The organism is Pseudothermotoga thermarum DSM 5069, assembly GCF_000217815.1.
GTDB classification, from domain to species: domain Bacteria; phylum Thermotogota; class Thermotogae; order Thermotogales; family DSM-5069; genus Pseudothermotoga; species Pseudothermotoga thermarum.
The window spans coordinates 1,557,130-1,672,472 of sequence record NC_015707.1 but is presented as its reverse complement, the minus strand read 5'-3'; the positions used below and the strand labels follow the sequence as shown (position 1 = coordinate 1,672,472).

Genomic DNA, 115,343 nt, shown 5'->3' with positions numbered 1-115,343 from the left:
TCACCTTGGTTGTGGATAGACCGTCGATAACTATCTCAAGAACTTTAAGACCTATTCCATAGGCAAAAAGGGGCGCGCTTTGCGCCCCTTTTATTCTTTGACATTCACTATTGAAGCACCTACAATTCCTTCTAAAAACCTTTTTTCAAACTCAGAGCGATTTAGATTTCTCACCTTAACCAAAACTTCGTACTCCTCGGGAGATATCTCGTACGTTGCCACAGAAATCAAATCCCCACCGCATTGGTACATCAAATAGAGTATTTTGGAAAGAATTCCAGGTACATTTTGCAACCTGAAAACGTATCTGATGCCACTTTGTCTTGCTCCAAGCATTGTTATGAAAACTTTGAAAATATCGGTTTCTGTTATTATACCGACAAGTTTGCCTTCTTTTAAAACAACTAGCGATCCTATTTTGTTGTCTGCCATCAACTTGGCAGCTTCTTCTATTGGCGTGTCTGGATGAACGTGAATTACCTCTCTTTTCATGATTTGTTTAACCTTTAACTTGCTGAGCAAGCTTGTCATTTCCCACATATCAAGCGTTGTTGCCTGCGAAGGGGAAGCTTTGAAAAGGTCTTTTTCAGTTATTATCCCAACAACCTCTCCATTTTCTTTAACGACGGGAAGTCTTCTCACGTTTTTTTGTCTCATCAAATCCATGGCATCGAAGAAAGAAGCTTCTGGCGATATTGTAACAACGTTCTTCGTCATCACGTCTTTTACAAACATCTGATCACCTCAAGGTTATTCTACAACAAAAGGGGACCTTTGTGGTCCCCTTTTAGATTTTAATCCTAGTAAGTAATTCTTATTGACTTCCGCCAGCACCCATCAGCAAACCAAGAAGACCAAGCACAACACCTGCTGCACCAGCTATTACACCTATTAAAGCCATGTTGTAGGTATCGTTGATCTTTTTGGAAAGATCAACTGTTGCTGCTTCAACATCGGTCTTCCATGGTTTTGCATCCACGGTTTTCTTAACTGCTGCGACTTCGGATTCAACATTTGAAACTCTTTGGTTTATGTTGACAATTTGTCCAGATATAGTTCCAACGTTTTCTTCAAGTCTTGTGATTTTCCTTGTCGCATCGGTTGCCGCTGCAACATCTCTTTTCAGCTTTTCAACATCTGTGGCCAAAGAGGCAACTTGTCCTTCCAAAACTGAAAGTCTTGCATCAAGCTGTTTTGTGGATGTATCAAGTGCTTTTCTCAAAGTGTCAACATCTGTTGCTAATTTTGCCTCAAGTGAAGCCACCCTTGTTTCGAGGTTTGAAACGCTTGTCCTCAAGACCGTAAGTGCTTGCAAATTGGCTTCAAGGGTTTCAACCCTCTTTGTCAAAGCCGATACGCTTGCTTTGACTTCATCGACGTTCTTGTTCACGTTGTTGATGGATGCTTGAAGTTGAGACAAAACTTGAGCCGAAACTTGTGCTTGCAAATCGGCTACGGATTTTTCAACCGCTGCAACTTTTGCGGAAAGCTGGTTGAAGTTTGTGGAAAGTTGATTGTAAAGAGTCATTACTTTATTTTCTGAAGCAGCTATCATTGTCGGAACATCTTTCTTCAACTGTCCAATTTCAACCACCGTGGTCTTCAAGTTGGCAATTTCTGCTAGAACGGTTTGAAGTACTTGATCTGTCGCAGCTATCTGTTCGCTTTGTCTTTGAGTTCTATTAATAGCGGTGCTAACAAGATCCTCCACCGTTGACAATCTTCTGAGTATCCCTTGAACGTCTCCAGCTGCTGCACTCTTTTCAATTTGAGTGGCTAAATAATCAAGAAGTTTTTTCAAAGCCACCGCAACCTGATACCTCGTCATGGGGTTGTTACCCTGAAAAGTGCCATCCGGCATACCTGAAATGATACCGAGTTTTGCAAGTTGTGTAACCGCTTCATATGCCCAGTGGTTAACAGGTACATCACTAAAAGCCTGTGCGTACAAAACAGCTGCAACAACAAGTAGAACTACTGCTAAAAAGACCTTCTTCACCTATACCACCTCCACAAAGTGTGATTTCTGTCGATATTCTACCACAGGATCCAATTCTTAGACAGTCCCAAACAGTTTCTTGTTTTTCCTAACTCTCAGAGTTGCAAACTTTTCCTAAAGTGGTATAATTTAGACTGAAATAGTCTAAATTTTGAGGTGATAAAAATGGAATTAGCCTTTGTGAACGTTGATTTCTTCACAGCATTAGCCCACGGTCTTTTGGCTTTTTTTAGCCCATGTGTTATACCTCTTGTTCCTTCTTTTGTTGCCCTTGTTTTATCTGAGAAAGGTACAAAGAGTTTTTTTAGAATTCTTGGTTTCTTTATGGGTCTGTCTGGAACATTTTCGGTTCTTGGGGCAATTGGTGGATCTTTTGGAATGCTTTTTGATAGAACAATCACTAGATACATAGCAGGTTCTTTGATACTTGCCATGGGAATAGTTTTTCTTTTGCAACTACAGCTTTTCAAGGTAAAAGTTTTCAATCTTTACAAATTCAAATCCGGTGGTTTTCTAAGTGGTTTAATCGTTGGAGTTGGAATCGGTCTAATTTGGATACCGTGTACAAGTCCCATTTTGGCTTCAATTTTGATCCTCGCTTCAACAAAAGGAACTGCTTTAAAAGGAGCGTGGCTTCTGTTTGTTTACTCGATGGGAATTTCTATCCCGTTTCTAACCGTTGGTGGATTGGTTTCAAGATGGTTTTCCAAAGTTACCTTCGGAAAACCACTATGGGAAAAGATCGTGAAAATCGCCGCTTTTTTGCTCCTGTCAACAGTTGGTCTTTTGATACTCTTTGGGATTTATCTTTAAAGGAGGTTAAAGTATGAAAAAAGTTTTTGGTGTGATTTTCGTTGTACTTTCAGTGATTACGTTTTCAAAAACCATATTGTTTGACGACGTCGATGTTGCAGCAAATCTTGCAAGAATTGAACAGAAAAAACTTGCCATAGTTTTTACGACAGCCACTTGTCCATACTGTGTTAAGCTGAAAAACGAAACTTTGAAGGATAAAACCGTTGAACAATTGATAAAGGCAAACTTTGTATTCGTCGAAGTCATGTACGATTCTTCGAGGAAAACAACTGTCTTTGGCAGACAAATGAGCTATTCAGAGCTATTTTCCTATTTTTCGGTAAGAGGAGTTCCAACCACTTGGTTTTTGGATCAAAATGCAAAACCAATTGTTTCTCTTCCTGGATATGCACCTGCAGCTACCTTCGCACAGGTTTTGAGATACGTCTACCAAGAAATCAAAGAGGATTTTCAAAGTTACTCGAGAAAGAAAGACGATTTCGTTGGAGAAGTAAAGTTAATCGAGGTTTCAGAAGAGGAAGCTCAATACGTTTTAAAGCACGACCCAAATGCTGTTTTTGTGGAATCGATGCCAAGTGAGGTTGATATTTTCAAAGTTCACGTGACAAAAGATGAAGTACTTGCGAAAAAGCTAAGCGAAACTGGTGTGTTCAGAGTATTGCTGGCAAAATAATTCACGCTTGTTTTTGCTTTTCTTTTTCAGCTTTCTTCATCAAAACAAGCGATAAAAATAGTATAACTACTGTCAAAATCGCTACAACAACCAAAACCGCTGTTTCTGAGAAGGCATTGATTGTTTCTTGCATGTCCCTTGTGTACAAATAATAAATCCAACCAACAGCTTCAACGGCAAGGATGAAAGATCCACAGATTGCACCAATCACCGCAACTATCGTAGAACTTTTTCTTATGGCAAGCAATCCCCCAATGACACCTATTACTGCGGAAAATCCAAGCAGTATGGCAAACCAATTCTCTTGGATAAACGAATTTAACTTCGATGTCAATTCAAAGTTTTTAAAGATCATATCCACCACAAAGTAAGTTACTGCTCCAAAAACAAAAAAGCCAACTAAAAACACGAATATTTTGTAAAGCAAATACAAAACAATGGCACCGATCAACCCTGCGATTATCAAAGCTATTAAGTAATTATTAGAAACCCAGTTTTTAATCTTATCAAATCTTTCGATGAGTATCGGCAATAAAACATATCCCCCAAGAATAAAGCCAAAAAAGCTAATAGCAACCCTTTCCACATATTTTGCTGCAAAAACCAAAAAGAAAGCTATTGGTACGAGTATGTACCAAAGATCCAAAACGTACAAAAGTTGATTTCCAAGATCTCCCATAAGCTTTTCCTCCTTGAGATATTATAATATTTGAATTAGGAGGTGTCAACTTAAGCCGGGAAAGATAAAATAAACGGGAACCAACTCTTCTCACCGAAAGGAGGTTCCCGTAAAGATGAAAGTTACAACAACAAATATCACCGAGTACCTATACCAAATTATACCAAACCTTTTTCAAAGACAAAGAGTTCCACATGAGGCGAAAGTATGAACTTGCATTAAGGAAGGCAGCAGCCATAATTGGAGTCAGTCATGAAGCCTTGAGGAAATGGTGGACGAGGATGAATGCTGAGAAGATAGAAGGCAATGCAGTAGTAGCTATAGACGAGATGAAGGTGAACATAAATGAGGTTAAGAGGAAGAAAGTGATCTATGCGTTGGTCAGTAAGACACGAGAGAAAGGCAAAGCAGAGACTTAGGGTGAATTTTGTGTCTGGACAAAATACCTCAGTTGAAACATCTGGTTCAGCTCATACATACATCCCTTTACCCTCATTATCCCGTTCCTCCATTTTGTCTCCCTCAGGTTCTTCCTGTGCAAATATACGCTTAACTCCAATAGCTCAACACTCCCAAAATATCCCCCACTTTTAATCCTTACTCGCTCTATCTTGCTGTTTATGCTCTCCACCGCATTCGTCGTGTATATGTATCCCCTCAATTCCTCAGGATATTTCGTATATGCCACGTATTTCTCTTTCTTACCCTCCAAATATCTCACAAAACTCGGATACTCCTCTTTGTACTTCTCAAGCAGCTTCCCCATCTTCCCTAATGCCTCTTCATAGCTGAGTTTCTTCAATTCGTCCAACCCTTCCTTGAACCCCTTCGCATCCTCTCGCTTCATTTGCCTATCCGCATTCCTCTTCAAATGCTTCACACAAAGCTGGTGATCCGCTAATGGATATACCATCCTTATTATCTCCCCTAAGCCACTTAAATCGTCGCTTACTACTACCATCACCCTCTTCAAGCCACGTCTCACCAAATCCTCAAATACCTTCCCCCATTCCACCCTGCTCTCCTTACCCAAATACGTGTACAAACCGTATATGTCCTTCTTCCCCTCCATGTCTATCCCCAATACTATGTAGCATACCCCATACCTTACTTTCCCTTCTTCCCTTATCTCACTGTGGTAACCATCTATTATTAGCGCAAATGCCTCACTCGGTAGCTCCCTCTCCTTGAACCATCTCAATTCTTCCTTCAACCCTTCCTTTATCCTCTCAAGCTCCTTCTCCGAGTATGGTAACCCTAACCTCTTCAAAACACTCATTATCTCAGACTCCGAAAACCCACTCGCTATCATCGATTCCAATAACTTAACATACGATTCGTCCAGCCTCTTGTACTTTTCCTTCAATAAATGTGGCCTAAAACCGCCTTTCCTCGTCCTCGGTACTTCAAGTTCCAAAATTCCATACGTGCTGTAAAGATCCCTTTCATACTTCCCGTTCCCTTTGTCCCCTTCCTCAGTCTCAAGATATATCTTTCTCTCTGAAAGCATTATCGTGTTCAAAAGCCTTTCAAACAAATCTGCAAGTGTTTCCCTTTGCTTTTGATCAGAATCATCCGCATATTCCTTAAGCAACATCTCTAAAGACCTTTTCTTGACTTGTTCAAAGTATTCCCTGTCTTCCAGAAATTTGTTCGACATGCCCGACACCTCCTTATTGTACAATAATCTTACCACCAGACACAAAATTATCCGAACTCCCGTATTATGAGAGTTATGAGTTTAGCGAAAGTGCGTAGAAGACTGTCTAAAAATTCGGGGAGCATTACATAATAATCACAAGTGGTCAACAACAAACAAGATACTACGGAAGTTATTATGACAATCCGACATACATAGTGATTTATAATGAACAAGGAGAGAGAGTAGCTGGAGCGTGGTTTGATGAAAATGAAAAAGAAAGAACAGAGACGTGTTTCGACATAATAGAGACTGGAGAAAGGGAGTTTATACTGGTAGGAACGGTAATGATAGTTGAATACAATAAGAAAGATTCCTACGACAGTTACGTGAGAGTGGGAAGTTTCATAACAAAAGTAAAAGTAAATAACTAAAAACCAGCGGGACTTTATGTCCCGCTTTTTTATACCATTTTCTTTAGGTTAGCCATTTCGATAGCGGTTAATCCAGCTTCCCAGCCCTTATTTCCCGCTTTCGTTCCCGCCCGTTCAATTGCTTGTTCTATCGTATCGGTTGTCAGAACTCCAAAGATTACTGGGGTTTCACTTTCAAGTGATACGGTTGCTATTCCTTTTGATACTTCATTTGCCACATAATCAAAATGTGGTGTTGCTCCTCGAATAACCGCACCTAAACAGATTATCGCATCGTATTTTTTCTTTTTTGCAAGAAGTTTCGCTGTTAAAGGTATCTCGAAACTACCTGGTACGTAATAAACTTCGATATCTTCTTCTTTAGTTCCGTGTCTTTTTAGACAATCTAAAGCACCTTCAAGTAGTCTTTCTGTGATAAAAGAGTTGAAACGCGAAACGATAATACCAAACTTCAGTCCTTCTCCGTTGAGTTTTCCTTCGTAGATTTTCATAAAGTTCTTTCCTCCTTTTAGAAAGTTGTCAAGTTATCATTTTAACCTAAATCTTCAAGTAAATGACCAAGTTTTGATTTTTTTTGTTTTTAGATAAAACTCGTTATGCCTATTTGGTGGCAGAGCGATAGGGACTCTTTCTACAATTTCTATTCCGTAGCCCGAAAGTCCGGCTATCTTTTTGGGATTGTTAGTCAAAAGTTTTATTTTGGAAATTCCCAAATCTTTCAATATCTGTGCTCCGATACCATAATCTCTTAAGTCTGGTGGAAATCCAAGTTTCACGTTGGCTTCAACTGTATCGTAGCCTTCCTCTTGTAATTTGTAAGCTTTAAGTTTGTTAACAAGGCCTATACCGCGTCCTTCTTGTCTCATATAGAGAAGAACTCCAGTACCATACTCGTCTATCATCTCCAAAGCTTTGTGAAGTTGTGGTCCACAATCACAACGTCTTGAACCAAAAACATCACCTGTTAAACATTCAGAATGGACTCTGACAAGCGGGATTTTGTCTGATTTTAAATTACCTTTTACTAAAGCTAAATGTGTATCTTTTGTTATGATATCTTCGTAAGCGATAATTTGGAACTCTCCGTAATCTGTTGGGAGATAAGCCTCTGCAACTTTTTTGATCAAACTTTCAGTTTTTCTTCTATATTCTATAATCTGAGCTACCGATGTGATTTTCAAATTGAATTTTTTGGCAATCTCCAAAAGTTGTGGTAACCTTGCCATAGTTCCATCTTCGTTCATTATTTCGCATATCACAGCCGATGGAAAGAGCCCTGCGATCTTAGCAAGGTCAACACCTGCTTCTGTGTGACCTGCTCTTCTAAGAACTCCACCCTCTTTTGCAATCAAAGGAAAAACGTGCCCAGGTCTTTTGAAATCTTTATGGGTACTTTTTGGATCGATTATAGCCTTTATCGTCTGTGCTCTTTCAAAAGCTGAAATGCCTGTCTTTGTTGATATATGATCGACCGAAACAGTAAAAGCAGTTTCGAAAGAATCTTCACTCTTTGGAACCATCAAATCTAATTTAAGTTTTTCGGCTGTGTCTTTAGTTATCGCAACGCAAACTAATCCTCTTCCGTATTTCGTCATAAAGTTTATGTGTTCGGGTGTGACTTTTTCTGAAGCGACAACAAAATCTCCTTCGTTTTCTCTGTCTTCATCGTCAACGATGATCACTATCTCACCGTTTTTGAACGCTTGAATGACATCTTCAAAATTTGAAAACATTTTAAAATTCCCCCTTCACAAAGCCGTTTTCAATTAAAAGTGTGTAAATATCTTTCTTTTCTTTCAAAAAGTTTTCAACGTACCTACCGATTATGTCTGTCTCCACATTCACAAAATCACCAACTCTTTTGTACTTAAGATTTGTCACCTCAAAAGTGTGAGGAATTATCGCAACAACGAAAGAAGAACTTTTCGTTTCCTGAATTGTTAGGCTTATTCCATCAACAGCTATTGAACCTTTGGGGACAATGTATCTCATACAAGCGTTTTCAACGGAAATTTCTACCAAGTACCCGAAAGATTTTTCAATATTTACAATTTTTCCGATACAGTCGATATGTCCCTGAACTATGTGACCATCAAACCTTCCGTCTGCTTTTAGACTTCGTTCTAAATTCACAAAATCTCCTATTTTCAAAAATTTAAAAGTTGTATTTTCAAAAGTTTTAGGCATTATATCAGCAATAAAAAAGTCTCTTCCTATCTCAGTTACGGTGAGACATACTCCATTTACCGCAATGCTTTGACCTATTCTTGTTTCTTCCAAAACTGTTGAGCATTTAATAACTATTTTCCAGTTTTCACCGCTTCTTGTTAAGCTTACTATCTTTCCAACTTCTTCTATTATTCCTGTAAACATTTCTATTCCTCCAATTTTTTAAGTTGTTTTGGATAGAGTTCAAGTAATAAATCTTCCCCTATTTTTTTCACTGACTCAAGACTAAATTTCTGTGACTTAGAAATATCTTCCAGCCCAAGTTCAGAAAAAACACTTTTTGAATCAGCACCAAAAATTTTTGGAGCGATAAACAGGTAAATTTTGTCAAAGAGCGATTCTTTAAGAAAAGAAGTGAGCAAAGTCGGTCCAGCTTCGACCATAACGCTCGTTATCTTTTTTTCACCTAAGATTTTGAGAGCAGATTCTAAATCGACTATTCCATTCTTTTCATTGGTAATGATTACTTCTACACCTTTTGAGCGAAGTTCTTCTAACTTTTCTTTGTCAGCTAAAGCCGTTGTTAAAATGATAACTTTACTTGGATCTTCTAAAACTTTTGCTGAAAGTGGAATTTTGAGTTTTGAGTCAAGGATAATTCTGAGAGGCTGTTTGTACACTTTCTTAAGTCGAACGTTCAATTGTGGGTCGTCTTTGAGAATAGTTCCAATACCAGTGAGAACGGCATCGTATTCCATTCTAAGTTTGTGGACGTATTCTCGAGATTTTTCTGAAGTTATCCACTTAGACTCACCATTTTTGAGTGCGATTTTTCCATCAAGCGTCTGTGCGATTTTAAGAGCAACGAACGGAATTTTTGTAGTTATGTATTTAAAAAACTTTTCGTTGAGTTTCTTTGCTTTTTCTTCCAAAACCCCACAGACCACTTCTATTCCTGCGTTTTTGAGTTTTTCGACACCCTTCCCGTTAACCAAAGGATTAGGATCTAAAGTTGCGATAACGACCTTTCTTATCCCAGAACGTATAATCGCATCGGCACAAGGTGGGGTTCTGCCATAGTGAGAGCAAGGTTCTAAAGTTACGTACATCTCGCAGTTTTGTGCTTGAAAGTTTAGTTTTGAAAGTGCGTTGATTTCTGCGTGAGGTTGTCCAGCTTTTTTGTGATACCCTGTTGCTAAGATTTTTCCGTCCTTTACTATCACAGCTCCAACCATCGGGTTTGGTGAAGTTGTGTATTTACCTTTCTTTGCAAGTTTCAAAGCTAAGGACATATACTTAAATTCGTTCATAGAAAAAGCCTTTGTAAAAAAATACCTACCTGAAAAAGTCTTCAGGGAGGTAGAAATTATCTACAATTTTCCGTCTTCTCCCATCCGGACTTTAACCGTCGGCTCTGGATTTTCACCAGATCAACCCTTCTTTCGAAGGGCTCGCGGGCTTAGGACAAGAACTTGTCCATCACCGCCGGTCGGGAATTCCACCCTGCCCTGAAGACGCTTAAAAAATATTCAATTTTTAGAATATTTCTAAAGAGAAATCCACATATTTTATTTCGCTCGTTAGCCTTCCGATTGAGATAACGTCTATATCATCCGAGAGATATTCTACCATATTTTCTTCATTTATTCCACCCGAAATTTCAATTATCACATCTCGTTCTTTTTTCAACTTTTTAGCAAGTTCTTTCGCTTTTTCTGGTGTAAAATTTGTCAAGCATTATAATATCTGCTCCTGCTCTTAAGGCTTCAAAAGATTCTTCTTCACTTTCGGCTTCGACTTCGATCTTTTTTGTGAACGGAATATTTTTTTTTCACTTCTTCAACGGCTTTAGAAATAGAACCGTAGATTTTCTTGTGGTTGTCTTTTATCATCACCGTTTCTGATAAGTTTAACCTGTGTGTATCTCCACCACCATGTATGATTGCGAGTTTTTGAAGTTCACCCGCTAATGGTAATGTTTTTCTTGTTGCAGCAATTTTCGTTTTGTAACTGTAATGCTCCCCGAATTTTTAGACAGTCTTCTACGCACTTTCGCTAAACTCATAGCTCTCATAATACTCCCTCGGACTCTTGTATCCCAAACTGCTGTGTGGATAACTCCCGTTGTAAAATCCTTCAAACTCCTCCGTCTTCTTCACCAATTCCATATAACTCATCTCCCCCTCTGCCCATACCACCTCCTCCTTGTACGTCCTAAAATACCGCTCCGTTAGTGCACTCCCCTTCAGATTGTTGTACCTCGTAAATACCTGCTTTATCCCTAAAACCCCGCACTCCTCCATGAATCCCCTGCTCGTAGGCTGACTACCATTGTCGCTTACCAACACCACCACTCCTCCCTTTACTCCTGCTTTGTAACCTTTGTTTACTGCCTTGTCCAATGCTTCCTTCCTCTCTCCTACCTCGTACCCCTACCACTGAACCTAATACTTCCCTCGTGTACCAGTCCACTACCGCTATGTAACTCACCCATCCCATATCCACCGTCAGTACCTTCGTCATGTCTATCCCTAATACTTCCCTCGGTTTGCTCGGCTTTATTAGTTCCGTCTCACCCCTCCTTGCTTTCCTTGGGAGTTCGAATAATTTTGTGTCTGGTGGTAAGATTATTGTACAATAAGGAGGTGTCGGGCATGTCGAACAAATTTCTGGAAGACAGGGAATACTTTGAACAAGTCAAGAAAAGGTCTTTAGAGATGTTGCTTAAGGAATATGCGGATGATTCTGATCAAAAGCAAAGGGAAACACTTGCAGATTTGTTTGAAAGGCTTTTGAACGCGATAATGCTTTCAGAGAGAAAGATATATCTTGAGACTGAGGAAGGGGACAAAGGGAACGGGAAGTATGAAAGGGATCTTTACAGCACGTATGGAATTTTGGAACTTGAAGTACCGAGGACGAGGAAAGGCGGTTTTAGGCCACATTTATTGAAGGAAAAGTACAAGAGGCTGGACGAATCGTATGTTAAGTTATTGGAATCGATGATAGCGAGTGGGTTTTCGGAGTCTGAGATAATGAGTGTTTTGAAGAGGTTAGGCTTACCATACTCGGAGAAGGAGCTTGAGAGGATAAAGGAAGGGTTGAAGGAAGAATTGAGATGGTTCAAGGAGAGGGAGCTACCGAGTGAGGCATTTGCGCTAATAATAGATGGTTACCACAGTGAGATAAGGGAAGAAGGGAAAGTAAGGTATGGGGTATGCTACATAGTATTGGGGATAGACATGGAGGGGAAGAAGGACATATACGGTTTGTACACGTATTTGGGTAAGGAGAGCAGGGTGGAATGGGGGAAGGTATTTGAGGATTTGGTGAGACGTGGCTTGAAGAGGGTGATGGTAGTAGTAAGCGACGATTTAAGTGGCTTAGGGGAGATAATAAGGATGGTATATCCATTAGCGGATCACCAGCTTTGTGTGAAGCATTTGAAGAGGAATGCGGATAGGCAAATGAAGCGAGAGGATGCGAAGGGGTTCAAGGAAGGGTTGGACGAATTGAAGAAACTCAGCTATGAAGAGGCATTAGGGAAGATGGGTAAGTTGCTTGAGAAGTACAAAGAGGAGTATCCGAGTTTTGTGAGATATTTGGAGGGTAAGAAAGAGAAATACGTGGCATATACGAAATATCCTGAGGAATTGAGGGGATACATATACACGACGAATGCGGTGGAGAGCATAAACAGCAAGATAGAGCGAGTAAGGATTAAAAGTGGGGGATATTTTGGGAGTGTTGAGCTATTGGAGTTAAGCGTATATTTGCACAGGAAGAACCTGAGGGAGACAAAATGGAGGAACGGGATAATGAGGGTAAAGGGATGTATGTATGAGCTGAACCAGATGTTTCAACTGAGGTATTTTGTCCAGACACAAAATTCACCCTAAGTCTCATCACCAAGCTCGCTTTGTCCTTCTCTCGCGTTTTGCTGACCAACGCATAGATCACTTTCTTCCTCTTAACCTCATTTATGTTCACCTTCATCTCGTCTATAGCTACTACTGCATTGCCTTCTATCTTCTCAGCAAATATCTCTTCTTTCATCCTTGTCCACCATTTCCTCAAGGCTTCATGACTGACTCCAATTATGGCTGCTGCCTTCCTTAATGCAAGTTCATACTTTCGCCTCATGTGGAACTCTTTGTCTTTGAAAAAGGTTTGGTATAATTTGGTATAGGTACTCGGTGATATTTGTTGTTGTAACTTTCATCTTTACGGGAACCTCCTTTCGGTGAGAAGAGTTGGTTCCCGTTTATTTTATCGTATTCCCCGGCTTAAGTTGACACCTCCATGTCAATGAGGAAGAGTAATTTGATGCAACGTATTAGATAAAAAATCAATGTCCGTATATATTCTCGAAAGAGGAGGGGGAATGAATGTACGAATGGGAGAATCCTCAATTTGTAAGTGCTGGTACAGAAAAACCACATGCAACTTTCATTCCTTATTTTGATTTCAAAAACTTTACTTGGAAGTATCCTAAGGATTTCTTAACTTTGAGCGGAAAATGGAAATTTTACTTTGCCGAAAATCCCTTCAAGTTACCTGACGGTTTCTACAACGAAAATTTCGACGATTCAACCTGGAATGACATAGAAGTTCCATCCAATTGGGAATTTCAAGGTTACGATAAACCAATTTACACCAATGTTGTTTACCCTTTCAAGGTAAATCCGCCGTATGCTCCAAAGGATTACAATCCGACTGGTATTTACAGGAAAGAATTTTTCATACCAGATGAATGGCTAAGTAAAGAGATCTTTCTTCATTTTGAAGGAGTCAGGTCCTTTTTGAAGCTTTGGATAAATGGAAAAGAGGTCGGTTTCAGTAAAGACAGTTGCACTCCTGCTGAATTTAGAATCACCAAGTTTGTAAAAGCAGGAAAGAACGTTATCACTGCGATGGTTTTGAAATGGTGTGATGCAAGTTATCTTGAAGACCAAGACATGTGGTGGTTTGCCGGAATATACAGAGATGTCTATCTTTACTCACTTCCAAAAGCTCACATCTGGGATATTTTCCTCAAGACCGATTTCGACGAAAACTACGAAAATGCGAAGCTTTTCGTCGATGTAGAGCTGAGAAATCTATCGACGACTTCTTACAGCGATAAGCTTGTTTTAACCTTGGTAGGTCCTAATGATCAACAAATCAATCTGTGCGTCGAAACAGTTCAACTTGAAGCCGGTTCAAGTAGAACCTTGAGTTTTACCTTCGACGTTGAAAAACCAGTCAAATGGTCTTGTGAAACTCCGAATCTTTATGTACTTTTAGCCAAATTCGGTGAAGATGAAAAAAAGGTCAACTTTGGTTTTAGAAAAATCGAAATAAAAGATGGAAAGCTTTGGATAAACGGAAAAACTTTCTACATCAAAGGTGTCAACAGACACGAATTTGATCCGGATAGAGGACATGCCGTCACAGTTGAAAGAATGATTCAGGATATAAAACTCATGAAGCAAGCCAACATCAACACAGTAAGAACTTCTCATTATCCAAACCAAACTCGCTGGTACGACTTGTGTGACTATTTTGGACTTTACGTTATAGATGAAGCAAACATCGAATCTCATGGTATTGGTTGGGCCCCTGAAGTTACACTGGCAAAGAAAGAAGAATGGAGACAAGCACATCTTGACAGGGTAAGAAGAATGGTGGAAAGGGACAAAAACCATCCTTCGGTTATCTTCTGGTCCCTTGGAAATGAAGCTGGAGATGGGGAAAATTTTGAGCAGGCGGCACTTTGGATAAAATCGTATGACAACACAAGACCAATTCACTATTGTTCGCATGGTACAGCCGGATTTGCGAACGGCTATCATTTAGATGTGGTTTCAACCATGTATCCTCCTATTGAAAAGATTATCAACTATTCCCTTTCAAACCCCAAGCGACCTCTCTTGATATGCGAATACGCACATGCTATGGGAAACAGCGTTGGCAATTTGAAAGATTATTGGGACGTCATAGAAACCCATCCAAACCTTTGTGGTGGTTGTATTTGGGACTGGGTTGATCAGGGAATAAGAAAGTACGATTCCAAGGGCAGATCTTTCTGGGCTTACGGCGGGGACTTTGGAGATGAACCAAACGATGGGAACTTTTGTTGCAATGGGATCGTTTTGCCTGATCGAACAGTCGAACCTGAATATTATGAGGTAAAGAAAGTTTATCAATACATAAAAATACGAAAGATCTGTAACAACATCTATGAAGTAGAAAACAACTATAGTTTCACCAACCTCGATCAATTTGAAGGAAAATGGACTCTTCGAGCTGATGGAGAAATTGTTGAGCAAGGAACTTTCACGCTAAATTTACCTGCGGGAGAAAAAGCCACTTTGAAACTTCCAATCAATAAAATGTTTGACGATCGAGAGTATTTCTTGGAAATAAGCTTTGTTTTGAAGAAAAATACATCTTGGGCTGAGAAAGATCACGTTGTTGCATGGGAACAATTCAAGATCAAATCAGGAAGCTTTTATTATGCCAAATCAACTGGATCTTTCAAAGTTTTGGAAGACGGCAATTCTTACACAGTCAATGGTGAAAACTTCCAAGTTGTTTTCTCGAAATTCACTGGAACCTTGCAACAGTTGAATTACTTTGGAAAGGATCTTCTCTTAAGCCCAGTTGTTCCTAACTTCTGGCGAGTACCCATTGACAACGATATTGGCAACAAAATGCCAGAAAGACTTGCAATTTGGAAAAAAGCCACTTACGAAAGAAAGCTTCATAGACTCATCACAAGGCAAGAGAAAGATCGTTTTACACTCTGCAGTGAATACCAACTTCCTGCTGGCTCATGGGATTATTTAACCTTTTCAATTTTTCCAAACGGCGAAATATTGATCGATCATATTATAATTCCTGGTGAAAATCTTCCAGAGCTTCCAAGATTTGGCCTTCAGTTTAAAGTTCTGAAAGATTTGAAAAACGTTGTTTGGTACGGTAGAGGTCCTCATGAAACTTACTGGGACAGAAAACACAGTGGATTATTTGCTCTTCACAGTGGTAAATCAAATTCTCTTGTTCACTATTATGTCAGGCCTCAAGAAACCGGAAACAGAAGTGATGTTAGATACTTCAAACTCTTTGATGAAAATCAACTTGGTTTCATGGTTTGTGGATTTCCAACGATTGATTTTTCCATATGGCCATTCTCCATGGAGGATTTGGAAAATGCGAAACACATCAACGAGCTTGAAGAAAGGGACTTTCTTACTGTCAACATAGACTACAAACAAACTGGAGTTGGAGGAGACGACAGTTGGGGAGCAAAACCCCACAAAGAGTACACACTTTTTGCAAAACCTTACAGTTATCGTTTTGTTATAAAACCTCTTTCAAAAGATGTGAATTTTAGGCATCTACCTGCTTTTGAAGAAGACTTTGATGTTGAATTAAAGCTTCCAAGAGTGTCCTACAGACAAAATGAAAATGTTCAAGTAATAATTCATGTGGAAAACAACTCCATAGTTTCTTTTGAGAAACCAATTTTGTTGTACCTTGATGATTCTTTAGTTGAAGCAAAACACGCTGTAGTTCCTCCATTCCAAAAGTCTGACTTTATCTTTTATTTCAAAATCGAAGGAAAAGGAACCCACATAGTTCGTACCAATTTGACTGAAGCAAGGTCAGTCTACATCGTTTGAACTTAAATTACTAGCATAATTTGGCCTTATTTTTGACCGCAAAGTTATCAACAAGATGAGGCTGAAAAAAATCAGCTTAAGGCCGTTGCATTCAAAATATTTGGCGAAAAACTAAGAAAAAACGAGCAATCATGAGAAAAAAGCCGTATTTAAAAGAATAAGGCAAATAATTTTGGTATTTTGTGTATAATCGTTATAATTCTTTCTTGACTAGAAAAAATTAATCCTTTATCATTCTTTAATAGGATTGACAATTTGCTGCCTTTTACCCGTGGGGGTGCTTAGATGAAAAAGCTGATTTTCGCCATCACATTGTTGCTTATAGTCTTTACTGTGATAATCAAAGGAGGACCACAGCCCATGTCGTCACAGATACCATCCCTTAAGGATGTTTTTTTGCAGGATTTCAAAATAGGAGTAGCTTTACCAGTTAGAGTTTTCAGCAATTCGATGGATGTGGAGTTAATTACGAAGCACTTTAACAGTATGACGGCTGAGAACGAGATGAAACCAGAGAGTATATTGAGAAGGGATGCGAGTGGGAAGATTTACTATGATTTTACGGTTGCAGACAGGTACATAGAGTTTGCGCAGAAACATGGGATGGTTGTTAGGGGTCATACACTTGTTTGGCACAGTCAGACGCCGGAGTGGTTTTTCAAGGATGAGAAGGGCAATTTATTGAGCAGGGAAGCGATGATAGAGAGGATGCGGGAGTACATACACACAGTTGTAGGCAGGTATAGAGGCAAGGTGTATGCGTGGGATGTGGTGAACGAGGCGGTGGATGAGAATCAGCCTGATGGTTTGAGGAGGAGTTTGTGGTATCAGGTTATAGGGCCGGATTACATAGAGCTTGCCTTCAAATTTGCTCACGAAGCAGATCCAGACGCCTTACTCTTCTACAACGATTACAACGAATTTTTCCCCAAAAAGCGAGACATCATCTTCAAATTGGTAAAAGAAATGAGAGAAAAGGGTGTACCGATTCATGGTATTGGCATGCAGCAACATTTAACTCTTGCAGATAACGTAGGTTGGATTGATATTGCTATTCAAAAATTCAAGACCATTTCAGGTATACAAATTCACATAACTGAGCTTGATGTTAGTGTTTACAAATCACGCAGTCCATCTATTATCTATCAAACGCCACCCTTGGAGGTGCTCAAGGAGCAAGCGGAATTTTACCGCAAGTTGTTCGAAATCTATAGGAAACACACTGACGTCATAACCAACGTTACCTTCTGGGGTTTGAAAGATGACTATTCGTGGCTAAGGTTTTTCTTTGGTCGTAGAAACGATTGGCCGCTTTTATTTGACGAAAATTATCAACCCAAACCAGCTTTTTGGAGTGTAATAGAATCAGTTTCCAAGTAAATAGGGAGGGGGGTTAGCAGATGCAAAGGGTATTAAAGCTTGTTACAGTACTGTTGATCATCTCCAACGTGGTTCTTGCTGCCGTTGTAGCAAATTACGATTTTGAGACAACTTATGGAGATTGGCGTGGGCGAGGTGCTGCAAGCATAGCCTTAAGTGATGCTGTCGCACATGGCGGATCGAAATCCTTGTACGTCTCCGGTAGAACGGCAGGTTGGCACGGGGCTTCACTTGATTTGACGGCAGTTTTAAAGCCAACTCGTCAGTACAAATTTGAGGGATGGGTTTATCAAAATTCTGGATCAGATCAAGTTATGATAATTACTATGCAAAGAACTTACTCTGGTGAATCTAGAGGATGGGACAGAATTGCGCAAGTTGTCGCGCCAAGCGGTAAGTGGACGAAAATCGAAGGAACTTACACGGTGAGAGCTTCAGCTGATGAGCTGTTGTTCTACTTTGAATCGGAAAATGCAACGCTTGATTTCTACATTGACGACGTTTTGATCGTTGATCTAACGGGTGCGATGATCTTTGACTTTGAAAAAGATCTTGGCAACTGGCAAAATCGTGGTGCTGCGAAAATTGAACTGAGCAGTGCAGTTGCCCACAGTGGATCGAAATCGCTCTATATTTCCGGTAGAACCAGCGGATGGCATGGTGCCCAACTTGTCTTGACTGATATTTTGAAACCCACTCGCCAATACAAATTCGAAGGATGGGTCTATCAGAACTCTGGCTCAGATCAACCAATAATTATAACCATGCAAAGAGTTTACGCTGGTGAATCCAGAGGTTGGGACAGAATTGCAACTGTCACAGCGCCAAGCGGAAAATGGGTGAAAATCGAGGGAGTCTACACCGTTAGAGCACCAGCGGAAGAACTTGTCTTTTACTTCGAATCCGACAATGCCACATTGGATTTCTATGTAGACGATGTGATGATAATCGATCTATCAGCTCCTGTTGGAGAGGCAGCTGCTCAATTTGAATTTGTAGCAAAATTTGAGGACAATCTCAACGGCTTTGCGCCCTTTGGAAGGGCAGAACTTTCCAGAACAGATGTGGTTGCAAGCGAAGGAAAATACTCGCTGAAAATTTCAGGCAGGGCTTTACTGTATGACGGTTGTATTGTCGATATGACGAAATTCGCAAAAGACTTGGTAGATTCCAACATGATGGTCATAGCTAACGTATACCACGACTGTGATGAACCAAAACCGTTCGCATTTTTACTTTACACCAAAACCAAAAAAGCTGAAAATTATTCGTACATAGGCTACAAAATCGCCATGCCAAAAACTTGGTCAACCGCTGTTGGATACTTCAATCTAAAAGCTGACGACTATGAAAAAGTAGCTATTCTAATAGTCTCACCAAATGCTGTGGACTATAACTTTTACATCGATAACTTCCAAGTCCTTGGTCGACAAAAAGCTGCTCAAGTCAAAATCCCACCTGATTTTGGACCTGTTGCTTTGAAAGAACTGTTTGCAGAACACTTCAAAATTGGTGTCGCTCTACCAGTTAGAGTTTTCAGCAATTCGATGGATGTGGAGTTAATTACGAAGCACTTTAACAGTATGACGGCTGAGAACGAGATGAAACCAGAGAGTATATTGAGAAGGGATGCGAGTGGGAAGATTTACTATGATTTTACGGTTGCAGACAGGTACATAGAGTTTGCGCAGAAACATGGGATGGTTGTTAGGGGTCATACACTTGTTTGGCACAGTCAGACGCCGGAGTGGTTTTTCAAGGATGAGAAGGGCAATTTATTGAGCAGGGAAGCGATGATAGAGAGGATGCGGGAGTACATACACACAGTTGTAGGCAGGTATAGAGGCAAGGTGTATGCGTGGGATGTGGTGAACGAGGCGGTGGATGAGAATCAGCCTGATGGTTTGAGGAGGAGTTTGTGGTATCAGGTTATAGGGCCGGATTACATAGAGCTTGCCTTCAAATTTGCTCACGAAGCAGATCCAGATGCCTTGCTCTTCTACAACGATTACAACGAATACCATCAAAAGAAAAGAGATGTCATTTACAACATGGTGAAGAACATGAAAGAAAAAGGAATACCCATTCATGGTATAGGTATGCAGCAGCACATCAACATCGGAACAAGCATTGAACAAATAGAGCAAGCGATTGCGTTATATGCCACTATACCTGGCATTGTGATTGAGATAACTGAACTTGACGTCAACATTTACAGAGACAATGCCACAAAGTATGAAATCCCACCAATCGATCTTTTGATCCAGCAAGCCAACTTTTATCGCAGGCTCTTTGAAGTATACAAAAAGTACAGTGATGTCATAAACAACGTTACTTTCTGGGGATTGAAAGACGATTACTCTTGGCTCAGAGGATATCCTGTTAGAAGAAACAACTGGCCATTGCTTTTTGACGAAAATTACAATGCAAAGCTTGCTTACTGGGCGCTTGTTAAACCAGAATTGATTCCCGCATCTTCAAAGGAAGGATCTATAGTCCCTGGTGAAGCGATAATAGCTGGAACAATGGATGATTCATTCTTGCAATCGCCTCCAATCAAAATAGTTGTCGATGGTAACGATAAATTGATTGCACGAGTAATATGGGGCGAAGATAAACTGTACATCTACGCCGATGTGTACGACGCAACTCGAAATCCCGACAAAGATGGTGTTGCAATCTTCGTTGACCCCAAAAACTTCAAAGCTCCTTTCCTCCACGATCAAGCAGCTTACGTGATCTTTTGGTACAACAGGGAAATTGAAAAAAGTGAAAACGTCGAAGTAGAAAGATTCCTTGGACCAGCTTACAGAAGATATTCTGTTGAAGCGGCCATCTCAATGCCTGGTGTGAAATTCTCCCGCGACCAATTGATAGGCTTTGACATAGCCGTCATCGACGATGGAAAATGGTACAGCTGGTCTGATACGACGAATCAGCAAAAGTTCTCCACACTCGCTTACGGTACGTTGAAACTGGAGGGTATCAAAACGGGTAAAGCCATGTACGGCACACCGGTGATAGATGGAGAAATAGACGATATCTGGAACAAAGCCGAGGAACTTGAAACAGACGTCGTCGTGATGGGTTCGTTGCAAAATGCCTCTGCAAAGTTTAGAGTATTGTGGGATGAAGAATATCTGTACGTACTTGCAATTGTAAAAGATCCTGTTTTGAACAAAGACAACTCCAACGCTTGGGAACAGGATTCCATTGAGATATTCATCAGTGAAACCAACCACAAGACACCACCGTACCGTGATGGTGATGGACAGTTCAGAGTGAACTTTACCAACCAGCAATCCTTCGGAACAGGAGCAAGTGCCGCAAGATTCAAAACGGCAACCAAGATAGTCGAAGGTGGCTACCTAGTTGAAGCTGCAGTAAAATGGAGCGTTATAAAACCACAAGCTGGCATGACCATAGGCTTTGACTTCCAGGTGAACGACGCAAATGCCCAAGGAAGAAGAGTTGGAATCTTGAAATGGTGTGATCCAACGGACAACACATGGCAGAACATGTCAAAGGTTGGCAATTTGATCCTAACAAAATAAGATTTGATCACAAATCCAAAAAGAGCGGGCGCAAAGCCCGCTCTTTTCTTCACAACAAGCTAAAATCATCCTTGCTGAAAAACTTTTTCGTATATCATTCCAACTAACTTTTGGTAAGCTGGATTAGATAAAATGTCAACATCCCTTGGTTTTGGAAGCTGAACGTGAAAAATTTGCACAATCTTTGCTGGTCTGTTTGAAAATAGAACCACTCTGTCTGCAAGGAACACCGCTTCTTCGACACTGTGAGTCACAAAAATAGTTGTGATTTTTTCTTTTTCCAAAAATTGCGAAAAGTAAATCTGCAGTTTTCTTCTGTTTTGCGCATCCAAAGAAATAAATGGTTCATCTGCAAGCAAAAGTTTTGAACCACTCACAAGTGCTCTTGCCAAGGATAATCTTTGTCTCATTCCTCCTGAAAGCTGATAAACGTTTTTAAAAGCCCACTCCTTCAACCCAACTTTTTCAAGGTATTCCATGGCAATTTTTCTTGCTTCCTTTTTCGGTATACCCTTTAAAAACAAAGGTAGCGCAACGTTATCAAGACAGTTCAACCAATCGAAAAGAGAATCTGTCTGTGGCATGTAACCTATATCTTTTTCTTCAACTTGTATCTTTCCAGTGTAAGGAACAAGCCCTAATATCGCTTTCAAAAAACTTGTTTTACCGCATCCAGATGGTCCGACTATTGCAACAATTTCGCCTTTTTCAACTTCAAGGTCAACTCTTTCAACTGCCAAAAACCCATCGTAACTTACCGATAAATGTTCTACTTTCAGGGCAAGAACTCGTTCGTGTAAGCTTTGTCTATATCCAGTTCTCCAACCAATCCATTCTCTTTCATCCACTGATAAAGCCTCCTCCAAACCTTTGGATCTTGATAACCCCACCTGGGAGCATCTTCGATGTACTTGGTTGAAAGGAATTTTTGCGATTCTATCACAAGTTTTTCATCCAATTCTGGAGCATATTTCAGCAATATTTTTGCAGATTCAACAGGATTTTCAACAGCGTAAAGGTAACCTTTTTGAACAGCCCTCAGAAATTTTCTCACAAGTTCAGGAGATTCTTGAACGATTTTCTCGCTGGTTATTATCACCGGGGTGTAGTAGTCAAAAACCTCGTCAATATCCTTCAAAAACACGAAATCAACTTCCACTCCTTGAACTTTCGCACCTATAACTTCCCAACCATAATAGACCCATTGGAAATCGAAAACCCTTTGTCTCAAGCCAGTGACAAAATCAAGCTGACCAACATCTTGTATCTTTATCTTGTTTGGATCAATACCATATTTTTTTGCAATGGTTTTCAGAATTGCCACTTCAAGCTCTGTTCCCCATCCACCGTAAGTTTTTCCTTCCCAATCTTTTGGAGAGCTCATCGTACCTTTTAACCATGCAAAACCGCTGGTGTTGTGTTGAATTATCGCAGCGATTGAAACAATTGGAAGTCCCTCAGCTCTTGCATAGGTGACAAACTCTTGAAAACTTATTCCAAATTCACCATTTCCGGCTGCAACTAGTTGCTCGGTGCTTAGTTTAAGAGGTTGAACTATTGAAACTTCCAAGTTTTCCTCTTTGAAATATCCCTTTTCAAGTGCAACATAAAGTCCAGTGTGGTTTGTGTTGGGATACCAATCTAGTATCACCGTCACCTTCTGACCAAAAATTAAAAGTGAAAAAATCAACATCGAAATTGCCAAAAATTTTTTCATCCTCTCATACCTCCTTCACCTCTGTATGCCCATGGGGCTATTTTTCTTGAAATCCTATCGATTATGAAGAACAAAACTAGGGTGATGATTATCGTCAAAGTGACAACAACGAAAACCCGATCAACCCTAAAACTGTTCAAAGCTCTTATTGTATAAACACCAAGACCAGCTTGGGCTCCCATCCATTCAGCCAAAATTGCGGCCGTAAAAGCGTAAGTTACAGCTATTTTCAAACCGGAAAAAATGTGTGGCAAAGTATGCGGGATATACAAAAACCTCAATCTTTGATACCATTTTGCTTTATAAGCCTTCAAAAGTTCAAGTTTTTGTGGATCAACAGTTTTTAAAGCTTCGTAGGTGTTGATCGCTATTGGGAAAAAGCAAAGAAAAGCCACAGTTCCAATTTTTGCGGATATTCCAAATCCAAACCAGATCACTATAAGCGGTGCGATAACGGTAATCGGTATAGTCTGAGTTATGACAATCAGAGGCAGTAAAATTTTAGCTACGATCTTGACCAAGTACATCAAAATCGCCGAAAAAACCCCAACACAAAGCGCTATGAAAAGCCCGCTAACAGCTTCGTAAAGTGTTATCTTGAGGTGGTTCAAAATAACGCTTCTTTGCGCTAAAAGTTCGCTCAATATCCTTGTTGGCTTTGGGAGAATGTAACTTGGAACAGGCGCATACTGCCAAAGTAAAACTAAAGCTATGGCAAAAATTATTTCAACGATAATTCCTGATTTTTTCATCGATAGTTACACCTTCTCTCTTCATATCGAAGGAGGCTTGAAGAACAAACCTTTCACAATCATCCTGCATCTCAAGTCCAATCTTTTTAATCAACTCGACGATTTCCTCAAACTCTCCTTCCACCGTGGTTTCACTTGGTCCAACCAAATACTTCAATCCAGAGTTTTTGATGATGTTTATCGCTTCGTCCACAAGGGCATAAACCGTTGCAGTGTCGCTTGCTACAAGCGGCAAAAACTTGATCGAACAAGTGATCTTCGCCACCTTTTATCCCTCCCAAAAAAAGAAAACCTGCCATGCCGGCAGGTTACTGTGTTTCAAGCTTCCCTGCGCCGGCATTACCCGGATCAGGTTCAAAGGGTCGAGGGCTTCCGCCCTCCTCTCAGCCCCGGACTAGGAGCTCCCCCGCTTGTTGATATTCACTTTTTTCCATCGATATTATATCATATTCTCGATGTCATAAATGGAGGGACAGAAATGAAAAAAACATTGCTTATTCTTTTAACCTTGTCTATCTTTCTGTGGGTTGGATTCATCTTTTACTTTTCATCTCAGTCTCCTGTGAATTCAGAAAAACAGGCAACCAACTTCTACAGATTTTTGCAAAAGCTCGATGAAACTTTGGATTTCACAAAAACAAACCTTTACGTTAGGCTTCGAAGTTTTTTGGAAAAAGCTTGGTTTCCAAACAAAGTGCCAAAAACAAGTGATCTTGTTCGAAAAACAGCCCATTTTGGACTTTATTTTGTACTTGGCATTGCTTGCTTTTTCTTTGGACTTTTGTACAACAAAAAGATTCTTTCCGCGATAGCTTACGGCATCGGCTTACCAACGATAATAGCCGTCTTTGACGAGTACAATCAAAAATTCTACCACCGCGGCTCTTCTTTGGACGATGTGATAATCGATATGACCGGTGCTGCGTTTGGGGTGCTGTTGTCGTTGATTGTTTATTCAATCTTTGTGATCATCAAAAGTGTTAAACTGAGAAAACGTCGGCTGGAAGTTTCAACTAATGAGGACGATCTGTCATCGTTTCGTTGATGAGGAGCGGTCTCGGTTAGTATCACGAGGATTTGGTATAATCCAAGCTGAAGCATTTTCGTGAAGAGTTGCGGTCATCGAAAAGACGAAAAAATGTTATTTTACTTTTTGTCCTGAACTGCAGGACTGCTACATAAAAGTGAAAGTTTGCAGGTTCAGGTGATAAAGTGTGTCGACTAAAAACAAACAAATATAAAGTGGCTAAAATAGGCATCTTTGGTTCTTTTGCAAGAGGGGAACGAAAGAACAGAAGCGATGTCGACTTGCTCGTTGAATTTGAAGAAGTCCCAAATCTGCTGGAAGTAATATCCTTGGAAATGTATCTGAGATCACCTTTAGGGAGGTAGAAGTTGTAAGGAAAGAAGGGATTAGAAAAGAACTGATAGAAGGAATTCTCAGGGAAGTGATATATCTGTGAAAAGGCATTTTAAGTTGTTTCTGAGGGATATCTTGGAAGCAATGGAAAAAATTGAGAATTCTACAAGAGAAATAGGCTACTCAGAGTTCACGAGGGACGAAATGTTAAAAACCTTCGTCGCATGGCAAATTCAATTTCTCAAGAATCATGTTCAGATACTCAGCCAGATTTGTAAGCGACAGATTTCTCTTCCCAATCTCAAAATTCTTCTCCACGATTCTACTTAGTTCTACTTTGTTCGAAAGAACATCAGTCACCTCTTGTGCGGTCTTGCGTAATCTTTCCTTTGGCACCGTCCAAAAGCCTTCATGATCAAGCGAGGCATAATCACCCAAGGAGAAAAACTCAAAACCGAGTGGTTTTATATCCGTTATGTAAACAGGATACTCAAAAACGACCAATGGTTTCTTCGCAAAGACAGCTTCGATCAACTGGTTCCCCCACCCTTCTGCCACAGACGTGTAGGTGACCAAATCTGCATTTGCATACATGTCCCACAGTGAGTAATACTTTCTTCCATTGGTAAATCTTTCTGTTCTAACCAGATCAAAGGCAAAGTGGGTTTTAAAGGGCATCGATTCTGCTTTTTCTGCCAATCTTTTGTAGTAATCAATTGATTCATCTTCGTAGAAATTCGCAATGACAAAATTCACTTGCTTTTGCGAAATCTGCTGTAACTCTTTGGCAAAATCCATTGCTATCTCGATAGCTTTTCTTGGAACGATTCTGGTGGCATGAAGAACAAACAGACTATCTTTATCTATTCCAAGAACATCTCTGAGATCGTTGTTGTATTCATCCAAAACCCATGGATCTTGGTCAAAATCAAAGACATTTGGAACGACAATAGAATTGATACCCTTTCTTTTGAAAAGTTCTTCTTGAGCGATTTTGTTTATCGTCAAATTCAGCTCTATCTCTTTCGGGGGAAAGTATTTCTCGAGTATTTTCACAACAAAGCCAAAGGTCGGCGTCGAATACCTTGGTCTTTCCCAGTAGAAGTCATGGTTGTGAGAAACTGTTTTTATACCATTTTTTCTTGTGAAATTGAAAACAGCCACAGCACCAGCTAAATTGAATCCAAGCGAAAAGATGTTGTTGACAAAGATCAAATCCAACTGAGGAATCTTTTCCTCAAGCTCTCTTTCTATTTGGGCTACATAATCGTTGAAATACTCAACGAATACTTGCTCTGAGACTTGAAGTTTTTCAAAAGCATTTCTGTGAATCCAAAGATTTCTCTCATTTTTCATACTCAGCGACTCAACCCGAAAGCCTTCTACATTTCCAAAATCACCTGCGATATAGAAAACAGTATGTCCCATCTTCTCCAAAACTTTTTTGAATTTTTCCATCTCAAGAGAAACTCCATCGGTGAAACCCGCTCTAAAATGACACAGACCGATTTTCATTCTTCTCCACCTTCGTATTTTTTGGGCTTCAGAACCTGCGATAGTTCCTCAAGATGCTTTTTCTTAGAGGCAAAAATCTTGTTCAGAACCATCCGAAACACGATCTCCACCACGGCTATTTCTCCAAGATTTCCTCTCAAAAACTCGTATTTCTCAAACCTTGCCACTGGACTGTACAAAGTGATCTCCGCCACTTTCGAGAGCGGTGAATTTATCCCCGCTGTAATGGCAACAGTCTTTGCTCCCACATCTCTTGCAACCTGCGTTGATTTCACGGTATCTCTGATATTTCCGCTATGGCTAACCGAAATGACCAGATCGTGTTCATTCAATCCTGTGGCTACGGTAACCTGCATGTGTGGATCGTTGTAGCAAAAAGCTGGAATTCCCAGAACTGAAAGCAACAAACTTCCATACTCCGCTGCGACAGAAGACAGACCCACACCGAAGAAAATGACTTTTCTGCTTGATATAATCAAATCGCTGACTTTGTCCAATGCCTTTTCATCAAGAGTCCTTCCAAGCCTTTCCACAAGCGACTTTATTTCCGCAATATATTCGTTCAAAGTCTCCGATTCTGAATACTCCTCTGATGCCCTCATACCGCTTATCTGCTTCGTTAGCTCGATCTTGAAATCCTGATATCCATCAAATCCCAGTTTTCTCACAAATCTGAAGATCGACGTCTCGCTGACTTGTACTATTTTCGAAAATTCCGTGATGGAATAGTGGATAACATCATCGGGCTTCTCAAGAACATAGCTTGCAACTTTTTTCTCCGTTTCACTCAACCTATCGTAGATACCAAGTATTTGATCGAGTATCAACCTTACCACCTCTTGGCATATTCAGTTTTCTTTGTCTTGAACACCTCAAGCTGAGCCTCGATTACTTTCTCTGCTTGTTCGCTTGTCAGATCGAACGTCTCTTCCACAAATCCAGCCACCCTTGCAAAGTAAAACGGCAGCAAATTCATAACTATATCCTCGTCTTTGTTTTTTCTGTACAAAACAAGCGACTCAAAGACAACCTCTGCCCATTCTTCTGCTGTTAATTTACCCGTCGATAATATCTTACCTGTAATTGCCTTTGGAATGTAGTCCAAAGAGTGTAGTCTTTCCGCCAAATTTTGTTTTGCTCTGTTCTTCAAATTTTCCAGATCTATGACGATCTCTTCAACCTTTTCTTGAACCTGACTTCCGTAAACGTCAGTTTGCTCAATTTCGTTGAATTTATCCAGTTTGTCCAAATGCAAGGCAACCAAATCGAACAGAGTTCGAACCACTTGCAAAAACATTCCAACAAGGTGCTTCCCAGGATCTTTCACATCGTGAACCTTCGCACCGAGAGCTGCCTGAACAGGTTTCTTCGACGACTCAACGACTGCCGTAACACTCATCCATATATCGATACCAAACTTTGCAACATCCGTTTCCCAGACGTTCTTGGATAGATAAACATCTATCAGTTCTTTTCCAACTCCAAAATCCCCTCCTATTGGCTGTCTAATCTTTTTGCCAAAGAGAACTGATATCAAAGGATAGCAAATGTTGTTTGTGATCGTCCCATCGTATTTATGCCTCACATAAAGTGGAGTAACATAACTCGTTTTTCCACTAAGGATAGGATTTGCCAACCTCTCAATCCACCAGGGTTTAACACTTCTCAAATCCGAATCCAGCATCACGAAAACTTTTGCGTTGGCTTTGTGAGCAAATTCAAACAGCGCTCTGATCGCACTTCCTTTACCCGGTATTCCTTTGTAAACCAAAGAATGCTTTGGAATATTCAATGTATTTGCCTTCATGAAAGCTTCTCTTGTACCATCGTTCGAGCCTCCATCAGAGTTGACAACTGTACCTTTTAAGCCAAGCTCAGTTATTCCCCTTGCCGCTTGTTCTGCAACGTACGCTATCGTCTCGGCATTGTTGAAACTTGGGATACCCACTACGATATCGCAGTTTTCAATTTCAGGAAGATCGTTGTAGTATTTCACGCTATTCCCTCCTTCATATAAGAGTTCAGCAGCTCATATTTTTGTTTTTCAATTCAAGTCGAAGTAGCAATTAAAAAAGCGCTTTTTCATAATTCGACCCTCTCCTCGGTTAGCGGATCGAAGAAATGGAATTTCGTTGCATCAAAATACACCGTGAGCTCTTCACCCTCTTTCGGAGAAATGTTGTACGGAATTTTCACCACAACGTGTTTATTGTCGCCTATTGAAAGATGAAGAATCGTTTCTGACATGAGTTTTTCCACAAAGTAGACAGTTCCCTTAACAGGAAGACCATGTTTTGTTTTCTCCAAAGTTATGTGTTCCGGCCTGATTCCAAGGATTATTTCCTTTAACGCAAGATTCTTCTGCAAAACTATCTCAATTCCATAACCTGACAACTTGCCATTCTCCACTCTCATTTTGAGAAAATTCATCTGGGGAGAGCCGACAAACCCGGCGACGAAAAGTGTTTTTGGTTTTAGATATATTTCATCCGGTGTGCCGTACTGCACAATCTTTCCAGCGTTCATCACGGCAATTTTGTCTCCCATCGTCATGGCTTCAGTCTGATCATGTGTAACGTATATCGTGGTAACCTTGACTTCTTCATGGAGCTTCTTCAACTCACTTCTCATCTTCACCCTCAGCAAAGCATCCAAATTCGAAAGTGGTTCGTCCATCAGCAAGACTTTTGGTGTTAAGACAATGGCTCTTGCAACTGCAATTCTCTGTCGTTGCCCACCTGACAATTGCGCAGGATAACGATTCAGCAGTTGTGATATATCCAGCAACGAGGCAACCCAGTTCAACCGCTTTTCTATCTCTTTTTTCGATATTTTTTTCAACTTCATTGGATAGGTTATGTTATCTTTGACCTTCATATGTGGCCAAAGTGCGTAACTCTGAAAGACCATCGAAACATTCCTGTCTTTGGGTTGAAGTGTTGTAACTTCAACATCGTCAAAGAAAATTCTCCCTGATGTTACTTTCTCAAGTCCAGCTATGCAGCGAAGCAAAGTCGTTTTACCGCAACCAGAAGGCCCAAGCAAGACCACAAAAGCCCCATCTTCAATCGTTATGTCAACACCGTCCAAAGCTTTCACTCTATCGAAATACTTGCTCAAATTCTCAACTACAACCTTTGCCAAGTTGATCCCTCCTATTTCAAAGATATGCCCCAAAGGGTTATCAGGTATTTCCTTATGAAGAAAATGAACAGCAAAGCTGGCACAGCCATTATTGTTCCGGCTGCATATTTGAAATAATCCGGTGAAGCCATGGCAGTGGCGAGTATGTGTGCCGGCAGCGTTCTGTTCTGCAGTGAAAGAACGGATGCGGCAAATATCTCGTTCCATGACATGATGAAGGCGTATATTGCAGAAGCCGCCAAACCAGGCAGCGCCAAAGGCATTGTTATCCTCAAGAATGCACCAAACCTCGTCAAGCCGAAGATCATCCCTGCCTCTTCGTATTCCACAAAAACACCGGAGAAAACACTTGAGGTTATTAGAATGACAAAAGGAAGCATCATCGCAGCATGTGCCAACGCAACTCCAAATGGACTGTCAACCAAACCCATCCTCAAATACAACACAACAAGCGGTATAGCTATCACTATCAAAGGTATAGATCTTGTGAAAAGCATGGTAAGTATTATGAAATTCTTGCCTTTGAAACGATACCTTGCCAAAGCATATCCTGCTGGTATACCGATCGCAAAAGATATAGCTATAGCTGTGAAAGCAACTTGGAAACTTATCAATGTCGCACGCCATCCACCAAGGTTAACAAGTAGTTTGTAAATATGATCAAATGTCAACTTTGACGGGAATATTCTGTCAAAAGAATACAGTTCCGAAGCAGGTGTCATGGACCCCACAAAGGTTATGAACATCGGTCCGAGAAACCACAGAGAAACTACCACGAACACCAGTGCATACAGAAGGGCTTTCATGTTTTGCCCCCCTCTTCGATATGTTTCGATTTAATCGTCATCACATAGAAATAACCTACAAGGAAAGTTACAAAGGCTATGATCAAAGCATAAACACTCGATATATTTCTATCGTTTCTCAACAGCCACCAATAGTAAGTTTCCCCGGCAAGCACCGGTATGTTCCTCCCAGACAACAACCACACAACGCCGAAAATCTGGAAGGCAAACAACGTTCTTATCAACAGTGCCGAGAGAATAGCTGGTTTCAAAAGAGGTAGAGTAATCTTGCTCAACCTCTGCCATGCAGAAAATCCAAAGACCTGGCCAGCTTCAATGTACTCTTGATTTATCGATTGCAAACCGGCAAGGAGTATCACAAAAACCAAAGGAGTCGCACGCCAAACCTCTGTCATTACAATCACGAAGAATTCCCTGCTTCTGAAAAGCCAACCAAAAAAGTAAATTGGTCTATCTATTAAATTCATCCCAAGCAGTATTCTGTTCAGATACCCATTGGGAGCAAAAATCGAATAACTTATCAGACCTGCCGTAACGTCGCTCAATGCTAAGGGAGCCGCTATTATGTAAAGCAGGGTGGTGTAACCTTTCAATTTCTTGTTCACAAGCAACGCAAGAAAAAGAGCGATTACAAACTGAATCGGAATAACCACTGCCGCAAGCAAAATCGTGTTCTTCAAAGCGTCCCAAAAAGCTTTCGAAGAGAAAACCAGCCTGAAGTTCTCGAAAATTCCCTTCTCATTTGAAAAGGCGAGTTTGAAAGCCTCCACAATTGGAAGACCTATGAATACCAAAAGATACACAAGAGCTGGAAGGATCAAAAGAAATGGAATGATATTCTCCTTCTTCACAATTTCACCGCCTTTTACCTTGGAAAAACCCCAGGTGTTCAACACCACCTGGGGTAGACGATTTCTTACGGAAGCTCGATGTTCAAATCGGCGAATATCTTCTTCAACTTTGTCCCGAGTTCTTTGATAACTCTTGAAGGATCTTCCTTGTTGAATACAATTCTTGTGAAAGCGTCTCTGTACGTCTCGTTGAATTCTCCACCCTTGGCTCCAAGACTTGGGATAAAGGCAACTATTGAATCTGGGGCATCGGCTTGTTTTATAACACCTTCTGCAAGAATTCTGAGTGCTCCCTCTGGAATAACCCCTTCTGCTTCCTTCACAACTGGGAAGAAACCAACGTTTTCAAGAACGGCAAGCTGGGTTTGTGGGCTTGTCAGAAATTCGATGACTTTGATTGGAAGCTCTGGATCAGCCTTTCTGGGTATTGCAAGTCCTGCCAAAACAACGATGTATCCTCTGCCAGCCGGACCTCTTGGAGAAGGAGCTATGACAAAATCATTAGGTCTTTCAACGATTGCAGATTTGAGTCTTGCGGTGTGATCCCAGGCTATCATGACCTCGTTTCTAAGAAGCGGTTGATCCATGCTATCCCAGGTTGTGGCTGCTGGATGCACATAGTTGAAAAGTTCCTTCATAAAGCTCCACATAGGTAAAGCTTTCTGTGAATCGAATTCCTTCACCTGATATCCCGTATAAGATGGATAGATGTAACCGTGCAGGAACCTGTGCCAAAGACCCCTTGGACCTAAAGGAAAACCAAGTTGTGGCATTCTTGTCGCAGTCTGCAAGTTCTTTGCCCATTCGAGCAGCGCTTCATAGGTCCATTTCTCCGTGCCGTTGAGAACATCTTCCTTAGTTAATCCTGATGGTAGATAATCAAAAGCCTTCTTGTTGATGGCAAACACATATGTCGCCTGCATCCACGGGATGAAAATCTTCTGATTGTTGTAGTAACTGTAATCTTCCAAACTCTTAAGGAAGGTTCTGCCAACAAATTCCACGTTCGAAAGGTCCATCAGCAAACCCTGAGCAGCCAAGTTCACCAAACCACTTTGCAGATCTCCAACCAGGTTCAGCGAGACTTTTCCTGCCCTATCTTCAGCCTCAACCCTCGAGAGAAGATCGGCATACTCGAAGTTCAAAAACTCCACAGCTATTCCAGAGGTCTTCGAGAATTCAGCAAGTGTTCTGATCATGAATTCTCTTTCTGCTGCGGGTGTCAGCTGCGTCGAACCGAAGGTGACTTTTCCAAAGGCATAGAGTACAGTCGCAACCAGCAAAAGCATTACCAATAACCTCTTCATACAAACACCTCCCCATAGTATATGGTGAAAATGTTTTTCTTGTTATTGATATTACTATAAAATTTTTTTCATGTCAAGATATGGCAACGAAAGCTTAAAAGATTTATTCATTACGCAGTTTTCATCAATCGTGTCAAGAAATCTCATCACAACCTGAATCCGAGATTAATCCGTCAACAAAAAGGTGAAATTCACAGTGATTTACGCGTACCTTATACTAAATAGATGGGTGAACAGTCCGTGGAAGAACAATTCAACCAAATCGCAGATCAATACGATCAATGGTTTGAAACAGAACAAGGAAAAGTTGTAAAAGAGCTTGAACTAAAAGCTCTTCTTGAAATTTTGGGAGATTTGCAAGGAAAAACTTTGCTTGAAGTGGGCATAGGTACGGGGCTTTTTGCGATGGAGTTTAGAAAGCTTGGCGCCAAAGTCTATGGTATAGATCCAGCCGAAAAGATGCTTGAAATAGCAAGATCAAGAGGCTTTGAAGTAAAATTTGGCTACGGCGAGCAAATTCCCTATCCCGACAACAGCTTTGATATAACTCTTTCCATGACCTCAATGGAAAATTCTAAGTCTCCCGAGAAGTTTCTGCAAGAGATGGTCAGGGTAACAAAGCCAAATGGAAAGGTAGTTGTCGCGGTGTTAAATCTCTTCTCCCTTTACGGTATCGTGAGAAAGATCAAGGGTTTGTTTAACAAAGATGATTTGTTCAGAGAAATGCATTTTTACACGTATTGGGAACTCAACAGATTGATGAAAAAATATCTCTGCGATGTATCGACAAATTCCTCTGTATTCTTTGGACCGTTTGCACCAAAGTTCATCTTAAAAAATGCGCACAAGTTTGAAAATTTTGGAAGAAAATATCTAAAACCCTTCGGCGCATTACTCGTATCGGCAGGAAGAAAATGCTGATCGCAGAGAGACTGCCAGTCAAAAGTTGTACTACTTCTACCCTTCGGGAGCACCGTATCAATTTTATACGAAGGAGGTTGCTCAAAGGTGCATAAGATATGCCGAGTCAATACACTCAAAGGGTTGTCGAGACCCTTAAACCTCGTTGTGTAATTTTGTTTGGTTCCTTTGCGCGCGGGGATGTCAACGAGGGCTCAGATGTGGATATAATTGTGATTGCCGATTTTAAAGAAAACTTTTTGGACAGGGTTAAACTTCTTTTGGATTTGAACGATGGTATAGGAATACCCGTCGAGCCTTTGGGATACACACCTGAAGAATTTCAAGAAATGCGAGACCGGCAGAATCCATTCATTCTTGAAGTGATCGAAACAGGTAAAATCCTTTACGGTGAACTTTAAAAGATTTTCAGTGGAATCTCAACGCTTATTCCACCGCCGATGGAAAACTTTTCACCGGCAACCATTGCAAAAAAGTTGAAAAACTTGTATTTTCCCTCTATACTAAATCCAAGAATGTCTTTTGCCTTTGATTCATCCACATGGGGATATTCAGTATAAAAATCGTTTGGACCTTTTCTAAGCCAAAAGATGTTTCCACTCAAGAAAAGTTGATCGTTGAAAAACGATACAGAGAAATTCAAAATCTGCGCATCTGGTCCAAAGGCAAAACCAATTGGATAGTCCACGATGATCCTAGAAGGAGGGTAGTTGCAAAGATACACGACCCTGTTGTAAAACTTCAAGTACGGCAAAAAGGAGTTGTACATCAGTGGAGTTGTTTTTGCATATTCAACACTTAGCAAAAATTTTCCAAAACCTGTTTCAAAAGCCTTTCTTGCCCCAAAATTGTAACCGTACGCGGTTGGTTTGCTTTCATCTTCAGTAGCTTCAAATACAAACTCATCCAATGCAAATTCTCCGTGAATTTCAAAACCTTTTATGAGCACCCAAGAAAAATCCAAACTCCCCATTGTGTTAGTATAACCTTCGTTGAAGTTGTTGTGCCAAATTGCAAATGGACTTAAAACAAACAAATCTGGATATTTCCCACCAACTATCGTAAGCTCGCCGATGCCAAATCTAAGATTATCCTTCAAAGGGAAATCCAACCTGTGTGCGATCAAAGTTTTAACTTTTTCAAAGTATGGCGAGATTGGATCGGCGTTCACGGGGATAAAACTTGTTTGTCTTTCCCATTCCTCCTTTGTCAAAACAGGGTTTATCGAAACAACGCTGAAAACATATCTAACAGGTTTTTCACCCAAAGACAGTGTGAAATTGTCAAAGTAAGGGCTAACATCTGAAAGGGCAACTGGAAAATCGGAACTTGACCAACGAAGTTTTGTTCTACCAAACAGTATGAAAAACTCATCTTTGAGATAAACGCCGTATCCTTTGTAAGGAAAATTCGTATCCAAAGCTACAAATGGATTTTCATAGATTGGTAAATTAGTTGGGGAAATCAAATGAAAAAATGCATAGTTGTTTTTCATTTGAAGGCTGATTAAAGTATAAAAACTTCCAAAGTTTAAATCCAACCTAAATTCAGCCAAATACGGTGTCTTTTCAAAAACGTAAAAATTCTCCCACGGTGGTGTTGAGATCACAAACCAGCCGGTTTTAATTGGTTCTGCCTTTTCGAAAACTTGAAAGGAAGGATTGAATCGCAGCATTAAACTGTTAGTCTGTTCTCGTTGTTCAACCACAGGTAACATACCTGGTAAAGCCACTTGGTTTTTAAGATGATCAAAAACCATCTGGTGGTTCAAATCAAATACCAAAGCTGCATCAACCACAACCACGTAAAACATCAAGAGCATATACATAAGACATACCACCGAAATCGATCTACTCATCACTTTCACCCAACAGAAATTGTATCTCAAAACGCCGTTGCTTTTTCCCAATCACTTGGTAAAATAGTCATGGTCGGATAAATGAATCATACATAAAAGGTGTGTGCAATGCGAAAACGACGACTAATATTGCTTTTGCTGGTGCTGACAATAATCATACTCTTTCTCACGGCGAGATGGTTGCGTGCTGTGTGAATAAGTTAAAGCTGATTGGGGTGAACAGAGTGCACAAGAAGTTGATCGTATTGTTCCTGCTGACGGTATCTTTACTCGGTTTGGCTTACACCGTTCGAGTTGGCGACACATTGAGGATCGAAATTTACCCAGAGAACCAAACCTTCACACGAACTGTGAAAGTTCTTTGGGACGGAACAATACCTTATCCATACCTTGGAAATTATCCTGCCGCTGGGAAAACTGTTGAACAAATAAAAACAGACCTTGAAGCACATGTGAGAAAATACCTACGTGATTTTTCAATGACAGTTTACGTAATTGAATACGCACCAATGTATGTTTTTATTCAGGGCGCTTTGAACCGACCTTTTGACATATCCTTCAAACCTCAGGTAACTCTTTCAGAACTAATTCTGCGCTTGCAGCTTTCAAAAGACGACCCTGTTGATTTTTCCAATGTGAAAGTCATCAGAAATGGAAAAGTGATGAATTTCAACCTTCTTCCACTTTTTTACGAAGGCAAACTTGAACAAGACATAATCCTTCAAGAAGGCGATGCGATTCATTTGCCTCCTTTGGTTTATCCTCAGCTTGTGCAAGTCACAGGTGCTTACAGTTTGATTGAGCGCTACACTCCCGATCTTACTTTAAGAGCTTTGCTTGCGAAACTTGGAACGCTCAACAAAAACACTGCGGTGGTTGAATCAGCTAGGCTTTACATCGATGGAAAAGTGTTAACGATCGACTTGGAAAAGGTAATAGCTGGTTTAGAAGACTATAAACTTTCACCTGGTTCACATCTTTATATTCCCCAACGCGAAGACAGATATGCCTACATAGTTGGATACGTTACAAATCCAGGTCAAAAAACTTTTCTACCTGATGAACCGATGAACCTTTCCACCTTGCTTGCCAAAGCTCAGGGAATAGCAAACGACGATAAAAAATCCGTCGAATCGGTTGTTATAACTCTTCCAAACGGTGAAAAGAAGGTCTTTGATCGTTCGATTTTGGACAGAGCAAGCGATGTAGCAATAGAAATAGGATCAATTGTGGAGATCAAAAGATACGAGGAATTCTACGTTTACGTTCAAGGCTTTGCCAAGCAGACCGGAAAAATTTTCCTACTTGCCGACGAACCAAAAACCCTTCGAACACTTCTTTTGAAAATTGGACTGACCAATGAAGAAGTTGAAAACGAAGGAACAGTGTTTATAAACAACAAAGAATCTGTCAACGTGAAAGACGTACTTTTTGGAAACAAAGACATCCCATTGAACATCGCAGACAGCGTACATGTGTTTTATGAACCTTTCAGAGTATCTATCGTAGGACCTGTTGGAAGTGGTCTTAAAACGCTCAGCTACAAAGAACCAAGAACACTTTCATACTTATTCAAATCCCTTGGAATATCCGAACCGAAAACCATAGAGAAGATAGTACTTTTAAGAGACGGAAAAATCTTTGCCGAAAGAACACCGGATCAACTCATCTTCAAAGAAAACGACGTTGATTTAAACCGCGACGATACATTGATAGTTCACTCAAGCCTTGCCAACGCTGTATACGTTGTTGGAGACTATGCATCCTACGTAACCTTTGGATACAACGAAGAGATAACTTTGCAGAGGATTTTCTCAAAGATAGGTTTAAACGATTACCGCAGAATAGAAGAAGTCCAGATCAACGGTGAAAAGTTAGATCCTTGGTCCGACGTGGCTGTACCAAAGGCTAGCCTTGTTAAGATAACCTTGAAAAAACCAATCTACGTGGTGGTTTCTGGCTTTGTTCCAAACACAGGTCGTGTTCAGTTTGAATACTATGAAAAAGCCGATCTGATAAACCTTTTTGGAAAAATCGGTGGGTTGATCATCGATCCAACTCAATATTACATCTCCGACAAGGTTTTGGTTATAAGAAATGGGAAAGTTGTGGAAAGCTTTGATGCATTTGACCTTGCAGAGGCAAAGGCTAACTATCAACTTCAAGACGGTGATTTTGTCTACGTTACCTTCAAAGAGCCCAACCACGTTTATGTCTTTGGAAGGGGTGTTCCAAACGGTTTGTTCAGATTCACGCACGTTGAGCCTTTCGATTTGAAAAATCTTGTAGCAAAACTTGGTGGAATACCTTCTGGCGTGAGCAGAAAAATTCAAATGTTTAATGGTGAAAAATTCACAACAATCGAATGGTCAGAGGACACGAACTTTCAACTTCAAAACGGAACAACTTTGATCTTTGAGCAAGATACGGAAAGCTTTGTTTACGTCATCGATCAAAATGGTTCACCAAGTTTGATATACATCGACCCTCAGCGTGGAACAATGACTCTTTATGAAATTCTGACAAAATTGAACGTTGATAGGGCATACAGAACGGTTCAACTCATACGTGACCTGCAAACTCATGAGATCGATATAACCGATTTTGAAAAAACCCGTGGATTTGTGGTAAGACCCGGCGATGTTGTCAAAGTGGTTGGCGTTCCACAAAACCTTGCTTACGTGCTTGGTGAGGTGAATTCGCCAGGTGTTGTGCCTCTCACAGAGAAAATGACTGTTGTACAAGCTTTGATCAGCAAAGGAGGATTCACTGCAAAAGCAGCACCGAACAACGTGTATCTATTCAAAGGAGGACTTTCCGATCCAAATCCACAGAAACTCGATTTGACTGGGCTTGCAAGGGGAAGACAAGTTGCAGTTGATCCAATCCTCAGCCCTGGCGATGTCATCTTCGTGCCGGACAATCCTTTTGTCACAGCACTGGATATATTACCAGTCGTGAACGCGATATTAAACACCATAATCACCGTCCGCACAGTAATTCGATAACCAATCAGGAGGTTAGAACATGAACCAAGAATACATCGATGAAATCAGTTTATCTGAAATATTCAAAATACTTTGGAAAAGAAAGAAAACGGTTATATCGATCTTTCTGCTTGTGTTTTTTGCCACCTTGGTCTATTTATTGGTTTTCTACAAACCAAAATACGAAGCCTATGCGACGATAAGAATTCCCGCTCCTTCCAGAAGCTCGATCAGCCTTCCTTCTGAGCTTGGTGCTTTGGTTGGGCTACCTGAAACAGGTTCTAGTACTGCAGATCAAATAGCCTTGCTCAAAAGTCGTCGTGTACTTGAACCAACTATAAAGGAATCTGGTTTGTACGAATACTATCTGAATCGCATAGAAAAAGAAGAAGATAAGAAACGCTTCACTCCTGACTTGTTGGTTAGTTCTGTGCTAAAAGAAATGAAAATCGAAATGCTGGAGAAAAGTTCTAACGTAATGAAAATCTCCTTTGCTCACGAATCACCCGAGCTTGCACATACTTTTCTATCAAAACTTGTGAAGAACTTTATTCGAACAGTTGAAGAGCTAACAAAAGATCAAAACGTTGCGACCAAAGAGTACATAGAAACTGTTTTACCAACCATTGAGAGAGAACTTACACAACTTGAGTTACAACTAAGTAGTTTTGTAAAAGAAACAAGTTACAATCCTTCCGAAGAGGCGAAAATGCTTGTCAACACCTACTTTAACTTGGAACAGAGAATAGCTGAAGTACAAACTTCCATCGAAGCTGCCAAAGCAACGATCAACTTCACAAACCAAAAACTCAAAGAAATGAACGTCAAAATCAACCTTCCAGAGAATATATCAAGTCCGGTCATCGATCAACTCAAAAGCCAGCTTGCATCTGCTCAAGTTGAGCTGCAAGTTCTCAAAGAAAAATACAGTGAAAACTCATACGAAGTAAAAATGCAAGAAGCTCGCGTTAGAGAACTTGAAAGCAAATTGAAAGAAGAAATAACAAAAACGCTTTCTGCACGTGTGACAACTGGAAACCCACTTTATGATTCTATGCTTCAAAGGTTAATCAACGCCACAGCTGAACTTGAAACCCTTCGAATAAACTACAACGCGCTTTTGACGCGAAAACAAAACCTGGAGCAAAGGTTATCTCAACTTCCAGACTTTGAACAACGTCTTGCAAGACTCAGACTGGAATACCAAATCAAACAAGCAACTTATGCTATGCTCAAACAAAAACTAGCTGAAGTCAACCTAACCCTTGCTGGTTACAGCACCTTTGTTCCAGTTGTGGTGGATGAGCCAAGAATACCAGTTAAACCTGCAGGACTTGGAAAGAAAATAATCCTTGCACTTGCAGGTGTTGCAGGACTTTTCTTGGGAATCGTCGCCGGGCTTTTGAGAGATATCAGCGACAAATACATCCGAGACGAACTTGACCTGAGAAATTACACCGTTCCGATTTTGGATGCGTCAAAACCAAGCGAACTGGCAATTCTTGTTGGAAAGAACATTGCAGCAGGTAAAAAGAAATTAATCTTAGCATCCTTGAATGACTATGATGTTGACATTCTTGCAAAAAGAATACCTACGCTTTTAAACGGAAAAATTAAAGTTGTAGACGAAGATACAACTGTTTCATTTGATACTTCCCAACCTGTTTTGATCAAAGTTCCCAATTTCTTGGACAGCGCCGTTGAAGTTGAAAAATTGTCAGGTTCGGTGGTATATTTAGTTTTAGAAAAAGGGAAAGTCACGAAGGAAAGCTTAAGAAAATTCGTCGAGTTGACAAATGAACTTTGCGAAATTTCCGCAATAATATTGGTTTGAAAGGCCGGGGGTATTTCAAATGCTTTCTTTTTTAGACTTAACCTTAATAGCAGCTTGGAATATCTTCCATAATGGGAATATATGGCAAGATATTTGGCTTGCCGGGTTGATAAGTTTATTTTTGTATTCAATGCGAGTGTATGAAAAAGAGCAGTTAAAAATTTCAAAACAACTTTCTCGAACCGCGGTAGCGGTTTTTTTATCGATGATAGCTTATTTGCTTTTCAAACTGATCTTTCGCTACACCATTTTGTGGAATCTTCTTTTGTCTGATGTGCTATTTTGTTTTGTCATACTCGTTCCTTTGAGAATAGGATTTTTGAAAATGATTTTTTCAAGAAAGAGAAAATACTATCTTGTTTGTAGTGAGCCGTTGATGAACGGTTTTATCAACGAGCTGGAGCAAGAAGGTTCAATAGAAATAGAAAAAGTTTCAACCGTTCCACAGGGAAAATCAAATATACTGTTCGCTTCAGAAGCAACATTGAAACTGCTTGATGGAAAAGGATCTTACCAATTGTTGCTGCCTAAGCTTGTGGAAAAGCATCTTAAAAGAATCCCGCTTGAACTTGTAGAGGCATATCCAAACTACTACAAAACTGCCTTTGACAAAAACCACGACACGTTGACAAAAAGGATTTTAGACATAGCTGTAGCCATATTGGCGTTGGTGGTGCTTTCCCCAGTTATGCTTGCGGTTGCACTTGCGATATACTTTGAAGATGGCAAGCCAATAATATTCAAGCAAGAACGAATTGGAAAAGATGGCAAGAAATTCATAATTTACAAATTTCGAAGCATGCGCAACGTTGCGACGATAACACCAAAGTTCGCAGACCAAGAACAAGATAGAATAACAAAGGTAGGTAGGATAATTCGAAAACTTCGTTTTGACGAGATACCACAGTTTATAAACGTATTGAAAGGTGATATGAGCATCGTTGGACCAAGACCTGAGCAGATAAGCTTTCATCGGGAATTATCAAGACAGATACCTCTTTTTGATCTAAGACTTCGTTGTAAGCCAGGTATTACTGGTTGGGCGCAGGTGAACTATCAATATGCTTCGAACAAAGAAGAATACAAAAAGAAACTCGAGTATGATCTGTGGTATATCAAAAATGGCAACAGCTGGATCGATATAAAAGTAATGCTTCAAACACTTGAAACAATAATCTTTAAGAAAGGTGCAAAGTGATGAAAAAAGTCTTACAAGTTATCACGCGCTCGGACTGGGCTGGTGGGCAAAAAGTTCTTTACACATTGGTTTATGGATTAAAGAAATATTATCCCAATGAATTTGAAATAGAAGTTGCTTGTGGACCTGAGAATGGAATGTTAATACCAGAACTTGAAAAGATTGGGGTCAAAGTGCACGTTGTGAAAAATCTTGTCAGAGAAATATCTTTGCTGAAGGATATTAAAGCATTTTTTGAACTTCGAAGGATTATAAAATCTGGTGGATACGATATAGTTCATCTGCATTCTTCAAAAGCTGGGATCATTGGAAGGCTTGCCGCCAAATGCTGTGGTGTAAAAAAGATAATCTACACAGTCCACGGCTGGTGGGGAATAGAGCAATACTCTGGCTTAAAGCGAAAAATACTTATTTTAGCAGAAAGATTTGCTTCAAAACTTTGCGACAAAATAGTTTTACTTTGTACAAACGATTTGAACAAGGCAAAAAAGTGGAAGATTGGTAAAGAAAAACAATACGTAATAATCCCAAATACCATAATTCCGCCTGAAAAAGTTGAAAAAGGCAAGTTAAGAAAAGAACTTAATTTGCCTGAAAACGTTAAAATCATAGGAAACGTTGCAAGATTGGACAGACAAAAAAACCCAATAAGATTTTTAAATATAGCCGAAAAAGTTTTAAAGCAACGAAATGATGTCGTTTTTGTTTGGATAGGCGGAAATGTTGTGGAAGATGAATATAGTAAGTATGTACAAAATTATTTAAAAGCTCATCCAGAATTTGAGGGAAAACTGTTTTTCCTTGGATTTAGAAAAGATGCTCCAGAGCTTATGGCTGATTTTGATATATTTTTACTTACATCTGACAGCGAAGGTTTTCCGTTGGTATTGCTTGAAGCAATGCACCATGGTGTAGTACCAATTGTCACAAAAAACGGTTGTCAGAGCGATATTATAAAACATGGGGAGAACGGGTATTTGTACGAGAAAGAGGAGGAGGCAGTTGGACAAATCTTAAATCTGCTCGAAGATTTTGCTAAGAATCCAGATGTGCGCGAAAAAGTAAAACAAACGACAAGTGCTTACTCTGTCAGAAGATTTGTTGATAACTATCGTATCCAATATGAATCATAATTTTGGAGGAAGAAAATGGCACCGTACGTAATTGTATATGTATTAATTCTGTTGACATTCAACAACGAATGATTTTCGTTAGTTTTTCTTGCAGTTATGCATCAAGTGTTGCAGCGATTGTTACAAGGAGCGGGTGTCAGAGTAATTTTATAAATTACTGGAAGAATGGATATCGGTGCGATCATATTGACAACGTGACTAGATTTGTATTGAGCGTTCTAGGATTAGTTATAAAAAATACCTAATTTTCAATTGACTTTGATCTTGCTTATGGAAATGGTTAAGTTGTATAATGTTTAGTACGATTATTAGAAATTTGTGGAGGAATTAGCTATGTTAATCATATTTGCCGAAATTTTGATTTTGTTCTTTTTTCTTAAGAAACAACGATTCATACATAGAAACTTATTGCTATTTATTTCCCTTCTTCTTCAAGCTGTGATTCTTACTTTATATAGAGTAGAACTAACCTCAATATGGAATAGACAAGTATACTGGAGCGATGCCGAGTATTACTGGAACGGAATCCTTCAGTTACTTGATGGAAATATGGGAGGATTTAATAATTTTGGATACATTCTTTATGGTGCTTTGATACAAATGACTTCCCCATTTAAAAGTGTATTTTGGAACAACTTGTCCAATTTACTTATTCTTGACCTGAGTTTTGTAATAGGTCTTGAGATTTTAAGAGATGAATTCCTTGGAAAAAAAGTACCAACTTACGTATACCTTACTACAATTTTAAATCCCTTAGTAATATATTCACTTCTAAGAAATCTCAAGGATGTCTTGTTTTTGTTCTTAACAATTTTATCTGTTTACATTTACTTCATTTATTTTAAACGAAGAAGATCCTTACCTTCTCAAGTTGTCTTCTTCACATTATACTTGATATTCTTTATTACTTCCTTAGTTAGCGTAAGGCCCTGGGGATTTATAATACCTTTCTTAGTTTTGTTCGTACATTTTTTCAGGTTGATTAGTGTTCAACGCTTAGGAATGAAACTTGCACTCGTAGTGCTTCTATTGATCCTAATCTATGTTTTTATTTCTCTATATCTCAAAAATATTATCATTTGGCTTGAGGCTAGAGAAAATCTTCTAGAGAAAGGATACAGTGAATACAAGAAACTGGGAGTTTTGGGATATTTTCTAGGAGTCTTCAGGTTGATTCTTGGTCCAGGCCCTATAAGATCGATGTTTGGCTCACAAAGGTATTTTCAATTTTATACTTACATTGGGAACGTGTGTTCATCGATTGGCTCATTGTTATGGTATTTTACTTTGCCCATCTACGTAATCAACTTAAAAAGTATCCCAAAGATTACCGGTAGATTTCCAAGTAGAATTTTTTCTCTTCTTATATTAGCTCTTTTTGTCGTTATTTACGTATATTTTTATTACGGTTCAACCGAACTTCGCTTTAGGGGAGTCATCTATGTTTTAACATCTATTTCATTATTAATTCCTTCTGAGAGAGTAATCAATTCGAACTTTAAATCATCAAATTTGATATCTGTATATGCTCTAACGCTTTTGTTTCTAACTATTCCGGCAATATTTCTTTCAATCTGATCTGAAACTTTGGAATTGATAAAAATGAGTAAAAATTAGTATTACATCAAGGAGGTGTCAACTTAAGCTGGGAAATACGATAAAATAAACAAAAACCAACTCTTCTCACCGAAAGGAAGTTCCCGTAAGGATGGAAGTATCTGCATGGTTTTGTGCTTTTATGGACTTGCATTAAGGAAGGCAGCAGCCATAATTGGAATTAGGCATGAAGCTCTGAGGAAAAGATATTTGCTGAGAGGTTTGGGGGAAAGTGTTGTTGAGAATGTGATAGGGATAGCAAGTTACAGGTTGGTGACATAGTGAAAGGCTGTTTCCATTTCTTATTAGTGCAGTTTTCCTTCTTATGTTGACAGGTCCGGTTCGTTTTTATTATATCTGATACTTTACACGCTATTAAAATTCATTTCAAGGATTGCTTTTACTCGACGCTTACAATACACGAAGAGTATTTCGGTGGGAGTAAAAAATATTTATAACAGCTCCTAATGTATATATTTCCTGCTTTTATAAACAATCTGAAGGTATGAAGCAATTTGCATATAATCAGTAGTTTCGTATGTTGAAATAGAACATGCAGAATTTAAAGACTCTGATGGGAGAAGTTGTGTTAAGAAATGCAAAACTATTAGGGGTGAATATTATGAACATGAAAAAAGGAATAGCAATTATGTATCAAAACGAGCTTTTATCAAATTCGTTAATGTTCAAACTTACAAAAACATTTTCGCAAATGGGCTATAAGGTATACGTGGTGGGGGTTTCGGAGTCTGCCACAAGCGGCGTAATTCGTAAAGAAGTTCCACTAGATAATGTAACTTATTTTGAAATATCATCAAGAATAAAGCATGGTTTAGGACTGCAAAATTTTTGGGGAATATTTTCTTACGTATTCAAAGCGTACAATGTGCTAAGGTCCGTAAGAAACGAGATTCAGATTATATATTCAATAGATTTTCTTATGACATTTGTTGCTTTCTTATTTTCCTGTGTTTATAGTCAAAAATATAAATACGTCTATCACATAGCAGACAAATTCACATCAGCATACAAAGTTCCGAGAATCCTCAAACCGATTTTTGATTTTATGGATATTCTTATTATGAAGAGAGCCACAAAGATAATCGTAGTCGATGATAAAAGAATTGAGGAAATACCAAAACAATTTAGGCATAAAGTTGAGATCATCTACAATACGCCTGAAGATATCTTCGCCAATGAAACAGTAACACCAGAAAGCAATTTTAATAAATCAGAGAGGCTCAAAATAGCTTATTTTGGATTACTTTCTGAAGACAGATTTATAAAACAAATCGTCGAAGTAGTGATGCAAGATGAGGATCTTGAGCTTCATATAGGTGGCTTCGGAGTCTTGGAAGAATTTGTTCTAAATGCATCAAAAAAATGTGAGCGGGTAGTCTTTTATGGAAAGCTTTCTTATGAGCAAGTGTTGAAATACAGTAAAGCTTGTGATCTTTTGGTTGCAATCTATGATCCGAAAATTCCGAATAACAGACGCGCTTCTCCTAACAAACTTTACGAAGCAATGATGCTTGGCAAACCAATAATAGTCGGGAAAGATATGGGACTACAGCATATTGTAGAAAAAGAAAAAATAGGTTTAATTGTAAACTACGATGCAGATTCCTTTAAACAAGCCATTTTAATTCTGAAAAGCAACAGGCAATTACTGACTGAATTTTCCCGAAATGCTAGAAAACTTTATGAAGAAAAATACTCGTGGAAGCTGATGGAAATTAGATTGAAAAAAATTCTTGAAGATCTATACTGTAAATGAAGGAGAGATTTCCCATGGAAAAGGCAAGAAAAATAATGATTGGAATTCTGCCATTTTTCCTAGACAAATATGGTTATCTTGTAAAAGCGTACGAAAAATTAGGCTATGAGGTAGTCGTACTGGCTTCTGATTTGTATGGAACCAATAAAAAAGTAAACGAAAGATATAATGCTAAAATAATTGGTCTTCCAAAGAATCCATTCTTTAAGACTCTAAAGGTTTTTTGGAGCTTGCTGAAAGAAAAACCGGACTACTTAGAAATATATGATTATTCTGTTCTAACTTTCCCAATAATTATTTTTTCAAAGATTCTTGGAATAAACACTTCAATTGTTATAATAGGTTGGGAACTTTATCGAAACGATCCATTTGCTAATAGAAGAAAGAATTTGATTCAACGTTTAAAGGATAACCTAAAAAGATTGTTAACTTGGAAAGCGTTACATTTTGTTGATTTAATCATTGTAAAAGAGTTTCACAGTTTACAAATAATACTGAAACAGAAAAAATTAGAAAACAAAACTATTTTCCAACCAAACTGTATACCATTACCGGAATGGGAAACTATAAAGCGTATTTCTGAGAGAGAAATTCACATTCTTTGGTTAAATCGAATACATAGAGTAAAGAAAGCAAAGGATTTGGTTACAGCTATTGGTTTCTTCGAAGAACAGTATCAGCACGTCTACGGAAACAAACCGAACGTTAGAGTAAAAATTGTGGGATTTAATGTGTTAAACCGGACACCTTCAATGGATCCTGAGTATGAATATGAGGTTCTAAAAGCTGTAGAAGAACATAATAAGAAGTTTTCGACAAAAATTGAGGTATTACCATTTACAGATAATCCTCATGAATTCTATAGAAACAGTAAGATATTCGTCCTCATAAGCGAGATTGTTTTTCTGAATTACGCGCTTTTAGAGGCAATGTCTTATGGGATGATTCCGATAATTTCAAAAGGGGAGGGATATGAGAAAGTAATTTTGGAAAATTACAATGGCTTCACATTTGAATACGGAAATGTTGAAGAACTAGCCAGAAAAATCTTTCAAGTTTTGACTTTGCCTTCGGATCTTGCTGAAAAAATATCTGAAAATGCTTATAATACAGTAAAGGAAAACTTTTCGATAGAAACTTGGGTAAAAAATGTTATGAAAGCGCGTATAGAGACGCAAAGACAGCATTAGTTGATAAGCAAAGGGGAAAACAAAAATGAGAGTTCTTTCCTTAGTTGGTGCGCGCCCACAATTCATCAAAGAAGCCGTTGTTCAAGAAGAATTGCAAAAAGCTGGTATTCAAGAGATCTTGGTTCACTCAGGACAGCATTACGACTACAACATGTCAGATGTGTTTTTCGAAGTACTAAGGATGAAAGAACCAGATTACAATCTCAACGTTGGTTCAGGACTGCATGGAGAAGTTACGGGGAAAATAATGATCGAATTTGAAAAAGTTGTTCTTAAAGAAAAACCTGATGTAATTCTTGTCTATGGAGATACAAACACAACACTTGCAGGTGCGCTTGTTGGGGCAAAACTAAAGATTCCTGTTGCGCATGTTGAAGCAGGTATAAGGCAAAAACCAAAGGATATGCCAGAGGAGATAAACAGAGTTGTCACAGACCATGTTAGTAAATTGTTATTCTGTCCATCACAGCTTGCTGTGAAAAATCTTGAGAAAGAAGGAATAACTGAAGGAGTTTACTTTGTTGGAGATGTGATGTACGATTTATTTTTGAAGATGAAACCGTTTTTTGATTATTCAGTCTTAGGAGAATACGGTTTAAAAGAAAATGAATACATAGTTTGCACAATTCACAGGGATTTCAACACAGACAACAGAGAGAATCTCGAGGCTATAGTTGAGAATTTGAACAAGATATCGAAGCAGATGCAGATTGTATTTCCGGTACATCCAAGGACGAAGAAGATGCTTGAAAAGTTTGGGCTTATGGGTAGGATAGAAAAAGGAGTTTTGTTGTTAGAGCCGTTGGATTATTTGAAGATGATGGGGTTGGTGGAGAAGAGCAGTTTGGTGATAACAGACAGTGGTGGGTTGCAGAAAGAGGCGTATTTTTGTGGCAAGCGTGCAATAGTTGTGATGCCAGACACAGGTTGGAGAGAGCTTGTGGAAATTGGGTGGAATAGGCTTTCAAGTTGTGGTGATATCTATAAGGTTTTTCTAAGCATTCTAACAAAGAAAATTGAACATTTTTCAGATGTCTATGGAAATGGAGAATCGGCAAAAAGAATTGTTGAAATCTTGCTAAAGATGTGAGTTTTGTGGCTTGACTTGGAAAAAAGGGGAAGGCAAATGAAAATTTTGTTCATAACAAATTTATTTCCAATGAAAAGGAAGCATTCAACGTTTGGTGCAAGCTTTATAGAAAAAAGACTGATTGTTTACAAGCAAACATTTGGAGTAGATTATGATGTTGTTATTACATGGTTTAAAAGCTCTTGGACAGTCAACATGTTGCGAAAAATCTTGAGAAAACATACATTGGTACCTACAGATATTGCTGGTAAGACACCAATTGTATGCGATTACACAGAAGGGTTAATTGAAGTTATTAAAAGGCGAATTGGAAGAAATTACGAAAAACAAATTAGTGTCTTAGAGGAATTTTTATTGTCTCGTATAAATCTTCGATCATATGACTTAATTTATGCTCATGGGATGTACGAAGGATTACCTGCCGGAATAATTGCCATGAGGTTGAGCAAAAAAATTCGAAAACCATATGTTGTTCATCTGCATGGTAGCGATATAAATTATTGTATGCCAAAAAATATCAACTTATACTTGCAAGTTTTGGAAAATGCCTCAAAGTGCGTTTTCGTTAGCAATAAACTTCTTGAAAAAGCAAAATCCATGGGATATTCAGGAAAAAACGCTGTTGTGACTGGAAACGGATATGATCCAAATGTTTTTAAACCAATGGATAAAAATCAGTTAAGGCGGGAATTTGGAATATACAACTCTGAGGCAAAATACGTGGGCTTTGTTGGCAGCCTTAGTTTAGTAAAGAGGGCAGATAAACTTCCTGAGATTTTCAGATACATTGCTAATGAAGGAAAAAACGTAAAGTTTATCATTGTGGGAGATGGGCCACTTAGGAAAAAGATAGAGAAAGAAATGAAAGGACTAGATTATATAATCACCGGAATAGTTCCACACGAAGAAGTTGCAAAATGGATGAATACAATGGATGTGATGATATTGCCAAGTAGAAATGAGGGATTTGGAGCCGTTTTGATTGAAGCACAAGCGTGCGGTGTTATAACAATTGGAAGTAAGGTGGGGGGAATCCCTGAAGCGATAGGTTTTGAGGATTTAGTTGTTCCTGAGGGGGAAAATTTTGAAAAAAGATTTGCTGAAAAGGTTGTGGAAATTTTGAAAAATGGATATAATATATCAAGGCTCATTGATCATGCGCAAAATTACACGTGGAAAAAAATAGTAGAAATGGAGTACCAGGTTTGTGAAAGAACGGTTCAGAATAATCGAAGTGAATTAAATTAAAAGGAGGCAAATAAATATGGATAAGATAAGAAGAATTGACCTTGTTTCTGCAGATGCGCCGGTTGAACCAATAATAGGAGGAAAGCATGCACATATAAAAATTTTGGAAAATAGACTTGGTCAAATAGGGATTTCCATAAATAGAATATATTATCATAACACATTTTTGGAACGCGTAATTTCAAGACTCATTCGAGCATTTTTTAATTACACAAAATATGGAAAACATATAATAAACAACCAAATAAAATTCTTCAGTAAACAAATATGTTCAGGGGAAATTACTCACTGTCACGATGTAACTTCAACATTTGTTGATAGTAATAATATCATTTTGACGGTTCACGGATACCTTGCCAATGAGTTTTTTGATTACGCAAGATTAGATAAATCAAAGTATAAGGACTTATACAATTGGTTGACTGAAATTGAACAAAGAGGATATACTAAAGCTAAAAAGATAATAGCAGTTGATACACGAATAGCAAATTATATTATTGAAAAATTCAAAGTCCCAAAGGAAAAAGTAGTAGTAATGTATAACTTTATAGACGAGAACTTATTTAAGCCTGTAAATTATCAAGAGAAAGAAGCTTTAAGGAAAAAATATAAAATACCTAAGGATGCGTTTGTCGTGCTTGTACCCAGAAGATTTGTGCCAAAAAATGGTGTCATATATGCTGCTGAAGCATTTGCAAAAATAAAGGATAATTCCTTTTTCTTCATATTTGCCGGAAGAGGAGCGCTAAAAAAAGAGATACTCAAAATAATGCGAGAAAACGACAATTATGCAATTATTGAAAATGTTGGGTATGGAAAAGTCCAAGAGCTATACCAATTATCTGATGTAATATTAGTTCCATCAATCACCTCGACAGACGTTGAAGAAGCAACATCATTATCTGCATTGGAAGGTATGGCTTGCGAAAAAATTGTTGTCGCAACAAATGTTGGGGGATTGAAAGAAATTGTAAAGCACCTGGATACAGGTGTGGTTATCTCGCAAAAAAGTTCGAAAGATATCATTGATGCAATAATATATTGTAAAGAAAACTACGAAACGCTTTTCCATGTGCGATCTAACGCTCGCAAATATGTGCTGAAAAATCATAGTTCTGAAGTCTATGTAGCTAAACTACTCGAGGTATATTCTTCTGTTATATAGATTTTGTTCATTAATTAAGATGGGAAACCATCAATAAAATTGGCATTCTAACTTCAAGTTACAATGGCCCATTTCATAACTAAAATGCTCGAGAGCATATATAGAAAATAAATAAAATACCAAAATTTGATTAACAATGCTTCAATAAGCAACACAGAAGAAAAAATACCTTTTTTAAAAGATAAACAAATAATTTGCTTAAAAAATGATTCAAATATGAGTCAATTAATATGACTTTATAAAGTATTATAGTTTATTGCTAATGATAGGTTTGCAGACGATATCCTTGAAACAATAGAGGAAACGTCCAAGAAAACAATATTAATGTTATTCATTAGTTCAATGTCAAATCCAATAAGTGAGATTTTTGTGTTCGAGGAAGTATTTTTGAGAAACATATCTCATCCCTTAAGAAATAAGAAATCAAGTTAGGTGACTTAAACTGCAGAATGCGATAAGATTAATGAAAAACCAAAACTTTGTGATTTAATGGATTTATACTGAGAAAGGCAGCACTTAAGATTTGAGACAAGCCATGAAGCTTTGTAAAGATGAAGATAAACATAAATGATTCCAGTTGGTATATTTATTATTGATGAGCAAGATGCGTAAAAAGAATAACAGGTAGGCTGAGAACAGACAAAGGCCTTTATTATTGGAAAGCAAGAGGATACTTTGTAACATAGATATGAGAGGATACAGAAGCTAGTTTTTCTTTTCTTTATATTACTTGCGTGGTTTTTTTAAGTTGACAGGCCCACTGTGAGGTGAATAGTGTAGAAATATTCTAACTTCACATAGTTCTTAAAAATTAATAATATGCAAACCAAAGGAATGATTCAAAAGTGGGATTTGATTATAAAAAAAATTTTATAAAAAGTTATTTTGCATTTTCAGCGGGAACATGGGTAAGTTTTTTCTTATCATTCATTCAGGTTCCCACTGTGACAAGAATAATTTCCCCAGAAGAATTCGGAAAAAGCACCACTTTTCAAATGTTGTTAGGATTTCTCTTTCCACTTTGTTTGTTCTCCACGCATAATGCTTTCATACGGCATTATTACGCAAAAGATGAAAATGAAAAAAGCACACTTCTTTGGACATCGATTTCTCTGCCGCTGGCTTTGGTATCAGTCACCTGGATATTTTTGATAGTCTTAGAGAAAAAAGTAAATAGTTTTGTAGCTGGAAATTCCCAGGGAAAGGTTCCGGCTTTACTTGGAATAGCTTTATTTCTCTCAGTATTTCAGCTATACAACGAAACTCTTTTAAGGCTCGAAAACAAAGGAAAATACTATTCACTTGTGCAAATTTCCAAAAGTCTTAGCAACTTTTTGATAATAATCGTTTTAACATTTCTTGGTTTACGAACGTACGAGACGCTGATATTGGCAACATTAGGTTCCGTGTTCATGGGACTTTTAATTGGCTTACCATTCAAAGCAAAATATTGGCTTAAGCCAAAGTTTGATTCTAAAGAATTTGTTAACATAGTGAAATATTCTGCCCCATTGGTATTTGCATCCCTTTCATATCAAGCTTTAATATTTACGGATAGATTTATGTTAAGACTCTTTACCACCTTTGAAGAAGTTGGTTTCTATTCAGCAAGTTATAAATTAGTTTCACTTACAACACTTATAACTGCTGGATATTCAAATTTTTGGGGCCCATATGCCCTTAGGTTGTACCACGAGAACGCTGAAAATAATAAACAGATCTTCAGAAAAATGTTTAACTTTGTCGCATTTGGAATGATAACTGTGTCAATAGTCTTTATTTCTGCAAAGGATATAGTCTTTCTACTATTAGGTTCAACTTACAGAACTGCCGCACAAATTTCTCCTTTTCTTCTTCTTTATCCGACACTTATCATGATGGCATTTACAGTTGCGCGAGGTATTGAATTTGCAAAAAAAACACATTGGTTCATTGTATCTGACTTCTCTGCTTTGATTGCAAACGTTTTTGGAAATTTAGCACTTATACCACTCTTTGGTGCCAAAGGCGCAGCAATTTCAACAGGTCTGTCAATGATAATAGTTTTTGCAATAGAAGGCTGGGCATCCAACAAGTTTTATCCTGTTGGATATGACTTTAAAAGAGCGTATCTTTCAATTTCTATCTTAGTCTTTGTTGCTTTCGTGAACACTTTCTTTAACACTTTCTCTGGAGTAACTTCTGGGTTAATTGGTTTAGGTTTGGTGGTACTTATCTACAAAGATGTATTTTCAATGCTCCTACGTGATGTCAGAAAGTTAAAGAAATATCTGCTTTCGAGGTTGAAAGAAATGATAAACCAATAAAAACCTCACACTTTTCAAAGCAAACGACGATATCGCAAAAAATTTTCATGCTTGCCAAAGTTTTTGCCAATTTGGTGGTTAAAGTTGCCAATTTTGTTGATGTTTGAGCTATTTTAAGCAAAAGCTTTTAGCCATTTTAAGGATAATCAACCTTTATGATATTTCAATTATCCCACAGCAAGAAGATCTTTAAGCTTTTTATGATGTATGGCAAAACCCCCGCAGCGCGGGGGTAGTTTTGGTCTATTATTGGTTTTGATAGAGATAATCCAAAATCTCGTCGTCCTCACAAAGGGTGTATTCAATTTTTCTGTTGATCAAAAACGTAAACGGTGCTTCTTTACATCAAGGTGGATTGGAACCAGTCAGTTGTAATGTTTCTTGAAATTTTAGGCAGTTTTTCATGCGCTTTACCTCAACACATACCACTCATAGTACTCTCTGGGCTGGTAAGATCCTTCTTTTTGGACTGAGACACTTGGTGATGTAGAATATAAATAGAATGTTGCTCAGTGATTAATCATTCAAGAAACGACAATAGGGAGCTGCCAACTTAAGTCGGGAAATACGATAAAATAAACGGGAACCAACTCTTCACACGGAAAGAAGGTTCCCGATTAGTATTGGGAACACGAGCACGAGAGTTTGTGGAGAATAGTCTTGTTGAGAGCGTGATAGGGATAACGACGTACAGGTTGCGACGTTTTAACATAAGCAGGTTATGGTTTCCTCTTTGATCGGTGCAGTTTTCCCTTCTTAAGTTGACAGGTTCGAGAGAACATCTTATTCGGGAGTTACAGAAAAGTTGTGCCCAATCTAAAGGGTGCATCAGAGATTAAGTCAAGTAAAACAATTCAAGCGCGGCACATAGCTACGCTTGCTTTTTCTTTTTGGGCGATTGAGTTTTATTAAACATCGTTTGATATTACTTGTTATGAAAGGGATAGGAGGTTTTTTGAAGAAAGTAAACTCGCTTTTTTTGGAAGCCTTAAAGTATGTATAACCAAAGTTTTGGTACGATGTGTTTGATATTTCGCATCTAAGAAAAGAAGCTGTTCCGTCTGTTCTTGAAAGTGCTAAGGGGGTAACTGTCTTTGTTTCAACGCCTGGGAAAAGGCTATATGAAGTGATAGAAGAACGTTCAAAGGTAGATGTCTTTGAATCCTACATTTTGATGCTTGGGGTTCAGAAGCTGTCGAAAAACTGAACGAAATTTTCGACAAAAAGCTTCGAAAACAATTTGGAAAAGGTACGATGAGATTTTCGCCAGGGTATGGGGATATCGATGTGAGGCCAAGCAAGTATTTTGTGAAAAAACCCTTTGGTAATGTCCTTTTTAGGCATAAATCACTTCCTTCAATACGACATCGCGCATTCTTGGTTTTAGAGCAGATTTTGTGACAAGATCAACCTTTCTGCCAAAAAGGTCTTCAAGGTAGAATTTTAGATTCATAAAATTGTCGAATGTTTTCATACCAATTTGAAAGTCAACTAAGATATCTATATCGCTGTTACGATTGTTCGCCTTTCTTGCGAAAGAACCGAAAACTCCTATCTCAGATACACCAAAACTTTCAATTAAATACGCTTTCTCTTTTCCGTTAGAATTTCTTCTAAAGACAAAGGTGTTACAACTTTTCTACTCATCTTCTCACCATCTTCTAAACAATTTTACCAAAAAAGTGGAACGTATGATAGAATTATTTCTGCAGCTACAAAAATCTAGAAAGGCTATATCTTAACAGATGCGGATATACTCCTTGCAGACGACCTCAGCTTGTCTTCTATTTTCTCAAAGCTTCATAATTGACTCGTAAGCAAATTCTTTTTTCCCGTGGTATTTTTTTGTCGTTGAAAAAGGTTTGGTTCTCGTTTATTTTATCGTATTTCCCAGCTTAAGTTAACATTTCCGGTGTAGTCAGAAGGTGATAGAGGATAGCAAGGTGGTGAATGAGATGATAACAAACTTTGAAAAGCCGATAATGGAAGCAATGAAGAAACGAAAGAAAATAGGCATTCAAAAGGGTGTAGAAAAAGGCATCAAAACAATGGTAATTGAGTTGTTAGAAGAAAAATTTGGAGAAATACTTGAAGAATACATAAAAAATTGAACAAAGTAAACAAAGATACGTTGATGAAGATAGGTAAGAGTATATTTGTCATAGAGAAAATTGGGGACTTGGATGAGCATTTGGGAGTATGAGAAATTAGGGTGAATTTTGTGCTGAAAATTTCAAAAAGGTCTACCGTGAGTACTGCAGGAAGAACGGTTTGGTCTTACCTGAAGAGGTTGTCGCAATAAGGAACAAACTACATTGAAAAAACCCCCCGCCTCGCGCGGGGGTGATTTTACATTTGCTTTTGACAGAGGCTGTCTAGCACATCTTCGTCTTCAAGATAAATGCAATCGATTTTTCTTTGTTTTAAGAAGGTGAAGGGACTTTCTTTGCACCATGGAGGATTTCCTCCAGCAAGCATGTGTTTGAGCTTTTGTGTAACAATAGTTTTCATATAGGCTTTGAAAGGTCCTTTAGCTGGATCGTGCATCTTGTAAGCGTAGATGAAAAGATAACGAATCGATTGAATTAGATCGTCGTAAGATGTTATTCTGTGCCTGTGTTTTTGCCAAGTGGTTTTTGCAAGTTTGAACAAGAATGGGGAGAACTTTTCGAAAGCTTCTTCTAAAGTTTGTGGTTTTTCGTACGTCATTGCGCTTTCCTCCAAATCGTTTTGTTCAAGCTGTCCACTATTCTGTCGATTGCAAAGTCCAGCATGAATTCAAAGATTGGCTCAGGCACCGGAAGTTTGATACCATAAGTTTTAACGATTGAATGAACCATTTCCTTGACTTCCTTTTTCTTGTTCTCCCCATCCTTTGGCCTTTCAACGAGAAAGATCCCAAGGTACACCAATTTCCCCACGAAACTCAAAGTTTCAAGAGTTGTCACCAGTTTCCCCTCCTTTTGGTTTTTCGAACGGCGCCGTCCATAAATATAGTATACATATGTATATGAACAAAGTAAAGAGTCATTTGGTGGAAGAAAAATGTTGGTACGTTAACTCAAAAAATCCTTAACAATCAAAGCCGGCTTTTTTCAAGGAGGGTTTTAGAAAAAACGCGTCCAATATATAGTATACTGATGAAGTTTTGGTGCAGCTATTCAAGTGCTTCAATTTTTGTGAAAAATAAAGAAAGATAATAACATCCAAGATAACCTTGCGGCGCTTGTAAAGACAATTTGAATTACTGGGTATTCTGTTTTATCAATTCCAAAAATGCTTCTACAACTTTCGGATCAAACTGTGTTCCGCTGTTTTTCTTAAGCTCTTCAACTGCTTGTTCAACCGTCATTGCCTTCCTGTACGGCCTATCCGATGTCATCGCATCAAAAGCATCTATCACGCACAAGATCCTTGATTCTATCGGTATCTCTTCTCCCTTCAAACCTTCTGGATATCCATTTCCATCATACCTTTCATGATGATACTTCACTATCCTTGCTATCTCTTCAAGTCCTCCCATCTTCAACAACTCTGCCCCTATCACTGGATGAACTTTCACCTTTTCGTACTCTTCCTTCGTCAACGTCCCTGGTTTGTTCAATATGTCTTTGTCAACGGCAAGCTTACCTATGTCATGCACCAATGCAGCCCAACCAACCAGCTCTGCTTTTTCTCTGTCCAAACCAAGCTTTAAAGCCAGTTGTTTTGAAAACTCCGCCAACCTCTTGGCATGTTCTGCTGTGTGTGATTCGTGCAACCTCAAAGTTTCCAGCAAAACATTTATAACCTTCTTGCTGAACTCTTCTTTTTCTTTCAAATACTCTCTTACCTCAAGAAGTATTCTCAACAGCTTTGCCAGTGTGTTGAGTGCTTCAATCTGGGGGATAGTTAAATTTTCTGACCTGTTCACAACCAGTGAGAAATCTTTTCCCAACTTAAAGCGCAAAGAATTTTCATCGTTCTTAGCAGCCTTGACTATTTCCACATCTTCTCGATCAAGCGCTATCTTTATCAACGATTTTATTTGATCTTCCAGCTCTTCATCTTCACAAATTATGACGTTTGAAATTTTGTCCAAAGAATCTGTAAACCTTTCCAGCGACTTTTCCAGTTGACCAAGTACCTTTTCCAACTCTTCGTTCACAGCCTTCAACTCTTCAGATTGCGCTTCAAGTTCTTCGTTTGTCGCTGTCAGTTGCTGGTTCATCGCTCTTATCTCTTCAGAACTTGCTTCTAACTCTTTCAACGCTTCGTTCAGCTCTTTCGTCCTTTTCCTCACGGCTGATTCAAGAGTTCTGTTCCACAACCAAAGCAAAAAACCAGCTGCACCAAGACCAATCAAAAGCCATACCAACCACTTTGGGATAAACCTTTTTTCAACGACGGTGCCAAGGTATCTTCCAAGTAGTTCATTGTAGGCTTTCTCATCGCTTTTCAGTTCTGCAAGGTATTCGTCTATTTGTTGAATCAAAGTTGGTGTTTTTTCGGAGTCTTTTGGGAAAGCAAACCGAAGCTCGACAGGCGAGAAAACAACAGTTCCTATTTGAAGATCGTACTTTGAAGCATTGAGAACAGCAAAGATCCTACTTACAACCGTTACATCGGCGTTGCCTTCTTTGACCAACTTAAGACCGTGTCCATAATCTAAGACTTCGATATATTCCGCCGTAAGATTGAATTCAGTAAGCATTTTTCGCAAAGCGGTAGCGTACACATCTCGAGGTACCACAGCAATTCTTTTCTTATCGAGCTGAAACAAGCTGGTCACAACCTGGCGTGAACAAACAACTCCCCAGTTCAGCAACAAAGCATGATTGTTGAACGCGTAAAGTTTTGCTCTTTCTTCGGTATATGCTATTGAAGTCATTATGTCTATTTCTTTTTTCAAGAGTTTGTCGAGTAAGTTTGCAAAACTGTCGTACACATATTCTACGTTCCAGTCGTACTTTTGCGCCATCTTTTCGATAGCCTCAACGTACAAACCCATTGGTTTACCATCGACCAAATCAACTTGCGGAGGATTGCTGTAGATCCCCACTTTAACATGTATGGAAAGAACAAAACAATTGATAGCCAGCAACATAAGAATGACAGTTGTTCTTTTCATACGCTCTCCCCACATTAAGTCTGCAACAGCGGTGTTTGAATGCTTTAGGAATGAATTTTGACAATTCCATTATAGCATCGATTGCATGACTAAACGAAAATCTGCATATGTTAAAATCTTTTTGGCTGTTACAAGGGAGTGTACGAATTTGAGTAGAGATCTAACACAAGGCAGTTTGACAAGAAATCTTTTCTACATGGCTTTTCCCACGATGGGAGGTTTTGCACTTCAGGCTTTGTACGATATTGTGGACATGTTTTGGATCGGACAAGTATCTGCAAAAGCGATTGCTGGCGTGGCAGTTTTTTCGTCGGTTTTCTGGTTAATTGAAGTTTTGAACGAAATAATAGGTGTAAGTTCTGTATCGCTGATCTCACAAAACTACGGTGCAAAGAACTATGAAAGAACAAACAGAATCGTTGAACAAACATTGGTTTTCAAAGCTTTCGTTGCGCTGATTGCTTCCGGTTTGTTGATAGTCTTTCTCCCACCTTTGATGAGGTTTTTCAGCAAGGATCAAGAAGTTGTCAACTATGGGCTTCAATATGGTTATTGGCGAAGCTTTTTTATGCCGATCTTCTTTATGACCTATTCTACCTACACAGCCATGCGGCAGACGGGAGAGTCTCGTTTACCGACGATAATAATGGGAACAAGTGCGATTTTGAACGTTTTTCTTGATCCGATTTTCATCTTTGACGATGTACCGTTTCTTGGTATCAGTGGTTTCGGAATGGGAGTAGCTGGAGCAGCCGTGGCAACTGTTTTGTGCACCGTCGTTGCCTTTGTATGGGGATTTTTGGTGCTTTTGAAGGGAATCGGACCTGTGAAGATATCCATCAAAGGATTGTTCAAACTTGATAGAGAAATCGACGTCAAGCTTATTACCATAGGACTACCAAGTGGTTTTGAGATGCTACTTAGAAGTGCTTCAAATGCTGTTTTGGTAAAAATCCTTGGATTCTACGGTGCAAACACACTGGCAGCGGCAGGAGTTGTGAGCAGATTAGTTGGTCTTTCCTTTATTCCCTTGATGGGTTTTTCGATGGGCGCAAGTGCGATTGTAGGGCAAAACCTTGGTGCCAACAAAGTCGAAAGGGCAGAGAAAACCGTCTGGCTTGCCGCAGTTTATGGTTCACTCTTTGTTCTAGGTTTTATCGTGCTCGCTAACATTTCTCCGAAAACTATCATAGGTTTGTTTTTGCATGAATCTGAAGCTATTACTGAAGGGATTGCGGCTGTGAGGATTGGTTCTTGGTCAATGCTCTTTGCCTCGTTTGCCATCTCGATGATGAGCGCATTCTTTGGTTCTGGTAACACCTTACCGGCGATGTTTGCAAGTGTTGTTGGAAGATGGTTTGCTCAACTGCCATATCTTGTTTTAGTTGCGCTTGTTCTTAAACTGCCAAGCAATTACATCTGGTATTCTTTCATAATCGCCGAAATCGCCGAGTTGCTGTATGCTTATTTTGTTTTCTCGAAGGGTAAGTGGAAGCAATATAGAGTGAGTTAAAATATTTGTGTCATTAAAACAAACTGGGGGGATTAATTTGTCCAGCGTGAAAATAGTCTTCCTCGGCGCAGGAAGTGTACGGTACACATTGCAACTGTTTTTAGACATCTGCAAAACCAAAGAACTTTGGGAAAGTTATGTGTGTCTCATGGACATTGATTCTGAAAAACTCGCAGCCGTGCACAACTTGGCTGAAAGAGCAATGAACGAGATTGGAGCAGATTTGAGAATCGAAAGCACAACGAGTTTGGAAAAAGCCCTTGAGGGAGCCGACTTCATAGTCAACACAGTTCTTGCAAAAGGTGAAGGAGAAGAGGATGGATACACACAATACGAGATTATGCGGCAAGTTGGTGAAAAACATGGTTATTACCGTGGAATTGATAGCCAAGAATTCAACATGGTGTCTGATTACTACACAATCACGAATTTCAACCAGTTGAATACCTCACTTGAAATAGCCAAAGCAGTTGAAAGGATTTGCCCGAATGCTTATTTGATGCAAACTGCAAATCCTGTTATGGAAATAACTCAAATTGTGCTTAGAAGTACGAAAACAAAGATCATTGGTTTCTGTCATGGTTTTGCGCATGTTAAGGATGTTTTTGAAGCACTTGGGTTGGAGTTTGAAAAAGTCGACTGGCAGGTTGCTGGTATCAACCACGGAATATGGTTGAACAGATTTCGCTACAATGGTGAGGATGCATATAAACTATTTGACAAATGGATTGAAGAAAAATCCAGCCAGTGGGAGCCAAAAAGCCCTTGGGATGTTCAACTAAGTCCTGCAGCCATCGATATGTACAAATTTTATGGAATGCTGCCGATAGGAGACACGGTGAGAAACGGAAGTTGGAAATACCATTACAATTTGGAGACCAAGAAAAAGTGGTACGGAAAGTTCGGTGGGATAGACAACGAAGTTGAAAGACCGAAATTTTACGAGGAATTGAGAGCTTTACGAAAAAAGTTGTTGGCACTTGCACAGGACAAAACTGTTAAATTGTCGCAAGTCTTTCCGGAAGAATTTAGACTTGACAAATTAAGTGGGGAACAACAGATTCCATTTATAAACGCTTTGGTGAACAACAAACCGGCAAGATTGTTTTTAAACATTCTCAACAACGGTATCATTCCAGAGTTACCAAACGATGTGGTGGTTGAAGTTCCGTGTATCATCGATGCAAGCGGGATACATCCAGAAAAAATCGATCCACCTTTGACTTCAAGGATAATCAAGTATTTCCTCATGCCAAGAATAATGAGAATGGAAATGGCTGTTGAAGCGTTCTTGACTGGGGACAAGAAGGTTCTTGAAGAATTTTTGATTAGAGATCCTAGAACAAAGTCATACGAACAAGTCAAAGCAGTTCTGGACGAGATAATGAACCTTCCATTCAACAAAAAGATGAAGGAACATTACAAGTGGGAATGAAGGAAGATAAGGTTGAGCCCGGTCTAAACCGGGCTTTTGATTTATATTATAGTTTTGAACGGCATAAAGGATTAGCTCATTTTCCTCAAATTTTTTGATATGGTAATAAACTTTCTTATTCTCTCTATTTCGTCGAGTATATCAAGTAGTACAAATTCGCAATGTCTTTTTTTAGACATAAATCACTTTATTCAATACGACATCACGCATTCTTGGTTTTAGAGCGGATTTTGTGACAAGATCGACCTTAAACTCCTATCTCAGATACACCAAAAGTTTCAATTAAATACGATTTCTCTTTTCTCAAAATTGTTAGAGTTTCTTCTAAAGACAAGGGTGTTACAACTTTTCTACTCATCTTCTCACCACCTGTTAAATAATTTTACGACAAAAGCGGAACATATGATAGAATTATTCTAACAACAATTTATTTTGCAAAAGGGATTTCGGTGAAAAGATCTGAATTCAAAAATCTTCTTCAAGAAAGAGTTCTCTTTTTAGACGGTGCTTATGGAACTGAGTTTTTCAAAAGTGAATACAAAATAGATTTGATTGAATTTTTGAATATCAAAGAGCCTTCTGCAGTTGCAAAAATCCAGAAAGAATATATCTTAGCAGGTGCGGATATACTCCTTATAAACGCCTTCAGTGCGAACAGATTGAAACTAAGAGCACACGGATATGAAGAAAGAAATAAACATATCGGCTCGGCTGTGAAAATAGCAAAATCAGTTGCAAATGGAAAGCTTGTCTTTGGTGGTATCTTTTCACTGTGCGTGATTGATCTTCAAAAGAAGAAATGATTTGGTCTTTCTTTAACTGGTGCAGTTTTCCTTCTTAAGTTGACAGGTTCGATTGCCATTCGCACAAAGATTATGTCGTTTTGTAACATTCCCTGAATTCACAAGCAGGTTTTCATACGTTTTCCTTCAACGTTGCTGCTCGTAGTGTTTTCTTGAACTGTTGTACTCCAAACCTCTGCTGCGTATCCCAGTGGAAGTCTTTATCTTTTTCTTGATCTGACAAAACCAGTGATGTATAATGTGAGTGGAATGTTTCTCATCGGTTAATCATTCAAAACAAGAAACGAAAAAAGCAACAATCGATTGTGGCATCAAAAGGAGTGATGAATATGAAGACTGTTGAAGAAATAAAAAGCATCCTTGCATCACATAAACAAGAGTTGAAGGAAAAGTATGGTGTCAAAGAGATCGGTATCTTTGGGTCGTATGTGAGAAATGAGGCATCAATAGGAAGCGACGTCGATATACTTGTAGAATTTGAGGATGATGCAAATATCGATTTAATAAAATTCGTGAACATGGAAAACTACTTAAGCGAACTTCTCGGACTAAAGGTTGATTTGGTTGAAAAGTCGTCGCTTAAACCGCGGATAGGTGAGCGAATATTGAAGGAAGTAATTATGCTATGAGAAGAACTGTGTTAGATTACATCGAAGATATCATCTTGCATATGGACAAAGCCTTAATGTTTGTCGAAAATGTGACCTTTGAAGAATTCAAAAGCGACGATAAGACCATTTTCGCTGTGGTAAGAGCACTTGAGATTATTGGCGAAGCGGTCAAGCATATTCCTGAAGATGTTAGAAACACCTATCCTGAAATCCCATGGAAAGACATAGCTGGAATGAGAGACAAATTGATTCACGCGTATTTTGGGGTGAATATCAAGATTGTATGGAATACCGTTAAACAAAGAATACCTCAGTTAAAACCTCTTTTTGAAAGAGTTTTAGAACAGCTAAGAAGCCAAAATAATTCATAAAACTGGATAGATTTTTCACGGTTTGTCCTTGCCAATCTTTAATCTATATTCTTGAAGCAGCAAAAGAAGAGATAGTTTTGTGATATCTGAAACAGTTAGAAGATGGTTGATAAAAGCTTTAAAGGACTATTACGTTGCTTAGAAAACTTTTGATGAAGAAGAATTGACCGATAGTTTGGCGTAGAAAGGTGACCGAAATGAAGATATACATTTTCCCCACGCTTGAGGAAACTTCGAAAGCTGCGGCACAAATGGCGGCTGAACTTTTGAAGAGGCGTATCAAAGAAAATGGCAAAGCTGTATTTGTAGCAGCAACCGGTGCTTCCCAGCTTGTTTTCCTTGATTGCTTGTGCCATCAGAAAGGAATCGATTGGTCAAAAACGGTGATGTTTCACTTGGATGAGTACATTGGAATAGATGAAACACATCCTGCAAGTTTTAGGTACTATCTGCGCAAAAACTTGGTTGAAAAAGTTCATCCAGGGGAAGTTCATTGGATTCAGGGAGATTCTATAAATCCAGCTGGTGAGTGTCAAAGGCTAAGCGAGATTATCTCAAAATATCACATAGATGTGGCTTTTGTAGGAATTGGGGAAAATGGTCACTTAGCCTTTAACGATCCACCTGCAGATTTTGAAACAAGTCAACCGTACATAGTTGTAGAACTTGATCAAACTTGCAGGCTTCAACAGGTTAAAGAAGGCTGGTTCAAATCTTTAGATGATGTTCCAAGAAAAGCCATAACCATGTCGATAAAGCAAATTCTAACAGCAAGCGCTATAATAGCCGTTGTTCCAGAAAAGAGAAAGGCTCTGGCTGTAAAAAAAGCTCTTGAAGGGCCTATTTCTCCAGACTGTCCGGCATCGATATTGCGAACTCATCAAAACTGCCATTTGTTCTTGGATGCAGATTCTTCAAGTTTGTTGAACATAGCTTGGTTAAAACAACAGTACAATATTTTCGTGGCAAACAGTTGAGGTAGATTCATTCTTTCCAATCAAGAAGTCTTTTTTCACCTTCAAGTTTTCTAATTTCTGTTACGTCTTGGACAACCTCTACTGTTCCAAGGTATTTTCCATGAGCATCTTTGACCGGGAAATATCTTATGTGTATAAATCTTCCGTTCATCTGTATCCAAAATTCCGCAACGTTTTTCTCTCCCATCTTGAAGGCTTCAAGTATCTTGTTGACGATATGAACACTTTTTGGTGGATGGCATTGCTGAACCGCTCGACCAATTATGGAAGGATTTCTACCAAAGATCCTGTGCCGAGCTGTGAAGAATTTAACTCTGTCGTTTTTATCAATGAAAGTTATGTCGAACGGGAGAGTGTTTAAAAGAGCTTTTAATTCTTCGAGCGATAGGTATCCAACTTCCAAAGGCAGATCATTTTCGCTTACTTTAAAGGGTTCTTGTTGTAATGATAAGCCAGCTGAGGATAAAGCGGCTTGAACCTGTGGTGGTAAGTTGGCAAGTTGCTTCTCGGTCAACTTGGGTTCCACTTGATATGGATAAATTGGTTTTGCATCTGATTTCCATTCATCCTTTGGTAAGATCTTGTAATATCCTATGTCCTTTTCCTGAAGTTTTATTGCAACCCATTCTCCTTCTTCAAGCAAAGCTAAAAGCGTTGGATAGAAAATGTTGTTTTCTCTGAAGACCATGTCGACTATAGCCGAGGAAAGCTGATAGGCCTTTTGCTTTAAAAGATCAAAGAAGCTTTCAGATGGATTTTCAACGTTTTTGTGAAGAAATTCAGCAAACAGTTTTATCGAAGCTCTGATTTCGTCGTGTTTCGTCCAAAGCACCGTTGGTACCGCTGTGATCCCACGTCGTTCGATGTGTGGAAAAATTATCATTTCCTCGCGCGTGTAATGAGTTTTACCTATTTGCTCAAGTTGTTTTAATTGTTTAACAAGTTGATCGTAAAGCATTGATCTTTGTGTAGAATCTTGCGTGGATGAATAAGCGACTGCCAGCATATTGAAAACTTCGGCATCCTTAACTATCTCTAAGTTTTCCAGATAAAGCGTTTTCACTGGATGACCATCTGGCAACGCTTCAAATTGTTTGCTGGCATGTGAAACAGCTTTTCTGAAAAGCTCAACGTGTACGTCGCACATTTTTGCAATTTCTTTCACCGTGATTCCTTCTTTAAGTAATTCTTGTTCGATGAGCGGAATTTCAAGTGGGGAAATACTTGAAAGGAAGTTTTCAAACTCCTTTTTGACCGCTTCCAGATCTTCTCCAGCATGAAGGCGCTTCAAAAATTCTTTAATCATCTTCTTTTTGTATTCGCTGTTTTGCAGAAACTCACTCATATTCTTACCTCCTTTCAATTCAATGATAGAATCTGTTCGAATGACTTTCTGTAACATCGGTTACAAAAAAGCCGGTGCTTAAAGCACCGGCTGTAAATGCATTTTTAAAAGGACCTATTTTGCTGCAACTGGTTTTGGAAAACTTAGTGTATGCAATCCAAGAAGTTTCATGATAGTTTTGGCAACGTCGGTGTTGTCCATAAAGCCAACAAATTGTTCTGCACCAGGTCCAAAGGCAAAAACAGGCACAGGCGCAGCAGTGTGATCGTGTGTTGTCCAACCGATTCTCAATTTCTTGCTGACGACTTCGCTTAGCGCATAAGACTTGTTAGAAGCATTCTTGACGTAGTTGAATTCGTCCTGAGATATCTCAACACCGAAGAATTCCATAGCTTGCCCCTTAAATGTTTCGTAGTCGTCGAGCTTCACCTTGCTCAGGAAATAATCAGCTGTTCCTTTAACTTTTCTTGCTTTTTCAACCTCAATAGTATATCCACCGTTTGAGAGAGAAAGTCCTCCAGTTTCATGATCACCAGTGACAACAACCAATGTGTTGCCGTTCCTTGCAGCAAAATCGAGCGCAACTTTTACAGCGTTGTCAAATTCGATCATTTCTTTCCATGTCCAGAAAACGTCGTTTGCGTGGCAAGCCCAATCGATTTGAGAGCCTTCAACCATCAAGATGAATGGTTCACCACTGGAAGAAAGAATTTCCAAAGCTTTTGCAACCATTTCGTCCAAAGTTGGCTGTTCGCCCGATCTAACTGGCACTGCATCCAAATGACTTGGTGCAAACAACGCCAAAAGCTTGTCGGATTTGACTGATTGAAGTTCAGACTTTTTGGTCACATAGGTGTACCCTCTTGCTTTCATCTGCTCGATCAAATTCTTTCCATCCGTTCTTCTTCCACCTGCATCGGTTGGTAAGAACCAAGCGTATCCCCCACCCATTATGACGTCAACCTTTGAATTTGCAAGTTGTTCTGCCAATGTGAATTCATCATCTCTGTTTGTAACATGACCATAGAATGCAGCTGGGGTTGCGTGAGTGACCCTGCAGGTTACAACAATACCAGTTTTAAAACCACGTTCTGCCGCAAGTTCAATCATGCTTGGAACTGGTTCTCCATTTGGAAGGACTCCTATGGCTCTGTTTAAAGTTTTAAAACCACTTGCAAGTGCCGTACCAGCTGGAGCTGAATCGGTGACCCAAGAATCGTACGAATAGGTTGTAGTTAGACCGGTGTACGGCATCTTCATGATGTTGAGAATTTTGCCTTCAAGGATACTTGCCAGAAGAATTTGGTTTGCCGCCATCCCATCGCCAATCATGTAGATAACGTTGAGTGCGAAGACACTGAAGCACAGACTAACCAGCAAAAGAACCGCCAAAAACTTCCTCACAGTACCCACCTCCTTACATTTGGATTCACTGAAATTAGGACCTGTCAACTTAAGAAGGAAAACTGTACTAATAGAAGAAATGGAAATAGCCACTTCACTATGTCCTCATCCCTCCTCTTGTACCATAACCTGCTTATGTTAAAACGCCTCAGCCTGTACCTCGTTATCCCTATCACGCTCTCAACAAGACTTCTTTCCCCAAACCTCTCATGCTCGTGTTCCCAATATCCCATATTCTTTTTTCTCGCTTCCCAGTACCATGGCCCTGTGGAGAGCATAAACAGCAAGATAGAGCGAGTAAGGATAAAAAGTGGGGGATATTTTGGGAGTGTTGAGCTATTGGAGTTAAGCGTATATTTGCACAGGAAGAACCTGAGGGAGACAAAATGGAGGAACGGGATAATGAGGGTAAAGGGATGTATGTATGAGCTGAACCAGATGTTTCAACTGAGGTATTTTGTCCAGACACAAAATTCACCCTAAGTCTCATCACCAAGCTCGCTTTGTCCTTCTCTCGCGTTTTGCTGACCAACGCATAGATCACTTTCTTCCTCTTAACCTCATTTATGTTCACCTTCATCTCGTCTATAGCTACTACTGCATTGCCTTCTATCTTCTCAGCAAATATCTCTTCTTTCATCCTTGTCCACCATTTCCTCAAGGCTTCATGACTGACTCCAATTATGGCTGCTGCCTTCCTTAATGCAAGTTCATACTTTCGCCTCATGTGGAACTCTTTGTCTTTGAAAAAGGTTTGGTATAATTTGGTATAGGTACTCGGTGATATATGTTGTTGTAACTTTCATCTTTACGGGAACCTCCTTTCGGTGAGAAGGTTGGTTCCCGTTTATTTTATCTTATTCCCCAGCTTAAGTTGACACCTCCAATTATAGAATAGACGGTTTTAAATCAGCTTGTAAACTGGCAAAGCTTGTTTTACAATTTTTTTCAAAGGATTTTAGAATTCGAATTATCACAGTGTTTGAGTCAGCTGAAAAATTGCTTCAATAACGCTTTTCAAAGTGTATGCAATCAATCCTGCTGCGGCGGGTACTTGAGTCCAACCGGCAACGATTTTGTACACAAGTTTTGGGTTGCTTAATCTTTCGCCTTTTGCATACCCTGCGCCGATCACACTTCCAACTATGGCCTGAGTGGCAGAGATTGGTATACCAACCAAGCTAAAAATCCAAACGGTAAAAGCTTGACCTAGAATGGCAATCATTGATGAAAAGTGGTCCAACTCTATTATACCCTTTCCCACAGTCATCATAACCCTTTTGCTGAAAGTTAAAAATCCAAAAGCTATACTCAAACCTCCTAGCAAAGCAGCTTGTGGAATGGTGAGCAAATTCCCAACGAAAACACCTGTCACGTTTGCAACGTTGTTCGCCCCAAGCGAATAAACACCGTATATACCTGCAACCCAAGTCAAAATTCTTATAGTTAAATCTTGATACTGGACTTTTTTGATTTTTCTAAAGATTTCAGAAAGAAAAACGTAGATTAAATAAGCGACCAACATAGCAGCAAGGGGTGTTAATATCCAAGCGGCAAAGAATTTTATCAAAGAAAACCAGTTGAAACTCAAAAAACCTTGATTTTTAACACTAATACCAATTATCCCACCAAGAATAGCTTGCGAAACTGATGCAGGAAGCTTAAGCCAAGTCATTGTGGTGACGACAACTGCGCCAGCAAACAACGCACAAGCAGCGTCCAGTGTGGAAAAATTTGCAAGCGTACCTATGTTCTTCAAGCCAGGTGCACCACCAACAACTGCTCCAATGACGATGAATATAGAACCAACAACTACCGCTTTGCGGTAGCTTATCATACCGCTTCCAATGGATGGACCAAAGCTTGCCGCTGGAGCACTTGCTCCAAGTGACCAACCGAAGAAAATGGCGGGTAAAAGGTAAAGTATTGCCAAGGTCATCACCCCATGTCACAAGCTGCGTCACGTAAGGTTATTTTACTTCAAAATCACATAAAGTTTGCAGTACTTTCTTGTTTATATCGATGAAAAGGTTTTATACTGATCTGTAACAAAAAATGTGCTAATATATGTTCAGACCAAGTTTTATCGGCGATGGAGTCCGCCGTAAAATGCCGTAAGGCTGATGACTCCTACCCAATTTTTCGGTAGGAGTTTTTTTCTTAAAAGAGGAAAAATGCAAGCAAGAAGTATAGCCGAATCAAAGGCTTTAGAGTGGTTGGAAAACAAAGAACCAGAGTGCCCTGTGTGTGGAATGGTGAACAACGCAATTGAAGGTTTGTTCAATTCCATTTTGTATGAACTGGTCAACGATCCTGTTGTTAGAGCACAACTTAGAGAAGGAATTTGTCAAAGGCATGCGGACTTGTTTGTTGATTTTTTTGTCCAAGCACCCAGAACACGGTATACTTGGTATATCGATAATCTACGAAGATTTGCTCTCGACAAGAATTGATCAACTTAGAACGGATCAACCATTGCCAAAAAAATGTTTCTTTTGCCAATACGAAGAAAGTAAAACTGTTTTTTGTTTGGATCATTTCCTTGCGGTTCAAAAAACTTTGCCTACTCACAACGCAGACAAATTAAAAACTATACAGCTTGGGAAACTTCAAAACCTGAAAGAACAACTAACGGAAGTCATTAGAAAACACGATTACAAAAACAAAGAATCCATTGGGTTGGAAGCAAAAGCCTATAGATATGTTGCAAAATTGATAGCAAACTTGAATACGTCGTTTGGGAGGATGAAAACATGGCAACTTTGGAAAAATTCGCGCGAAAGATAATAGAAAACGTGTCGAAAGTCATCGTTGGAAAAGAAGACGTGATTAAAAAAATTCTTGCGGCGATGTTGAGCGATGGGCATGTACTGTTGAACGATGTGCCTGGTGTAGGTAAAACCATGCTTGCAAGGTCTTTGGCTGCCTCAATTAACTTGTCGTTCAACAGAATTCAATGTACACCTGATCTTTTGCCAAGCGATGTGACAGGTTTAAACATCTTGGATACAAAGCAAAACGAATTTGTTTTCAAAAAAGGGCCGATTTTCACAGATATTATTTTGGTGGACGAGATAAACCGCGCAACTCCAAGGACACAGTCGGCTTTGCTTCAAGCGATGGCTGAAAAACAGGTTACGGTCGATGGTGTAACCTATCATCTTTCACCGCACTTTTTCGTGATAGCAACGCAAAACCCAATCGAGTTTGAAGGTACTTTTCCATTACCGGAAGCCCAACTTGACAGGTTTGCCATCTGTTTGTCCGTAGGCTATCCAGAAAAGGACCAAGAAATAGAGATGTTAAAAAGGTTGAAAAAAGTCCATCCTATAGAAACGATTGGTCCTGTTTGCGATGTTCAAGAACTTCAGCAAGCGAAAGAAGAGGTTAAAAATGTCTACGTGGACGAATCGATCTTGGATTACATAATAAGGATTGTCAAACGTACCCGAAACCACGAAGATTTAGCCCTTGGAGCTAGTCCTCGCGGCGCGATAGCTTTGATGCAGCTTTCAAGGGCTATAGCAGCGATGAACGGAAGAAATTACGTTTTACCCGATGATGTGAAGAGTATAGCGATTGATGTTCTTGCACACAGGATAATACTAAAACCCGAAGCAAGGTTGATGAGAAAAACCAAGCAAGATGTTTTAAATGAGATTCTTCAAACGGAGGAGGCTCCTGTGAAAGGTGAAGCTTGAGCTAAAGCGAATCAGCAGTTCTTTGGAACCGCTTGTCGGAATAACTGTTTTGTGTGCTGTTTGGAACGTATTTACCCTTAACGTATTTTCGCTGCTCGGTCTTGTTTTTTGTGGGTTTCTTTGGCTTGAATATTTCAACGCCAAAAGAATTCTCAGTTTGCTCATCATAGAACGTTATCCATCGAAGGCCAGGCTTTTCACCAACGAAGATCTTTTGATAAAGCACATTTTTGTTTCTCCGTTTGCAAACGTTCAAATAACTGTTAACTCACAAGTGAAGGTGGCGGATTTTTTGACTCACACCGTTCTTGAAAGGGAGATTCACTTAAAGAAAGACGAGCCAATCGAGGTGGTTTCAAAAATCTCTTTTGCAACGCGTGGTAAAAAACAACTGGCTGATTTGTTCGTAGTTTATGAACATCCGCTTTTATTTTTCAAAATTTGGGCTTTTTACGAAGCACAGCAGGAAGTGCTTGTTCTCCCAAAAATAATGCACCTTGAAAGCTTCCCTTCGCGTTTGAGAGAGCTTATTCCTGGAAGAGTATGTGATTTCAAGCTTTTGGAAGATCCAACGCAAATCAGAGGAGTTAGGGAATATTCAAAAGAACCGATCAACAGAATTCACTGGAAAGTTTCCGCAAAATTTGGAAAATTGTACGCAAAGGAACTGGACTATACTGCCATCAGCAGGAATTTGATATACGTCGATTTGAATTTGTCCAAAGAAATTTTTGCAAAAAACGTTTGGGCTCAAATAAGAGTCCACTACGAAGAGGATGCTGTTTTGGTTGCTTCTTCGATTTTGTATCTACTCACAAAAACAGGAAACCTAGTGGATTTGATAGTCGTTGGAAAAGAGGTTTTAAAGCGCGATTACAAACCAACGTCCGACTGGGTAAGCGCAGTGGAACTTTTGGCAATGGCAAAAGGAGATGAAAATGGACCACAACTTGCAGATGAACTGGAAAAGGATTTGGAAAGGTTGAATCCTTCAACAACTTTGACGATCATTTCCATGTATCTTACAGATTCTGTACTGCCACTTTTGATCAAGGCAAAGGCAAAGTGTGCAAGGGTTATGGTTTTTCTGATCCCATACGGTTTTAGAGATCCAAGGTACAAACCTGCTAGAACATACGAGATGTATCCACTTGATATGCAAAGACTTTTTGAAAAAGCCAAGATTCTTCAAAAGGAGCAAATAATAGTTAGGATTGTTAGACCAAATCAAACTGTTCAGGAGGTTTTCGATGAGATCGAAGGTTTTTGAGCAGGTGTCAAAAGGTTTTTTGGTTGGTTTGTTTACGTTTTACTTTGCGACCAATCTGTTTCCGATCTGGGCTTCGCTGGTGGTGGCGCTGACGGCCTCTTTTGTGACTGTGGTAAATTGGGAAAACAGCGGTTGCTCAACGGTTTTTGCTATACCGTTCGTAATGGCTAGCGTTATCTTTACGGTTGGTATATTGAAATACGATTTCACAACGGCTTTGTTGATGTGTTTTTCAGCGATTTTAATTTTGCTTGTCTACAACGCAGAAAGGTTTGTTTCCGTTTTGGCCATGATAGGTTTGGGATTGTATCTGACCTTTGCAAGTTCGCATTCTCCCATTGTTGATGCTTTGATCTTCACATTACTTGTTTTAAGTTGGTATTTAATCAAAGTGAAGCGATTAAACGTTAAGACCTTACTTTGGATCTTGATCGCCTCAACACTAGTGATAATCCTCGCCTCGGACGTGAACCTTTATCCATTTAGAACTTTTTTGAGCAGTTTAACTTCAAGCAAGCAGGCAAAAGAACAAAGGTTGCAGGTTGAAAAAGAAACATCTTTTGGTGGTGAATCAATTTCACAACAACCAGTTGAGACGAAGCAAACTTGGTTGAACAAAATCATTGAGAAAATATGGATACCTTTGATCTTGCTTCTTTCGGCGATCTTTCTCTTCACTTTTTCGATAACAAATTTTGGGATCAAAGGGACTTTTAAAATGCTACTACTTGGTGCTCTGCTATTTACAGCCTTTGTTGCGGTAACTTCGATGGTTTTACGATCTGTAAAGCCAAAGTTTGATTTGCCACCGCTTGGTCAAGCGTATTCGATCAGTCTTGAGGGTGAACAAATTGTCGAAAGAAAGGTTGTTGAAAGACATGAAAGCGTTGAAAAAGTTTCCGAAAAAACGCACTACAATCTCGCTTTGTTCTTAGATTTCTTAACCTTGATAATCCTTGCTTTCATGACCGTTTTGATCGTGCTGTACATCTTAAAAGTTCGACAGCAACTGCTTGTGCCAAAGCAAGAAAAAGTTCAAGAAGAAAAGATACCTCAAGACGTGGAACTTTATCCTTTGGACAAAATACCTGATTTTGAGCCGACTGAAAAATTTGTCAAATCAGCTTATTGGTGGCTTAGAAGAAAGTATTTTTCAAACCTTCACCATTTAACACCAAGAGAATTGCTAATGGTTACAAATCTGAACATCCCGGCGTTCGAGGAGCTAACGTTTATTTATGAAAAGGTAAGGTACGCTGGAAAACCGATTTTAGAGGATGAAGCAAAAAGGTTCTATTTGGATCTACTTGAAATAGTGAATGAAATAGAAAAACAAAGCGTTGCTCAGACACACCAAGAAAATTTGCAGGGGGCTTAAAGCCCCCCGAATGTTCATTCGTAAACATACCTTTGTGAAGAATCGTAGTCTTCTATAATTCCGTTCAAGACGTTTTGGATGTATTCGATCACAACGTTGTCCAAAGCCAAACCTGTGTCATACCCTGTGAGTTGCTTGAAGACAACATAGCCATCTCCACCAAGTGCTAGGTAGTTGTTGGTGGCAACGATGTAGGTTTTCTCTGGATCGATGGGCTGGCCTTTCACTTTGGCTTCTACTAATTTTCCACCAACGCTTTTGAAAGTTAAACCAGAAACTTGAGGCCATGCGCCTTGCCCAGGTTTTACCGTGCAAGCATATTCAAGGATCTTCAAAAGACCTTCACCTTTCATTTGGAAGACGTAAAGCGTGTTTCTGAACGGAAGGACAGTTAGAACATCTCTAATACTTATCTTTCCTGGTTTTATAGATGCTCTGATGCCTCCACCGTTCATTATTGCGACATCGGCGTTGGCCCTCCAAGCCATGGCGTCGGCTATCAAGTTTGCAAGGTTGGTGCTCTTGGATCTGACGTTTGCCCTTTCGCCGTCGAGTACAATCTTGGTTTCGCCGATAACGGTATCAAGTTTTTCCGAACCAAGGGCTTTGAAGTAGCCAAGCACGGTCTTTACGTAGAAATGCTCCTCAACATCGCTTGTAACCGGTATGGCTTTCCAACTCCATGAAACGATTTTCCCATCTTCAATCTCAAGGTCGAGTCTTCCAACAACCTTACCCCATTCCCACGCTTGGACGATGATCGTGCTGTTCACAACCATTGCCTCTTCCATCTTTGTGTGGCTGTGTCCATCAATTATAACGTCGATTCCATCCACTTCTTCCGCAAGTTTGATGCTTGTCGTGGCATCCGGATATCTTCCAGGGACGATTCCAAGGTGCGCAAGGGCTATGACAACGTCGGCTTTTTCGCGAAGCTGCGGGACAAGCTTTTTGCTTGTTTCAACGGCACTCAAGAAAGTCGCGCCGTTTAGATGAATTGGTTGAAGCACCAACGTGTCTTCCGTCGTCAAGCCAAAAATTGCAACTTTCAAATCTGGAAATTCCTTGATGATGTAAGGCTCCGGTTTGACAATTTCCTCAGGATCAACAAAGTTTGCGCTCAAGAAAGGAAAGTTTGCAAGCTTCATCTGGCGTGCAAGTTGCTGTTTTGGTTTGTTGAACTCGTGGTTGCCAAGAACCAAAGCATCCAGTTTCATCAAGTTGAACGCAACTATATCTGGAGCAGCGTCAAGAAGGTCAGATTCTGGTACTCCCGTGTTGAAATCACCTGCGTGTAAGAAAATCACATAACCCCCTTGAGATTCCACTTCTTTTCGTACTTGCTCAATGATGGTTGCAATTGCTGCAAAACCACCAATTTTTTGATTGTTTGGATCATCGAATCTCCACGCTCTTCCATGGGTATCGTTAATGTGAAGAATAGTAAGTTTCGCAGCAAATGACAGAATGACAAGTATTAACAAAAGAAATACAAGTAGTCTTTTCATTTTACCACCTCCATAGGAATTATAACTTGTGTTGTTAAACAAAGTTCAATGAAATTTATATGTTTTTACATGAATTTAATTCTTATCCGATGCAATTTAGGATCTTCGTGTCTTATTTGATAAAATAACTACAAAGGAGGTGGCAAGCATGCAAAACACAATTCTTTATGATGATGGTGTTCACAAGTTTGTCCACTTGGCATGGGAAGAAAAAGAAGAAGAAGGAATTGTTCAAACAAATCAATATTTGATAATTGATTCGGACGAAGGATTTCTTCTTGATCCAGGTGGAGCGCATGTTTTTCCAAGAGTTTTAGCGAATGTTTCGGAGTTGATAGAACCAAGTAAGATCAAATATATCTTTTTCACACATCAAGATCCTGATGTAACATCTGGTATAACTCTGTGGTTATCGATAGCAGAAAAGGCAAACATCTATATTTCTGCATTGTGGACGAGATTTTTACCGCATTTTGGTGTGTATGATCAAAAGAGAGTAGTCGCAATTCCCGATAAAGGTGAAAGAATCCGATTGAAAAGTGGTACAGAAATTGAGTTCATACCTTCGCATTATCTTCACGCTACAGGTAATTTCACTTTGTATGATCCAAGAGCTAAAATACTTTTCTCTGGAGACATCGGTGTTTGTGTTTTTCCAAAAGGTGGAAGGTACCTGTTCGTTGAGGACTTCAACCAACATGTAAAATTGATGGAAGCTTTTCATCGAAGATACATGACATCCAATACGGCAATTAGAAAGTGGTTATCGATAGTTGAGAAAAAGGAAATAAATATTGTTGCACCACAACATGGAGCAATTTTTAAGGATAAAAATGTGAAACTACTTTTCGACTGGCTAAGAAATCTAAAATGTGGTCTTGACATAATAGACGAAATATATGGTAGGTGAAAACCATGGATAAAGAAACCTACGAAAAATTGGTTTCATCTTTTTATGGTCAGAATTTAATGATCTCTTTCATGCACCAATTAGATGAAGCATTGCTTTCAAGAGTTCGTGAAGTAGTTGAAAAAGTTAAAAACCTTGAAGAAAGATTTGAAAAACTACGAGATTCCGTTGAAACTTTAACTGAAACATTCGAAAAGGAAGGACAACAGTTACTTTCAGCGGTTGAAAAGAACAAAACTGTTGTCAATGACATACTTGAACAATTGAAACAATCAGGCACCGATATTTCTCGAATCAGTGGAACTGTGCAAAAAGCCTTGGAAGAAACTTCAAAGACGATCTTGCGCTTTAGTGATATTCAAGCAATGGTAAAGGATATCGAAAAAATAGCAAAACAAACCAATTTGCTTGCTTTAAATGCTTCTATTGAATCTGCAAGGGCAGGGGAATACGGTAGAGGTTTTGCTGTGGTTGCCGCGGAGATACAAAAACTAGCAAATGAATCGAATTTGATAACAAAAAGAATCACTGATGAGATGAACAATTTAGCTGTAGCTGTAGGCGAATCGGCAAAGAGTATAAAAATGGTTGGAGAAATTTTTGCCACTTTGCAAAACTCATTGACAAAACTTTTTGATGGCATACAAGAAAACATAAACCTTTTATCTCAGACTCTTCAAGTTCTAACATCAACCAGCAAACAACTTGATCAGCAACAACAAGTCTTTCAAGATGCAGAATTTTTGCTGAAGATGGTTACTGAAAAATTCAAAACTCTCACAAGAGTGATAACAGCTGTGGTGAATGCACAACTTGAGCTGAAGAATTTAAAGCTTTAGTTAATTTTTGCAAGCTTTTCATTGTTTAAAGATAATGGTAAAATATTTTTAGGAGGTGGTTAAATGCCCCTTTCAAATCACATTCAAAGTGCGGATTGGAAAGCGGAAAAACATGTACCTGTGATTGAATGCGCTGACGTCGTCAAGGCAAACGAATGGTTTGAGGTGAAAGTTTCAGTTGGAAAAGAAATACCACATCCAAACACAACTGAACATCACATCAAGTGGATTAAGTTGTTCTTCATGCCGGAGGGAGAAAAGTTTATCTACGACGTTGCCACTTTTGAATTCAACGTTCATGGGGAATCTGTCGCTGGTGCAAACCAAGGAAGCGTTTGGACCCACTCTGCAGCTGTTACATGGATGAAGGTTACAAAACCTGGAACTCTTTATGCCCTTGCATACTGCAACATACACGGTCTTTGGGAAAGCAGCAAGCAGATAAAAGTTGAATAAAAAAAGGTGCCGGTTCTCCGGCACCTTTTTCAAGGAGGAAAGACTATGAGGCCAATAGAAATCAGGCCTGGAATCTATTGGGTTGGTGTCAACGACAGATTGACACAACTTTTTGAAGGTTTGTGGCCGATAGGAGCCGAGGGGGTTTCATACAATTCGTATCTAATCACAGATGAAAAAAACGTCTTGATAGACCTTGCCAAAGCTGTTAAAACCGATGAATTTTTCGATCAAATTGAGGAAATAATACCGATATCCAAGCTTGATTATGTAGTTATAAACCACATGGAGCCAGATCACACGGGAGTTTTGAGTCTTTTCAAAAGGATGGCTCCGAATGCGACGATTTTGATAAGCGATAAGGGTTTGAAAATGCTTCAAGCTTACTATCACATTGATTCCAACGTGAAGGTTGTGAAAGACGGAGAAGAACTTTCCTTGGGGAAAAAGAATCTGAAATTTTTCTACACTCCTTTTGTCCACTGGCCAGAAACGATGATGACTTATGAAACTACAAACAAGATACTTTTCTCATGCGATGGTTTTGGTGGATACGGTGCTTTGCGTGGGACAATCTTCGACGACGAGTGTCAGGACAAGGAGTTTTACATCAAGGAAATGCTCAGATATTATGCGAACATCGTGGCAACGTTTAGCAGGAACGTTTTAAAAGCAATAGAAAAGCTTCAAAGTCTTGAAATCGAGATCGTTGCACCTTCGCACGGTTTGATCTGGAGAAAAGAACCTTCAATGGTTATCAACCTTTACAAACAATGGGCGGAGTACGCTTTAAAACCTGCTGAAAAAGCCGTGACTTTAATATACGGTTCAATGTATGGCAACACCGAAAGAGTAATGAGCAGTATTTTGAATGGTTTGACCAAATCGGGAGTCCCAGTTGAAGTTTACAACGTCACTGAAACTCATGTCAGCTATATCCTTGCTTCGCTTTGGAAAAACAGAGGTGTGGTCATAGGTGCCCCGACTTACGAAGGTTCGTTGTTCCCACCAATGGAAGATGTTTTGAGAATAGCATCGGTTAAGCATGTTCAAAACAAAACTACGATGGTTTTTGGAAGTTACGGCTGGAGCGGTGGAGCTTCAAGAAGGATAAAAGAAATCGTGGAACCTTTGAAATGGGAAATAGTTGAAATCTTTGACTTTCAAGGAGGTCCAACTGAGGAGACACTTAAGAAGGCAGAGGAGCTTGGATACAGCTTTGGTAAAAGGATCCTTGAACAAGAGTGAGCATCTTAGCAAAGCTTGTGAACCACCGGTAATCCCGGTGGTTTTTCTATTGTACTAAAAAGATATAATGTACGTCGGCCAAAACAGCACGCAAAAACCAAACCAGATTCTCTGGTTTTTCATTCCAGACTGCAGTCCATAAATATAGTATACGGCGACTGAAAACCGGAAATCGATTCTTAACCTTGGAAAGCAAAGACAACTAGCCTTGACAGCTGTGGTAGTATTGTTCAAGGATGGGGGCGTATCAATGAAAAATCTTTCTGGTTTTAACAGTAATTGCTTTGAAGGTTTTCACGTTGAAGAAGAGAAAACAATTCAAAATGGCATACAGTACAAGATCAAAGATATTGGTTGTTTGAGAATCTACTTCAAGAAAGACGGTACAGTTTCCATCGATACTTCCCAGATAAAACCAGAGTACAGAGCCAATTTCTTGAAAGCACTTGGGGTGAACTTACGGAAGATAGATGGAACTTCTTGGCAGGAATTGAAACAAACTGTGTTGAAATACCAAGGAGAAGTTCGTTCACTCGATAGTGTTGAGATTGCCAAGACCACTGGTCTAACGTTGATTTACGATGGGAACACTTTGACTGTTCTAAGGCTCAGCAGTAAAACTCCAAAGGAAATTCTTCAAAAAATCGAAAACTCAACATCGGCTCCTGCAGATACCCTTTCTTTGCTTGAATCGCTTGCGGCTCTGGAAGAAAACAGGGCTTTGGAGATCGCTCAAAAACTTTGCAGCTGTGAAGAAAAAACGGTTGACAAAGCTTTACAAAGGTGGGTGCTTGCTCAGAACATCGTCGATCCAAAGTACATTCTTCCAGCTATTGGTTCCGATGAAGCAGGCAAGGGAGATCTTTTTGGACCAATCGTTGTTGCAGCTGTGTACGTTGGATTCAAACAGTATGATAAGTTGTCAAAGCTTGGAATAAAGGATTCAAAGTCTATCAGCGACAAGAAAATTCTTGAATTTTCCAAGATCATTTCTGAAGTTTGTCCTTGCAGTGTTTGTACGATAGAACCTTCTAGCTTGAAAAAAGGGCAAACGAACCTTCAACTTGAAAGAAAGCATTTTGAATGTATTTCGAAATTGCTTGAAGAAACAGATTCACTCATAATTGTGTTCGACGATTTTGGAGCAAAAAATTTGACCAACGCTTTCTTTGGAAGAAAAGTTTTTGGATTCAAAAACGGTGAAAGAAACCTTGCCGTTGCAAGTGCCTCTGTGGTTGCAAGGGCTGAATTTTTGAAACATCTGCAAAGTCTTTCTGAAAAATATGGGCTTGAAATTCCAGCAGGAAGTTCAGAAAAAGCCGTTCAAGCTGCAAAAAGATTCATAAATAAATTTGGCTTAGAAGAGTTTAAAAAGATCTCCAAAACAACTTTCTCGAACGTTGAGAGGTTAATCAACAGCTGAGTTGTGATACTTACACTCTTTGCTGAAGGGGCATTTTTCACACCTTGGATTTCTTGGAAGACAGATGTTTCTTCCAAAGTTCACCATGGCAACGTTTATTGGACCCCAGAGCCTTTTGGGAAGAACTTTGGAAAGCTCTTCCTCAGTTTGCTCTGGTGTTTTGGTTTTCACAAAACCTAGTCTGTTGGAGATCCTGTGAACGTGTGTATCGACGGCTATGGCTGGTATGGAGAAACCTTGGAAAAGGACTATGTTGGCGGTTTTTCTTCCAACACCAGGTAGTTTCAACAGTTCGTCCAAATCACTTGGAACTTTGCCGTTGTATTTTTCAAGAATTATTTTTGAAACTTCGATAATCCTTTCGGCTTTCTGACGGTACATGCCGGAAGGTTTTATCAAATCGTAGATTTCCTCGGGTTTGGCTTTTGCCAGGGATTCAACGTTTGGATATTTGGAAAACAAATTTTGTGATGCAACCAATGTATTCTCATCTCTGGTTCTTTGACTTAAGATCGTGGATATCAAAATCTTAAAGGGATCTTTCTCATCAAAATCGTGGTAGAACATTTCGATTATTTTTTCGGCGATTGAAACGATTTGAGACCTTGTCAAATTTACACCTCCGCAAAATTTATTGTACAATGAATAAAGGAGGTGCATGAGGTGAAAAAAGTTCAAAAATTGATTGAAAAAATGAACGAAATGGATCTAGATTTGGTGCTGATATACAGCGTTGAAAATTCAAGCAAACCCTCAACTTACTATTTGTCCGGTTTTACCGGTTCCTTCAGTTGCCTTGTCATAGCCAAGGAAAAACAGTACATCATAACAGATTCGCGTTATTTCGAACAGGCAAAAAGTCAAACGAGTTTTGAACTTGTTGAGTTCAGAGGTCCAGACTTCATAGGTACGATAGCTTCAGTTGTAAGGCAATTCAATCCAAGGAAAATTGGATTGGAATTTCAAAGGATCAGCCACGCCACTTTCTTGAAGATCTCGGAAAAAATCGAGAGTGAATTTGTTCCGATAGATCAAATTTTAAGTGAGATGAGAATGATCAAAGATGAAGAAGAAATAGCAAACATCAAAAAGGCAGTTGAAATAAGCGAAAAGGCTTTGCAGAAGACTTTGGAAATTGTAAAAGAGGGTGTCAGTGAGAAAGACATTGCGGCAGAACTCGAATACAACATGAAAAAACTTGGAGCCGATGGAACAGCTTTTGAAACCATAGTCCTCACAGGTCCAAGAACTTCTCTGCCACACGGTCGACCAACGACTAGAAAGCTTGGCAAGAACGAACCGATACTCTTTGACTTCGGTGCACAGGTTAACGGATACTGTGCTGATATCACCAGAACCTTCTTTTACGGCAACCCAAGCGAGGAATTTTTGAAAGTATATCAAACAGTTTACGAGGCACAAACTTTGGCCCTTGAAAAAGGCAGCGCAAAGTTGAGTGGAAAAGAGTTAGACGCAATCGCAAGGGAAAGAATTAACCAAAGTGGATATGGTCAGTTCTTTGGGCACGGACTTGGTCACGGTTTGGGCTTGGAAGTTCATGAAGAACCAAGGGTTAACAGTTTGAACGAAAAACCCTTGCCGGTAAACAGCGTTGTAACGATTGAACCTGGGATTTATCTTGAAGGAATATTCGGTGTTAGAATAGAAGAAGACGTTGTGGTGAAAGAAGACAAGCTTGAAAGACTTACAACTTTCCAAAGAGAGTTAATAATTTTACGCTAATGGAGGTGATCTGCGTGATAGAAGTTGGTGACCTCAGGAAAGGTATGATAATACTCGTCGATGGGGAACCTTACAGGGTTATCGATGTTAACAAACACCACATGGCCATGGGAAGGGGAATAATAAGAACGAAGTTGAAGAGCGTGAAAACAGGTCTTGTAAGAGATCAAAACTTCAACAGTGGAGACAAGGTTGAAGAAGCCGATCTAACCTTCAAACCAGCTCAGTATTTGTACAAAGATGGTGATCACTACTACTTCATGTGTTTAGACGACTATGAACAGTACAGTTTGAGCGAAGAAGAACTTGAGGATGCAAAATGGTATTTGGTTGAAAACATGGAATTGAACCTGGTTTTCCTCGAAGGACAAGTCATCGGAGTGCAGCTTCCAAACGTTGTGACCTTGAAGGTTGTGGAAACAGAACCAGCTTTCAAAGGTGACACAGTTTCTGGAAGTGGTAAACCTGCCATTTTGGAAACAGGTTTAAGAATCACCGTTCCGTTCTTCGTTGAAGCAGGTGAATACGTTAAGGTTGACACACGTACTGGCGAGTACGTTGAAAGGGCATAAGGAGGTGAGTGTATGGATTTCAAAGGCACGATAGACATTTCCGACAACGCTTTGAGAGAAATCGCGGTTCGAAGTATATCTTCCGTCTTGGAGATAACCGACGAACGGAAGATAAAAAAGCTTAGAAAATCTGTCGAAATCGAGAGATCCCCGGAGGATAACGTCATCGTCAACGCAAAATTGACGCTTCCATATGGTAAGCCGTTGACAGAGCTGGCAAAAAGCGTTATGGAAAAGGTCAAATTCGATATCGAAAGAATGACGGGTCTTCAGGTGTTGGCTGTGAACATCACCGTGGAGGACATAGAAGAAGGAGAAGTGAGCATAGAAGAGGAAAAAGAAGATTCGCAGAAGGAGTGAGATCTTTCGTGGGACGTCGCAGAAAAATGAGGGATTTAGTCTTCAAAGTCCTTTTCCAAAGCGAATTTCGTGAGGATGAAATAGATGAAATCTTAAAAGAACTGCTCAGCAAGGAGAATTCAGATTCTTTGAAAGCAGATGTTGAAAGGTACGTTGCAAATATAAAAGAAAAGAAAAAGTTGATAGATGAAAAAATATCTTCTTGTCTTGAAAATTGGGAGCTCGATAGATTATCCACCGTTGACAAATGTTTGCTCAGGCTTGGAACCTATGAACTTTTGTACGAAGCAGATGTTCCCATAGAAGTTACGCTTGACGAAATGATAGAGCTTGCAAAAAAGTATGGAACGGAAGACAGTGGCAGGTTTGTAAACGGGGTTTTGGACAAGATAGCCAAAACTTATGCACCTGCAGAAAAATTCTTGCTTTAGTGAATAGGGGGTGAACATCATGCTGAGTGATATTGAAATAGCAAGAACTGCAAAACTTAAACCAATAAACGAGATAGCAAAGGAACTTGGATTGAAAGAAGAGGATTTAAAAAACTACGGAAAATACATTGCCAAAGTTTCGCACAAATTAGCAGAATCGCTTCCTCAGAAGGGAAAACTTATCATCGTCACCGCGATGACTCCAACCCCAGCAGGTGAAGGGAAAACAACTACAAGTATAAGCTTATCCATGGCTTTGAACAAGCTAGGTTATAAATCCATAGTTACCCTGAGAGAGCCGTCTTTGGGACCTGTTTTTGGTATAAAAGGTGGAGCAGCCGGTGGAGGTTATGCGCAGGTTTTACCTATGGAGGATATAAACTTACACTTCACCGGAGACATTCATGCCGTTTCGGCTGCCCACAATTTAATATCGGCTATGATAGATTCTCACATTCGTTTCGACAACGAGTTGAACATAGATGTTACAAGAATAACTTGGCCAAGAACGATTGACATGAACGACCGAGCACTCAGAGAGATTGTGATAGGACTTGGAGGACATGCCAACGGCTATCCAAGACAAGACAGGTTTGTCATAACCGCCGCATCCGAGATCATGGCAATATTGTGTTTGTCGAAAGACTTGATGGACTTGAAAAAACGTGTTGGAAACGTTGTGGTTGGATGGTCTAAAGATGGAAAACCTGTTACAGTTCACGAGCTTGGAATAGAAGGTGCAGTGGCCGTTTTGCTCAAAGATGCAATCAATCCAAACCTTGTTCAAACCATAGAAAATACCCCTGCTTTCGTTCACGGTGGACCTTTTGCGAACATTGCCCATGGAACAAATTCCATAATCGCAACAAAACTTGCCTTGGGACTGGCAGAGTACGTCGTTACGGAAACTGGTTTTGGATCGGATCTTGGAGCGGAAAAATTCTTCGATTTTGTTGCACCGACGGCCGGATTTAAACCCGCAGTAGCGGTGATCGTTGCAACAATCAGAGCCATGAAGTACCACGGTGGTATGCCATTGAAAGACATTTCTCAAGAGAATCTTCAAGCACTTGAAAAGGGTATGGAAAATTTAAAGGTGCACATTGAAAACGTCAAAAAGTACGGTTTGCCAGTTGTTGTTGCTTTGAACAGGTTTGCATCGGATACAGACAGGGAGATTTCTTATGTTCTAGAGGCTGTAAAAAGTTTTGGGGCAGAAGTGGCTTTGAACGAAGGGTTTGCAAAGGGAAGTGAAGGTGCTTTGGACCTTGCAAGAAAAGTTGTGGAAGTGACAGATGAATCCAAGTTTAAGCCACTTGTTGATCTTGGTCTTCCTGTGAAAGAAAAGTTGCAAATTCTAGCAAGAGAAATATATCGAGCAAAAGAAGTTGTTTTCACCAAAGAAGCTTTGGAGGATTTGAAAAAATTGGAAAAGGTTGGTTATGGAAACTTACCCGTTATAGTCGCTAAAACTCAGTATTCTCTTTCTGACGATCCGACAAAGTTAGGTGCTCCAAAAGATCACACCTTTACGGTTAGAGAATTTTTACTTTCGGCTGGTGCAGGTTTTGTCGTTGCAGTCAGTGGTGAGATAATGCTGATGCCCGGTTTGAACAAAAGACCAAACGCTTTGAACATAGACATCGATGAAAATGGAAACATAGTAGGACTTTCGTGAGGTGCTTGCACAATGCTTATAGATTGCAAAAGCTTGGCAAAAAAGATAGAAGAAGAAACAGTTGAGCTTTTGAAAAACAGCAAAAAACAAGCCAAATTGGTAAGTTATGCTTTAAATCCAGATCCTTCAACTGTTTCTTACTTAAAAAGCCAGCAGAAAAAAGCGCAAACGCTTGGAATTGAGTATGTGATGAAGATATTTGACAATTCACAAGAACTTGTGGAAAACCTCAAGAAAGATTCTCAAGACGAAACGGTGCATGGAATATTCGTTGCACATCCACTGCCAAAAGACATTGACGAGCTGTCGGTAGTTTCTTTGATAAACCCCGAAAAGGATATCGAAGGTAGAAATCCGGTGAATTTGGGAAGGCTTTTCTTTGGAATAGAAGACTTTGCACCTTGCACGGCTGCCGCGGTGGTTGAGATATTAACAAGTACCACCAGCTTAGAAGGAAAAAAGGCTGTCATCGTTGGCCGAAGTGTGACCGTTGGCCAACCTGTGGCTGTAATGCTTTTGAGAAAAGACAGAAGTGCGACGGTGACAGTGTGTCACACCAAAACGAAAAATTTGGTCGAATTGACAAAAAGTGCGGATATCGTCGTAGTTGCCGTTGGAAAGCCATATTTTCTAACGCCTGAAATGGTCAAAGAAGAGGCTGTTGTGGTGGATGTGGGAATAAACGTGGTTGAAGGTAAAGTAGTTGGAGATGTACATCCTGATGTGGAAAAGAAGGCTTTTCTAACACCCGTTCCAGGCGGGGTGGGAGTTGTGACCACTTCCATACTCATGTACAGAGTTGCGAGGAATGCTTTCAGGGGTGGTTAAGGTTGAGAATTTTAAGTGGTATTAGACCAACGGGAAAGCCTCACATAGGAAATTACGTTGGAGCTTTGAAGAATTGGAAAAAATTGCAGGATGAAGGGCATGAATGTTTTTACTTTGTAGCCGACTGGCACGCCTTGACGACGAATTACTCTGAAACCAGCGAGCTTAAAAAGCTCACAAAGGATGTGGTTAGATCTTTTCTGGCTTGTGGGTTGGATCCAAACAAGTCGGTTCTCTTTGTCCAGTCGGCAATCAAGGAACACGCTGAGCTTGCTTTGCTGTTTTCCATGATAGTTCCCGTTTCGTGGTTGGAAAGAGTTCCGACTTACAAGGAGATGAAACAAGAACTTTCGAACAAAGATTTGTCAAACACTGGTTTTCTTTTCTACCCAGTTCTTCAAGCTGCAGATATACTCATATACCTTGCCGAGGGAGTTCCAGTTGGACAAGATCAGGTTTACCACATCGAGCTAACAAGGGAAATAGCAAGAAGATTCAACTATTTCTACGGTGAAACCTTCCCAGAACCGCAGGCGCTGCTCTCGGTTGTACCAAAACTTCCTGGAACAGATGGTAGAAAGATGAGCAAAAGCTACGGCAACATAATCCCACTTGAATTTGACGCCGTCAGCTTGGAAAAGATGATTTTGCCAATGGTAACAGATCCGGCAAGAAAAAGAAGAACTGATCCTGGTAATCCTGAAAACTGCCCGGTTTGGGAATATCATAAAGCTTTTGGAATAAGCGAAGAAGAGAGTCAATGGGTGATCGAGGGTTGTACGCAGGCTAAAATCGGTTGTGTTGATTGTAAAAGGTTGTTGCTAAAGAATATGAAACGTGAACTAGAACCGATTTGGCAAAGGTATGCAGAGATAGACAAAGATCCAAGGTACGTTGACGACGTCATTTACAGCGGAAATGAAAAAGCAAGAGAAGTCGCCAGAAAAACGATGCAAATTGTTCGTGAGAGAATGAACCTTTTATTTTAATCTCGAGGTGATTTTTTGGAGTTAGTATTCCACCTACCAGTCTTCGAAGGACCTTTGGATTTACTTTTATACTTGGTTAGAAAGCGTAAGATAAACATACGCGATATTTCCATTTCCCAGCTTGCAGATGAGTTTATCCAGTACGTAGAGCAGATGAGAAAACTTGACATGCACATAACTTCAGATTTTTTGGTGATGGCTTCGCAACTAATGGAAATCAAGTCTAAATACTTGCTTCCATCTTTGAGCAAAAAAGAAGCAGAAAAACTTCAACAACAAGAAGAGGAAATTTATCGAAGAATAGAACTTTATGAGAAAATAAAAAACCTTGCTGAAGATTTGAACGAAAGGCTTGAAAGATTTTCAGGCAGAAAAGTGGTGAGGCTTTCGGGCTTGCCGTTTATACACGAGGAAAAGTTGAAAAAAATCATAAAGTCAGTACTCGAAGAGATTAGACTTAGAACGAATGTCTACAAAATTAGACGCCAAGCCTTCACCGTTGATCAAGCCGTGGAAGATATAGAGAAAATCATTTTGGAAAAAGTCGAAATTGAATTAAAAGATTTGTTGACGATGTGTGTTTCCAAATACCAAGTCATCGTGTACGTGCTTGCTGTACTCGAACTTTTGTATTTGAAACGCTTACTACTGGTTGAAAAAGGCGATGGTTACATTCTAAGGAGGAATGATCTTGAACCTTAAAGCTGCGGCTGAGGCGATAATATTTGCCTCAAAGGGAATAACGTTGGAAAAACTTGCTAAGATTTTGAGGATTACAACCGAGGAAACTGAAAAAATCTTGAATGAACTTGCCGATGAATACAATTTGCCAGATCACGGTGTGGAGCTTAAAAGATTGGGAGACGTTTATCGGTTCTACACAAAGGCAGAATACGCACAACTTGTACAGAGCGTTGGAAAATCCATCTACACAAAGCTTTCCGTATCTCAACTGGAAATCGTTGCCATAATCATGATAAACGGTCCTTCGACTTTACAACAAATAAGCGAGATCAGGGGAAAAGATTCTTCAGCGCTCGTCAGATCGCTGCACAAAATGGGAGTTTTAACCAGAAAAAGGTACAAAAACTCTTACATTTACAATCTTTCTCAAAGGTTCAAGGAACTTCTGATGATAGAAGAAGTGCCCGGCGATATTGCCGAGCACCTTCAAACAGCTACACCTTCACCTTCTTCTTCTGAGGAGTGACGAATTCACATACTCCTCGTGGACAACTTTTTGCGCCGATGTGAGCAAGGAAATCGCTTTCGAAGTTTTGAAGTATCGAAAGCAAAGGAACGTTTATACTTTGACCTAGACCGCAAAGTGAGGCTTCCTGGGTAACCTTGGCAATTTCTTTCAAAGTCTCAAGATCTTCTTTTTTACCCTGTCCTTTGCTCATTCTCTCAAGTATCTGCACAGCCAACCTTGTTCCTTCCCTGCACGGTGTGCACTTACCGCAGGATTCGTGTTCAAAGAACTGCATCGTGTTGAGAGCCACGTCGACGGGGCATACATCTTCACTCATCGCCAGTATAACGCCAGAACCAATTGAAACACCGTACTTTGCAAAGGAATCGTAGTCCAATGGGACATCGAGTTTATCAACGCCAATGAAGGTACCTGCCGTTCCACCAGTTTGAACCATGTAAAGCTCTTTGCCTCCAACCAATCCTCCTCCGAATCGGTAAATCAAATCCCTAACGGTTGTACCCATTGGAACCTCGACGATACCGCGTCTCACAACGTTTCCAACGAGTGAATAAACTTTTGTTCCAGGGGAATTTGGTGTTCCAAAGGATTTGAACCAATCAGGACCGTTGAGTATTATCATCGGGATGTTGGCAAAAGTTTCAACGTTGTTTATGACTGTTGGTTTTCCGAAAAGACCATGGGTTGGAGGATACGGTGGTTTCAACCTTGGTCTGCCTGCTTTCCCCTCAATTGATTCAAGCAGAGCGGTTTCTTCACCACAAACGTACGCACCAGCGCCCAGCCTTACGGTTAGATCGAAGGAAAAGTCTGTTCCTAAAATGTTCTTGCCAAGAAATCCATATTCATAAGCATCCTGAATGGCTTTCTGTATGTTTTCCACCGATCCGTAGTACTCTCCTCTGATGTAGATGTAACCTTTGGTTGCTCCAACGGCGTATCCGCATATGACCATGGCTTCTATAACCGAATGTGGGTCTCCTTCCATTATCAACCTATCTTTGAAGGTTCCTGGTTCGCCTTCGTCAGCGTTGCAGATAACGTATTTTTGGTCTGCTTTTGCTTTGGCTGTGAACTCCCACTTTAAACCGGTTGGAAAACCTGCCCCACCGCGTCCCCTCAAACCGGACGCTTTTACAACCTCTATGACTTCGTGTGGTTTCATCTGGGTCAAAACTTTGTGCAGAGCAAAATAACCATCCCTTGCGATGTATTCTTCTATGTTCTTTGGGTTTATCACTCCAACATTTCTCAAAACTATTCGAGTTTCGGCAGAAACTTTCTCTTTTTCTACTACAACCTTCAGTTTTTCTTTCGGTATTTCCAGACTTAAAACAGGCCTACCTTTTAAAAGATGTTCCAAAACGATCTTTTCTACGTCTTGAACCGTTTTCACAGAGTAATAAACATCGTCGGGGAAGACTGCCATCAAAACACCTTGCGTGTAGACACCCATGGTACCAGTTTCAAGGACTTCAACCATGTCTTTGAGGTTGTATTTATCGATCAATTCTCTTAAGTAATTTACAAACTGTCTGGCTCCCAAAAGAACGCTGTTTGAATCCACCGAGACCAGTACGATCGTTGGCTTCATTTTTTATCACCACCATTTCTAAGGTTTTCTATAATTTCCCGAACTTTCTTAGGTGTCAAGTCTCCAAAGTATTCGTCGTTTATCATTATCACGGGAGCCACTCCGCAGAGTCCAAGGCAACTTGTTTTCTCCAAAGTGAAAAGCCCATCCGGTGTGGTTTGATCAAAATCGATTTGCAAAACCTCTTTCAATGTTTTCACGATCTCTCTTCCGCCGGTGACGTGGCACGGCAAGTTGACGCAGACTCTTATTACGTACTTTCCCCTTGGTTTTGTCGAAAACATCGTGTAGAAGGTCAGAACCTCATAAACCTTTGATTCTGGTACTTTAAGTTCCTGTGCAACAAGTTGTGCGGCTTCAATTGGAATGTAATTTCCAAAATAGTCTTGAATTCTGTGAAGCGTGTTGATCAAAACATCTCTTTCTTCCAAAGTCTCGCTTTTTGCTTTTTGGATTATTTCGTACACCTTCTCGCGGTCGAGCGCCATCTTAGCCCCCCTTTCACGGTGATACTTTGCTTATGGCGCCAAATCGACACACTTCTATACAGCTACCACATTTAACGCAAATTTCGTTGTCGATAGAGTGTACTTTACGCACATCACCAGAAATGGCGTTGACTGGACAAACTCTGGCGCACGCGGTACAACCGACGCACTTTGCAGGATCTATGACGTACCTGATCAAGTTCTTACACCTTAAGGCTGGACAGCGCTTTTCTTTCACGTGGGCTTCGTATTCGTGACGATAATATTTAAGAGTGCTGAGAACAGGGTTTGGAGCGGTTTGACCCAAGCCACAGAGTGAAGAATCTTTTATAACGTTTCCAAGTATTTCTAGTTTTTCCAAATCTTCCATAGTTCCTTCTCCGGAGACAATTCTTTCTAAGATTCTGAGCATTTCCCTCGTTCCCTCACGGCATGGAGTGCATTTTCCACACGATTCGTCCACGGTAAACTCCAAGAAGAACTTTGCAACGTCGACCATACAATCATCTTCATCCATCACGATCATTCCACCAGAACCCATTATCGCGCCAAGCTTTTGGAGCGACTCGTAGTCAACAGGTGTATCGAAGTACTCCGAAGGAATGCATCCTCCACTTGGACCACCGGTTTGAACGGCTTTGATCTTCTTCCCAGTTGAAGATCCTCCACCGATTTCGTACAAAAGTTCTCTTAAGGTTATACCCATCGGAACTTCCACCAAACCGGTGTTGGTTATCTTACCAGCCAGTGCAAAAACCTTTGTTCCTGGAGATTTTTCCGTACCTATGCTCCTGAACCAATCGGCACCTTTTATGATAATGGGTGGAACACATGCGAAAGTTTCGACGTTGTTTATAACCGTTGGCATTCCCCAAACTCCGCTTTGAGCTGGATACGGTGGTTTGACGCGAGGTTGACCTCTTTTACCTTCGATGGAGGCAATGAGAGCAGTTTCTTCACCACAAACGAAAGCGCCAGCTCCAATCCTTAACTCTATGTCAAAATTAAAACCTGTTCCCATTATGTTGTCGCCCAAAAAGCCATATTCCCTGGCTTGTTCGATGGCTATCGTGAGTCTTTCAATCGCAAGCGGATATTCTGCCCTCACGTAGATGTAACCTTGGTTGGCACCTATGGCATAACCTGCTATAGCCATTGCTTCCAACACTGTATGAGGATCTCCTTCTAAGATTGAGCGGTCCATGAATGCGCCAGGGTCTCCTTCGTCCGCGTTGCACACGACAAATTTCCTTTCTCCCTTTGCCTTTCTGGTAAGTTCCCACTTCAAACCCGTTGGAAAGCCTGCTCCTCCTCTACCGCGAAGTCCACTCTTTTTTATTTCCTCGATCACCTGTTCGGGAGTCATTTCGTTCAAAACTTTTGCCAAAGCAAAGTAACCGTCTCTTGCTATGTACTCTTCTATGTTGGTTGGGTCTATGTATCCAACGTTTCGTGTGGCGATTTTGACTTGTTTGGCAAAAAATGGCAATTTTTCAACTGCTTGTGGAACAACCTCGCCGGTTGGAAGTTTGTAAAGATATTCTTGAACTATTCTTCCTTTCAAAATATGCTCTTGAACAATTTTTCTTGCGGCATCGGGTGTCAACTTCTGGTAGAAAACACCTTCAGGGTAAATAACCATCAAAGGACCCAAACTGCATGCACCCATGCAGCCGGTTTCAACTATTCTAACCACATCTTGTAAAGCGTACTTTTGTATTTCCTTTTCAAGCGCCGATTTTACACTTTCTTCGCCTGCGGATAGACAAGCTCCTCCAGCGCATATTAGTATGGTGCTTGTTGTCAAAGGCACTTAGGATCACCTCTTTTTAGATTTCGCCTCTTCTTACAAGAAGATCGGTTACAACTTGGTTGTTCATTATGTGAAGTTTGACAATCCTTTTGGCATTATCAGGAGTAACGTGACCGTAGACAACAGGTTCTTGACCTTCCAAACGCACTTCAACAGTTGGCTCTACCTCGCAAAGTCCCATACAACCTGACTGAACCACAGCGATGTCTGTAATGTTGTTTTCGTTCAAAGCCTCAACGATTGCCCTAAGTGTTTCTTTTGCTCCCGCGGCAATTCCACAAGTTCCCATTGCAACGGTTATTTTTCCTCTTTTACCAGTATCTCTGAGCTGAAGTTCTTTTAAAGCCTTTTCCTTGATCTTCATCAATTCTTCAAGGGATTTGATTTTGCTCATTTTACACCCTCCCTGTACTTTGCGATTATCCTCGGAACCATGTCAGGCTTAAGCCTTCCGTAGAAATCTTTTTCCCCGACCAAAATCACAGGAGCCATGCTGCACGCACCTAGACATCTAACTGGGTGAACTGAGAACAAACCATCTTTGGTAGGTTCTTCTGGTTTGACTTGAAGTTCTTCAAGAAATCTTTCCAAGATTCTATCTGCGCCTTTTACGTAGCAAGCCGTGCCCAAGCAGACTTTTATCTGAATCTTACCCTTGGGCTTGGTGGAGAAGAAATTGTAAAAGGTCACAACACCGTACACTTGAGAGGCAGGAATCTTCAAAGTATCGGCAATGTGTTGTTGAACCTCAGGAGAAAGATAGCCAAACAACTCTTGGGCTTTTTGAAGTATCGAGATCAATTTGTCCGGCTTTGCTCCAACGGATTCTATGTACTCATCCAGCTCTTTGAAGAGTCTTTCACCGGTTGTGCATACATCTGCCAACTAAGCCACCTCCTCGGGATGTTAATAAATTCACAAACCCTGTTGTTATTATACCATTTCACAATCTAATTTATGCATTTGGACCTGTCAACTTAAGAAGGAAAATTGCACTAATAGAAGAAATGGAAATAGCCACTTAACTATGTCCTCAGCCTGTACCTCGTTATCCCTATCACACTCTCAACAAGACTTCTTTCCCCAAACCTCTCATGCTCGTGTTCCCAATATCCCATATTCTTTTTTCTCGCTTCCCAGTACCATGGCCCTTGCTTTGCCTTTCTCTCGTGTCTTACTGACCAACGCATAGATCACTTTCTTCCTCTTAACCTCATTTATGTTCACTTTCATCTTGTCTATAGCTACTACTGCATTGCCTTCTATCTTCTCAGCAAATATCTCTTCTTTCATCCTTGCCCACCATTTCCTCAAGGCTTCATGACTGACTCCAATTATGGCTGCTGCCTTCCTTAATGCAAGTTCATACTTTCGCCTCATGTGGAACTCTTTGTCTTTGAAAAAGGTTTGGTATAATTTGGTATAGGTACTGGGTGATATTTGTTGTTGTAACTTTCATCTTTACGGGAACCTCCTTTCGGTGAGAAGAGTTGGTTCCCGTTTATTTTATCTTATTCCCCAGCTTAAGTTGACACCTCCATTGGTCAAAATAATGATAAAGTAATTTGGGAGGGACTTTGTATGACGATGATTCTCAAAGTAGACGCTGTTGAGCCAAATGTAAGTATTCTTCAAAGAGCCGCAAAGGTTATAAAAGAAGGCGGTGTGGTCGCGTTCCCAACAGAGACCGTTTACGGCCTGGGTGCTGATTGTTTCAACGTAGTTGGAGTTTTGAAGATTTTCAAGGTGAAAAATCGCCCACCCGATAACCCTTTGATAGTTCATATCTGTGAACTTCAGCAACTTTATGAACTTGTAGAACAAGACACAAAAATTGCTGAAAAAGTCATCGAAAAATTCTGGCCTGGACCGGTGACCTTGATATTCAAAAAATCCGCAAAAGTACCAAAAGAAGTGACTGGTGGACTTGAAACCATTGCAGTTAGGATGCCAAGTCATCCGGTTGCAAGGCTGTTGATAAAGTTAAGTGGTACCCCAATAGCTGCCCCAAGTGCTAACCTTTCTGGAAGACCAAGTCCAACCAAAGCTGAACATGTCGTGGAAGATCTCTACGGGTTGATCGATGTAATAATAGACGCCGGCGAAACACCTCTTGGGCTCGAATCGTCCATCATCGATTTTTCAAAAGATCGTCCGATACTGCTTCGACCAGGGCCAGCAACGATTGAAGAACTTAAGCAAGTTATTCCCGATTTGGAGGTACCAGAATTTCTATTGATGTTGGAAAAACAACCATCCCGGCCTCTTTCACCTGGCATGACGTACAGGCATTATTCTCCAAACAAACCATTGATTCTTGTTTACAACGAAGAACAACTTGACGAAGTCTTTGCCAAGTATCCAAATTCGGTTATCATATGCCCTGAGGAGTACTCTCACAAATTCAAAAACCGAAGAATACTTGTTCTTGGTCGACTCAGTGAACCATTCACCATAGCGCAGAATTTGTACAACGTTCTTAGAAGTGTAGATAACTTGCCGGTTTCGGCGGCGATAGTTTTAGCCATGGAACCTAAGGGAATACTTTTCTCGGTCATGAACAGGTTGAAAAAAGCTGCCAGCGAGGTTGTCGAATAGTTTTTTCAAATTTTTAACAAAAATTTGCTTATAACTTTAGGCAAGCATGGTTTTTAAGCATTGTTGAATCGCTAAAATATAAGTTGAACATCACTTTTAAGGAGGTGAAAAGCCTTGGAAGGTACCAGTAACTCCATAAGTTTGCCACCATAAACTTCCTAGGAGGTGATGGAATGAAGGTGAGGCTCCAAATCGATATCAAGAAATTTATCGAGAACAAGGATTTTAGAACGTTGAAAATGTTACTTGCAGATCAAGAACCAGCGGAAATACTTGAAATGATAGAAGAACTTCCACCAGACGAGAAAATCGTCGTTTTTCGTTTATTACCTAAAGATAAAGCTGCCATTGTTTTCAGCGAATTGGAAGCAGATGATCAAAGAGCGTTGATAGAATTGTTCAAAGAGGAAAAACTTCGTGAAATATTCCTTTCCATGGATCCAGATGACAGAGCAGAGCTTTTGGAGGAAATGCCGGCAAACGTTGTCAACCAGCTTCTTTCTTACCTTACCCCTGAGGAAAGAGCTTTGACTTTGTCCTTACTCAACTATCCTGAGAATTCTGCAGGTCGTTTAACAACTCCGAAATGTCTTGAGCTTTACGAAAACATGACCGTTAAAGAAGCGCTTGAAAAAATCAGGAAGGAGGGTAAGGACAAAGAAACCGTTCAAGTAATGCCTGTAATAGATAGAACACGCAAGTTAGTAGGTATTGTTGAACTTCAAGATTTGATCTTTGCCGACCCAGAGAATCTTGTCAGCCAAGTCATGAATCCAGAACCGGTGTTTGTGTACGCAACGGATGATCAAGAGCAAGTGGCACAGATAATGAGAAAATACGACTTGTTTGTTGTACCGGTTGTGGACAGCGAGCAAAGATTGATTGGAATAATAACCATAGACGATATTGTTGATGTCATAGATGAAGAAGCAACTGAGGATATCCAAAAGATGAGTTCTGTTATCACAATAGAGGAATCGTATTTCCACACGAGTTTGCCTAAATTGGTTGGTAAAAGACTGCCGTGGCTTGTGATATTGCTTCTTTTGGGAACAGTGAGTCAAGGGATCATTGCAAGTTTTGAAGAACTTTTGGCAGCCTTGCCTGTAATAGCCGCTTTCATGCCTGCGATGATTGATTCTGGGGGAAACATTGGCTCGCAAATTTCTGCGTTGATCATTCGTGGAATGGCACTTGGGGAGATAAAACCAAAAGATTGGTGGAAAGTAATGGTTAGAGAATTTGTGGTTTCGACTATAATAGCATTCATTTTAGCCGTTGTTTTGTTCTTGAGATCTATGATAGCAACCCCTTCACTAAATGTAAGTTTTGCCGTTGCCGCCGCATTGGTTGTTGTGACGATATATTCAAATCTACTTGGAGCTTCGCTGCCATTCATAGGTAAACTGATACACGTTGACCCAGCTATAATGGCTGGACCGCTTTTAACAACTTTGGTTGATATCTCTGGAATTGCAGTATACTTTTACACTGTGAAATGGATACTTAAAATGTGATAATGCAAAAAAGCCTTCGGCTTTAAAGGTATATTCAGCCGAAGGCTTTGATTTTATTTTAGGTATTTTTCAAACCAACTTACGATTTCTTGAAGTCTTCTTAGCCTATGCTTGGGTTTCCCACTTCTGCTTAGCTCGTGGTTTTCACCTTTGAAGATGACCAATCTTGCTTCTACCCCGTGGTACCTTAAAGATGTGAACATTTGTATCCCTTCGACGAGCCAACATCTATAGTCTTCATCCGAATGAATGAAAAGCGTTGGAGTCTTCACCTTGTCGGCGTATTTCATCGGCGAATGCCACCAAAGTTTTTCGTAATCTGACCAAGGCGTTGCAAGATGTTGATCTTCAACGAAAAAGTATCCTATATCCGTTGTAGCAAATTTTGAAATCCAGTTTGCAATGCTTCTTTGCGAAACGGCAGCTTTGAACCTATCGGTGTGACCAACAATCCAATTTGTCATAAAGCCACCGTATGAACCACCTGAAACACCAAGTCTTTGCTCGTCGATGAAAAGATACCTTTTGATAGCTTCATCAACGAAGGTCATTAGATCGTCGTAATCAATTGTTCCGTACTTTCCCCGAATATCGGCAAACTCGTTGCCTCTGCCATCGCTTCCCCTTGGATTGGTGTATATGACGACAAACCCATCGTTAGCCAATACCTGCATTTCGTGGAAAAAGACTTCTCCGTAAACCGTTTTCGGTCCACCGTGGATGTTCAATATCGCTGGGTATTTCTTGGATTGATCAAAATCAACTGGTCGCATGATCCAACCTTCAAGTAATACTCCATCTTTTGAATTGTACGTAAACCTTTCAGGTTTGGACAAAGTTCTTTCCTTCACAACCCATTCGTTGAAAAAAGTCAGCTGAATTTCTTCATCCTTAGAAAGCAGATAAACTTCCTGCAGTTTAAGATCCCTCATACCGACAAAAGCTATTTTTCCGTTTTGAACATCCAAACCATCGACAGAGCCACTTTTGTTGGTGAGCTTTTCAATCTTTCCGGTGATATCGATTCTGTTCAAATGAGAACTGCTCCATTCGGTTGTCACAAAGTATAGGTAATCTCCATCCACTTTTGCGTTTTTACTTGAGCCATAACGGCAATCGGAATTCACACTGTTGTACAAGCTTAAATCAAAATCTGGCGTTAAAAGTTCAACTTGTCTGGTTTCAGGATCCAAAAGGTAAAATTTTGGATTTTCGTTGATCCCGTATTTTTTCATGTTCGTCCCCGCGAAAATTATCTTGTTCTTCAAGAAGAAAGCATAAGTATAATCAAACGGATCTTCGTGCGTCAACTTTAAAAGTTTTCCATCATCGATGGTGTACAAATACAGATCCGAACGAATAGGCATTTTGCTTTCGAACCGATTGCAGATAAACAAAATCTTTTTCCCATCCTGACTTAACGTGAAAAATTCTACGTTTGTAAGTTCGTCTGTGATTGGCAAAAGACTTGCGTTGGATGAATCAAAAATATAAAGTCTGATGCGCTTTTTGTTGGTAAATCCTCTTCCATTTGCCCAAAATGGAATTTCGTCGATGACTTCATAGTCTTTTTCTTCCTTCAGTTGCTTTAAAGCTTTTTCTTTTTCCTTCTCATCAAGATGTGCAAAGTTGGCTGTTTTTGGATCGTAAACTGCCGTTAAGACAAATCTTTCTTGATCGATTTTCTCGATTTGCTTAACGTTCAAAGGAATTTCAAAAGCCTTTTCAGCTTCCCCACCATCGATGCTTATTTTGTAATAAACCGTGAAAGGTTCACCTGTTTCCTTTCGTTTCTTGTCTTTTTCTTCACGAATCGTTGGAAAAAGAATTGTTTTCTCGTCGAGCCAAATGAAAGAACTTTCTTTACCGAAGCTGGTGAGTTGCTTTAAGGTTTTGGCTTCAAGATCGTACATCCAAATTTTTGAGACATAGTCGTTTTCCTCTGGATTCATCTGGTGAACAACAAAACCAAGAAACTTTGAATCCGGTGAAAACAAAAGGTTGGAGATGAACTTGTAATTGAAAAAGTCTTCAAGCTTTAGCTTTTCCATACCTTATCCCCCTCAAAATTGTTAGCTTTCAGTACTATTTTACCAGAAAAAAAGCCAGGTTTCCGCCTGGCTAGAATTTTTCCTTTGATGTTTTAAATCTTTCTACACCATTCCATGACTTCTTCTACACTTATAGTCGCAAGCGCTATGTGGTTGTCTGCCGCACCGTAGTAAACGTAGAACTGATCTTTGTACTGAACCATCGCGTCGCTGAAGACCACGTTGGGAACCCCACCAAAAATTTCCCATTCTTCTTCAGGTTCTAAAATAGGTTCCTCACTTCTTTTCAAAACTTTTGTGGGATCGTTCAAATCTAGCAACATGAAACCTAACCTGTATATAGGTCTTGGGGCATCTTCAACTCCATGGTACAAGAGCAACCATCCGTACGGTGTTTTAATCGGAGGAGCACCTGCTCCTATTTTTAAATTGTCCCAATAACCTTGTCTTGGTTTTGCGATTGAGACAAAATCCCCCCAGTGGATCAAATCATCAGAAAAAGCCAACCATATATCCGGTGGTATCCTATGAAGCATCACGTATTTACCGTTGATTTTTTCTGGAAATAATGCTGCATCCTTATTGTCAATATCGGGTATAACAACTCCATAACGTTTCCATGTCAAGAAGTTTTTAGTTGAAGCCATGGATATTCTTACACCCATTGGCGAATATGCGGTGTAAAGAACATAATACTCTTCGCCTATCTTTGTTATTCTTGGATCTTCCACACCGTAAAGTTCCCACTTGTTTTGCGGGGTGAGAACTGGTTTATCAAATCTGTAAAAATTTACCCCGTCCACACTAACTGCATATCCCAAGCGCGACACCATGTCTTGGCCTTGAGCTCTATAAAGCATATGAAACAGTCCATTGTCGTAGATTACACCGCAGTTGAACACGAACTTGTTTTCCCAAAGATGCCAAGGGACAGGGCTTAAAATGGGGTTTTTCGAATATCGTTTTAGTTTCAGCTCCACTTTTAGCACCTCCTACCTTAGAGTGAATGCTATTCCCTTCACAAAGTAATCCCTCAGCAACCAGAATATTATTAACATTGGTAGCGTTTGAAGCACCGCGCCAGCTAAAACAGGTCCAATGTATCCAGCATATTGATGGTTGAACACAGCCAACAAAACAGCCAAAGGCATTTTACTTGGCGTTTTGATAACCATCAAAGGCCACAAGAAGTTATCCCAAGTTCCAATGAAAGTGAAAAGGCTGACTATGGATGCTGTCGTTCTTGAAAGAGGAAGCAAGACCCTAAAAATGATCCAAAATCTGTTCGCACCATCTATTTTGGCGGCATCAATGTAATCTTGCGGAACTGTTTTGAAAGCTTGTGAGAACATAAAAATTCCCCAAGCACTCATGGCACTTGGAAAAATAAGAGCAGCGTAGGAATCCAAAAAACCTAGAGTTCTCATCAAGGCAAATAGAGGGACGATGAACATGAAACCGGGAAAAAGCATTTGGAAAAGTATAAAGTTGGATGTAATTTTGGCTCCTTTGAAACTAATCCTAGAAAGAGCATAGCCTACCAAAGATGAGGTGAATATAACAAGCACCGTGACAGTGACTGATATAAAGATACTATTAAAAAGTGCTCTTACAAAAGGCCTTTCAAGCCTTTCAGATGTGACAAAGATAAATTTGTAATGTTGCAACGTCAACTTTGTTGGTATGAACCTTGTGAATATTTGATCAACAGGTTTAAAGGATGAGAGCAAAAGCCATACGTATGGATAGATCCAAAAAACCGCCAAAAGGATCATGATAATATTTATAATCATCCCTATTATTTTTCTTCTTTTCACTCGAAACTCACTTCCTTTTCCAAAAGTCTTTTGATCAACATAACCAAGCAAAAACTGATCAAAGCTGTCATAAAAGCTACGACCGTTGCGTACGATGGATTGATCCTTCTAAAAGCAGTGTCGTACATATACATCAAAGGTGTCATTGTTCTTTGCATTGGACCACCACCGGTTATCATATAAGGTTCTGTAAAGATCCCAAAGGTAAGAGTCGTCACCAAAATTGTTACTGTAACCAAAGAAGGATTTAATAAAGGTAGAGTTATTCTCATGAAAATCGCTCTTTCCGTGGCACCTTCAATCCTTGCAGCTTCTATAACACTTTGTGGGATAGCTTGCAATCCAGCATAGATAATTAAGCCATAATATCCAACGAATTTCCAAATTATCATCAAACAGATTGAAAAAATAGCAAGTTGTGGATGGCTGAACCAGGGGACTGTAACTCCAAACAGAGAGTAAATCAACCTATTCACAGGCCCGTTAACGGCAAAGAGATTGGAAAACATAATTGAGTACGCAACACCCGAAGAAACATTTGCAACCAAAAAACCAAATATTACAAAACTTCTTAAGTATTTAACCTTTGTAAGCGCAAGTGCGTACAAAAGCGATGCGATCAAAGTCATCGGAACTAGGTAAGCGAGAAAATTAATTGTGTTAAGAAAAATTCTCCAAAATGTTGGATCAAGAAAAATCCGCTGAAAGTTTTGAAAACCAACAAATCTGATTTTGCTCACAAAATTCCATTTAGAAAAAGTCAACACAAACATCCAGATAAACGGGTAGCCCCAAAACAGAGCAGTATAAGCCAAATACGTTCCAACCATAGCCCAACCGAATGTTACTTCTTTTCTTTTCAACGTTCTTGACATGGGGCTACCCGCCCTTTCTTTTAGATTAGAACAGTATCTTGTTGATTTCTTTTACAGATTTGTCAATGGCTTCTTTTGGATCACTTTTGAGATGCATCAAAGGTTCTATCAAATAATTGGTCATAGCCATTTGCACATCTATGGTTTTATCAATTGGAGCAGGAGGTACTGCGTATGCGACAGCTTCAGCGTAAGCTTTGAAAAACCTATCCTTCATATACTCTTCGAAGGCTGGATTGGTCGCAAGATCTTCTCTTGCTGGAGGCATTTTAGTTATTTCAATCCACTTCTTATCACTTTCAACTCTTGAAAAGACCCACGAGATGAACTCAAACGCCTCTTTTTTGTATTTCGAATGGCTGTATATCACAAGTCCTTTTGTATCTGCAAAGGTGTAAACAGGTGCATTCTCTGGAAAACCATCTGGAACTGGGGGTGGTGATATCCAAACGTGCTCCATAACCTTTGGGAAAGTTTCAAGAGCCCAGTTTATTTCCCATGGACCTGTAACCTTTCCAAGTACAGTTCCCATGTAAAATGGGTTGCTTCCAAGATCGACTGCAGTATAGTTATTCTTGAACATCTCGTAGATGAATGTAGTTACTTTCATCCCATATTCATCATTGTATACTGCCCTTCTTTTGACAGGATCAATGTATTGTTTCCCATTGGACGCAGCGTAGTAATACATTATGAAATCGAACCATCTATCCCACCAGTTTCTTCCTGCTATCACCTGTGCACCATATCTTTCATTTGGGATAGTGAACTTCCTACTGACCTCGTAAACTTCGGAATAAGTTCTTGGAGGCTTGCTGTAACCAAGCTCTTTCAAAAGGTCTCCTCGCCACCAGAATAACATTGGATTCGAATAGATTGGAAACACATAATGTTTCCCGTTGATTTTCCAACTTTCAACGATGTTTCGCATTTTTCTGATTTCGACCAATTTCCAAAAATCTTGCCCAAACTCATCGAAAGGAATTATTGCGCCAATGTCAACAAGTTGTGCGGCGAAACCTATGAAAATGTTCTCACTGAAATCAGGGGCCCTTCCAGCTGCAAGAGCTGTAAGTATAGCTTCTTCCGAACTTGCTGCAGCCGGTATAACCTCTACGACGATTTCAACATCTGGCTTTACATTTTTGTACTCGGCAACCATCGATTTCCAAAATGCTTCCTGCAATGCATTTGGTGCAACCCAAAACAAAAGTTTTGCTGCAAAAGCTGAAAGTGTAATTGCTACCAAAGTTAAGCAAATAAGTACTCTCTTCATACCAACACCTCCTCATAATGAAGAATTTCTTTTAACAAAATAAGCATGAAGGCATATTTTCCGTGGTTGCACATTGTGACCGACCAGCAAATCGTACAACCTTCTTACAGCAGTTACTCCCATCTCGTATTTGTCAACATGAAAAGTGGTTAATCCTAGCCTTTCTGCTTCGGGAATGTCGTCAAAACCAACCACACTGATTTTTTTTGGAATCTCATATCCAAACGCTTTCAATTTTTCCATGACTCTTAAAGCAATGACATCGTTGGAACAAAATATAACGTCTGGTTCGTAGTTCGCCAAGATTTTCTTAACGACAGGCTCTATGTCATCATGTAGATCGTCGTATTCAAATGTTATCGGCAGTAAACCATACTTCTGCATTGTGTTTACATAACCTTGATAGCGATCTCTAAAGCCATAATATTTAAGTGGCCCATGCACGTGAATTATTCGCTTTTTACCCATTTCCAAAAATCTGTTAACCAGAAATGTCGCTGCGTCCGCACCAGCGCTCACAACACTATCCACCATCAAACCTTCTACATGATGATCCACAAGGACAACTTTTCCAAGACGTTTGTATTCTTGAACATCTTGTTCCAAAGCATCGCTACCAATCAAAAGATAACCATCGAATTTTTCTACTCTTCTTAAATCCAGCAAACTTATTTCAAAGTGAAAAGTTTCGGCATTTTGCTGTATTGATTCGACAATAACTTTATAAAAGTAACCTATATCAGTATTCAAAAGTTGCTTGATTCTTTCGCTTATCACCATGGCAACTTTGCGTTTTTTCCTTGACGCAAGAATATGAGCAGTGTACTTTCTTTTGTAACCAAGTTCATTTATTACCTGTATCAGTTTTAACTTCACTTCTTCCGAAACATAACCGCTTCCATTCAGAAATCTTGAAACGGTGGCAATGGAAACTCCCGCTTTTTGAGCGACATCTTTTATCGTAGGCATATTTCACATCCCCTTATGTAAACGCTTACACAAATAGTATAACGGTTTTGTTTCACTTTGGCAAACCAAGAAAACAAAAGAAAACGTGAGATTTAAAGAGAAAAAAAGAGTTTATCCAAAATTTTTAATGAAATTCGAACCCTGGTTATCAAAATCAAAGATTTATTAACCTTGATGTTCATTATGTCAACTGGTATTATCAAAATGTGTAAACGTTTTCACAAAGGAGGGGTTGTTGTGAAAAAGTTTCTTTGGTTTGTTCTGCTGATTGTTCCGATGCTCACGCTAGCCAAAACATTTCAAATTCCTGTGACTTGTGGGGATGTCGAAGTACCAGTGGTGATTCAAATTGGGAAAATTCTTGACCTTTTGCCGGATGATTTCGATCCTGACTGGGAAAGCTTGAAAGTTGTATCTGAAGGCAAGGAAATACTATTCCAAATTGATGACGTTGATGGAAACGGTAGAATATCGGCACAGGACAATTTAGTTTTCCTTGCAAAAGGCAAAAATAGCATTGTTCTATCCGAAGTTGCGGACAAACCCAAAGTCAAAACAGAACCTTTCTTTAAAGTTGAAAAAGAAACCGGAAAATTGATTGTAACCTCAAAAGATGGCATGCTGAAATTTGAAATCAACGAAAAAGGATTGGTAGCAGTGACAAAATTTGCAGGTATTGAAGCCAAAATGGTTGATGAAGTTGGTATCGCTAGGGTCAGCGGATGGCCTGAATCAACTTTTTATGTAGATGGTAGACTTGGTAACCACCATGAGGAAACTTCTGGCGCATTTAGAACGGTGTCTTTGAAGATTTTGGAACCTGGACCAGTTGCCGTTGGTGTTGTATCTCATTTGAAATCCGAAAGATTCAACGGCCTTAACCAAATTCTCATAACATACGTTTTCAAAAACGGAGATATTCTTGTCGACAATACCTTCAAATTTGACACTTATGCCGATATGATGAAATTACAAACGATGGTCACAAGACCAATTGCGCCAGCCTTCGAGGATGCCGTGCACATACTACCAGTTTTCAGAAGACTTGTTTGGGCAGATCAGTTGAACATAACACCACTTGAATATTGGTTGGAAAGAAATGCTATACAATATGTTGACAATCGTCCTTATATAGTCTTTCCAGCCTCAAGCAGCATGAAACCTCTTTGGTGGGGAGCTACTTACATCTTCGCATCGATGGAAAGATTCAGGAGTAACTACTCACCTAAGGCGAAGGTTGGCATAGCGGAAATATTACCAGAAATTCCCGTTGTTGCTGCAGATTACAAAAAATGGCTTGATTCGGACACATGGGTGTATGAAAGCTTGGAATTCAGGGATGGTATTTTCAAATGGATGCCTGGTGAATTTGACGCTTATGAATCAACAAAGAACATTTATTCTATGAAAGTTGAAGATATGCCAAATCGTTATAAAGCAGGAGATACAGTCAGACATTTAAGGCTTTACAGTTTATACACCGCAGAAAACATTGCTCAAGCAATCAAATGGATGGAGCAAAAATCCGCATCCTTTAGAGTTTTAAAGATAGGAGAATAATAAAAAGGCGGGCATTTGCCCGCCTTTGGATTTTTCAAAGGAGTGAAATGTTGTGAAACTCTTTCTTAGTTGTATAATGATTGTTTTTCTCACGGTGGTGTTGGCAATGCCGATATCTCTTAACATAGAACATTTAGAAAAGACGCTTGCTCAGTGGTTTTATTTAAAGGATCAGCAAGTAAAAGGGTATTGGGTTTATGCAGAAAGAAAAGACGACAAGTACATTCCAACTACTGCGTTGTCAGAGGGTGATTTCTGCGTTGATGATGTGGCAAGAGTGATTCTTTTGTACTCTGAGGCTTACGAAATTATGAAAGATGAGATGTACTTGAAACTTGCCCTTGATGCTTCAAAATTTGTTCTACAGATGCAAGCAAGCGATGGTGAGTTTTACAACTTTGCCTATCTTGATGGAACAATCAACCAACACGGTTCTACGAGTAGAAAATCAACCTCTTGGTGGGCTTTGAGGGCTTTCTGGGCTCTTGCCAAGCTTTACAACGTCAGCAAAGATCAAAACTTGTTAGAACCTTTACAAAGAGCTTTTAAGGCTATTCTTAGAAATCCCCCAAATTATAATGATCAAAAGGCTATATACCTTTTGGGTTTGTGTGAATACGCTAAAATATCAAGTGACACTGTAAAAATCATAGAATCAATCGCTAAAGAATTGCAAAATTGCATAAAACAGTCTGGCATTTTCGAGGGATTTTTCAGTTGGAATAATCAAAGGTTTGCTTGGAACGGTTGGGGAAATAGATATGCTGAGGCGTTGATTGAAGCTTACAAAACCACTGGAATTGAAAGTTTATTGCAAACAGCAGTGGATTCATTGAAAAAGCAGATACCACTTCTTTTGGGTACAGGTTTTGTATATTCCGTTGACAAGGCCGTGAAACTTTTTCCCGAGTTGTCTTATGCGGTTGAAAGTTTATTGGTAGCTTCCGCAAAAGCTTATCATATTACAAAAGAAGAGCAACTTGCATTCCTTTGTGCCTTGACTGGTGGTTGGTACTTTGGATTAAACAGGTTGAATCAACCAATGGTAGGACCAAAAGGAGAAGGTTACGATGGCATGGAGTACATGCACATCAACCACAATGCCGGTGCAGAATCCACAATATGTGCGCAAAGATCTATTCTTTATTTATCAACACTGCCAGAATTTTATCAACGACTTGCAACTGAATCTAAGCTCGTTGGTATGAATGGGCTAATGATTTTAGAAGCAGAAAGCTTTGATCCAGGCGTTTCAGATGTATCGACAATTATTGGTGATTTCGGCGCAGGTGCAGCAATTGCTTTCAAGGGCAAAGCAAGATTGCGATGGACAAATTTGAAATTGACTGACCCTGCTACTCTTGCAGTAAGTGGAGCGTTTAAAAGTGCAAAAATCACCGTTATCGCTGGTAACAATTTGAGTAGTGAGCTTATTGGTGAGGGAATTTTTGAAATAGGAAAACTTGAACCAGCCTCAACTTTGAGGATCTCCTTGGAAGGGGAAGGTATAATAGATCAACTTATTCTTTTGCCTGAACGCATTGGGATATCAATCGAACTGGATGGAAAATATTTCACTTTAGTGTATTCACCGCAGGATAAACTACAGTTGAAAGAAGAAGCCATTTTTGTAAGTTTAAAAGAATTAATTGTTCAAGAAATTGCGGCAAACTACATCGAACACGGTGAATATCTGTTGCTAGACTTAAATCGACTTTTCAACAACGATGGAATAGGTTTTAGAGAAAAGCCGGCTAACTTCGATAACTTAGGAGGAGTTGTGGGTTCTTATTATCCTGGAGAGTTTTTGAAAGAGGGAATTTTGATGGTTGAACAAGTACCTTTCATGATAAAAATAGAAGGAAAAGACAACGTTAGAATGCGATCACAAAAGATACTTTTTGAACAACCAATAAAGGTTAAAAAGATTCATCTGCTTTGTTCAGCAAACCATGGAGATTATGAAACCGCTATTTTTGTAAATGAACAACCGCTGAAATTCTTGGTTCGAGACTGGTGCGTTGGAAAAAAGCCAATTCAATTCGAATACAGATACCTTGCCACAGGTGAGAAGCAATTCATAAACTGTGGAATAGATCATATAACTGTCAATGTTGACAGCATCATAGAAGAAATAGTTTTTTCCGACTCGATAAATGTTCACGTGTTCGCTGTGACACTTCAACTTTGTGAGTAGAAAGATCTATATTTTTATCCTATTAGTTCCTTCTTTGAGATGATAAAGTTTCGATTTGACTATAACATCAGTTTCCCTCAAACTTTCGATGATTATTTCTTCTTTTCTTACAGTTATTTTTAGAGGAACGCCTTTCCAGAAAATTTTAAGCGAAAGTTCTTCCCAATGTTCTGGAAGCCAAGGATCTAATACCAATTCTCCATCTTTCCTTACACGTATTCCGGCAAAACCGTTGGCAACTACTTGCCATGCTCCTCCAGCACAAGCTGCATGAAAGCCCAAATGTGTGTTGCCGTGTGTGTTTTCAAGATCCACAAGCAGTGTTTTCATAAAAGAATTATAAGCATTTCTTGTATCTCCAACCTTTAGTCCCATTATTGAGTACATAGGAAGACTGAGGGAAGACTTGTGCATAGTTCTTCTAAGATAATACTCGTAATTTTTCTTCATCTCATCATAACTGAATTCATCTGGTAAAACCAATATGAGCATGACAACATCTGGTTGCTTTATTAACTGTGTTTCTTGAAGCTTTGACAAATCCAAATCTTTTGGCCAAACTGGCATTCCTTTCTCATCAAACTCTGTAACCACATAATCTTTAAGGTTAAAGTAGCCTTCAAATTGTTCAAGTAAAAGTTGGTTGTCTTTGCGAGGAATGTATATTTTTTCTGCTATCAACCTCCATTTGTTTATCTCTTCCTCGCTTATACCAAGAAGCGTTTTTAACAAGCAAAGTTTTCCTTTGTCCCGTTCCTTAAGCCAATGATAGTATTCATAAGCTTTAAGGATATTCCATTTAGCAAGATAATTGGTGTAAACATTGTTATCCACATGCTCATGAAACTCATCTGGACCTATTACTTTTTTAATTTCATATCTATCCATATTGTTGTTGTACTCTAACCTTGAAATCCAAAATTTGGCAGTATCAAGTAGAATTTCAACACCATAATTTTTCATGAACTCATCATCACCAGTTACTATGTGATAGTTCACAATAGCTATCGATATATCCGCAGTGATGTGAATCTCCTCGTCGGCCGTCCAGATTCTCACTGGGTTACCTAGGTAATCCACACCCCATTTTGGGGTTACTTCTGTCCCATCATCTGCAGATTCCCATGCAAACCTTGCACCTTTATAGCCTGTCGCATACGCGTTTTTTCTTGCACCTTCAAGAGTGTTATATCTATAGAGCAAAAGATTTTTGGCATAATTTGGCAATGTGTACAAAAAGAACGGAAACATGAAAATTTCGGTATCCCAAAAGACATGGCCTTTGTATCCTTCACCATGAAGACCTCTAGCACCTATACTCACAGTTGGATCATTTGAAGCGCAGGAAAAAAGATGAAAAATGTTAAACCGAATGCCTAGCTGTGCTGAAGAATCTCCTTTTATGGTAACATCAACGTTTTCCCAAATACTCTCCATTGCTTTTTGATGTTCTTCAAGCTCCGTTTCATAACCTTGTGCCACGAATTTTTCTAACTCACTCACAGATTCTTCGAAGGGTTTTTCACTCTCTCTACTGGTAAAAATTGTCACGAATTTGTAGATGGTAATAGAAGAATTTTTATTCAAAAAGCAAGTGTACAGCTCCGTTGGATTAGGACCAATTTCAATGTATTTTCTGTCTAGAAGGATGTTATCATTGTTTTGTCCAACACCCAGCAGGCTGCTTGAAATGGCTATCTTATGCTTTCTATCGTAGGTCTTAACGACAGAATAAATCCCCGGTTTCAAAGAACCAATTTGCTGCAACTTATAATGTTGTACTTTATTCGCGGGATCAAACAAATTGTTCGCAGTAGTATTGTCTATATAATTTTCCAAAATGATTTTTCCTTTGAAACCAATACTTTTTATAGTATATTTAATGCCTATTCGATGCAAAGATTTTCTACTAACAAATCGCTCAGATTCTATAGCTAATCCCAAAGTTGATAGTTCATAGTAAGATGACAATACCCCACTTCTAAGATTCAACCTTCTTTGGTATTTCGTCATTTTTAAAAAGTCAATGTTTATCCTTTCATTTTCAACATAAAGATTTATACCAAATGGGTTTGGTAAGTTCACCAATTCAGGAACCTGAGCTTTATAGCCATCAAAGATACCAGCAACAAAAGTCAAAGGTTTATATGTTGAAGAAAATTCCTCAATACCTCTAATGCTAACAAAACCATTTGCAAGTGTAAAAAGAGTTTCATAGATATAGTTTTCCTTGGGATCGTACACTTCTCTGATCACTTCCCACATGCCCAACACCTCTCAAAACATTACAAGTTCTAATCCTTGATTTTCAAAAGATTGAATTACTTTATCAGCATCCTTCAATATCCTTGGATCCCCTACGCCAACACACTTCATACCTGCACTTTTTGCTGCGATCACACCTACGATTGCATCTTCAAAAACACAGCATTCATTTGGTGGTACATTCAATTCCAGTGATGCTTTTAGAAAAACCTCAGGGTCTGGTTTAGCCTTAGATATTTTGTATCCGTCGACTACAACATCAAAATAGGATTCCAAGCCGACCTTTTTTAGAATTGTTCTAGTATTTTTACTAACAGAACCGATGGCAATTTTAATGTTGTGATCAATTAGAAGTTGTAGGAATTTCAAAACACCTGGAAGTATTTCCTCTTTCGTCATTTGGTTGATGTATTCCAAATAATACATATTTTTCTTTTCTGCAAGTTGTTCTTTAAACTTTGGATCATAAATTTGAATGTTACCTATTTTCAAAATTATCTCAAGAGCCTCCATTCTGCCAACACCTTTAAGAAGCTCGTTATCCTTCTCTAATAGTTCAAATCCAAGTTCGTTTGCAAGCCTTTTCCAAGCAAGATAATGGTATCTAGCTGTATTTACTATCACACCGTCTAGATCAAAAATGCAAGCTTTAACAAGCTTCATCAAAATACCTCCTTATCCTTTGATGGCAGTTGCTTTACCTGTCTCTATAAATTGCTTTTGGAAAATTAGAAATATTACTATCATCGGAATTGTCATGAGAAGAGAAGCAGCCATCATGTATTGCCAATAAACGTAATAGGATGATCTGAAAAAGTTCAATCCCATCGTGAGGGTGAACATTTCTTTGCTAGAAGTAACTATCAATGGCCACATGAAATCGTTCCATGCTCCAAGGAATGTATAAATTCCTAGAGCGCTCATAGCGGGCTTTGCATTTGGTAAGACTATCGTAAAAAACGTTCGCAAAATCCCACTGCCATCAATTCGCGCGGCTTCTTCAAGTTCTCTTGGAAAAGTGAGAAAAAACTGTCTCATAAAGAAAAGGCCAAAAATAGTTGCAATTTTTGGCAAGTAGAGGCCAACGTAGGTATTTATCAAGTTATAGCGCACAAGCATGTTGTATAAAGGTATCAAGGTAACTTGACCTGGTACCATCAAAGAGGCCAAAAAGAGTATAAAAATCAGGTTTTTAAAAGGAAACCTTAGCCGAGCGAAAGCATAACCACTTAGAGTGTTTAGGAAAACGTTTCCTACCGTAAGAATACCTGCGTACATAATTGTGTTGAAAAACCACCTTCGTAAGAATGGAACCACTTCGAATATGAGCTTATAATTTTGCAACGTCAGAGGTGCTCCAAATGCCATAGGTCTTGGAAACAGGATAATATGTGGAGGCCATTTGAATATATCTACACCTCTTTTGACCCCAAACTCATCCACATAATTTATAGGAACAAGAGAAACTAATGTTGCCCAAAGGAAAGGAAATAGAGTTATCAAAGCGTAAGTTAAAAGAATAAAATAGGAAATAACATTGTACTTTTTATTCATTTGCCTCACTCCTAGTACGTTTCTTTAATCAACCTTCTTTGAATCAACGATAAAGCAAGTATCACTGTGAAAAGAAAGACTGCCAACGCTGATGCATATCCCATCTTGCCGTATTCAAAAGCATTTTTGTAAATATAGTACGATATGGTTATGTTGCGCATACTCTTGATCAGGAAGTATATTTGATCAAAAACTTGCATACAACCTATTGTTCCCATTATTGAGACAAAAACTATTTGCGGTCTTAAAAGCGGCAGAATAATTTTCCAAAATATTTCCCAGTTATTTGCTCCATCTATTTTTGCTGCTTCAATTAAACTTACCGGTATATCCTGAAGTCCAGCCAAAAATGTCACCATGAAATAGCCAGCGGTAGACCATATGTTCATTATCATAACTGCAAAAAGAGCATATTTCGGGTCGTTCAAATAATCTATCGGTTGAAAACCTGCCCAACCAAATAGTGTTGTTAGCAATTTATTCAAAATCCCTGGTTTTGAATAAAGTAGCATAAAAATCATAGATTGAGCAGCAGATGATGTTATAGCTGGTAAAAAGAAAACAATTTTAAAAAGTATAACACCACGAATTCGCGAATTTGCAGCGACAGCTAGTACAATGGCAAGCAAAGTTTGCGTCGGGACCACGATTGAAGAGTATAGTAAAGTGTTAAGAAAAGATGACAAAAAATAAGGATCTTTCAACATCAATTTGAAATTTGCAAGTCCCACAAAGTCAGGCCTATATTTGGAGAACTTTTTTGCACCTTCTTGGCTTGTCAAATATCGCTTGAAAAATTCCGAAACCTTCATTTCGTGGGGTAATTTCCCACTTTTAAGATCCTGAATAAATTTCAATAGATCAAGGTTTTTCTCCACAATATTTTCTTCTGTCTTTGTGAGCGTAATTCCAACTTCAAGCTCAACAAATTCTATTGGATTCATTAGAGAAACTATATCCTCGGCAGCGTAAGAAATTATCTCATCTCGCGATAAACCAGTGTGTAATTCTACAGCTTCCAACGGATTGAAAGTGCGGTAAAATTTCCTTGCCTCTAGAGGTTGATAATTTGTTAGGCTGTAGTAAAAAGCCATTATAATTGGATAAACCAAAAACAGAGAAAATATGATAATCATGGGAAGGGAAAAAAGATAACCAATTAATACTTCCTTTGTTTTGTACCTCATAAGCTCCCCTCAAATTGTTTTTAATTGAAGCTGGGGGAGGCTAATTTTTTCCTCCCCCAGAAAAGTTTTGTTACTGCGAGACCCACTTCATGTAGTTTTCCTCAATGAATTTGATCGCTTCATCGATGGTGAGTTTCTCTGTGAATAAATCCCTCAAAACCGAATTAATTTGATCATTAGCCACGGAGAAAATACCTGTTGGTGTTGGCACTCTCCAAGGTGTCCCATACTCGGCACCTTTGTAAAACACCTGCTTGATTGGGTCTGTATCTTTTTCAGCTAGTGATCTTCTAGATGCTAAAACACCAGCGCCTTTCACAAAAATTTCCTGTCCTTCTGTTACAAGGAACTTGAGTACTTCCCAAGCAGCATCTTTGTTTGGTGTCTCTCTGTTGATCGCCCAGGCAACAGTGTAAATCATGGTTGACTTCTGCGTACCTTTTGGCATTTCAACTATGCCCATTTTTTTGAAAGTATCTGGGAATGATTCTCTCATAAAACCTATTGTCCATGGACCTTCCATAACCACTGCCACCAACTCTCTAGCCAAGGCCTCTCCAAGCCATCCTGCACCAACTGAAGCAGGTTCTTTTGCGACTTTTTCTTTGACAACAAGGTCAACGTAAAACTGCAGGGCTTCTTTAGACTTTGGCTCTCCCAGTGCTATCATAAGGGTTTCGGGGTCAACAACTCTTCCACCAAAGCTCACGATCACTGGTATGACTCTGTTGAAATCGGCTGCCAATCCCAGAGGAGTTTCAAATCCCTTATCTCTAAGCATTCTCAACTTTTGTAATAAACTTTCCCATGTTTCATCGTTAGTTAAATACGGTACCCCGTACTTATCAAAGATTTCTTTGTTGAACCACAACGCCAAAGTTGAGAAATCCTTTGCTATACCATATATTTTGCCTCGATATTTGAACGCTTCAACCAACGATGGAAAGAAATCTTCTAGATCGAAATTGTCTCTTCTTATGTAAGAATCGAGTGGTAGCAATACGTTGGCTTTTGCTAATTCTTCGAAAACATACACATCCACGTAGAATAAATCTGGCCCAGTTCCAGCTGATAAGCGCGTCATCAATGTTTGTTTGTAATCTCCAACAATCGGCTCCCAGACAACTTGAATATCTTTGTGCTTTCGGTTGAACGCGTCCACCATGTTCTTTATAGCTTGTTCCTCTACAGGGTTACCCGGCCACCCAGTAATAACGATTCTTGTTACTGCAGCTACATTGACGACAAATGCCACCGCAATTAATATCGCCAGGAATTTTCTCACACAGATCCCTCCTTTTTATAAAAAAGTGTGGAACAATCACTTTTCGCGCATAAATTTTTTTGTTCCACGAACGATGAGTTGAACATCGATGATCTCCGATTTCACCTTTTCTCTTAGTGATAGCTTATGAATTTTTTCTGCTGCCTTTTGTCCAACTAATTCTATTTGTTGATCAACAGTTGTTATACCTGCTATCTCGGAGATCAATATGTTGTCGAAACCAACCAAAGGTATTTCTACTCTATTCTCTTCCATGTATCTAAGAACAATGTAAGCCACGGCATCCGATGTACAAAAGATCCCATCAAATTGCTTAATATCGTATGTGCTGAAAATCTCTAAAGTTTTGTTTCTATCGTAATGGCTGTACGTAACCGTAATCTGTGAACCGTGCTTTAAAGCCACCTCTTTGAAACCAGCCAAGCGCTCTTTCTCAAAAGGTAAATCTGGTTCGCCTCCAACGTACAAAAGTTTCCTACAGCCTAATTCACACAAATGTTGAGCAGCTATTTGTCCGCCTTTTCTGTTGTTGGTATCTACAAAAATGAAATCTTTTCTGCTATTCTGTCCAACGCAAACAAACGGTACACCAAGGTTTTTCAATAAGTCTATTCTTTCGTCGTTTTCCTTTATATCCATAAGGATATAACCGTCAACTAACCTCGAGCGCACAAGTTTTGTGTAGTATTCTCTCACATCACCCTTGGTAAAACAATCCACGATCAGCTTCAACCCTTTTTCAGAGAAATACCTCACAGCACCTTTTAAAAACTTAGAAACATATGAATCTTCGAATACGCTCTCAACTTTGCTCATAACTGTTAGCAAGAAAACACCTGTTCTTCTCTTACGAAGCGATCTTGCAACAGCATGAGAAACGTATCCATATTTTTCAGCAACTTGCAAAACTTTGGCTCGGGTTTCTGGCTTAACTTTTTCTGGCTCGTTGAAAACCCTAGAAACTGTTGCAACCGATACCCCACAAAGTTTTGCAATATCTTTGACGGTCATTTATGTCACCTCAAAAATACAGAATTTTTAACTATCGATAATGTAATCGATTACTGTAATCGTTTACATAGCAAAGAAAATAAAAAATATCTCGATTAAAACCGCTTTTTTGTAAGTTAACATTCATGAAAGCTATTATTATAATATACTGTGTCCTTTGAAAAGTCAAACAAAAAAATTGACAATTTTTAGGGAAAAATATCAAAAAATTCCTTATATTTAGCAATTAATGGATAAAATCTTACTTTAACGTGTTCTTTTTTGTTTTTTCTCTTTCTTTCTACTTGGAACTATCAGGTTTTATCAGAAACTTTAACGCGAAAATTTTTATCTTTACGGTCAAACTATTCATTAATCACAACTTTTTGAAGGGCATGAAGATCGTTCAACCTTATGACGGAAAGGCTGTCAGGGTTTAATGCTTTCTTCAAAGTTATAACCAGTGTGCTGAATAATTCATAGGAAGTTATGCAAGGAATTCTGTATTGAACCGCCAAAGTTCTGAGCAACCTTCCAAAACTTTTACTGCCGTTCAGTTGTTCAACATTTTGAGGCGAATTTGTCACAACAACTATGTCAATTTTTCTTTCTCTGAACAACCTAACAATATCTTTTTCTTCGTCCTTTTTAATTTCTTTACAATTAACTCCAACTTTCTTTAAAGCCTTGGCTGTCCCAGTAGTTGCAACGATTTCAAACCCAATATCTTTCAAATAAACAAGAAGGGGAATAAATTTTCTTTTATCTTTATCTGCTATACTAACCAAAATCGTTTTGCTTCTTTTTTCAAAGTTTCCAGCGGCTATTTCAGCTTTTATGAACGCTTCGGCGAAATCTTGCCCAAATCCCATCACTTCACCTGTTGATTTCATTTCTGGACCAAAGGTAACATCAGTCCCTAAGAATTTACTGAAAGGTACGATAACTTCTTTGACTGCGTAATATTTTGGTATAGGAGTTGGTAAAAGCTCGCTATTTTCATCAAAATCCCTTCTGGCAGGATATGGCCAAAACTCCTTTAGAAGATCTTTCAAAGATTTTCCTATCATTACCTTAGCTGCGATTTCAGCTACTGGTATACCTATAGCTTTGCTTACAAATGGAAAAGTTCTTGAAGCTCTTGGATTGGCTTCTAGAACATAAATTTGCCCGTCTTTAACAGCAAGTTGTACATTCGCAGGTCCAATGATCCTCAACGCTTTAACAAGCTTGAAAACTACGTTTTCTATCTCCTCTATAGTTTCGTCAGAAATGCTGATTGGAGGTAAAACGCAAGCGGAATCACCTGAATGAACACCTGCTTCTTGTATTTGTTCCATAATTCCCGCTATCCAAACACTTTTCCCATCACTAACCACATCAACATCGAATTCTATGGCATTTTCAAGAAATTTGTCTATTAAAATTGGATGACCATCTGAAATCACGATTGCCTTACGTACATATTCTTCGAGTTTTTCCTCGCTGTCAATGATAACCATCGCTCTTCCACCTAGAACAAAACTGGGTCTAACCAGCACAGGAAAGCCAAGTTCTTTTGCTGCTTTCAAAGCATCTTCTACACTTGTCGCAGTTCTAAAAGGTGGACATTTTATTCCTAGATTTTTCAGAAGTACTGCAAATTTTTCTCGATCCTCAGCCAGGTCGATAGATTCAAAGTTTGTTCCCAGTATTTTTATTCCCTCTTCTGCAAGTTTTTTGGCAATTTTCAACGGAGTTTGTCCGCCAAAGCTGACGACAACTCCCATCGGTTGTTCTAAACGGATTATTTCTAAAACGTCTTCAGTTGTAAGTGGTTCAAAATAAAGTTTGTCGGATGTATCATAATCAGTTGAAACGGTCTCAGGGTTCGAATTGACCATTATAACTTCGTAACCCTCTTCTTGAAATGCCCAGGTTGTGTGAACGTTTGCGTAATCGAATTCTATTCCCTGTCCTATTCTGTTTGGTCCTGAACCAAGGATTAGGATCTTCTTCCTGTTAGAAGGTTTAGATTCATTTTCCACACCATTGTAAGTAGAGTAAAAATAAGGAGTTTTGGCTTCAAACTCTGCAGCACATGTATCAACCATTTTGAAAACAGGGAAGATACCATACTTTTCTCTAAGCTTTCTTATTTCCTTTTCAGTTTTTCCAAACATCTGCGCAATTTCTCTGTCAGAAAAGCCTTGTTCTTTCGCTATTCTCAGTGTATATTCATTCAAACCTTCTTTTTTCAATTTATTCTCAAAATCCATTGTTTCCTTAAGTTGAGTCAAAAACCATTTGTCAATTTTGGTTAATCTGTGAACATCTTCAACACTATATCCCTTTCGAAAAGCCGCAAAAATGTATGACAACCTCTTCCAAGTTGGGTTTGCAAGATTTTCATCAATTTTCGTAAGATCCAGCTCAGGTGCTATATC

Annotated in this window: 106 protein-coding genes, 1 pseudogene and 3 riboswitches (2 of these 110 only partly in view); of the genes and pseudogenes, 54 read left to right on the top strand and 53 right to left on the bottom strand. The window is 39.4% G+C overall.

What is annotated here, in order from left to right:
• Positions 1–62, top strand: partial view of a PEGA domain-containing protein gene (locus THETH_RS08330; protein WP_013932913.1) — the 3' portion only. The gene continues 1,537 nt to the left of window position 1, outside the view; 62 of the gene's 1,599 nt are visible here — the last part of the coding sequence; the start codon falls outside the window, past its left edge; its stop codon occupies positions 60–62.
• A gap of 28 nt (positions 63–90) precedes the next feature.
• Here THETH_RS08330 and THETH_RS08325 read toward each other — a convergent pair whose 3' ends face one another.
• Together THETH_RS08325 and THETH_RS08320 are read right to left on the bottom strand one after the other, a co-directional pair.
• A complete protein-coding gene (locus tag THETH_RS08325; RefSeq protein ID WP_013932912.1) occupies positions 91–735 on the bottom strand; it encodes a CBS domain-containing protein in 645 nt (214 codons plus the stop codon).
• A gap of 79 nt (positions 736–814) precedes the next feature.
• A complete protein-coding gene (locus THETH_RS08320; RefSeq protein WP_013932911.1) occupies positions 815–1,999 on the bottom strand; it encodes an S-layer homology domain-containing protein in 1,185 nt (394 codons plus the stop codon).
• Between the two features lie 165 nt (positions 2,000–2,164).
• On the opposite strand from THETH_RS08320, the gene THETH_RS08315 reads away from it, so the two are divergent.
• On the top strand, positions 2,165–2,812 hold the full coding sequence (locus THETH_RS08315; protein WP_013932910.1) for a cytochrome c biogenesis CcdA family protein: 648 nt from the start codon (positions 2,165–2,167) through the stop codon (positions 2,810–2,812).
• A gap of 13 nt (positions 2,813–2,825) precedes the next feature.
• Positions 2,826–3,488, top strand: coding sequence for a thioredoxin family protein (locus THETH_RS08310; RefSeq protein WP_013932909.1), 663 nt, complete (start codon positions 2,826–2,828; stop codon positions 3,486–3,488).
• Between the two features lies 1 nt (position 3,489).
• On the opposite strand, the gene THETH_RS08305 is transcribed toward THETH_RS08310, so the two are convergent.
• Complete coding sequence (locus tag THETH_RS08305; protein WP_013932908.1) at positions 3,490–4,167, bottom strand: hypothetical protein; 678 nt, start codon at positions 4,165–4,167, stop codon at positions 3,490–3,492.
• A gap of 194 nt (positions 4,168–4,361) precedes the next feature.
• On the opposite strand from THETH_RS08305, the gene THETH_RS08300 reads away from it, so the two are divergent.
• Complete coding sequence (locus tag THETH_RS08300) at positions 4,362–4,586, top strand: hypothetical protein (RefSeq protein WP_013932907.1); 225 nt, start codon at positions 4,362–4,364, stop codon at positions 4,584–4,586.
• On the opposite strand, the gene THETH_RS08295 is transcribed toward THETH_RS08300, so the two are convergent.
• The 9 genes and pseudogenes from THETH_RS08295 to THETH_RS10960 all read right to left on the bottom strand — a co-directional run.
• The gene (locus THETH_RS08295) at positions 4,583–5,812 is read right to left on the bottom strand and encodes an IS256 family transposase (RefSeq protein WP_041446485.1); all 1,230 of its coding nucleotides are present in this window, start codon (positions 5,810–5,812) and stop codon (positions 4,583–4,585) included. The two genes, THETH_RS08300 and THETH_RS08295, sit on opposite strands and share 4 nt — an antisense overlap.
• 457 nt (positions 5,813–6,269) lie before the next feature.
• The gene (gene ribH / locus THETH_RS08285) at positions 6,270–6,731 is read right to left on the bottom strand and encodes a 6,7-dimethyl-8-ribityllumazine synthase (protein WP_013932905.1); all 462 of its coding nucleotides are present in this window, start codon (positions 6,729–6,731) and stop codon (positions 6,270–6,272) included.
• A gap of 54 nt (positions 6,732–6,785) precedes the next feature.
• Positions 6,786–7,973: a bifunctional 3,4-dihydroxy-2-butanone-4-phosphate synthase/GTP cyclohydrolase II gene (locus tag THETH_RS08280; protein ID WP_013932904.1), complete on the bottom strand. Its 1,188-nt coding sequence runs from the start codon at positions 7,971–7,973 to the stop codon at positions 6,786–6,788.
• A gap of 1 nt (position 7,974) precedes the next feature.
• Positions 7,975–8,613, bottom strand: a complete 639-nt coding sequence (locus THETH_RS08275) for a riboflavin synthase (protein ID WP_013932903.1) — start codon at positions 8,611–8,613, stop codon at positions 7,975–7,977.
• Positions 8,614–8,615: 2 nt separating this feature from the next.
• On the bottom strand, positions 8,616–9,719 hold the full coding sequence (gene ribD, locus THETH_RS08270; protein ID WP_013932902.1) for a bifunctional diaminohydroxyphosphoribosylaminopyrimidine deaminase/5-amino-6-(5-phosphoribosylamino)uracil reductase RibD: 1,104 nt from the start codon (positions 9,717–9,719) through the stop codon (positions 8,616–8,618).
• A 68-nt stretch (positions 9,720–9,787) separates the two neighbouring features.
• Positions 9,788–9,929, bottom strand: a riboswitch (FMN riboswitch).
• Positions 9,930–9,945: 16 nt separating this feature from the next.
• Positions 9,946–10,143, bottom strand: a complete 198-nt coding sequence (locus THETH_RS11030; protein ID WP_013932901.1) for a Quinolinate phosphoribosyl transferase — start codon at positions 10,141–10,143, stop codon at positions 9,946–9,948.
• Positions 10,103–10,213, bottom strand: a complete 111-nt coding sequence (locus THETH_RS11025; RefSeq protein WP_281012977.1) for a hypothetical protein — start codon at positions 10,211–10,213, stop codon at positions 10,103–10,105. The genes THETH_RS11030 and THETH_RS11025 overlap by 41 nt, the downstream gene beginning before the upstream one ends.
• A complete protein-coding gene (locus THETH_RS11020) occupies positions 10,191–10,406 on the bottom strand; it encodes a hypothetical protein (RefSeq protein ID WP_281012975.1) in 216 nt (71 codons plus the stop codon). Before THETH_RS11020 ends, THETH_RS11025 begins: the two co-directional genes overlap by 23 nt.
• A 45-nt stretch (positions 10,407–10,451) precedes the next feature.
• Positions 10,452–11,001 (bottom strand): annotated as a pseudogene (locus THETH_RS10960) (transposase); the annotation flags it as partial.
• Between the two features lie 77 nt (positions 11,002–11,078).
• On the opposite strand from THETH_RS10960, the gene THETH_RS08255 reads away from it, so the two are divergent.
• From THETH_RS08255 to THETH_RS08240, 4 genes are all read left to right on the top strand, one after another.
• A complete protein-coding gene (locus THETH_RS08255) occupies positions 11,079–12,308 on the top strand; it encodes an IS256 family transposase (protein WP_041446691.1) in 1,230 nt (409 codons plus the stop codon).
• Between the two features lie 489 nt (positions 12,309–12,797).
• Positions 12,798–16,076, top strand: a complete 3,279-nt coding sequence (lacZ, locus tag THETH_RS08250) for a beta-galactosidase LacZ (RefSeq protein WP_013932899.1) — start codon at positions 12,798–12,800, stop codon at positions 16,074–16,076.
• Positions 16,077–16,361: 285 nt separating this feature from the next.
• A complete protein-coding gene (locus THETH_RS08245; RefSeq protein WP_013932898.1) occupies positions 16,362–17,456 on the top strand; it encodes an endo-1,4-beta-xylanase in 1,095 nt (364 codons plus the stop codon).
• A 20-nt stretch (positions 17,457–17,476) separates the two neighbouring features.
• Positions 17,477–21,010, top strand: coding sequence for an endo-1,4-beta-xylanase (locus THETH_RS08240; RefSeq protein WP_013932897.1), 3,534 nt, complete (start codon positions 17,477–17,479; stop codon positions 21,008–21,010).
• A gap of 65 nt (positions 21,011–21,075) precedes the next feature.
• Here the strand turns inward: THETH_RS08240 and THETH_RS08235 are convergent, their stop codons facing one another.
• Genes THETH_RS08235 through THETH_RS08220 form a run of 4 tightly spaced genes read right to left on the bottom strand, consistent with a single transcriptional unit; the run spans position 21,076 to position 23,744 of the window.
• Positions 21,076–21,858 carry an ABC transporter ATP-binding protein gene (locus THETH_RS08235; protein ID WP_157723342.1) on the bottom strand — a complete coding sequence of 261 codons (783 nt, stop codon included), beginning with the start codon at positions 21,856–21,858 and terminating at the stop codon, positions 21,076–21,078.
• Positions 21,786–22,727: an ABC transporter substrate-binding protein gene (locus THETH_RS08230; RefSeq protein ID WP_013932895.1), complete on the bottom strand. Its 942-nt coding sequence runs from the start codon at positions 22,725–22,727 to the stop codon at positions 21,786–21,788. The genes THETH_RS08235 and THETH_RS08230 overlap by 73 nt, the downstream gene beginning before the upstream one ends.
• Positions 22,724–23,479: an ABC transporter permease gene (locus THETH_RS08225; protein ID WP_013932894.1), complete on the bottom strand. Its 756-nt coding sequence runs from the start codon at positions 23,477–23,479 to the stop codon at positions 22,724–22,726. The genes THETH_RS08230 and THETH_RS08225 overlap by 4 nt, the downstream gene beginning before the upstream one ends.
• Entirely contained in the window at positions 23,454–23,744 is a 291-nt protein-coding gene (locus THETH_RS08220; protein ID WP_013932893.1) for a thiamine-binding protein, read from the bottom strand. The genes THETH_RS08225 and THETH_RS08220 overlap by 26 nt, the downstream gene beginning before the upstream one ends.
• Positions 23,745–23,786: 42 nt before the next feature.
• A riboswitch (TPP riboswitch) is annotated at positions 23,787–23,897 on the bottom strand.
• A gap of 60 nt (positions 23,898–23,957) precedes the next feature.
• On the opposite strand from THETH_RS08220, the gene THETH_RS08215 reads away from it, so the two are divergent.
• Together THETH_RS08215 and THETH_RS11105 are read left to right on the top strand one after the other, a co-directional pair.
• Positions 23,958–24,524, top strand: coding sequence for a VanZ family protein (locus THETH_RS08215; protein WP_013932892.1), 567 nt, complete (start codon positions 23,958–23,960; stop codon positions 24,522–24,524).
• 167 nt (positions 24,525–24,691) lie between these two features.
• Positions 24,692–24,871, top strand: coding sequence for a nucleotidyltransferase family protein (locus THETH_RS11105; RefSeq protein ID WP_211205264.1), 180 nt, complete (start codon positions 24,692–24,694; stop codon positions 24,869–24,871).
• 175 nt (positions 24,872–25,046) lie between these two features.
• Here the strand turns inward: THETH_RS11105 and THETH_RS08205 are convergent, their stop codons facing one another.
• The 7 genes from THETH_RS08205 to THETH_RS08175 form a co-directional block, all read right to left on the bottom strand.
• Positions 25,047–26,354: a glycosyltransferase family 4 protein gene (locus THETH_RS08205; protein ID WP_013932891.1), complete on the bottom strand. Its 1,308-nt coding sequence runs from the start codon at positions 26,352–26,354 to the stop codon at positions 25,047–25,049.
• On the bottom strand, positions 26,351–27,190 hold the full coding sequence (locus THETH_RS08200; RefSeq protein WP_245530478.1) for a MurR/RpiR family transcriptional regulator: 840 nt from the start codon (positions 27,188–27,190) through the stop codon (positions 26,351–26,353). The genes THETH_RS08205 and THETH_RS08200 overlap by 4 nt, the downstream gene beginning before the upstream one ends.
• Complete coding sequence (locus tag THETH_RS08195; RefSeq protein WP_013932889.1) at positions 27,184–28,350, bottom strand: glycosyltransferase; 1,167 nt, start codon at positions 28,348–28,350, stop codon at positions 27,184–27,186. The genes THETH_RS08200 and THETH_RS08195 overlap by 7 nt, the downstream gene beginning before the upstream one ends.
• An 86-nt stretch (positions 28,351–28,436) precedes the next feature.
• Positions 28,437–29,498 carry an ABC transporter ATP-binding protein gene (locus THETH_RS08190; RefSeq protein WP_013932888.1) on the bottom strand — a complete coding sequence of 354 codons (1,062 nt, stop codon included), beginning with the start codon at positions 29,496–29,498 and terminating at the stop codon, positions 28,437–28,439.
• A gap of 11 nt (positions 29,499–29,509) precedes the next feature.
• A complete protein-coding gene (locus tag THETH_RS08185) occupies positions 29,510–30,304 on the bottom strand; it encodes a carbohydrate ABC transporter permease (protein WP_013932887.1) in 795 nt (264 codons plus the stop codon).
• The gene (locus THETH_RS08180) at positions 30,301–31,155 is read right to left on the bottom strand and encodes a carbohydrate ABC transporter permease (RefSeq protein WP_013932886.1); all 855 of its coding nucleotides are present in this window, start codon (positions 31,153–31,155) and stop codon (positions 30,301–30,303) included. The genes THETH_RS08185 and THETH_RS08180 overlap by 4 nt, the downstream gene beginning before the upstream one ends.
• A gap of 65 nt (positions 31,156–31,220) precedes the next feature.
• Positions 31,221–32,462, bottom strand: a complete 1,242-nt coding sequence (locus tag THETH_RS08175; RefSeq protein WP_013932885.1) for an ABC transporter substrate-binding protein — start codon at positions 32,460–32,462, stop codon at positions 31,221–31,223.
• Between the two features lie 240 nt (positions 32,463–32,702).
• Here THETH_RS08175 and THETH_RS08170 point away from each other — a divergent pair, with 240 nt between their 5' ends.
• Positions 32,703–33,383 (top strand): class I SAM-dependent methyltransferase, encoded by a 681-nt coding sequence (locus THETH_RS08170; protein WP_157723395.1) that lies wholly within the window; start codon positions 32,703–32,705, stop codon positions 33,381–33,383.
• A 98-nt stretch (positions 33,384–33,481) separates the two neighbouring features.
• Positions 33,482–33,784 carry a nucleotidyltransferase domain-containing protein gene (locus THETH_RS08165; RefSeq protein ID WP_013932883.1) on the top strand — a complete coding sequence of 101 codons (303 nt, stop codon included), beginning with the start codon at positions 33,482–33,484 and terminating at the stop codon, positions 33,782–33,784.
• Here the strand turns inward: THETH_RS08165 and THETH_RS08160 are convergent.
• Complete coding sequence (locus tag THETH_RS08160) at positions 33,781–35,211, bottom strand: hypothetical protein (protein WP_013932882.1); 1,431 nt, start codon at positions 35,209–35,211, stop codon at positions 33,781–33,783. The genes THETH_RS08165 and THETH_RS08160 overlap by 4 nt on opposite strands.
• A gap of 254 nt (positions 35,212–35,465) precedes the next feature.
• Here THETH_RS08160 and THETH_RS08155 point away from each other — a divergent pair, with 254 nt between their 5' ends.
• From THETH_RS08155 to THETH_RS08100, 13 genes are all read left to right on the top strand, one after another.
• Entirely contained in the window at positions 35,466–38,249 is a 2,784-nt protein-coding gene (locus THETH_RS08155; RefSeq protein ID WP_052295990.1) for a polysaccharide biosynthesis/export family protein, read from the top strand.
• 19 nt (positions 38,250–38,268) lie between these two features.
• Complete coding sequence (locus THETH_RS08150; protein WP_013932880.1) at positions 38,269–40,062, top strand: GumC family protein; 1,794 nt, start codon at positions 38,269–38,271, stop codon at positions 40,060–40,062.
• Between the two features lie 19 nt (positions 40,063–40,081).
• Positions 40,082–41,260 carry a sugar transferase gene (locus tag THETH_RS08145; RefSeq protein ID WP_013932879.1) on the top strand — a complete coding sequence of 393 codons (1,179 nt, stop codon included), beginning with the start codon at positions 40,082–40,084 and terminating at the stop codon, positions 41,258–41,260.
• The gene (locus THETH_RS08140; protein ID WP_013932878.1) at positions 41,260–42,393 is read left to right on the top strand and encodes a glycosyltransferase family 4 protein; all 1,134 of its coding nucleotides are present in this window, start codon (positions 41,260–41,262) and stop codon (positions 42,391–42,393) included. The genes THETH_RS08145 and THETH_RS08140 overlap by 1 nt, the downstream gene beginning before the upstream one ends.
• A gap of 333 nt (positions 42,394–42,726) precedes the next feature.
• Entirely contained in the window at positions 42,727–43,971 is a 1,245-nt protein-coding gene (locus THETH_RS08135; RefSeq protein WP_013932877.1) for a hypothetical protein, read from the top strand.
• Positions 43,972–44,115: 144 nt separating this feature from the next.
• Positions 44,116–44,271, top strand: a complete 156-nt coding sequence (locus THETH_RS10955) for a hypothetical protein (protein ID WP_013932876.1) — start codon at positions 44,116–44,118, stop codon at positions 44,269–44,271.
• A 340-nt stretch (positions 44,272–44,611) separates the two neighbouring features.
• Entirely contained in the window at positions 44,612–45,766 is a 1,155-nt protein-coding gene (locus tag THETH_RS08130) for a glycosyltransferase family 4 protein (RefSeq protein WP_041446441.1), read from the top strand.
• A gap of 14 nt (positions 45,767–45,780) precedes the next feature.
• On the top strand, positions 45,781–46,956 hold the full coding sequence (locus tag THETH_RS08125) for a glycosyltransferase family 4 protein (RefSeq protein ID WP_013932874.1): 1,176 nt from the start codon (positions 45,781–45,783) through the stop codon (positions 46,954–46,956).
• Positions 46,957–46,981: 25 nt separating this feature from the next.
• Positions 46,982–48,046, top strand: a complete 1,065-nt coding sequence (wecB, locus tag THETH_RS08120; RefSeq protein WP_013932873.1) for a non-hydrolyzing UDP-N-acetylglucosamine 2-epimerase — start codon at positions 46,982–46,984, stop codon at positions 48,044–48,046.
• A 36-nt stretch (positions 48,047–48,082) separates the two neighbouring features.
• Positions 48,083–49,294, top strand: a complete 1,212-nt coding sequence (locus THETH_RS08115) for a glycosyltransferase (protein ID WP_013932872.1) — start codon at positions 48,083–48,085, stop codon at positions 49,292–49,294.
• 16 nt (positions 49,295–49,310) lie between these two features.
• Positions 49,311–50,459 (top strand): glycosyltransferase family 4 protein, encoded by a 1,149-nt coding sequence (locus THETH_RS08110; protein WP_013932871.1) that lies wholly within the window; start codon positions 49,311–49,313, stop codon positions 50,457–50,459.
• Between the two features lie 845 nt (positions 50,460–51,304).
• Positions 51,305–52,765 (top strand): oligosaccharide flippase family protein, encoded by a 1,461-nt coding sequence (locus tag THETH_RS08105; RefSeq protein WP_013932870.1) that lies wholly within the window; start codon positions 51,305–51,307, stop codon positions 52,763–52,765.
• 1,021 nt (positions 52,766–53,786) lie between these two features.
• Complete coding sequence (locus THETH_RS08100; RefSeq protein WP_041446440.1) at positions 53,787–53,972, top strand: hypothetical protein; 186 nt, start codon at positions 53,787–53,789, stop codon at positions 53,970–53,972.
• 129 nt (positions 53,973–54,101) lie between these two features.
• Here THETH_RS08100 and THETH_RS10575 read toward each other — a convergent pair whose 3' ends face one another.
• On the bottom strand, positions 54,102–54,344 hold the full coding sequence (locus THETH_RS10575) for a nucleotidyltransferase family protein (protein ID WP_083815723.1): 243 nt from the start codon (positions 54,342–54,344) through the stop codon (positions 54,102–54,104).
• A gap of 376 nt (positions 54,345–54,720) precedes the next feature.
• Here THETH_RS10575 and THETH_RS10720 point away from each other — a divergent pair, with 376 nt between their 5' ends.
• On the top strand, positions 54,721–54,876 hold the full coding sequence (locus THETH_RS10720) for a hypothetical protein (protein WP_013932869.1): 156 nt from the start codon (positions 54,721–54,723) through the stop codon (positions 54,874–54,876).
• Between the two features lie 238 nt (positions 54,877–55,114).
• Here THETH_RS10720 and THETH_RS08095 read toward each other — a convergent pair whose 3' ends face one another.
• The 3 genes from THETH_RS08095 to THETH_RS10380 form a co-directional block, all read right to left on the bottom strand.
• On the bottom strand, positions 55,115–55,474 hold the full coding sequence (locus THETH_RS08095; RefSeq protein ID WP_013932868.1) for a sigma factor: 360 nt from the start codon (positions 55,472–55,474) through the stop codon (positions 55,115–55,117).
• Positions 55,471–55,713 carry a hypothetical protein gene (locus THETH_RS08090; protein ID WP_013932867.1) on the bottom strand — a complete coding sequence of 81 codons (243 nt, stop codon included), beginning with the start codon at positions 55,711–55,713 and terminating at the stop codon, positions 55,471–55,473. The genes THETH_RS08095 and THETH_RS08090 overlap by 4 nt, the downstream gene beginning before the upstream one ends.
• A gap of 296 nt (positions 55,714–56,009) precedes the next feature.
• Entirely contained in the window at positions 56,010–57,875 is a 1,866-nt protein-coding gene (locus THETH_RS10380; RefSeq protein WP_013932866.1) for an HD domain-containing phosphohydrolase, read from the bottom strand.
• A 148-nt stretch (positions 57,876–58,023) separates the two neighbouring features.
• Between THETH_RS10380 and THETH_RS08080 the strand changes: the two genes are divergently transcribed.
• The 6 genes from THETH_RS08080 to THETH_RS08055 all read left to right on the top strand — a co-directional run bounded on the left by THETH_RS08080 (position 58,024) and on the right by THETH_RS08055 (position 63,585).
• Positions 58,024–59,388, top strand: coding sequence for an MATE family efflux transporter (locus THETH_RS08080; RefSeq protein WP_013932865.1), 1,365 nt, complete (start codon positions 58,024–58,026; stop codon positions 59,386–59,388).
• A gap of 37 nt (positions 59,389–59,425) precedes the next feature.
• Complete coding sequence (aglA, locus tag THETH_RS08075) at positions 59,426–60,823, top strand: alpha-glucosidase AglA (protein WP_013932864.1); 1,398 nt, start codon at positions 59,426–59,428, stop codon at positions 60,821–60,823.
• Between the two features lie 449 nt (positions 60,824–61,272).
• Entirely contained in the window at positions 61,273–61,626 is a 354-nt protein-coding gene (locus tag THETH_RS08070; protein ID WP_013932862.1) for a homocysteine S-methyltransferase family protein, read from the top strand.
• Between the two features lie 329 nt (positions 61,627–61,955).
• Complete coding sequence (locus THETH_RS08065; RefSeq protein ID WP_013932861.1) at positions 61,956–62,255, top strand: nucleotidyltransferase family protein; 300 nt, start codon at positions 61,956–61,958, stop codon at positions 62,253–62,255.
• Complete coding sequence (locus THETH_RS08060; RefSeq protein ID WP_013932860.1) at positions 62,252–62,608, top strand: HepT-like ribonuclease domain-containing protein; 357 nt, start codon at positions 62,252–62,254, stop codon at positions 62,606–62,608. Before THETH_RS08065 ends, THETH_RS08060 begins: the two co-directional genes overlap by 4 nt.
• Before the next feature lie 197 nt (positions 62,609–62,805).
• Complete coding sequence (locus tag THETH_RS08055; protein WP_013932859.1) at positions 62,806–63,585, top strand: glucosamine-6-phosphate deaminase; 780 nt, start codon at positions 62,806–62,808, stop codon at positions 63,583–63,585.
• 7 nt (positions 63,586–63,592) lie between these two features.
• On the opposite strand, the gene THETH_RS08050 is transcribed toward THETH_RS08055, so the two are convergent.
• The 4 genes from THETH_RS08050 to THETH_RS08035 all read right to left on the bottom strand — a co-directional run bounded on the left by THETH_RS08050 (position 63,593) and on the right by THETH_RS08035 (position 68,273).
• Positions 63,593–64,930 carry a DUF438 domain-containing protein gene (locus THETH_RS08050; RefSeq protein WP_013932858.1) on the bottom strand — a complete coding sequence of 446 codons (1,338 nt, stop codon included), beginning with the start codon at positions 64,928–64,930 and terminating at the stop codon, positions 63,593–63,595.
• Positions 64,931–65,044: 114 nt separating this feature from the next.
• On the bottom strand, positions 65,045–66,334 hold the full coding sequence (locus THETH_RS08045; protein WP_013932857.1) for an alkaline phosphatase: 1,290 nt from the start codon (positions 66,332–66,334) through the stop codon (positions 65,045–65,047).
• Positions 66,335–66,506: 172 nt separating this feature from the next.
• Entirely contained in the window at positions 66,507–67,061 is a 555-nt protein-coding gene (locus tag THETH_RS10950; protein WP_052295989.1) for a hypothetical protein, read from the bottom strand.
• A gap of 246 nt (positions 67,062–67,307) precedes the next feature.
• A complete protein-coding gene (locus THETH_RS08035) occupies positions 67,308–68,273 on the bottom strand; it encodes an inorganic phosphate transporter (RefSeq protein WP_013932855.1) in 966 nt (321 codons plus the stop codon).
• A gap of 140 nt (positions 68,274–68,413) precedes the next feature.
• A riboswitch (Fluoride riboswitch) is annotated at positions 68,414–68,474 on the top strand.
• 128 nt (positions 68,475–68,602) lie between these two features.
• Here THETH_RS08035 and THETH_RS08025 point away from each other — a divergent pair.
• Genes THETH_RS08025 through THETH_RS08010 form a run of 4 tightly spaced genes read left to right on the top strand, consistent with a single transcriptional unit; the run spans position 68,603 to position 72,683 of the window.
• Positions 68,603–69,121, top strand: coding sequence for a hypothetical protein (locus THETH_RS08025; RefSeq protein WP_211205263.1), 519 nt, complete (start codon positions 68,603–68,605; stop codon positions 69,119–69,121).
• Entirely contained in the window at positions 69,088–70,035 is a 948-nt protein-coding gene (locus THETH_RS08020) for an AAA family ATPase (RefSeq protein ID WP_013932853.1), read from the top strand. The genes THETH_RS08025 and THETH_RS08020 overlap by 34 nt, the downstream gene beginning before the upstream one ends.
• On the top strand, positions 70,025–71,305 hold the full coding sequence (locus tag THETH_RS08015) for a DUF58 domain-containing protein (protein WP_013932852.1): 1,281 nt from the start codon (positions 70,025–70,027) through the stop codon (positions 71,303–71,305). The genes THETH_RS08020 and THETH_RS08015 overlap by 11 nt, the downstream gene beginning before the upstream one ends.
• The gene (locus THETH_RS08010) at positions 71,286–72,683 is read left to right on the top strand and encodes a DUF4129 domain-containing protein (protein WP_013932851.1); all 1,398 of its coding nucleotides are present in this window, start codon (positions 71,286–71,288) and stop codon (positions 72,681–72,683) included. Before THETH_RS08015 ends, THETH_RS08010 begins: the two co-directional genes overlap by 20 nt.
• 14 nt (positions 72,684–72,697) lie before the next feature.
• Here THETH_RS08010 and THETH_RS08005 read toward each other — a convergent pair whose 3' ends face one another.
• Complete coding sequence (locus tag THETH_RS08005) at positions 72,698–74,191, bottom strand: 5'-nucleotidase C-terminal domain-containing protein (RefSeq protein ID WP_013932850.1); 1,494 nt, start codon at positions 74,189–74,191, stop codon at positions 72,698–72,700.
• 148 nt (positions 74,192–74,339) lie between these two features.
• Between THETH_RS08005 and THETH_RS08000 the strand changes: the two genes are divergently transcribed.
• The 5 genes from THETH_RS08000 to THETH_RS07980 all read left to right on the top strand — a co-directional run bounded on the left by THETH_RS08000 (position 74,340) and on the right by THETH_RS07980 (position 79,067).
• Positions 74,340–75,101, top strand: coding sequence for an oxygen-binding di-iron domain-containing protein (locus THETH_RS08000; protein WP_013932849.1), 762 nt, complete (start codon positions 74,340–74,342; stop codon positions 75,099–75,101).
• Between the two features lie 5 nt (positions 75,102–75,106).
• Positions 75,107–75,940: a methyl-accepting chemotaxis protein gene (locus THETH_RS07995; RefSeq protein WP_013932848.1), complete on the top strand. Its 834-nt coding sequence runs from the start codon at positions 75,107–75,109 to the stop codon at positions 75,938–75,940.
• Positions 75,941–76,003: 63 nt separating this feature from the next.
• The gene (locus tag THETH_RS07990) at positions 76,004–76,396 is read left to right on the top strand and encodes a class II SORL domain-containing protein (protein WP_013932847.1); all 393 of its coding nucleotides are present in this window, start codon (positions 76,004–76,006) and stop codon (positions 76,394–76,396) included.
• A 45-nt stretch (positions 76,397–76,441) separates the two neighbouring features.
• Positions 76,442–77,644 carry an FprA family A-type flavoprotein gene (locus THETH_RS07985; protein WP_013932846.1) on the top strand — a complete coding sequence of 401 codons (1,203 nt, stop codon included), beginning with the start codon at positions 76,442–76,444 and terminating at the stop codon, positions 77,642–77,644.
• 250 nt (positions 77,645–77,894) lie between these two features.
• Positions 77,895–79,067 carry a ribonuclease HIII gene (locus THETH_RS07980; protein WP_013932845.1) on the top strand — a complete coding sequence of 391 codons (1,173 nt, stop codon included), beginning with the start codon at positions 77,895–77,897 and terminating at the stop codon, positions 79,065–79,067.
• On the opposite strand, the gene nth is transcribed toward THETH_RS07980, so the two are convergent.
• Positions 79,053–79,679: an endonuclease III gene (gene nth / locus THETH_RS07975; protein WP_013932844.1), complete on the bottom strand. Its 627-nt coding sequence runs from the start codon at positions 79,677–79,679 to the stop codon at positions 79,053–79,055. The genes THETH_RS07980 and nth overlap by 15 nt on opposite strands.
• 51 nt (positions 79,680–79,730) lie before the next feature.
• On the opposite strand from nth, the gene THETH_RS07970 reads away from it, so the two are divergent.
• Genes THETH_RS07970 through scpB form a run of 9 tightly spaced genes read left to right on the top strand, consistent with a single transcriptional unit; the run spans position 79,731 to position 86,878 of the window.
• Positions 79,731–80,810, top strand: coding sequence for a M24 family metallopeptidase (locus THETH_RS07970; protein ID WP_013932843.1), 1,080 nt, complete (start codon positions 79,731–79,733; stop codon positions 80,808–80,810).
• 14 nt (positions 80,811–80,824) lie between these two features.
• Positions 80,825–81,382: an elongation factor P gene (gene efp, locus THETH_RS07965; RefSeq protein ID WP_013932842.1), complete on the top strand. Its 558-nt coding sequence runs from the start codon at positions 80,825–80,827 to the stop codon at positions 81,380–81,382.
• 12 nt (positions 81,383–81,394) lie between these two features.
• Entirely contained in the window at positions 81,395–81,742 is a 348-nt protein-coding gene (locus THETH_RS07960) for an Asp23/Gls24 family envelope stress response protein (RefSeq protein ID WP_013932841.1), read from the top strand.
• 26 nt (positions 81,743–81,768) lie between these two features.
• Positions 81,769–82,173: a transcription antitermination factor NusB gene (gene nusB / locus THETH_RS07955; protein ID WP_041446680.1), complete on the top strand. Its 405-nt coding sequence runs from the start codon at positions 81,769–81,771 to the stop codon at positions 82,171–82,173.
• Between the two features lie 19 nt (positions 82,174–82,192).
• Positions 82,193–83,851, top strand: coding sequence for a formate--tetrahydrofolate ligase (locus THETH_RS07950; protein WP_013932839.1), 1,659 nt, complete (start codon positions 82,193–82,195; stop codon positions 83,849–83,851).
• Between the two features lie 12 nt (positions 83,852–83,863).
• Positions 83,864–84,679 carry a bifunctional 5,10-methylenetetrahydrofolate dehydrogenase/5,10-methenyltetrahydrofolate cyclohydrolase gene (locus tag THETH_RS07945; protein ID WP_013932838.1) on the top strand — a complete coding sequence of 272 codons (816 nt, stop codon included), beginning with the start codon at positions 83,864–83,866 and terminating at the stop codon, positions 84,677–84,679.
• 2 nt (positions 84,680–84,681) lie between these two features.
• Positions 84,682–85,668 (top strand): tryptophan--tRNA ligase, encoded by a 987-nt coding sequence (gene trpS / locus THETH_RS07940; protein ID WP_013932837.1) that lies wholly within the window; start codon positions 84,682–84,684, stop codon positions 85,666–85,668.
• A 15-nt stretch (positions 85,669–85,683) separates the two neighbouring features.
• Entirely contained in the window at positions 85,684–86,370 is a 687-nt protein-coding gene (locus THETH_RS07935) for a segregation and condensation protein A (protein ID WP_013932836.1), read from the top strand.
• The gene (scpB, locus tag THETH_RS07930) at positions 86,354–86,878 is read left to right on the top strand and encodes an SMC-Scp complex subunit ScpB (RefSeq protein ID WP_052295988.1); all 525 of its coding nucleotides are present in this window, start codon (positions 86,354–86,356) and stop codon (positions 86,876–86,878) included. The genes THETH_RS07935 and scpB overlap by 17 nt, the downstream gene beginning before the upstream one ends.
• Here the strand turns inward: scpB and nuoF (THETH_RS07925) are convergent.
• From nuoF (THETH_RS07925) to THETH_RS07900, 6 genes are all read right to left on the bottom strand, one after another.
• Positions 86,847–88,475 carry an NADH-quinone oxidoreductase subunit NuoF gene (gene nuoF / locus THETH_RS07925; protein ID WP_013932834.1) on the bottom strand — a complete coding sequence of 543 codons (1,629 nt, stop codon included), beginning with the start codon at positions 88,473–88,475 and terminating at the stop codon, positions 86,847–86,849. The two genes, scpB and nuoF (THETH_RS07925), sit on opposite strands and share 32 nt — an antisense overlap.
• The gene (locus tag THETH_RS07920) at positions 88,472–88,963 is read right to left on the bottom strand and encodes an NADH-quinone oxidoreductase subunit NuoE family protein (RefSeq protein ID WP_013932833.1); all 492 of its coding nucleotides are present in this window, start codon (positions 88,961–88,963) and stop codon (positions 88,472–88,474) included. Before THETH_RS07920 ends, nuoF (THETH_RS07925) begins: the two co-directional genes overlap by 4 nt.
• 13 nt (positions 88,964–88,976) lie before the next feature.
• Positions 88,977–90,776 carry an NADH-quinone oxidoreductase subunit NuoF gene (gene nuoF, locus THETH_RS07915; RefSeq protein ID WP_013932832.1) on the bottom strand — a complete coding sequence of 600 codons (1,800 nt, stop codon included), beginning with the start codon at positions 90,774–90,776 and terminating at the stop codon, positions 88,977–88,979.
• A gap of 16 nt (positions 90,777–90,792) precedes the next feature.
• Complete coding sequence (locus tag THETH_RS07910; RefSeq protein WP_013932831.1) at positions 90,793–91,170, bottom strand: (2Fe-2S) ferredoxin domain-containing protein; 378 nt, start codon at positions 91,168–91,170, stop codon at positions 90,793–90,795.
• Positions 91,167–91,661 (bottom strand): NADH-quinone oxidoreductase subunit NuoE family protein, encoded by a 495-nt coding sequence (locus THETH_RS07905; RefSeq protein WP_013932830.1) that lies wholly within the window; start codon positions 91,659–91,661, stop codon positions 91,167–91,169. The genes THETH_RS07910 and THETH_RS07905 overlap by 4 nt, the downstream gene beginning before the upstream one ends.
• 207 nt (positions 91,662–91,868) lie before the next feature.
• Positions 91,869–92,156: a hypothetical protein gene (locus THETH_RS07900; protein WP_013932829.1), complete on the bottom strand. Its 288-nt coding sequence runs from the start codon at positions 92,154–92,156 to the stop codon at positions 91,869–91,871.
• Positions 92,157–92,357: 201 nt separating this feature from the next.
• On the opposite strand from THETH_RS07900, the gene THETH_RS07895 reads away from it, so the two are divergent.
• Both THETH_RS07895 and mgtE read left to right on the top strand, forming a co-directional pair.
• Positions 92,358–93,374 (top strand): L-threonylcarbamoyladenylate synthase, encoded by a 1,017-nt coding sequence (locus THETH_RS07895; protein WP_013932827.1) that lies wholly within the window; start codon positions 92,358–92,360, stop codon positions 93,372–93,374.
• Positions 93,375–93,547: 173 nt separating this feature from the next.
• A complete protein-coding gene (gene mgtE, locus THETH_RS07890) occupies positions 93,548–94,891 on the top strand; it encodes a magnesium transporter (RefSeq protein WP_013932826.1) in 1,344 nt (447 codons plus the stop codon).
• Between the two features lie 53 nt (positions 94,892–94,944).
• On the opposite strand, the gene THETH_RS07885 is transcribed toward mgtE, so the two are convergent.
• The 6 genes from THETH_RS07885 to THETH_RS07860 form a co-directional block, all read right to left on the bottom strand.
• The gene (locus THETH_RS07885; protein WP_013932825.1) at positions 94,945–96,942 is read right to left on the bottom strand and encodes a S9 family peptidase; all 1,998 of its coding nucleotides are present in this window, start codon (positions 96,940–96,942) and stop codon (positions 94,945–94,947) included.
• Positions 96,943–97,034: 92 nt separating this feature from the next.
• Complete coding sequence (locus THETH_RS07880; protein ID WP_013932824.1) at positions 97,035–97,922, bottom strand: glycoside hydrolase family 130 protein; 888 nt, start codon at positions 97,920–97,922, stop codon at positions 97,035–97,037.
• A 12-nt stretch (positions 97,923–97,934) separates the two neighbouring features.
• Complete coding sequence (locus THETH_RS07875) at positions 97,935–98,759, bottom strand: carbohydrate ABC transporter permease (protein ID WP_013932823.1); 825 nt, start codon at positions 98,757–98,759, stop codon at positions 97,935–97,937.
• Positions 98,756–99,634 carry a carbohydrate ABC transporter permease gene (locus THETH_RS07870; protein ID WP_013932822.1) on the bottom strand — a complete coding sequence of 293 codons (879 nt, stop codon included), beginning with the start codon at positions 99,632–99,634 and terminating at the stop codon, positions 98,756–98,758. Before THETH_RS07870 ends, THETH_RS07875 begins: the two co-directional genes overlap by 4 nt.
• A 25-nt stretch (positions 99,635–99,659) precedes the next feature.
• Positions 99,660–100,910: an extracellular solute-binding protein gene (locus THETH_RS07865; protein WP_013932821.1), complete on the bottom strand. Its 1,251-nt coding sequence runs from the start codon at positions 100,908–100,910 to the stop codon at positions 99,660–99,662.
• Positions 100,911–100,922: 12 nt separating this feature from the next.
• Positions 100,923–101,879: a LacI family DNA-binding transcriptional regulator gene (locus THETH_RS07860; protein WP_013932820.1), complete on the bottom strand. Its 957-nt coding sequence runs from the start codon at positions 101,877–101,879 to the stop codon at positions 100,923–100,925.
• A 237-nt stretch (positions 101,880–102,116) separates the two neighbouring features.
• Between THETH_RS07860 and THETH_RS07855 the strand changes: the two genes are divergently transcribed.
• Positions 102,117–103,439, top strand: coding sequence for a hypothetical protein (locus THETH_RS07855; protein ID WP_013932819.1), 1,323 nt, complete (start codon positions 102,117–102,119; stop codon positions 103,437–103,439).
• 52 nt (positions 103,440–103,491) lie between these two features.
• Positions 103,492–105,636: a glycoside hydrolase family protein gene (locus THETH_RS07850; RefSeq protein WP_013932818.1), complete on the top strand. Its 2,145-nt coding sequence runs from the start codon at positions 103,492–103,494 to the stop codon at positions 105,634–105,636.
• A gap of 6 nt (positions 105,637–105,642) precedes the next feature.
• Here THETH_RS07850 and THETH_RS07845 read toward each other — a convergent pair whose 3' ends face one another.
• From THETH_RS07845 to carB, 7 genes are all read right to left on the bottom strand, one after another.
• Positions 105,643–107,901: a glycoside hydrolase family 65 protein gene (locus tag THETH_RS07845; RefSeq protein ID WP_013932817.1), complete on the bottom strand. Its 2,259-nt coding sequence runs from the start codon at positions 107,899–107,901 to the stop codon at positions 105,643–105,645.
• A gap of 12 nt (positions 107,902–107,913) precedes the next feature.
• Positions 107,914–108,564: a beta-phosphoglucomutase gene (gene pgmB, locus THETH_RS07840; RefSeq protein WP_013932816.1), complete on the bottom strand. Its 651-nt coding sequence runs from the start codon at positions 108,562–108,564 to the stop codon at positions 107,914–107,916.
• A gap of 12 nt (positions 108,565–108,576) precedes the next feature.
• Positions 108,577–109,455 (bottom strand): carbohydrate ABC transporter permease, encoded by an 879-nt coding sequence (locus THETH_RS07835; protein ID WP_013932815.1) that lies wholly within the window; start codon positions 109,453–109,455, stop codon positions 108,577–108,579.
• Between the two features lie 11 nt (positions 109,456–109,466).
• Positions 109,467–110,642: a carbohydrate ABC transporter permease gene (locus THETH_RS07830; protein WP_013932814.1), complete on the bottom strand. Its 1,176-nt coding sequence runs from the start codon at positions 110,640–110,642 to the stop codon at positions 109,467–109,469.
• A 70-nt stretch (positions 110,643–110,712) separates the two neighbouring features.
• Positions 110,713–111,927, bottom strand: coding sequence for an ABC transporter substrate-binding protein (locus THETH_RS07825; RefSeq protein WP_013932813.1), 1,215 nt, complete (start codon positions 111,925–111,927; stop codon positions 110,713–110,715).
• A gap of 36 nt (positions 111,928–111,963) precedes the next feature.
• The gene (locus THETH_RS07820; RefSeq protein ID WP_013932812.1) at positions 111,964–112,938 is read right to left on the bottom strand and encodes a LacI family DNA-binding transcriptional regulator; all 975 of its coding nucleotides are present in this window, start codon (positions 112,936–112,938) and stop codon (positions 111,964–111,966) included.
• A gap of 344 nt (positions 112,939–113,282) precedes the next feature.
• On the bottom strand, positions 113,283–115,343 hold the 3' portion of the coding sequence (carB, locus tag THETH_RS07815) for a carbamoyl-phosphate synthase large subunit (RefSeq protein WP_013932811.1). 1,209 nt of this gene lie beyond the right edge of the window; the window shows 2,061 of its 3,270 coding nt (coding positions 1,210–3,270); the start codon falls outside the window, past its right edge; it ends in the stop codon at positions 113,283–113,285.

Bases quoted from the DNA above. Each gene is read 5' to 3' on its own strand.
- THETH_RS08325 (WP_013932912.1), bottom strand. From the start codon at position 735: ATGTTTGTAAAAGACGTGATGACGAAGAACGTTGTTACAATATCGCCA.
- THETH_RS08315 (WP_013932910.1), top strand. From the start codon at position 2,165: ATGGAATTAGCCTTTGTGAACGTTGATTTCTTCACAGCATTAGCCCAC.
- THETH_RS08310 (WP_013932909.1), top strand. From the start codon at position 2,826: ATGAAAAAAGTTTTTGGTGTGATTTTCGTTGTACTTTCAGTGATTACG.
- THETH_RS08305 (WP_013932908.1), bottom strand. From the start codon at position 4,167: ATGGGAGATCTTGGAAATCAACTTTTGTACGTTTTGGATCTTTGGTAC.
- THETH_RS08300 (WP_013932907.1), top strand. From the start codon at position 4,362: ATGAGGCGAAAGTATGAACTTGCATTAAGGAAGGCAGCAGCCATAATT.
- ribH (WP_013932905.1), bottom strand. From the start codon at position 6,731: ATGAAAATCTACGAAGGAAAACTCAACGGAGAAGGACTGAAGTTTGGT.
- THETH_RS08280 (WP_013932904.1), bottom strand. From the start codon at position 7,973: ATGTTTTCAAATTTTGAAGATGTCATTCAAGCGTTCAAAAACGGTGAG.
- THETH_RS08275 (WP_013932903.1), bottom strand. From the start codon at position 8,613: ATGTTTACAGGAATAATAGAAGAAGTTGGAAAGATAGTAAGCTTAACA.
- ribD (WP_013932902.1), bottom strand. From the start codon at position 9,719: ATGAACGAATTTAAGTATATGTCCTTAGCTTTGAAACTTGCAAAGAAA.
- lacZ (WP_013932899.1), top strand. From the start codon at position 12,798: ATGTACGAATGGGAGAATCCTCAATTTGTAAGTGCTGGTACAGAAAAA.
- THETH_RS08245 (WP_013932898.1), top strand. From the start codon at position 16,362: ATGAAAAAGCTGATTTTCGCCATCACATTGTTGCTTATAGTCTTTACT.
- THETH_RS08240 (WP_013932897.1), top strand. From the start codon at position 17,477: ATGCAAAGGGTATTAAAGCTTGTTACAGTACTGTTGATCATCTCCAAC.
- THETH_RS08230 (WP_013932895.1), bottom strand. From the start codon at position 22,727: ATGAAAAAATTTTTGGCAATTTCGATGTTGATTTTTTCACTTTTAATT.
- THETH_RS08225 (WP_013932894.1), bottom strand. From the start codon at position 23,479: ATGAAAAAATCAGGAATTATCGTTGAAATAATTTTTGCCATAGCTTTA.
- THETH_RS08215 (WP_013932892.1), top strand. From the start codon at position 23,958: ATGAAAAAAACATTGCTTATTCTTTTAACCTTGTCTATCTTTCTGTGG.
- THETH_RS08205 (WP_013932891.1), bottom strand. From the start codon at position 26,354: ATGAAAATCGGTCTGTGTCATTTTAGAGCGGGTTTCACCGATGGAGTT.
- THETH_RS08185 (WP_013932887.1), bottom strand. From the start codon at position 30,304: ATGAAAGCCCTTCTGTATGCACTGGTGTTCGTGGTAGTTTCTCTGTGG.
- THETH_RS08175 (WP_013932885.1), bottom strand. From the start codon at position 32,462: ATGAAGAGGTTATTGGTAATGCTTTTGCTGGTTGCGACTGTACTCTAT.
- THETH_RS08165 (WP_013932883.1), top strand. From the start codon at position 33,482: ATGCCGAGTCAATACACTCAAAGGGTTGTCGAGACCCTTAAACCTCGT.
- THETH_RS08160 (WP_013932882.1), bottom strand. From the start codon at position 35,211: ATGTATATGCTCTTGATGTTTTACGTGGTTGTGGTTGATGCAGCTTTG.
- THETH_RS08150 (WP_013932880.1), top strand. From the start codon at position 38,269: ATGAACCAAGAATACATCGATGAAATCAGTTTATCTGAAATATTCAAA.
- THETH_RS08145 (WP_013932879.1), top strand. From the start codon at position 40,082: ATGCTTTCTTTTTTAGACTTAACCTTAATAGCAGCTTGGAATATCTTC.
- THETH_RS08140 (WP_013932878.1), top strand. From the start codon at position 41,260: ATGAAAAAAGTCTTACAAGTTATCACGCGCTCGGACTGGGCTGGTGGG.
- THETH_RS08135 (WP_013932877.1), top strand. From the start codon at position 42,727: ATGTTAATCATATTTGCCGAAATTTTGATTTTGTTCTTTTTTCTTAAG.
- THETH_RS10955 (WP_013932876.1), top strand. From the start codon at position 44,116: ATGGTTTTGTGCTTTTATGGACTTGCATTAAGGAAGGCAGCAGCCATA.
- THETH_RS08130 (WP_041446441.1), top strand. From the start codon at position 44,612: ATGAACATGAAAAAAGGAATAGCAATTATGTATCAAAACGAGCTTTTA.
- THETH_RS08125 (WP_013932874.1), top strand. From the start codon at position 45,781: ATGGAAAAGGCAAGAAAAATAATGATTGGAATTCTGCCATTTTTCCTA.
- wecB (WP_013932873.1), top strand. From the start codon at position 46,982: ATGAGAGTTCTTTCCTTAGTTGGTGCGCGCCCACAATTCATCAAAGAA.
- THETH_RS08115 (WP_013932872.1), top strand. From the start codon at position 48,083: ATGAAAATTTTGTTCATAACAAATTTATTTCCAATGAAAAGGAAGCAT.
- THETH_RS08110 (WP_013932871.1), top strand. From the start codon at position 49,311: ATGGATAAGATAAGAAGAATTGACCTTGTTTCTGCAGATGCGCCGGTT.
- THETH_RS10720 (WP_013932869.1), top strand. From the start codon at position 54,721: ATGATAACAAACTTTGAAAAGCCGATAATGGAAGCAATGAAGAAACGA.
- THETH_RS08095 (WP_013932868.1), bottom strand. From the start codon at position 55,474: ATGACGTACGAAAAACCACAAACTTTAGAAGAAGCTTTCGAAAAGTTC.
- THETH_RS10380 (WP_013932866.1), bottom strand. From the start codon at position 57,875: ATGAAAAGAACAACTGTCATTCTTATGTTGCTGGCTATCAATTGTTTT.
- THETH_RS08065 (WP_013932861.1), top strand. From the start codon at position 61,956: ATGAAGACTGTTGAAGAAATAAAAAGCATCCTTGCATCACATAAACAA.
- THETH_RS08060 (WP_013932860.1), top strand. From the start codon at position 62,252: ATGAGAAGAACTGTGTTAGATTACATCGAAGATATCATCTTGCATATG.
- THETH_RS08055 (WP_013932859.1), top strand. From the start codon at position 62,806: ATGAAGATATACATTTTCCCCACGCTTGAGGAAACTTCGAAAGCTGCG.
- THETH_RS08050 (WP_013932858.1), bottom strand. From the start codon at position 64,930: ATGAGTGAGTTTCTGCAAAACAGCGAATACAAAAAGAAGATGATTAAA.
- THETH_RS10950 (WP_052295989.1), bottom strand. From the start codon at position 67,061: ATGAGGCGAAAGTATGAACTTGCATTAAGGAAGGCAGCAGCCATAATT.
- THETH_RS08035 (WP_013932855.1), bottom strand. From the start codon at position 68,273: ATGACCTTGGCAATACTTTACCTTTTACCCGCCATTTTCTTCGGTTGG.
- THETH_RS08020 (WP_013932853.1), top strand. From the start codon at position 69,088: ATGGCAACTTTGGAAAAATTCGCGCGAAAGATAATAGAAAACGTGTCG.
- THETH_RS08010 (WP_013932851.1), top strand. From the start codon at position 71,286: ATGAGATCGAAGGTTTTTGAGCAGGTGTCAAAAGGTTTTTTGGTTGGT.
- THETH_RS08005 (WP_013932850.1), bottom strand. From the start codon at position 74,191: ATGAAAAGACTACTTGTATTTCTTTTGTTAATACTTGTCATTCTGTCA.
- THETH_RS08000 (WP_013932849.1), top strand. From the start codon at position 74,340: ATGCAAAACACAATTCTTTATGATGATGGTGTTCACAAGTTTGTCCAC.
- THETH_RS07995 (WP_013932848.1), top strand. From the start codon at position 75,107: ATGGATAAAGAAACCTACGAAAAATTGGTTTCATCTTTTTATGGTCAG.
- THETH_RS07990 (WP_013932847.1), top strand. From the start codon at position 76,004: ATGCCCCTTTCAAATCACATTCAAAGTGCGGATTGGAAAGCGGAAAAA.
- THETH_RS07985 (WP_013932846.1), top strand. From the start codon at position 76,442: ATGAGGCCAATAGAAATCAGGCCTGGAATCTATTGGGTTGGTGTCAAC.
- THETH_RS07980 (WP_013932845.1), top strand. From the start codon at position 77,895: ATGAAAAATCTTTCTGGTTTTAACAGTAATTGCTTTGAAGGTTTTCAC.
- THETH_RS07960 (WP_013932841.1), top strand. From the start codon at position 81,395: ATGGATTTCAAAGGCACGATAGACATTTCCGACAACGCTTTGAGAGAA.
- nusB (WP_041446680.1), top strand. From the start codon at position 81,769: ATGAGGGATTTAGTCTTCAAAGTCCTTTTCCAAAGCGAATTTCGTGAG.
- THETH_RS07950 (WP_013932839.1), top strand. From the start codon at position 82,193: ATGCTGAGTGATATTGAAATAGCAAGAACTGCAAAACTTAAACCAATA.
- THETH_RS07945 (WP_013932838.1), top strand. From the start codon at position 83,864: ATGCTTATAGATTGCAAAAGCTTGGCAAAAAAGATAGAAGAAGAAACA.
- scpB (WP_052295988.1), top strand. From the start codon at position 86,354: ATGATCTTGAACCTTAAAGCTGCGGCTGAGGCGATAATATTTGCCTCA.
- nuoF (WP_013932834.1), bottom strand. From the start codon at position 88,475: ATGAAGCCAACGATCGTACTGGTCTCGGTGGATTCAAACAGCGTTCTT.
- THETH_RS07920 (WP_013932833.1), bottom strand. From the start codon at position 88,963: ATGGCGCTCGACCGCGAGAAGGTGTACGAAATAATCCAAAAAGCAAAA.
- THETH_RS07910 (WP_013932831.1), bottom strand. From the start codon at position 91,170: ATGAGCAAAATCAAATCCCTTGAAGAATTGATGAAGATCAAGGAAAAG.
- THETH_RS07900 (WP_013932829.1), bottom strand. From the start codon at position 92,156: ATGAGGCGAAAGTATGAACTTGCATTAAGGAAGGCAGCAGCCATAATT.
- THETH_RS07895 (WP_013932827.1), top strand. From the start codon at position 92,358: ATGACGATGATTCTCAAAGTAGACGCTGTTGAGCCAAATGTAAGTATT.
- mgtE (WP_013932826.1), top strand. From the start codon at position 93,548: ATGAAGGTGAGGCTCCAAATCGATATCAAGAAATTTATCGAGAACAAG.
- THETH_RS07885 (WP_013932825.1), bottom strand. From the start codon at position 96,942: ATGGAAAAGCTAAAGCTTGAAGACTTTTTCAATTACAAGTTCATCTCC.
- THETH_RS07870 (WP_013932822.1), bottom strand. From the start codon at position 99,634: ATGTCAAGAACGTTGAAAAGAAAAGAAGTAACATTCGGTTGGGCTATG.
- THETH_RS07865 (WP_013932821.1), bottom strand. From the start codon at position 100,910: ATGAAGAGAGTACTTATTTGCTTAACTTTGGTAGCAATTACACTTTCA.
- THETH_RS07860 (WP_013932820.1), bottom strand. From the start codon at position 101,879: ATGCCTACGATAAAAGATGTCGCTCAAAAAGCGGGAGTTTCCATTGCC.
- THETH_RS07845 (WP_013932817.1), bottom strand. From the start codon at position 107,901: ATGTGGGAAGTGATCAGAGAAGTGTACGATCCCAAGGAAAACTATATC.
- pgmB (WP_013932816.1), bottom strand. From the start codon at position 108,564: ATGAAGCTTGTTAAAGCTTGCATTTTTGATCTAGACGGTGTGATAGTA.
- THETH_RS07835 (WP_013932815.1), bottom strand. From the start codon at position 109,455: ATGAATAAAAAGTACAATGTTATTTCCTATTTTATTCTTTTAACTTAC.
- THETH_RS07830 (WP_013932814.1), bottom strand. From the start codon at position 110,642: ATGAGGTACAAAACAAAGGAAGTATTAATTGGTTATCTTTTTTCCCTT.
- THETH_RS07820 (WP_013932812.1), bottom strand. From the start codon at position 112,938: ATGACCGTCAAAGATATTGCAAAACTTTGTGGGGTATCGGTTGCAACA.